Origin of the sequence: Micromonospora violae (assembly GCF_004217135.1) — a bacterium.
In the GTDB taxonomy this organism is placed as follows: domain Bacteria; phylum Actinomycetota; class Actinomycetes; order Mycobacteriales; family Micromonosporaceae; genus Micromonospora; species Micromonospora violae.
The window spans coordinates 1,264,124-1,379,466 of the sequence record NZ_SHKK01000001.1 but is presented as its reverse complement, the minus strand read 5'-3'; the positions used below and the strand labels follow the sequence as shown (position 1 = coordinate 1,379,466).

Here is a 115,343-nt window from a genome sequence, read left to right as displayed (position 1 = left end):
TCCAGTCGGCGACCGGCAGCCGGCCGGTGCTGTTCCGGCCACCGTACGGCGAGACCAACTCCACCCTGCAGTCCGTCGCCTCGTCGCTGGGCATGCGCCAGGTGCTCTGGGACGTGGACTCGCAGGACTGGAACGGCGCCAGCGTCAGCCAGATCGTGGCCAACGCGAGCCGACTCCAGGCCGGCCAGGTCATCCTGATGCACGACGGGATCCAGAACACCCGCGACGCGATCCCGCAGATCATGGCCAACCTGACCAGCCGCAACCTGTGCCCCGGCATGATCTCACCGTCCACCGGCCGTGCGGTCGCACCGGACGGCGGCACCTCGCCGCCGACCACCCCGCCGACGACCACCCCGCCGCCCGCCGGCGGCAGCTGCACCGCGACCGCCACCACCACCAACGTCTGGGGCGACCGGTACAACACCTCGGTGACGGTCAGCGGCGCCAACACGTGGACGGTGGTCGTGGCCATCACCCCACCGCAGCGGATCTCCACGATCTGGAACGGCACCGCCACCTGGGACAGCAGCGGCAATGTCATGACCATGCGGTCCAACGGCAGCGGCAACACCTTCGGCTTCACCACGATGACCAACGGCAACAGCGGCGCCCGCCCCCAGATCCGCTCCTGCACCTCGGGTTGACATCGCCCGACTGAGACGTGCGCGGTGGGTGCGCCCGGCACCCACCGCGCACCTGGGCGACCCGCTGTGCCGGCCAGTCGCCACTAGCCTGCACTGATGCGACACACCCTCACCCCGGGCGAGGACAGCCTGCACGGCCACTTCTCCCCCGATTTCCCGCCGGTGCTCACCATCGAACCCGGCGACACCGTCACCTATCGCACCCTGGACTGCTGGTGGTCCGCCGGCCCGTACCAGGGCGGGCCGAACCGGGACCGGCCCCGGGTCGCGCAGCACCGACCCGACCACGGACACGCGTTGACCGGCCCGGTCGCGGTCCGCGGTGCGCGGGCGGGACAGACCCTCGCGGTACGCATCGACGCGGTCGTCCCGGCCCGCTGGGGAACCACGGTGGCCGGCGGCTGGCCGAGCGGGTTCAACCAGCGCTACGGCGTGCAGGATGAGCCGGTGGTGCACGCCTGGACGTTGGACCCGGTGACGATGACCGGCCACAACCAGCATGGCCACACGGTCGCGCTGCGACCCTTCATGGGGGTGCTCGGCATGCCACCCGCGGAGCCCGGCCGGCACTCAACCATCCCACCGCGCCCCTGGGGCGGCAATCTGGACTGCCGCGACCTCACCGCCGGCAGCACCCTCCTGCTGCCGATCCCGGTGGACGAGGCGCTGTTCTCCGTCGGGGACGGGCACGCCGCACAGGGCGACGGCGAGGTCGGCGGCACCGCGATCGAGTGTCCGATGGACGAGGTGACGTTGACCTTCGACGTACGCGACGACTTTCCGCTCACCGGCCCGGTGGCCCGTACCCCGGACGCCTGGCTGACGCTGGGCGTCGGGCCCTCCCTCGACGACGCCACGTTCGCCGCACTGGACTCGATGCTGACGCTGATGCAGCGGCTGCACGGCCTCAGCCGCGCGGACGCGGTGGCGCTGGCCAGCATCGCGGTCGACGTACGGGTGACGCAGATCGTCAACCAGAGCGTCGGCGCGCACGCGGTGCTCCGCGACGACGCGCTGCGCTGGCCGAACGCCGGTTCTGTCGGGGGGCGTCGATAACGTGTGGTCACTGTCGCCGCGCCGGCCACGTCGCGCCGCTCGCTGACCCTCGGAGGCCCCCCATGTCCCAGGAGACGACCTACCTCGAACTGTCCGAAGTGGACGGTGCGCACAAGTTCTACGAGGTCATCGTCGACGACGCCACGCTGACGGTGCGCTACGGCCGGATCGGCGACCAGGGGCAGGTCAAGGCGAGCGCCTATCCGGACAACGCCCGGGCCCGGGCCGCCGCCGCGAAGAAGATCGGCGAGAAGGTTCGCAAGGGCTACGCGCCGGCGGTCCGCGGCGTCCGTCAGAAGCGCACCGTGTCCCGGCGGCAGATCGTGAGCACCCGCTCCACCGCCCACACCGCCCCGGTGCTCTGGCGCTACGACTCCGGCGCCCCCGCCTTCGGCATCTTCGTCGATGGGCAGCACTGCATGGTCGGCAACGAGCACGGCGTGATCACGACACTCGACCACGACGCCCAGGTGCGCAGCCAGGTCCGCCTCCCCGACGGCGTGAAGTGCATCGTCGCCGACGACGCCTGGATCTACGCCGGCTGCGACGACGGCAACGTCTACGACCTGTCCGGCAAGGTGCCGAGGGTGGCGTACGCGATCGCCCCGGAGATCGACATCTACTGGTTGGACATCCACGACGGCGTCCTCGGCGTCTCCGACGCCGACGGCGGGATCACCGCCGTCGACCACGAGGACGAGTTCCTGTGGCGTCGCCCCGGGCGGGGGCGTTCGGCCTGGATGGTGCGGTGCGACAACGACGCCATCTACCACGGCCACTCGCAGGGCGTGACCGGCTACCAGTGGCGTACCGGCGAGGAGCTGTGGCACACCCGGACCGGTTCGGTGCTCTTCGGCTGGCAGGAGCACGACAGTGTGTTCGCCGGGACGGGCACCCGCGAGGTGGTGCGGCTGTCCAAGACTGGTCGACACGAACGCACCTACCACTGCGACGCCCCGGTCTTCTCCTGCGCCACCGCCGAGGGCGGCCGGTACGTCTTCGCCGGTGACAGTCATCCTCGATCTACTGCTTCGACGCGGCGGGCACCCGACTGTGGAAGCTCGGCACCGGCTGCGGCTCGGCGTACTCCATGCAATACCACGACGACCGGCTCTACGTCGTCACCACCGCCGGCCACCTGGCCTGCATCGACGCGAGCGAGCCGGCGATCCGCGCGGCGCAGGCCGGGGAGGTGCCCCAGGTGCGCGACATCAAGGCCCCCCGTCAGGCGCCCCAGCCGGTGCAACCGACGATCGTCGAGGTGACCAGCGACGCGGGGGCCGGCGTGGTCGTGCAGTGCCGCGACGATCGCGGCCGGTTGCGGGTCCAGGTGCTCTCCGACGGCTACCGACGCGACTGGTCCGTGCAGTTCCCCAAGGGGATTCGCGAGCCGGGCGCCCGCTACCTGGTGACCGAGGTGCGCGAGTCCAGCCGCGGTGGCTACTACCGCGCGTACGGCGACATCCGCCGGCTGCGCTGAACGCGGAGCACACCGGTAGTGCCCGGTCGCGCCCGCACCTGTCGTAGGGTGCCGACATGGCGCACCCCGTCCGGGCCAACGGCGACGCCAACGGGGCCTGGTGGGCCGGCCCGCCGACGCGGCGGGTGAGTCACCTGCCGGGCGTCGACCCGGAGCTGCTGCGGGTGGCGCTCGACCCGTTGCCACCGGCAGCGCCCGCGACCGTGCACTACCGGCCCACCGCGGTGGGCCCTCTCGGTGATCTCGTGGACGCCCTGCTCGACCAACTGGACAGCGCCGCCCTCGCGATGTTCCCCCGCTGGCTGAGCGGGGCCGACCGTTTCGACAGCGCGGGCCCGCTCGGCGTGGCGGCGGTGCGCGCCCTCGCGGCCCGCGCCGCCGCCCGATCCCGGCACTTCGGCCCGTTCCTGGCCGACCTCGCCGAGCGTGGGCTGCGCAATCCGCGCCACCCCGGCGACCGGTCCCGCTTCGCCCCAGGGGTACGCGCCGCAGGGCTCGCCCGGGTGATCGCCGAGGCGTACGACCGGGAGAGCTGCGTACTCGTGGTGGCCCTGCCCCACCTGGAGGCGGACGCCGAGCGGACGCTGGTGGCCGCCGCCGAATGGCTCGTGCGACACGGCGGCTTCACGGTGTGGTTGGCCGGCAGGCCGCTGCGCCACGCCGACCGGGTGCGCTCGGTACCGGTGCTGCTGCCCAACCGATTCGCCGGGCTGGCCAGCACGACCGAACAGATTCCGGCCGTCGGCGCCGAGGCGGGCTCGACGGTGTTGGCCTGGCCGCCGATCGCGGGAGTGCCGCGCGGCGACAGCACCGCCGAGCAGGCGTTGGAACGCGCGCTCGCGCCGCACGACTGGGCGCGCGGCCGGCGGTGGAACCAGACCTACGAGTGGCACGTCCTGGGTGCGGCGTACCGACTGGATCTGTTTTGGCCCACGGAGGGTCTTGCGGTCGAGGTGGACGGCCCGGAGCATCGTGGGCGAATCGCTTTCGCCAACGATCGGCGGAGAGACGTTCAGCTGCAACTCCTCGGGTTGGACGTGCTCCGCTTCACCAACGAACAGGTGCTGACCGACACGCCGGCGGTGGTCGACGGGATCCGTCGGCTGCTGGCCCGGCGACGCTTGGACGGCACGCACCCCCACGGAGATGAGACATCATGACGAGCCCGGCGGATGTCCCGCACCTGACGCCGAACCAGATCAACGCCCTCGTGGTGCTGATGGTCGAGGCGCGCCGACTCACCAACGTCGAGCTGAAGGAGCTGGCCGGCTTCACCCTGACCGGCAAGGACAACAAGAAGCTCGTCGACCTGGGACTGGTGGACACCGATCGCACGCACCGGCCGTTCGCCCACGAACTGACCGACGAAGGCTGGCGGGTGGCACGTCAGCTGCACACCTCCGCGCCGCCGAAGCAGGGTGGCTCGACGACCCGGTCGCTGTTCGTCGTCCTGACCAACCTGCACCGTTCGCTGGACCGGCTGCGGGTCAGCCACGCCGACTTCTTCAAGCAGACCGGGGCAACGGCGCCGGCGCCCAGCGAACCGCGAAACGACGCACCGGCGCCCACGGCGTCAGCGACGGCGGCGGCACCGACGGCGGCACCGGTGTGCGCGGCGGAGGTGGAGGCGCTGGTGCGTTCGGCGTACCGGGAGCTGGCCGCCGCACCGGGAGCGTGGGTCGGGCTCGCCGACGTCCGGGAGCGGCTCGGCGACACCGACCGGGCCGCCCTGGACGCGGCGTTGCGGGCGATGGTCGGCCGGGAGGACGTGCGCATCATCCCGGTGGCGAACACCAAGTCCCTGACCGCGCGGGACCGGGCCGCGGCCGTCCGGATCGGGAACGAGGACAACCACGCCCTGGCGATCGGCCCGGCGTGATCTCCGACGACCAGCGGGCCGCGCTGGAAGCGGTCAGTCTCAACCCGGCGGTCACCCCGGACGACGTGTGGCGACCGAGCCCGCACAACGTGCCGGAGCTGCACGAGAAGGTGGCCGCGGAGATCCTGCGCGGGGTGGCGCGGGCCCGCACCGACGACACCAGCATGCCGCTGGGCGTGGCCATGCAGGGCCGCGCGGGCGCCGGCAAGACGCACCTGCTCGGGGCGGTCCGCGAACGGATCCAGCGCGACGGCGGCTACTTCTTCCTGGTCGACATGGTCAGTGGCAAGACGTTCTGGGAGAGCGTGGCCCTGGCCCTGGTGGAGGGGATGGGCCGCGCCCACGTCGGCTGGGGCACCCAGTTGAAGACCTTTCTGCGTCGGCTCACCCCCCAGCTCGGCCTGCCGGTGGAGGTCCGCGACGCGATCGCCGGCACCCGACCGGTGACCCGTGCACAGCTCGACACCTTCATCTGGGCGCTGCGCGAGCGCGACCGGGAGGTCGGGCGGGACACCCAGGACACCGCCCGGGCGCTCGTCCTGCACGGCGCCATCGACTTCGAGGCACAGGACGTCGGTTACGCCCACCTGATCTCCGAACCCGGTGACCCGGCCGCGCGGGCGGCGTGGGGGTTGAGCACCGCGATCCGCACCCCGCAGCAGGTCGTGCAGGACATCTCCCGACTGATGGCCCTGACGCTCGACCCCACGGTCATCGCCGTGGACCAGCTCGACACGCTGTTCGCCCAGACCAGCACCTCGCTGCTCAACCACCATCAGGGGCTGGAGGACGCCCAGGCCATGGTGCTCGGCCCGATCGCCGACGGCCTGCTCAAGCTCCGTGACATCACCCGCCGCACCCTGGTCGTCGTCTCGTGCCTCCCGGACACCTGGGTGCTGATGACCCGCGCAGCGCCCACCCCGGTCGCCGACCGCTTCCGTACGTCGACCCTGCCGGACCGGATCCCCACCCCGGAGATCGGGCAGGCGATCGTGGCGAAGCGCCTCGCCGCCGCCTACGCGGGTATGTACTTCGGGCCACCGCACCCCACCTGGCCGATCACCCCCGCCGCCTTCGCCGACGCGCCCACCCTCACACCCCGCGCCCTGCTCCGCCGGGTGGACCGCCACATCGCCTGGTGCCGGGACCGCGACGAGGTGGTCGAGTTGGACCGGCTCATCGACGGCACCGAATCGATGCCGACGGTGAGCACCGTCCGCAACGCCCCCGGCGACCCGACGACGGACGAGCGCCGCCTGCACGAGTTGGACGCCCGGTTCGCCGAGCTGGTCGAGGCCGCGGACGTGTCGGCCGCGCTCGACCCGACCCGCGAGGACGAGCACATGCCACCGCTGCTCGCCGCCGGCCTGGCCGCCTGGATCGCCGAGCAGGCACCGACCGGCGCCACCTACAAGTACGATCCGCCGCCCGGGCGCAAACCCGCGCTGCACGGACGGCTGATCGAGGTGCTCGACGAGGCCACCGAGAACGAGGCGCACTGGTGCTTCCGGGCCATCGCGCACCCCAACGCCATCGCCGTCACCGCCCGGGTCAAGGCCGCGTGCACCCTCGCGGGATTGGATCGGGACCTGCCACAGCGGCGGCTGATCCTGCTGCGCAACGGCCCGTGGCCGACCGGGAAGCGTACGACCGAGGTGTTGACCGGTTTCGACGCGGCCGGCGGCCTGCGGTGCGCCGTGTCGGAGGCGGACCTGCGGGTCTTCGCGGCGCTGCGGGCGATGGCGACCGAACCGTCCACGGCCTTGCAGGAGTGGCTGGTGGCCCGTCGTCCGGCCAGCGGCACCGAGTTGTTCCGCGCGGTCCTGCCCGGGCCCGACGGGACGCGCGGCGGCACCGCGCCCCGGTCACCCGACGACGGCGAGCCACCGTCGGGCGGCCCCGAATCCGACCCGACGAACGAACCGGTCGCCGCCGTGGCCGCCGATCCGTCGACCGGTTCGGTGGCCGTGCCCGCGCCCGCTGACGTTGGCGACGTCGTGGTCGGCACCGGCGGTCCGGTTGTCGGGCTGGGGCGGACCGTCGACGGCGGTCATCCGTTCACGGTGCCCCTGGAGTCGCTGCGCCGCCACGCCGTGGTGTTCGCCGGGTCCGGCTCGGGCAAGACCGTGCTGATCCGACGGCTGGTCGAGGAGTGCGCCCGCGAGGGGGTCTCCGCGATCGTGCTCGACCCCAACAACGACCTCGCCCGGCTCGGTGACGCGTGGCCCGACCCGCCGGACGGCTGGGGCCCCGGCGACGCCGAACGCGCCGCCGACTACCTCGCGCACACCGAGGTGGTGGTGTGGACACCCCGGGTCACCGCCGGCCGGCCGCTGAGCTTCCAGCCACTGCCCGACTTCACCTCGCTGCGGGACTGGCCCGACGAGTTCGACCAGGCCGTCCGTTCCGCCGTGGAGGCGCTCGCGCCGCGGGCCGGCGTCGACCGCTCGGGCCGGCTCGCGCAGCAGGGCAAGGCCGTCCTCACCGAGGCCCTCCAGGCGTACGCGCGCAGCGGGATGGTGGGCCTGCCCGGCTTCACCGAGTTCCTCACCGACCTGCCCGAGGGGGTCAGTCGGCTGGCCCGGGCGGGGAAGCTCGCCGAGGAGTTGGCCGAGGCGCTCAAGGCGGCCATGGTCACCGATCCCCTCTTCGGTGGGGTCGGCGCGCCGGCCGACCCGGGGCTGCTGCTGACGCCGTCGCCGGGGCGGCGGGCCCGGGTGTCGGTGATCAGCTTCGTCGGTCTCACCTCTGACCAGGAGCGGCAGAGCTTCGTCAACCAGTTGCAGATGGCGCTCTTCGCGTGGATCAAGCGGCACCCCGCCGGTGACCGACCGCTGGGTGGGCTGTTCGTGATGGACGAGGCGCAGACGCTCGCGCCCGCGACCGGCACCACGGCCTGCACCGCCAGTTCGATCGCGCTGGCCTCGCAGGCCCGCAAGTACGGCCTCGGGCTGGTCTTCGCCACCCAGGCGCCCAAGGGCCTGCACAACCAGATCTCCGGCAACGCGACCACGCAGTTCTTCGGGCTGCTCAACGCGCCGGCGCAGATCGACGCGGCCCGGCAACTGGCCGAGGCCAAGGGCGGGCGGCTGCCGGACATCGGCCTGCTCAACAGCGGTGAGTTCTACGCCGCCGGGGAGGGGTTCTCGTTCGTCAAGGTCCGCACCCCGCTGTGCCTGACGCACCACCCGAAGACGCCGCTGACCCCCGAGGAGGTCGTCACCCGCGCCCGCCCGGCTGGGTAGCCTGGGGCCATGATCTTCATTACCGCCAAGTTCCGGATCCTGGCCGAGCACGCCGACCAGTGGCCGCAGATCGCCGCCGAGTTCACCGAGGCGACCCGGGCGGAGCCCGGCTGCCTGTGGTTCGAGTGGTCCCGCAGCGTGACCGATCCGACCGAGTACGTGCTGGTCGAGGCGTTCCGCGACGACCAGGCCGGTGCGGCCCACGTCCAGTCCGCCCACTTCCGCGCGGCCCAGGAGACCCTGCCGCCGCACCTGGCCGAGACGCCGCGCATCGTGAACGTCACCGTGCCGCAGGACGACTGGTCCCTGCTCGGCGAGATGGCCGTCCCCGAGGGCCGCTGACCGCCGCCTGGTCCGCGGTCCCGCCGCCCGCCGTCAGCGCAGTCGACGGGCGGCGAAACGGGCCGACGGGTCGGCGATCACGTCCTGTGCCGCGATCAGCTGGATCTCCCGGGTGCCCGCCGCGAGAGTCGCCTCGAGCACGCCGTAGACGGAGGCGATGGTGCGTTCCAGCGCGGCCTCGGGTGACCCGGTCGTGCACAGGTGCGCGAGGTACAGCGCCGCGGTGACGTCACCCCCACCGTTCGGGGTGATCGGCAGCAGCGGCGTGGTCACCGCCCAGGCACCCTCGTCGGAGACCGCCACCACCTCCAGCGAGTCCGGTGGCAGGTCGCCGTGGAGCACGCTGGTCACCAGGACGTGCCGCGGCCCGGTCGCCCGCACCACGTCGACCGCGTCGAGGACCTCGGCCAGCGAATTCGTCGTACGGCCGGCGAGGAAGTCCAACTCGAAGTGGTTCGGGGTGATGATGTCCGCACGTGGCACGACGGTGTCGCGCAGGTACTCCGGGATTCCCGGCCGGACGAACATGCCCCGACCGACGTCGCCCATCACCGGGTCGCAGCAGTACACCGCGGCCGGATTGGCCGCCTTCACCGTCGCCACCGCGTCCAGGATCACCGCGCCCATGGCCGGGTCGCCCTGGTAGCCGGAGAGCACCGCGTCGGCGTCGCCGAGGACCCCACGGTCCCCGATGCCCGCGATCACCTCGGCCACGTCCGCCGCCGGGAGCATCGGGCCCCGCCACGCGCCGTACCCGGTGTGGTTGGAGAAGTGCACCGTCAGGACCGGCCAGACCTCGTGCCCGAGCCGTTGCAGCGGAAAAGTCGCCGCCGAATTGCCGGCGTGGCCGTAGGCGACCGACGACTGGATGGAGAGGATCTTCACCGGCCCATCATCGCCGCTGCGACCGGCACCGCAGGGACGGGCCGCCGAATCTGTCGGGTGGCCCACTCACCGCCCGCCGGCCGGGACGGCAGGAGCGGGCGGCCCGGACCGTGCCGTCCGGGCCGCCCGCGGTCCTGCGCTCAGCCGCCGAGGCTCGCCGCGGCCGAGGCGATCGACGAGGCGAAGTAGCTCACCTGGGTGTAGACACCCGGGTAGTTGGGCCGGGCGCAGCCGTAGCCCCAGCTGACGATGCCCACCTGGATCCAGGCGTTGCTGGCGTCGCGGCGGAACATCGGGCCACCGGAGTCGCCCTGGCAGGTGTCCGTGCCGCCGCTGGCGTAGCCGGCGCAGATCTCCTGGGCGGGGATGAGGTCCCCGCCGTAGTTGGCGTTGCAGGTGGAGTCGCTGACGAACGGAACGGTCGCCTTGAGCAGGTACCGCTGCTGGCCGCCGCCCTCGCGGGCGGCCCCCCAGCCGGCGACGGTGAAGGTGCCGCTGTCGTACGCGGTCGTGGTGGTGATCGGCAGCGTGCTCAGCCCGGTGACCGGGCTGGCCAACCGGATGAGCGCCCAGTCGCGGCCGGCACCGTTGTAGCCGGGGGCCCGGTAGACGTAGTTGGACCGGACGGTGATCCGGCTGGACGACTGGAGGTCGACCGTTCCGAGGGTGGCGGTGATGCTGGTGTTGGTGCCGGTCGAGCCCACGCAGTGCGCCGCCGTGAGCACCAGCCGGGGGCTGTACAGCGCCCCGCCGCAGCCCATCGAGAGGCGCACCATGAACGGGAACTCGCCCTGCGCGGCGCGGGTGCCGCCGACGACGTTCGGCGTCATGGGGTTGTCGGCCGCGGCGGCCGGCGCGGTGAGGGTGAGGCTGGCCGCGGTCACCGCGGTCAACGCGGTGGCCAGCAGGCCAGTGAGGGTACGCCAGCGAACCATGCATTCCTCCGCATCAGGGTGGCACGCCTCGTGAGCGCGCCGCAGTCGAGATAGCGGTCATCATATTGAGATCCATATATCCGATGGGTCATCCTCTCTGGGTCGTACCACCGGCACTATGGATCTCGGAGACGCCATGACACCTCACGTCCCCATCCGCCCCGCCCTGCCGCTGCTGCTCGTCATCGCCCTGGTGGCCGGCGTGCTCACCGCGCCGTCCTCGTCGGCGTACGCCGCGCCGGCCAAGACACCGCCGCTGACCACCCCCTGGACCAGCCAGGCCCTGGCCGGCACACCACTGCCCGAGTACCCGCGACCCCAGATGACGCGGCCGGACTGGCTCAACCTCAACGGCGAGTGGCAGCTACGCCAGTCGACGACCGACGACGCCCCGCAGTTCGGCACCACCCTGCCCGAGCGGGTCAACGTCCCGTTCCCGGTGGAGAGCGCCCTGTCCGGCATCCAACGGGCCGCCAACGACAACCGCAACTACCTGTTCTACCGACGCACCGTCACCATCCCGGCCACCTGGTCGGGGCGGCGGACCCTGCTGCACTTCGGCGCCGTCGACTGGCAGAGCACCGTCTGGGTGAACGGTGTCCGGGTCGGTGCGCACACCGGCGGCTACGACGCCTTCACCTTCGACGTGACCCCCCAGCTGCGCGCCGGAGCGAACGAGATCATCGTCAAGGTCTGGGACCCCACCGACACCCGGCAGAACGGCAGCCTGCCCGCCATCGGCAAGCAGACCAAGACACCCGGCGGAATCTTCTACACCCCCAGCTCCGGCATCTGGCAGACGGTGTGGCTGGAGCCGGTACCCGCCACCTCGATCAGCAGCGTGGACGTCTACCCGAACCTGAGCACCAACACCCTGCGGGTCCGGGTCTTCACCCGGGGCGCGGCGAGCGGCCACAGTGTGCTCGCCGAAGCGCTGAACGGCGCCACCGTGGTCGGCTCGGCCACCGGCGGCTTCACCGACTTCAGCGTGCCGGTGCCCAACGCCCGCCGCTGGTCACCCGACGACCCGTTCCTCTACAACCTGCGGGTGACCCTGCGCAACGCCGCAGGCGCCACCGTTGACCGGACCACGCACTACTTCGGCATGCGGGAGATCACCACCGGCCTGGTCAACGGTGTGCTGCGGCCCAAGCTCAACGGTCAGTTCGTGTTTCAGGTCGGCACCCTCGACCAGGGGTTCTGGCCAGACGGGCTCTACACCGCGCCGACCGACGCCGCCCTCGCCTTCGACCTGCAGAAGCACAAGGACCTGGGCTTCAACATGGTGCGCAAGCACATCAAGGTCGAACCGCAGCGCTGGTTCTACCACGCCGACCGGCTCGGCCTGCTGGTCTGGCAGGACATCCCGTCGCTGACCGCGCAGGACGTCGACCCCACCGACGCCCAGCAGGCGCAGTTCGAGGCCGAGGCGCGCGAGATCGTCGACGAGCACCGCAGCTCACCCGCCGTGATCGCGTACACGCCCTACAACGAGGGCTGGGGTGAGCGGTCCCTCGCCGACACCCGGCGGGTCGCGCAGAACATCAAGAACCAGGACCCGACCCGCCTGGTCAACCCGCACAGCGGCCACAACTGCTGCCAGTCCCTCGGCAACCCCGGCAACGGCGACATCGACGACTGGCACGTCTACCTCGGGCCGGACTCCCCCGTACCGTCGAGCAGCCGGATCGCGGTGCTCGGCGAGTTCGGCGGCCTGGGCCTGCACACGCCGGGCCACGAGTACAGCCCCAACGGTCAATTCTTCGCCTACGAGTGGCAGGCCACCTCGACCGCCCTCACCGACCGGTACGTGGGGCTCGTGCAGGGCAGCCAGAACCTGATGCTCGGCAAGGGGCTCAGCGCCTCGATCTACACCGAGATCACCGACCTGGAGGGTGAGCTGAACGGTTTCCTCACCTACGACCGGCAGGTGATCAAGATGGACCAGGCGCGGGTGCGTGCCGCCAACACCGCCCTGATCAACGCCTCGAAGACCATCGGCAGCTCGGCGCCCGTCGCCCTGCCGGTCAACACCCGCCGCTCGTTGCAGGTGACCACGCCCGGCTTCACCAACCGGTACCTGCGCCACCAGGACAGCCTGGCCTACACCGAGGTGGTCGACGCCGCGAGCCCCAGCCTGCTCAAGGCAGACGCCACGTACGCCATCCGACCCGGTCTGGCCGGCACCGGTTGCTACTCGTTCGAGTCGGTCAACTTTCCCGGGCAGTACCTGCGCCACCAGAACTCCCGGGTCCGCAACTCGCCGGACGACGGCTCCGCACTGCTGCGTGCCGACGCCACCTGGTGCGCCCGCACCGGGCTGACCGGCACCGGCGTGTCGCTGGAGTCGTACAACTTCCGGGGTAGGTACCTGCGGCACTACAACGCGGAGGTCTGGCTCAGCAACGGCGCTGGCGGCGACGCCTACAACACACCGACGATGTGGACCGCCGACAGCACCTGGGGCATCGCCGCCCCGTGGACGCCCTGACCCAGTGGCGCTGACCGGGCGGCGCTGACCCGGGCGGCACTGACCCGGGCGACGTCGACCCGGGCGACGTCGACCCGGGCGACGTCGACCCGGGCGACGTCGACCCGGGCGACGTCGACCCGGGCGACGTCGACCCGGGCGGCACTGACCCGGGCGGCACTGACCCGGGCGGCACGGCGCGACGCGCGGGGGCCTGGCCTGACCGGGTCCCCGCGCCGTTGTCACCCGGCCTGGGTGCTCCCGTCAGCGGCGACTCGGGTGATCGACTCGGCTTCCTGAAAGTCGCGGCTTCTGGTGACGGGAGACACCGCGACTTCATGAAAGCCGAGTGGATCATGCTGATCCGCGTCGTTCGCGCGGCCCGACCGGGTCAACTCGGGAGCAGGGCGTCGTGCGGACCCGCCCGGCCCGCGCGCTGACCCTGGCGGCGGCCCGGCTGCGCGACGCCGGCTGGGAGACAGCGCCGGGAGACAGCGCCGGACGACCGGGCGGCGTCACCCGTCGTCCCGGAGGTCGTTGCCCCAGTCATGAGGGAAATCGGCGAGTCGATTGCACCGTACGGCAGGGGCGGCCTTTCAGGGCAAGGACCGTGCCGCAACTTGCATCCGGCCAGATTCGCCCGGCCGTTGCAACTCGCAATTATGCTGATACACAAATAGACGAAGACCAATCTTGACTTGCACGGCTGGCCAGCGCACCGTAAAGAGCCAGAGGCAGCTGCGCGCCATTATCGGCTCGGCTGAAGTGGATCGCCAAATGGAGGCGCTGCCGGTTTCACGCCGCGTGCATCAGGAGGCTTTCCATGCGGTTGAATCCTTTCACCGGGGTTTATCTCACCGATCCGGCGAGCAGGTGGCGGAGCATTCTCGACGATCCCGACGGGGTGCACTTCGCCGAGGATCTGGGCCTGTGGTTGATCAGCAGGCACGCACACGTCCGGCAGGCCCTCGCCGATGCCGCGACATTCGCCAACGCCCTCACCCTCGCTCCGGTCTACGAGGTCTGCCCAGCGGCGCTGAACGTCATCATGCAGATCGACGCGCCCCCCACGACGGCCGCCGCTGACCCTCCGACACACCCGCGCACCCGCCGGGCCCTGCGGGCGACCTTCGCGAACACCGCCGAACGGGTCGAGGCCGAGTACGGGGCGATCGTCCGACGCCGGGTCGACCAACTGGTGTCCCGTCTCGCCGCCCGCCAGGGTGACCAGGTCGACCTGATCCCGGAGTTCGCGACCGAACTTCCGCTGCTGGTGGTCCTGGACATCCTCGGGGTGCCCGACGCCGACACCGGGCGGATCCGGAGGTGGGCGGACGGCCAGATCGCCCTCATCTGGGGCCAGCCGGACCCGGCCGAGCAGGTACGTCTGGCGCAGGGACTGCTGGAGTTCTGGCACTACTGCGAAGATCTGGTCCGCCAGCGGATGGACAACGCTGACCAGGGGGACGACTTCATCAGCCGCGCCCTGACCTACCGGGACGACGACGACACCGTGCTGACGGTGCCCGAGGTGGCCAGCCTCGCCTTCAACCTCCTGGTCGCCGGCCACGAGACCACCGCCGGACTGCTCGCGCACGCGCTCGACCAGGCGCTGTCCGCTCCTGGGCGCTGGTCGGCGATCGCCGCCGACCCTGGGCTCGTCCCCGCCTTCGTGGGCGAGACGCTCCGCTTCGCGCCGGCCATCGACGGGTGGCTCCGAGTCACCACCCGAGTTGTCACAGTGGGCGAGGTGACGATCCCCGCCGGGGCACGGTGCCTGCTGTTGATCGGAGCGGCGAACCGGGACCCGGCGGCGTTCCACGACCCGGACCGGTTCGACCCCCAACGCACCGATGTGGGCAATCATCTGTCGTTCGGCCAGGGGCCGCATTTCTGCATCGGTGCGGGATTGGCAAGACTGGAGGCCGGCATCGCCCTCAGTCGCCTCGCCGAAGCCATTCCCGGCCTCCGACTGTCACCCGAGCACCGTCGCTCGTACAAACCCAATGTCGCGTTTCGCGCGCACCGCGCACTGCTCGCGACAATCGACAAGACGGCGTCCACGGACGTACCGGCGGCCCGAGGTGGGGCGACGGCCGAAGTGCGGGCCGCCTGAGTGCGTGAGCATCGACGGTGCAGACCTGCGGACGGGTCGCGCGCGCGGTGGGGCGTCACCGCCCGCTCCACCCGGCGCACGACGGCGGCGGCAACGGGCCCGGCGCGCGCCTTTCGCGCTTTGCCCGGCGATCCATGTCGGTGAACGTCTTCACACCCATCGCATCCTCGGTTAAGAATTGCTCTCTGTGAATGTTCAGCTCATCGGCCAATCTCGATCTGGCGTCCGCCGCTGAATGTCCGTTCCACGAAGGTGAGCGCATGGAGCACACGTCCCCGTCGAGCGCGGCTCACTCTGCGGCCAGTCAGCGGTTCCGATGGGAGTTGCGCAACTGTCGCGTCCAACGGGGCCTGACCCAGCGCGCCCTGGCGGATCTGGTGCGGTTCAGTCGGGAGACGGTCGCGGCGGTCGAGTCGGGTCGCCGGTTCGGCAGTCACGAGTTCGCGCTGCGCTGCGACGAGGTGCTCGGCACCGGCGGCCGGCTGGCCGCACTGTGGCCCCAGGTCGCGGCCGAGCAGCTGGCCGCCGACGGTCGCCGTGGCCCCCGCGCCACGGAACCGGACCGACAGGATCGACCGGTGCCGAGACAGCGCAGCCGGCGTGACGCGCGCGACCCGGGCGCCGTGGTGGACGCGATCGACGAACTGCGTGAACTGATCGGGCAGGTGCTCAACGGCCAACCCGAACCGGGCGACCCGCAGCGACGGCAGCTGCCGGCCGGGCCGATCGACGACCAGCACTGACCCGTCGGGCCTGGCACGACCTCACGGCGTCACCGCTCGCTGACGTTGGGTACAGATGCTGGTACGGGCAGTTTGTACCACGGCCAGGTCTGGTCTACGAGCGCGGCTTCCGGCCGAATGGGACTTGCATTCGGCAACGTGCGGATAGACCGTCATCGACGAGTCGTGGGAGTCAATCTTGGCGTCGAGCAACCGGTCCCACGCGGCCAGACCCTACCCGACCCGCCGACGCGGCTGGAAGATAGCCGGTCGGATGCGCCTCATCGTCGCGGCACCGCTGGTCGCCGTGATCGGCTTCGCCGGTCTCGCGCTGACCGAGAGCGCACGCCAGACGGCCCGCGCCGGCGACCTGCAGATCCTGGCCCAGCTCGGGGCCGAGGCCGGCGACCTGGCCTACCGCCTGCAACGCGAACGCATCGCCGCCGCCGACCTGCTCACCTACGCCCGGCCCGAGCAGCAGGACGCCTTCGGCGCGGAGCTGGCCGCCACCGATGACGCCGTCGCGCGCTACCGCCGGCAGCGGGACCGACTGACCGCCGACAACGACGGCGACAAGGCGCTCCTGAAGCGCATCGACGCGGCCCTGGACGGCCTCGCTCCGTTGCGCACCCAGGTCCGTACGGCCACGCACGCGTCGGTGTCGGCGATGACCTTCAGCTACCGCATCGCGATCGCCGACCTCATCAACTTCCGGGAGAACGTCTCACACGGCGTGGTGGACGCCCAACTCGCGGACGGGATCCGGGCCTCGGCGGCGCTGTCGAAGACGGCCGAGGCCATCGGTCAGCAGCAGGTGGCCGTGCTGCGCGCCGTCGCCGGCGGCGAGCTGACCCCGGCCATGCAGCAGGACATCACCGCGGCCCGCACCAGCTACACCGAGTCGAGCCTGTCGTTCCTGTCCCTGGCCCCCACCGAGTGGGGCGTCTGGTGGGAGCAGGCCGGCACCGGCAAGGAGGCGCTCGCCCTGCAACGGATGCAGGACGAGGTGTCCCGGGCCCAGCCGGGCACCCAGCTGCAACTGGAGACCGCCGCCTGGGTGTCCACCACGCAGACCCGCGCCGCCCGCCTGGCCGAACTCCGCGCCCGGGTCGACGACGCGGTCCGCGACGACGTTCGGGCCGCGCACGCCGACCAGCGCCGCCGGGCCGTGGCCGAGGCGGCCGGTGTCCTCCTGGCCCTGATCCTGACCGCGTTGGTGACCTGGGCCGTCGCGCGGCAGATCACCCGGCGGCTGCGCCGCCTCCGGGACGCGGCCAACGCCGTGGCGTTCGAGCAGCTCCCCGCCGTGGTGGCCCAACTCCAGCAGCCCGGCAGCGCCACCGTCGACCCCCAGCGGCTGGCCCACCAACAGTCCAACGCCGCCCTCGAACCCTCCAGCGACGACGAGATCGGCGAACTGGGTCAGGCGTTCAGCGCCGTGCACCAGGCTGCCGTGCGAACCGCCGCCGAACAGGCCGTCATGCGCGCCAACACGGCCGACATCTTCATCCACCTGAGCCGCCGCGAACAGCGGCTCGTCGACGCCGTCCTGGCCCAGGTCGACCTGGTCGAGCGGGACGAGACCGACCCCGACCGGCTCGAGCAGCTGTACACACTGGACAACCTGGCCACCCGGATGGGTCGGATCAACGCCAGCCTGCTGGTGCTCGGCGGCGTCGGTGTGGGTCGCGTACGCCAGCGTGACGTCCCGCTGCAACAGGTGCTCCAGGCGGCGCTGTCCCAGATCGAGCACTACGCGCGGGTCCGGCTCGGCATGATCGACGGGGACGTCGCCGTGGCCGCCAAGACCGTCGACGAGGTCGTGCACCTGCTCGCCGAACTCATGGACAACGCCACCACGTACTCGCCGCCGGGCAGTGAGACCTGGGTGAGCGGCCGGAGCCTGGGTGACCGCGTCATCGTGCAGATCAGCGACGAGGGGGTGGGGCTGTCCCCGCAGCGGATGCAGCAGCTCAACGACCTGCTGGCCCGCCCACCGGCCATCGACGTGGCGGCCGTACGGGCGATGGGGTTGGTCGTCGTGGGCCAGCTCGCCGCCCGGCTGGGTGTCACCGTCCAACTGCGCCGCGGCCCCCGACGCGGCATCCTCGCCGAGGCGACCCTTCCCGCGGCGATCATCCGGTCGCTGCCGCCGGAGGAGTACCTGCTCGCACCCGGCCGGCTGTCGCGACGGGCGGCCCGCACGACCAACCCGCCGCCGCCGTACCAGCCGCGCCCCGAACCCACCGCCGGACGCCCCCCGGCCGAACGGACCCTGCCGGCGGCGCCGGTCTTCCGACCGGCTCCCGCGCCCCCGGACCGGGGTGACGCGCCCACCGAGGAGCTCCTCATCTTCGAACAGGTCAACCACTGGTTCCAGAACGATGTCGCCGACGGTCAGGCCGGCCAGCGGTGGTCCAGCCCCGCCGACGACGCCTGGCGAACGGCCGCCCAGGCGCACACCCCCGAGGTCGCCACGACCACCAACTCCGGCCTGCCCAAACGGCAGCCGCAACGACACCTCGTGCCCGGCGGCGTGACCGTCCCGCAGCAACAGCAACGCTCCGAGTACCGCGACCCGACGCAGGTGGCGACGGCGATGGCCGCGTACGCGCGGGGTGTGGCGAACCGACGGCGCACCCCGATCAACCTCGGCAACAAATGACGCGACAGGAGAGCACGTGACCGATCAACAGGATCTCGGCTGGCTGCTGGACAACTTCGCCGCGCGCGCGACCGAGGTCAGCCACGCGATCGCCATCTCCAGCGACGGCCTGATGGTGGCCGCCACCCGCGACCTGCCACCGGACCGGGCCGACCAGTTGGCCGCCACCGGTAGCGGTCTCGTCAGCCTGCTGCGGGGCGCCGCCGCCTTCTTCGACGCCGGCGCGGTGATCTCCAACGTCACGCAGCTCGAGGGCGGGTTCATGTTCTCGATGGCCTTCAACGACGGCGCCTCGCTGCTGGTGCTCGCCGCCCCCGAGTGCGACGTGGGCAAGGTCTCCTACGAAATGACCGAGCTGGCCAACCGCATCGGGGACGCGCTGACCCCCGCTGCCCGAGCGGCCCTCGCCCGCAGCCGCTGACCACCCCGGCGCCCCCACGCCGGTGCCCCCTTCCCCTTCCACTGGAGTCAGACATGCCTCTCACCAAGCCTTGGCGCAGCCGTGCCCTCACCGCCGCGCTGCTCGCCGCCGTGCTGACCACCGGCACGGCCTGCGGTGACGACGCTGCGGGCCCGAGCGCCGGCGGCTCGATAAAGATCGGCCTGCTCGCGTCGCTGTCCGGCACGTACCAGGCGGTCGGCACGGAGATCCGTGACGGCTTCCAGCTCTACCTGGACACCCACGACGGCAAGCTCGGCGGTCGGCAGGTCGACCTCGTCGTCGCCGACGAGGGCAACGGCGCCCAGACCGCGGTCCCGGCGGCGACCAAGCTGCTCAAGCAGGACCGCGTGTCCGCGCTCACCGGCATCGTCGGCGGTGGCTCGGTCGCCGGAGTCACCCCGCTGCTCAACGAGACCAAGGTGCCACTGGTCGGCTCCAACGGCCGGCCGGAGCTCAAGGACGTCTCCCGGGTCTGGCACACCTCGTACCTCTCCGACGAGCCCGGGGCGGCGATCGCCCAGCACGTCCGCGACAACGTGAAGGGTTCCGTGTACGCGATCGGCCCGGACTACCAGGGCGGTTGGGACGAGCTGCGCGGTTTCACCGACGCGTTCGCAAAGATCGGCGGGAAGCTCGCGAACCCCGACGGCAAGACCACCTTCACGCCGTTCCCGGCCACCACCAACTTCCTCCCGTACTTCGCCCGGATCAAGGCCTCCGGCGCGGCGGCCGTCTACACCTTCTACGCCGGCAGCGCCGCCGTCGACTTCGTCAAGCAGTACGCCCAGTCCGAGATCAAGGACGTCCCGCTGTACGCGGCCGGGTTCCTCACCGAGGGCGGTGTGCTCAACGCGCAGGGCGAGGCGGCCCGGGACATCTACTCGGTGCTCAACTACTCGCCCGACCTCGACAACGCGGAGAATCGCGCCTTCGTGGCCGCGTGGAAGGCGAAGCACGACGGTTCCCCGACGACCTACGCCCTCGCCTCGTATGACGCGGCGGCGGTGCTGGACCGCGCCATCGGCGCCGCCGGAAGCGACCCGACCCCCGAGGCCATCAACACGGCCATCGGCCAACTCGGCCAGATCGCCAGCCCGCGCGGCACCTGGCAGTTCTCCACCACCACGCACTCCCCGGTGCAGAAGTGGTACCTGCGGCAGGTCCGTCAGGATGGCCGGGCGCTGTCCAACACCGTCGTGGGCGACCTCGCGACCGTCGGCCGGTGATAGCGGTGGCGGCCGGCACGAACCGGATCGACCCGTACCTGATCCCGGCGTTGGACGGAGTCGCCTACGGGCTGCTCGTCTTCGTCGCCGCATCGGGCCTGGTCTTCTGTTTCGGTGTCGCCAACATCCTCAACCTGGCGCACGGCCTGCTCTACGCTATCGGCGGGTACACGGCGGCGGCGCTGCTCGACGGTGGCTGGGTGAGCCTGGCGTTGGCGTTGGGGGTCGGTGTGCTGGCCGCCGCCGCGGCGGGGGTGCTCCTGGCTGGCCTGCTCACACCGATCGCCACCGGCAATCACCTGAGTCAGGCGTTGCTGACCTTCGGGGTGGCGTTGGCCGGCGGCAGCCTGCTCGTCGCCGGCTTCGGGCCCGACGACCCGCAGGTCCAGGTGCCCGCCGCCCTGGAGGGGTCGGTGGTCGTCGCCGGCCACCGCTACGCCGCGTACCGGTTGGTGTTCATCGTCGTCGCCGCGGTGCTCGCCGCCGCGCTCTACCTGGTGGTGCGACGCACCAGGGCCGGAATGCTGGTCCGGGCGGCCGTCGACGACCCGGAGATGGTCGCCTGCCTGGGGGTGAGCCCGGCGTGGATCCGCGCCGGTGTGCTCGCCGCCGCCGGCGCGCTGGCCGGCGCGGCCGGGGTCCTCGGCGCGCCCATCATCGGCCCGGGCACGGACACCGCCGACACCGTGCTGCTGCTCTCCCTGGTGGTCGTCGTCCTCGGCGGTCTCGGTTCCATGGCGGGCACGCTGCTGGCCGCGCTCGCGATCGGCGAGATCCAGACGCTGGGGGTGGCGCTGATGCCGTCCGCCGCGCCGTTCCTGCTGTTCGCCGCCATGGCGGCGGTGTTGGCCGTACGGGCGCGCGGCCTGGCCGGCAGGTGGAGCGCGGCATGAGGAGCGGGGTGATCCGTCGAGCGCGGGCCGGCATCGCGGCGCTCGTCCTGGCCGGCCTGGTCGTCGCGCCCTGGGTGGTCGACGACTACACCACGGCGATCCTCGCCCGGACGCTGGCGCTGGCCCTGGTCGGGGTGAGCGTGGCCCTGCTCACCGGCGTCGCCGGCATGCCCACCCTCGGTCAGACCGCACCGTACGCGGCCGGCGCCTACGCCTGTGCCGTGGTCGGCAGCCGAATCTCCGACGTCGGTGTCGTGCAGCTCGTCGTCGCGGCGGGCGCCGGGGCGCTGCTGGCCGCGATCACCGTGCCGCTCGTCGTGCACGCCCGAGGGGTGATCGTCCTGATGATCACCCTGGCCATCGGCGAACTCGTCGTCATCGTCCTCGGGCGGTGGCGATCGGTGACCGGCGGCACGGACGGGTTGGCCGGCATCCCCGCGGTCCGCCCGTTCTGGGGGCTCCCGGCCCTGGCCAACGATCAGGCCCGGTACCTGTACGCCCTGGTCGTGGTGGCCACGCTGATCGGCGCGGTGCTGCTGCTGTTGCGCACCCGGGCCGGGCTGGTGCTGCGTGCCGGCCGCGACGACGAGACGCGGCTGCGCGCCAGCGGCCACCGGGTGCCGCTGCACCTGTCCGGCGCGCACATCGCGGCCGGGGCGATAGCCGGTGCGGCAGGGTCGCTGCTGGTCGTCGCCCAGCAGTACATCTCCCCCGCCGATTTCGGCTTCGACACCTCCGCCCTGTTGCTGCTCGGTGTCGTCATCGGTGGCACCGCCTCGGTGGGCGGCGCGCTGGTGGGCGCGGCGCTGGTCATCGCCGCCCGGGACTGGCTGTTCGGGGTGCTGCCGGGGCACGCGCCGCTGGTGCTGGGCGCACTGTTCGTGGCGACGGTCTACCTGCTGCCCACCGGCGTCAACCAGGCTCGGGGCCGGCTGCGCCCGGCGCAGGCCCCGGCGCCCCAACCCGCCGCCGCCGAGCAGGCCACCGTCGCGGAGGTACGCCGATGACCTACCTGCTCACCGCCCACGAGGTCAGCGTGCGGTACGGCTCGCTCGCCGCGCTCGACGGTGTCGACCTGTGCATCCACGACGGCCAACGGCACGCGCTGATCGGCCCGAACGGGGCCGGCAAGACGACCCTGCTCAACGTCATCGGCGGGTCCACGCGGCCGCAGCGCGGCACGGTGCGGTTCAACGGACGCGACGTCGGTCGGCTCGGGCCGGCGGCCCGGGCCCGACGGGGCATCAACCGCATCCACCAACGACCCGCGGTCTTCCCGACGCTCACCGCGACGGAGAACGTCCTGGTGGCCGCGCTGCCCCGGGTCGTCCCGCGCCGCCGGTGGTGGCCGGGCGGACGCCGACGCGCCGCGCAGCAGAAGGCGGGCCCGCTACTGGATCAGATGGGTCTCGCCGACGTCGCGCAGATGCCCGCCGGGCACCTTTCGCACGGCCAACGACGCCAGCTGGAGATCGCGATGGCCCTGGCCGGCCGCCCCCGTCTGCTGCTCCTCGACGAACCGGCGGCCGGGTTGTCCGCCATCGAGGTCGGCCGGCTCGTCGAGGTGCTCCACGCGCTGCCCCGGGCGGTCGCCGTGCTGCTGGTCGAACACCGACTCGACCTGGTGTACGCCCTCTCCGACACGGTCACGGTGCTGCGCGACGGTCAGACGTTGGCCGCCGGCACGCCGGACGAGATTCGTACCTCGCCGCTGGTGCGGCAGGCCTACGCCGACGGGGTGGCCTGATGCTCACTGTGGATCGTCTCTGCGCCGGCTACGCCGGGGGAACCGTCCTGCACGAGGTCAGCCTGCGGGTACGCCCGGGCAGCATCCAGGCCGTGGTGGGCCGCAACGGGGCGGGCAAGAGCACGCTCGTGCACACCATCGCCGGGCTGGTACGCGCGTCCAGTGGTCGCATCGAAATCGGCGGCGTGCACCTCGCCGGCCGACAACCGCACCGCATCGCCCAGTCCGGCGTCGGCCTCGTACCGCAGGGCCGACGGGTCTTCTCCCGGTTGACAGTGGCCGAGCACCTGCACCTGGCGGCCGCGCCGTGGCGGGCCCCCACCTCGGGCGGCGAGGGCTGGACGGTCGCCCGGACCCTCGAACTGCTGCCGAGGCTGGCGGTGCGGCTGCGGCACCGCGGTTGCGAACTCTCCGGCGGCGAACAGCAGATGCTGGCGATAGCCCGGGCGCTGCTCGGCCAACCCCGGGTGCTGCTGCTCGACGAACCGTGCGAGGGCCTCTCGCCCGACCTGGCGGCGCGGGTCCGCGAACTCGTCAACGGTCTCGCCGCCGACGGCCTGACCGTGCTGCTCGTGGAGCAGCAACTCCAGCACGCGATCGAGGTCGCGGACCGGGTGGCGGTGCTGGAGTACGGCCGGGTGGTCTACGACCGGCCGACCGCGGAGGCCCGCCGCGACCCGGCCCCACTGGCGGCGATGGTGAGCGTCGCCGCCGTACCGCCGCCTCCGGCCAACCGACCGGCTCCCCGGCTCTGGGCCGACACCCCGTAGTCACCCGACCCTTCTCGGAGAGGTAGACACCGATGGCAACCGCTACCAGCGACGACACGTACACGTTCGACAACGGCGCACCGGACGCCGTCCCCCAGATGCACGCGCTGGAGTCCTTCCTGGACCCGATCACGACCCGCCGCCTGGCCCGCCCGGTGCTGCGATCGGGCGCGACCTGCTGGGAGGTCGGGGCGGGAGGCGGCTCGATGGCCCGGCGGATCGCCCGCGCGGTCGGCGACGACGGTCATGTGCTGGCCACCGACATCGACCCCACCCACCTCGTGGCCGAGGGCAACGTGCAGGTACGCCGACACGACGTCCGCAGCGAACCGCCACCCGGGGACGCGTTCGACCTGATCCACGCCCGGCTGGTGCTGCTGCACCTGCCCGATCGACGGCGGGTCCTGCGTACGCTCACCGGCGCGCTGGCGCCCGGCGGGTGGCTGGTGGTCGAGGAGTTCGACTGCACCACGCCGCCCCGGGTGCTGACCGCGCCGAGCGACGACGCCGCGAAGCTCTTCGGGCAGGTCATGGACGCCATGATGGGTGTCCTGGAGGACCACGGCGCCGACCTGGGGTGGGCGCAGGACGTGCACACCGAGATGGCCCTCGCCGGTCTGACCGACCTGGACACCATCACCCACTCGCAGAGCTGGGCCGGTGGGTCGACCGGGGCCTCGCTCTACGAGACCAACTCACGTCAGTTGGAACCGGACCTACTGGCGGCCGGTCTGTCGCCCCACCAACTGAACGCGTTCCGGCGGCTGGTCCGTGACCCCGGGTTCGCCGTCATGTCGTACCACTTCGTCTCCACGCGGGGCCGCCTACCGAGCTGAGCAGGTGGACGACCGCGAGGGAGCCCGGCCGGTCTGCGCCGGACTCGTCGAGGGCGCGGGCCGACCGACGCCCGGTGGTCACCTCGGGACGTGGAAGCGCAGGTGCGTGACGTGGGGTGATTCGATCACCGCGACGCGTTCGAGTTCGATGTGGCCCGTGTCGAGGTCGCCGGTGCCGAGATTGTCGAAGAGGCGGGTGCCCGCGCCAAGGAGCACCGGTACGAGTTGGAGGTGGATCTCGTCGACCAGGCCGGCCTTGACGAACTGTCGAGCGGTGGTGGGCCCGCCCATGATGAGGACATCGCGGTCGCCCGCCGCCTGTCGCGCCTGGCGCAGGGCGCTGCCCAGCCCGTCGTTGACGAACGTGAAGACGCCGCTCTTCATCGGCATCGGGTCACGCCGCTCGTGGGTGACCACGAAGCACGGCACCGGGAACGGCGTGTCCTGCCACAGGTCCACACCGACGTCGAACGTCCGTTTGCCGATCACCACGGCGCCGGTCGTCGCCTGACGCTCCCGTACCTGGGCGGCGTCGACGCCAACCGGGGTCACCCCGTCGGCGGCCACCGCACGATCCCCGTCGGTGCGGAACAGCCACTCGTGCAGCCGCTCGCCGCCCCTGCCCATCGGTTGGTCGGCGGTGACGTCCGGGCCGGCGGCGAAACCGTCCACCGACACGCTCATGCTCACCACTGTGCGGCCCATCGGTCCTCCTCGTCGTACATCCGGGTCGTGCCGCGCGGGCGGCAGCGCCGCGAGTGCGGCGTGCGGGCAGCGCCGCCGCACGCGTCGTGCGGGAACAGTAAGTCCCTGCCGGTCCGGCGGTAAGGTCCAGTTTCGTGCTCATTCGCTGGACCGATTGAGCTGCCTCCGCCGAGGCAGCGCCCGTGTCAGCCGGTGTCGGTGGCGTGTCAGGGCGGTGTCAACGAGCTCACGCAGACTCGCCGCATGACAGCTGACCTGGTGATCGAGGCCGAGGGCCTCGTGAAGACGTTCGGGAAGACGAGGGCGCTTCAGGGCGTGGACCTCGCCGTCCCCCGTGGGACGGTGCTCGGGGTGCTCGGCCCCAACGGCGCCGGCAAGACCACCGCCGTACGCATCCTCTCCACCCTGCTCACCCCGGACGGCGGAACCGCCCGAATCGGCGGTTTCGACGTGGTACGCGACGCCGAGCGGGTTCGGCAGAGCATCGGGCTCACCGGCCAGTACGCCTCGGTGGACGAGGACCTGACCGGGCGGCAGAACCTGGAGCTGTTCGGCACGCTGCTGGAGCTGGGGCGCATCGGCGCCCGGCGACGGGCGGTCGAGCTGCTCGACTGGTTCGACCTGACCGACGCCGCGAACCGACCGGCCAAGACCTACTCCGGCGGCATGCGGCGAAGGCTGGACCTGGCCGCCAGCCTGGTCGGCTCCCCCGACGTGATCTTCCTGGACGAGCCGACGACCGGGCTCGACCCGGCCAAGCGCGAAGACATGTGGGACGTGGTCCGCTCGTTGGTCAACAACGGCTCGACGGTGCTGCTCACCACGCAGTACCTGGAGGAGGCCGACGCGCTCGCCGACGCGATCACGGTGATCGACCACGGTCGGGTGATCGCGCACGACACTCCGGACGGGCTCAAGCGGGTGGTCGGCGGGCAGACCCTGGAGGTCCGGCCGTCCGACCCGGCGCAGTTGCCCCGCACCGCGGAGATCCTGACCCAGGTCGGCTCCGGCGCGCAGGCCGACGAGATCCGCAAGGGTGTGCTCGCGGTGCCGGTCGTCGACGACGCGGCCCTGACCGAGAGCGTCGCCCGGTTCGCCACGGCCGGCATCGCGGTCACCGAACTCTCCCTGCACCTGCCGAGCCTCGACGAGGTGTTCTTCACCCTCACCGGGCGTACGGCATCCGACGACGACACCACCCGCCCCACGGAGGTCGCGGCATGAGCACCCTGATCGACACAGCGCCCACGAAAGGCCGTACGCTCGCGGGCTCCGTGCCGAATCCGCGGCCGTTGCGGCTGGTCCGGCACTCGTTGGCGCTCGCCAAGCGCAGCCTCATCAAGACGTGGCGTACGCCGGAGGCGCTGATCGACGTCACCCTGCAACCGGTGCTGTTCCTGATCATCTTCGTGTACATCTTCGGCGGCGCGGTGGCCGGATCGACCCACGACTACCTGCAGTTCCTGCTGCCCGGCATCCTGGCGCAGACCATCGCGACCGGCTGCATCGCGATCGGCATCAACCTCAACACCGACATCGCCAAGGGCATCTTCGACCGGTTCCGGTCGTTGCCGATCCCCCGGTCCGCACCACTGGTCGGTGCGGTCCTGGGCGACGTCGTCCGGTACGTCATCGTCACGGTGTCGACCCTCGCGATCGGCTACGTGATGGGTTTCCGGATCGACACCGACCCGTTCCGGGCGGTCGCCGGGTGTCTGCTCGCGGTGCTGTTCGCGCTCTGCCTGAGTTGGCTGCCGGTGCTCGTGGCGATGAAGGTGCGGACCCCGGGTGCCGTGCAGGGCCTGATGTTCGCGCTGATCATGCCGCTGAGCTTCGCGTCCAACGTGTTCGTCGACGCCGACACCCTGCCGGGCTGGATGCAGGCGTTCGTGGACGTCAACCCGATGACGCACCTGGTGGCGTCGGTCCGTGGCCTGTTCCTCGGCACGCCGCTCGGCAACCACGTGTGGTGGACCCTCGCCTGGTGCGCCGGCTTCGTGGCGGTGTTCATGCCGCTGGCGCTGCGGATGTACCGCAAGAAGATCTAACTCACGCGAGCAGATCGTCCATCAGCTCGCGGATCCGGCTGACGGCCGCGGCGACCGGCCGCTCACGCCAGGCGGCCAGCAACGGCTCACGCTGCTCCTCGTCCCCGAGGGCGGCGTTGAGCCGTTCGCCCTTTCCGGCGGGGAAGAACATCTCGATGTGGGTGCCGATGCGTGTCGCGAGTGCGGACAGTTGGCGGGCGGTGCCGACGTCCTCGCGGCACGCGGCGAGTTCCGCGCCGCCCGAGGCCCACGCGCCGATCACCGGAAGGTCCTTCGAGGCCAGCGCCTCGTCGCGGGCGAGCGACAGCAACGCGGCGGCCTGGCCGGCGGCCTCGGTGCCCGGCACCCGCCGCGCCTCGGCCACCCGCAGGTGGAGGACCGCCACCGCGACCCGGAGTACGACGCGCGGCTGGGGCGGTGGCCCGGTCCAGCCGGCGAGGGTGTGGGTCACCTCGTCGGCGTGGGCGAGTGCGTCGTCGTAGCGTCCACGCTGCCACGCCAGCTGGGCCAGGCCGAGGCGCGCCTGCGCGACGTCCGTCAGCTCGCCGTGGCCCGGTGTGGCGGCCTCATCCAGGCGCCGCTCGGCCTCCGGGTCACCGGCGAGGGCGAGCTGCACGTCCAGCATCACCCGGATCGACCGGGCGTCCTGCGTCGCACCGAGGAGATCCATGTGGCGGACGCTGCGCGTCAACCAGTCGGTCGAGCGGGCGTCACCGCGTGGGGCGAAGAAGTGCCCGGCGGCCTGTGCCGCCACCGCCATGCCCCAGTGGTCACCGACGGCCTCGAAGCGGTGGTACGCCTGCTCGGCGTCGACTATCGAATCCTCCGACATGCCGCTGTTCTCCCGTACCGCCGCGCGTGCGAACAGGCCGAGCCCCTGCACGTACGGGTCCGGATGCGCGATCATCTCGTCGGCGCTCTTCAGGCTGCGCTCCAGATCGGACGTGTCGAAGCCGGGCAACGCCGACGCGAGCGCGGTCAGCCGGGGCGACACCTCGGCGGGTCGCTCGGCCAGGAGCGTCCGCAGTGCCCGTCGAGCGAGCGCGGCGAGCCGCAACTCGCCACTGATGCCGGAGTTCACGCTGATCACCACGCACGTCCAGGCGAGTCGGTCGGCGTCGGGCAATGGCCGACCGCTGGCCCGGCCGAGCCTGATCGCCGACCGTTGTCGCCGCTGCGGGTGCTCGACGTTCAGCAGCCCTCGCGCCCACGCGAGGACCTCGAGATGAAGGCCCCGCACGGTCCAGAGGTGGAACAACGCGGTGGCGACGTCGACGGCGGCGGGCTCGTCGTCCTGCCCCAGTGCCCACCGCAGGGCCGCCAGCAGGTTGTCCTGCTCGGCGGCGCAGCGCTCGAGCGCCTCGACCTGGCCGGGGCCGACGAAACGGCCGGCGAGCGCGGCGGCCGCACTCCGAGCCCAACCGACGAGGCCCGCCATCGCCGTAGCCCGCTCCCCGACGGCGTCCAGGCGAGCTTCGCCGTACTCGCGGACGGTTTCGAGCATCCGGTAGCGGGGTGGCCCGTCGCCCTCGACCAGGGTCAACAGGGACTGTTCGACGAGCGTCGCAAGCCCCCGCCGTACGTCCGTCCGCTGCGCGACGGCGGCGGCGAGGTCCGCGGTGAACGGCGCGGGAATGACCGCGACCCGCTGGAGCAGGTCGCGGTCGTCCTCGGCAAGCAGTTCCCGGCTCCAGTCGACAAGCGCCCACAGGCTCGCGTGCCGCTCGGGCAGGCCGCGCAGGGCGTCATCGAGCAGCGCGAACCGGTCGGTCAGCCCGGCGAGGACGTCGTCGATCGGCATGTGCCGCAGTCGGGCGGCGGCCAGTTCGAGGGCCAGCGGCAGGTTGTCGAGGCGGTGGCACAACGCGAGCACCCGGGCGGCGTCCCAGGTCGGCACGGCGCCGCCGGCCCGTGCCCGGGACTCGACCAGCGCGAGCGCGTCGGCGTCCGGCAACGCAGTCAGCCGGTGCACCAGTTCGCCGACCAGGCCCAGTGGGGCGCGGCTCGTCGCGAGCACCGCGACCTCCGGCGAGGCCGCCGCGACCAGGTCGGCGACGACGACGGCCACCGCGTCGAGCACGTGCTCGCAGTTGTCCAGCACGATAAGCCCGTCGAGGTCCGGCGCGACCGCGCGCAGCCGCTCCTCCGGGCTGAGGACCCGTCGTTCCAGACCCAGGTTGGCGCCGGTCGCCGTGCTGTCCGCCCCACCGAGCGCGGCGAGCACCGTGGGCAGCACCTCGTCGGGCGAGCGCAGGCCAGCGAGTTCGATCACGCGTACCGCCTGACCGGCCGCCGCCGTACGCCGCGTCACCTCGGCGGCGAGCCGGGTCTTGCCCGCGCCACCGGTCGCCACGATCGTTACGACAGGTGTCTCGGCGAGGGCGTCGGTGACGGCCTCGATGTCCCGTTCCCGCCCGACGAGGGTGGCCAGCGGACGGCGCCACGCGGCCGGCAACGTGATCCGCGCCGGTGGCCGGGGCTGCGCCGCGACGGGCGGGGCGGTGAGTTCACCGCGCAGCAGCGCCAGGTGAACCTCGGTGATCACGGGTGACGGGTCGGTGCCGTACCGGTCGGCCAGATCGGCGCGCAGCCGTTCGACCACCTCGAGCGCCTCGGCTTCCCGCCCCTGGGCAGCCAGCACCCGGACGAGCAGGGCGGCGGACGGCTCGTCCGGCGGCGTACGCGCGACGAGTCGGCGCAGGTCGGCCTCGTCGAACGGGCCCACGCCGGCGAGTGCCGTCTGCGCGCGCAAAGCGGCGAGTGCCGCGAACAGGCGGGTTTCCTCGGCGTCGACCAGCTCCGGCACCTCGGGGAACAGGGCCCGCGCCTCATCGGCCAGGCTCCGGGCGGAACGGATGTCACCGCACCGGACCACGGTGCCCGCCTGGTCGACGAGCGCGCGCGCCTCGACCGCGTCGACGGTGATCTCCTCGGTGGGCAGCCGGTATCCGCCCGGCACCGCGACCACGGGTAGCCCGAGACGGCGCACTCTGGACACCAGCGCCTGGACGGCGCCGGTCGCGTCGTCCGGTGGCGCGCCGTTCCAGACGGCGTCCACGAGCAGGCTCACGGAGACCACCCGTCCCCGCGCGTCGACGAGCGCGCGGAGCACTGCCGCGAGCCGTTCACCCCGGACGGGCTGGCCGTCGACGGCGAGTGGGCCGAGGGTCGCGATGTGCACGGACCCAGCATCCCCCACGCGCGCACGGACCCGACGGCCGCCGGTCCACCAGGCTGATCACGGTCGCTTGACCGGCTTGACAGGCCATCAATTGGTTAGGTTAGCCTAACCTCATGCAGAGCGAGTTGGCGTCGGCCAACGGGGAGTGCAGCCTTTCCGGCGTCGACCTCCACTTGGGCTATCACGGCGTGCCGGTGGTGCACGCCGCCGTCATCAACCTCCGTCCAGGTGCGGTGACCGCCCTCGTGGGGCCCAACGGCAGCGGCAAGTCCACGCTGCTGCGGGCCCTGGCCCGGCTGCACCCGATCGAGGCCGGAGCGGTGCACCTCACCGACGGGGTCACGGCCACCAGCCTGGCGGCCCGGGAGTTCGCCCGTCGGGTCACCCTGCTCGCGCAGAGCCGGCCGGTCCCCAGCGGGGTCACCGTCCGCGACGTCGTCGGCTACGGCCGGCACCCCTACCGGGGGCGCTGGCGCACCGAGGATCCGGACGGTCCCGCCGCCATCGCCCGCGCCATGGACGTCACCGGCGTCGCCGCGATGGCCGAGCGTCCGGTCGACGAACTCTCCGGCGGCGAGTTGCAGCGGGTGTGGTTGGCCACCTGCCTGGCCCAGGACACCCCGGTGCTGCTCCTCGACGAACCCACCACCTTCCTCGATCTGCGCTACCAGGTGGAGATCCTCGACCTGGTCCGTGACCTCGCCGACGACCACGGCGTCGCCGTCGGTGTCGTCCTGCACGACCTCAACCAGGCTGCCGCCGTGGCGGACGAGGTGGTCCTGCTGCACCAGGGCAGGGTCCGCGCCACCGGCACCCCGGCCACGGTGTTCACCGAGGAAGCCCTCACCGAGACCTACGGAATCCGCATCGAGGTGACCACCGATCCGATCAGCGGACTGGTCACCACCCGCCCCGTCGGGCGGCATGCGGTCCGCGCCCTGGTCTGAAACACCCCTCATCCCCAGCAAAGAAAGATCGTCATGACCCGTACCCGTTTCACCGCCCTCATCGCCGTCGTGGCCGCCCTGACACTCGGCGCCTGCGGCACCACCGAGAAGGCCGCCGCTCCCGAGACCTCCGCCTCGGCTGCCGGCGGGCCGGTCACCGTCACCGACAGCCGCGGCAAGGAGATCATCCTCAAGGCCCCGGCGACCAAGGTCGTCGGGCTCGAGTGGGGCGAGGTCGAGATGCTGGTCAGCCTGGGCGTCATGCCCGTCGGTGTGGCCGACCCGAAGGGCTACGCCACCTGGGTCACCTCCGCGAAGCTCGACCCGAGCGTCAAGGACGTCGGCGCTCGCGGCGAGCCCAGCATCGACTCGATCGTCGCCCTCCAGCCCGACCTCGTCGTGATGGAGGACGACCGGGGCGGCACCATCGTCAGTCAGCTGGAGAAGTTCGTTCCCGTCGTGGTCGCCAAGGCCAGTGACGCCACCGACAACCTCGGCCGGATGCGCGCTGACCTCAACATGATCGCGAAGGCCGTCGGCAAGACCGCGCAGGCGGAGAAGCTGCTTGCCGACTTCGACACGGCCATCGCCGACGGCAGGAAGAAGATCGCCGACGCGGGCGCCGCCGGCCAGCCGTTCGCCATCGCCGACGGCTGGAAGGAAGGCAGCACCGTCAGCATCCGGATGTTCGGCGAGGGCGCGCTCGTCTCCCAGATCGGCATCCAACTCGGCCTCACCAACGCCTGGACCGGCAAGACCGATGAGGTGTGGGGCCTCGGCCAGACCGACGTCGAGGGCATGACCGTGCTCAAGGACCCGAACATGCGTCTCTTCTACAACGCCTCCGACGGCGACGACGTGTTCGCTGACGGGCTCGCCAGCAACGCCATCTGGAAGTCGCTGCCCTTCGTGCAGAAGGGCAACCTGCACAAGATGCCCAACGGCATCTGGACCTTCGGTGGGCCGCTCTCCGGCAAGCAGTACATCGACGAACTCGTCAAGACGTACGCGGTGTGAGCGTGCTGAACGCACCCCCACGTCCGGAGCCGGCCACCCGGCCGGCTCCGGACGGGCGCCTGGCCGCACCCCGCGTCGCCGGGGTCTTCGTCGCGGCGCTCCTGCTGCTGCTCCTGGTCGGCGCGGTGCACCTCACCCAAGGCACCTCGAACGTCGGGGCCCTCGACCTGCTCCGGCTCGCGACTGGCGGCGACGACGAGACGGCCCGCGTCCTGATCGCCTCCCGGCTGCCCCGGCTGCTCGCCGGGCTGGCCATCGGCGTGGCGCTCGGGTTCGCCGGCGCGGCGTTGCAATCGATCGCCCGCAACCCGCTCGCCTCCCCCGACACCCTTGCGGTCAATGCCGGCGCCCACCTGGCGATCGCCGCCGTCGCCGCGTTCGGCGTCTCGTTGCCGGCGCTGCCCTCCGGTGGCCTCGCCTTCTGCGGCGGGCTGGCCGCCGCCGGCCTGGTGATGGCGATGTCCTCCGGTGGGCAGGCCGGCACCACCCGGCTGATCCTCGCCGGCTCGGCGACCGCGCTGGCGCTCGGGTCGGTGACCACCCTGCTGCTGCTCCTGTTCGAGCAGGCCACCATCGGGCTGTTCGCCTGGGGGAACGGCTCGCTGGTGCAGAGCGACCTGACCGCGCTGACCCAACTCGCTCCGGTGATCGTCGGTGCCGCCCTCGTGCTCGTGCTGCTCGGGCATCGCCTCGACATCCTCGCCCTCGGCGACGACACCGCCACCGTGCTCGGTCTCGACGTGCGGCGTACCCGGCTCACCGTCATGGTGCTGGCCGTGCTGCTCTCCGCCGCGGCGGTCACCCTCACCGGCCCGGTCGGCTTCGTCGGCCTTTGCGCCCCGGTGATCGTCCGGCTGCTCGCCCCCGTGGTGCCGGGGGTGCACCGGCACCGCGTCCTGCTGCCGTTGTCCGGCATCGCCGGGGTCATCATCGTGCTCGGCTCCGACGTGCTGCTGCGGGCCGTGCTCGGCGGGCAGGCCGGGGTCGACATTCCCACCGGTGTGGTCACCACCCTGTTCGGCGCGGCGATCCTCATCTGGCTGGCCCGCCGGCACCGCGACGCGGGCCCCACCCGCCGCCCGCCCGGCGGGCACGCGGCCGTCCGCTCCGCCGCCTTCCACCGCGGCGTCGTCGCCGTCACCGCCGTCGTGACCATCTCCGCCGTGACGGTCGGCATGCTCGTCGGCGACACGTGGGTGCTGCTCGGGGATGTCGTCAACTGGATCAACGGCAGCACCGGGCCCGCGTACACCTTCGTGCTGGACCAGCGGTGGCCGCGGGTCGCCGCGGCGGTCCTGGCCGGCGCGGCGCTCGCGGTCGCCGGGACCACCGTGCAGGCGGTCTGCCGCAACCCGCTGGCCGAACCCGGCATCCTCGGCATCACCGCCGGTGCCGGACTCGGCGCGGTCTCGCTGCTCACGTTCGTGCCACTGGCCGGAGTGTGGGCCGTCTCCGGCGTCGCCGGGCTCGGCGCGATGCTGGCGTTCGCGCTTGTCTACGGCCTGGCCTGGCGCGGCGGGCTGAGCTCCGACCGGCTGGTGCTGATCGGCTTCGGCGCCTGGCAGGGCGGCATGGCAGTGATCACCTTCCTGGTCGTCGCCTTCGACCCGTGGAACACCGGGAAGGCGTTGACCTGGCTCTCAGGCTCCACCTACGGCCGGATGCCCACCCAGGTGCTGCCGGTGCTGATCGCCCTGCTGGTGCTCACCCCGGCCGTGGTCGCCGCCCGCCGGGAGCTCGACCTGATGGCGCTGGACGACGACACCCCCCGGGTGCTGGGCGTCCGGTTGGAACGCACCCGGCTGATCGCGCTCGGCGCGGCGGCGCTGCTCACCTCCACCGCCGTCTCGGCCGTCGGGGTCATCGGTTTCGTCGGCCTGGTCGCTCCGCACGCCGCGCGGGCACTCGTCGGCGGGCGGCACTCCCGGGTGCTCCCGGTGGCCGCCCTGCTCGGCGCGGCGCTGGTCAGCATCGCCGACACTCTCGGCCGGACGGTCATCGCTCCGGCCCAGATCCCCGCCGGCCTGGTCACCGCCATGATCGGCACCCCGTACTTCGTCTGGTTGCTGTGGCGCTCCCGCGCCGTGGCGAGCACCACCCGGTAGACGCCGCCCGAATCGAGAGAGGCACCATGACCGAGACCCTGCCCATCGCGCCGTGGCGCGTGTTCACCGTCACCGTGCGCGCGGTACGCCGACTGAGCCCGTCCTTCACCCGGGTGACCTTCACCGGGGCGGATCTGGACCGCTTCGCCGACAACGGTTACGACCAGCGGATCAAGCTGGCGCTACCGCTGCCCGGCCAGCGCGGGGTGAACCTGCCGAACGGGGCGGACTGGTACGCGACCTGGCGGGCCCTGCCGGCGCACCTGCGCAACCCGATCCGGACGTACACGGTGCGGGCGGTCCGTCCCCACCTGGCCGAGGTCGACGTCGACCTGGTGCTGCACGGCGACAGTGGCCCGGCGACGCGCTGGGCTCGGCGGGCCAGCGCGGGCGACGAACTCGCCATCGTCGGGCCGGACGCCGGCTACCCCGGCGAGCACGGCGGGGTCGAGTTTCGACCGTCGGCCGGCGGCACCCTGCTGCTGGCGGGGGACGAGACCGCCGTGCCGGCGATCAGCAGCATCTGCGAGCGACTTCCGCTCGACGCCCGGGGCACTGTCGTGCTGGAGGTGCCCGACGCCGCCGACGTGCTGCCGCTGGCCGCGCCGTCCGGTGTCGAGGTCCGCTGGCTGTCCCGAGGGGCCGACAGGTACGGCAGCCGGCTGGTGCCCGCCGTCGTCGCCGCGGCCGGGGAACTGCTGACCCCCGGCGCGGCGAAGGCCGCTGCGCCCATGCCGGACGTGGACGTGGACACCGAGATCCTCTGGGAGGTGCCCGAGGAGGTGGCCCCGGCGCCGCTGTACGCGTGGCTGGCCGGGGAGGCCGGCGTCATCCGCACCCTGCGCCGGCACCTGGTCGCCGAGCGGGGTCTGGACCGGCGGGCGGTGGCCTTCATGGGCTACTGGCGGCTCGGCCACGCCGACGCCGACTGACCGTGTCGCGCGACGCGCCTGCCGGACCGCCCGCGACGTGCGTCGCAGGCCGGGGGGCGCGTACCGTTTCGGGTCGGACTTTGGGGGCTGGCTGGAGCCGGCACGGGATACGGGACGAGACAACGACGCATGACGGTGGACAGCATTACCGAAAACGGTCAAGAGGGTATTGACCGAAGCCGGCTGGAGGCCTGCCTCAGCGTCTTCGAGGAGTTGGAGGCGCTGCCCTCCGACCACCCCGACGTGGTGCGGGTGCAGCGGGCCACCGCCCGGCTCTACAAGGTGATCAAGCAGCGGCGACGGGAGGAGCGGCGAGACGCCATCCTCGCCGCCGACCGGGCGGTGACCGAGGCCACCGCCACCGGCGCTCCCGGTCGCATCGACGACGAGACGCAGGGCATTCCGCTCGCGTCCTCCGTCGCGGGCGAGACGGCGGGCTTCCTGCACAATCCGCGCGGCTGCTACGTCTGCAAGCAGCGCTACCGCCAGGTGGACGCGTTCTACCACCAGCTCTGCCCGTCCTGCGCCGCGCTCAACCGGGAGCGCCGCGACGCGCGTACCGACCTGACCGGCCGGCGGGCGCTGCTCACCGGCGGCCGGGCCAAGATCGGCATGTACATCGCGCTGCGCCTGCTGCGCGACGGCGCGCACACCACGATCACGACGCGGTTCCCGCACGACGCGGTCCGCCGGTTCGCCGCGATGCCCGACAGCGGGGACTGGCTGCACCGGCTGCGCGTCGTCGGGATCGACCTGCGCGACCCCGCCCAGGTGATCGCTCTCGCCGACTCGGTGAGCAGCCAGGGCCCCCTCGACATTCTGATCAACAATGCGGCGCAGACCGTCCGCCGGTCCCCCGGGGCGTACGCGCAGCTCATCGCCGCGGAGGCCGCCGCCCTGCCGGACGGCCCACTACCGGAGCTGATCACGTTCGCCAAGCCGGACGGGCAGGGCGGCCCGGTGGGCACCCTCACCGGTGGGCCACAGTCGACGGCGCTCACCCCGCACGCGCTCACCGCGCTGGCACTGACCAGCCGCTCAGCCTCACCGGACCGGATCGCGGCGTCCACGGCCATCGACGCCGGCGGGCTCGTGCCCGACCTCGACTCGGTCAACAGCTGGGTCCAGCGGGTGCAGGAGGTGGACCCGGTCGAGCTGCTGGAAGTGCAGCTGTGCAACGTCACCGCACCGTTCGTGCTGGTCAGCCGGCTGCGCCCGGCGATGGCCGCCGCGCCGGCCCGCCGCAAGTACGTGGTGAACGTGTCGGCGATGGAGGGCCAGTTCGGTCGCGGTTACAAGGGGCCGGGGCACCCGCACACCAACATGGCCAAGGCGGCGCTGAACATGCTGACCCGCACCAGCGCCGAGGAGATGCTGACCGACGGGATCCTGATGACCAGCGTCGACACCGGCTGGATCACCGACGAGCGTCCGCACCCGACGAAGATGCGGTTGGCCGACGAGGGCTTCCACGCCCCCCTGGACCTGGTCGACGGCGCGGCCCGGGTGTACGACCCGATCGTCCGCGGCGAGCAGGGCGAGGACCTGTACGGCTGTTTCCTGAAGGACTACGCGCCCTGCGCCTGGTGATCGACCGCAACGACGAGGAGAAGAACATGTCAGACGCACGTGACGCGTGGCCGACGCTGGACGAGTTGCTGCGCGAGGAGAGCGAGCTGGAGCTCGCGGGCCTGTCCGAGACCGACGCGTACGAGCTGGGGATGCTCGCCGTCGCCGCCGCGAGTGAGCAGCGGCTGCCGGTGTCGATCGGGGTGTGGCGGGCGGGGCGCCAGCTGTTCCACTGTGGCCTGCCGGGCTCGACGGCCGACAACGACGCGTGGCTGCGCCGCAAGGGGCGGGTGGTGATGCGCTTCGAGCACTCGTCGCTGTACATGGCCCGGTTGTGCCAGGACAAGCAGGTGACGCTGGCCGAACGGTACGGTCTGCCGGCCGAGCGGTACGCGGCGGCCGGGGGCGCGGTGCCGCTGCGGGTGCGCGGCACCGGCGTGGTGGGCTGGGTCGGTGTCTCGGGGTTGCCGCAGCTGGACGACCACCGTTTCGTGGTCGACATCCTCCGCAAGCTTCCCCGGTAAGGGCTTCCCCGGCGGCCTCGGGACGAGGCCGCCGGGTCGCCCGTTCAGTGGGCGCGCCGGTTGGCGCGCAGGGCGCCCAGGAGCACGCCGGGCCGGGCCAGTGTGCGCGGGTGCTCGCGCATGGAGACGACGTCGTTGAACCGCCGGGCGGTCGTCACGTCCGTGACGGTCGCGGTGATGATCTGCCGGCTGGCCCAGCTGGAGAGCCGGTAGCCGCGCGGGTAGGGCCCGTCGACGTGCGGCAGCGCCAGGTCCGCCGAGGTCGAGATCGACCAGGCGGCGTCGACCACGACCTTCTGGAGCGCGAGGTAGTGACGCGCGGGCGCCCGTAGGTCGGGGCCGGAGCGGAGGTACGTGGAGAGGCAGGCCGCGTGCAGGGCCGCCGCCGTCATGCCCTGCCCGTAGACCGGGTTGAACGACGCGACGGCATCACCGACGCTGATCAGGCCGGCGGGGAACCGCTTGAGCGCGTGGAAGTCGCGTCGCCGGCTGTCGGCATGGTGGTAGGTCTGGACGTCGCCAATCATCTCCTGGTCGGCGACCTCGCCGAACTCCGGTGGGAACTGCTCCCGCAGGCGGCGGACGAAGTCCGGCGCGGTGCGCCCCGGACGGTCGTTGCCGTAACCGGCCATCATGGCCATCCACTGGCCGTCCTCGATGGCGAAGAACGCGGCCCCGGCCACGTCCACCGCCATCCTCGGGGTGTGCAGCGCCAGCACGACCGTCGCGTCCGGGGTGGACTCCGGGCGGCGGAACAGGGCGGTCGCGTAGTTGAGATGCACGGTCATCCGCCGGGTGACCGGCCGGTCCCAGTCAGCCTGCGCCAGCCAGTCCGACAGTTTGCTGGACCGCCCCATGGCGTCCACCACGAGGTCCGCGCGCTCCACACCGGGCACTCCGCCGACGTCACAGCGGACGCCGGTGACCGCGGTGCCGTCGAACACGAGGCCGGTGGCGCGGGCGGTGATCGTCTTGACGTTGGGCAGTCGAAGCACCTGCTGGCGGATCAGGCCCTCCAGGAGGGGTCGACTGCCGGCCAGACTGTCGGCGTCGTCGGGGACGACGACCTTCAGACGCCCGTCGAGGTAGTTGCGCCGGGCCGCGGGCGGTGCCTCGACCGCTCCGCGCGCCACTGCCTCGTCACGGAATCCGGGAAACAACCGCTCCAGCTGGAAGAGGCCGCCGGGCAGCAGGGCGTGCAACTGTGTCCCCTGGGGTACGCCGGGCCGCGCGCCGGTCACCTGCGGGTCGTCCCGGTCGATGATGACGACGGTGTCGGCGTGGTCGGAGAGGACCCGGGCGGCCAGCAGACCGGCGACACTGCCGCCGACCACGACGGCCGTTCCCATCGTCGGGGACGGCCGGTCAGGGGGTCGAGCCGCGTTCAGCTCTGCGAAGACCCGGGACGGGGAGAGGGACATCGTGCTCTCCAAGGGGGTAACGAGGTGTGTGCCCTCCCCGGTGACTGTTCGCGGCCGTGCGCGGACAGTCACCGGTGGACGGTCGTTCGACGTGATGCCCGCCGATCGTCGCACAACCGCTCGAATGTCTACCGACAGTGTCCGCCAGATGACTGTCCGTGGTCCGAGGGTCGGACAGGAGGTTGGACGGGATCACCGTTCGGCCGGCTCGGGTGGCGTCTCCGCAGGCCGGACTGCCACGATCTCCGGCATGCCCGTTGCGCGTCGTACTCTACTCGGGGCCGGCCTGGCCGCCGCGACCTCCACTCTCGTCGGTTGTGGTGACACCGGCGGGTCGAGCCCCGGTGCGGCCGGTGCCGGAGACGCGGTGACCGGGACGGACGCCGCCGGGAACCGGGTCGGGTTCGGTACGGCGGGAAACCTCAGGTCCCCGTCGGCTGCCCCGGGCACGCCGGTCCCCCCGAGCGGCGCGCAACCGGCCGGCCAGGCCCGCTACGCGGCGGACGTGACCGCCCTGCTGCGGCGTCACCTCCCCGCCACACCGCAGACCATCCAGCACAAGGGCTTCCCCGGTGCGGTCGCCCTGGTGCTGGTGGACGGGAAGATGACGGTCCACACCGCTGTCGGGGAGGCGCTGCGGTACGGGGCGGGCCCGAAGCTGCTCGCGGCGAACCAGCGCGTCCCGATGCGCCCCGACTCCATCTTCGACCTCGCCTCGGTCACCAAGGTGTACACGGCCATCCTGCTGTTGCAGCAGGCCGACAAGGGGCGGGTCGACCTCGGCGCCCCGGTGCGCGACTACCTGCCGGCCTTCACCGGCACGGGCAAGCAGCAGGTCACCGTCGAGATGCTGCTCACCCACACCAGCGGCCTCCCGGTCGGCGCCAAGGTCACCGGATTGCCCGACAACGCGGCCCGGTGGAACGCCGTGCTCACCACGCCGCTGGTCTCCGGCGCCGTGCCCGGGGCCACGTTCCGCTACTCCAGCGTCGGGCTCATGGTCGCCGGGAAGATCGTCGAGAAGGTCACCGGCCAGCGGCTCGACCAGGCCCTGCGGACCAACCTCACCAACCCGCTCGGCCTGCGCGACACCGGCTTCAACCCCACCAGCTGGATGTCCACCACCGCCAAGACCGGCCGCCTGGTCGCCACCGACGCCCGCTCGTCGCGAGGGCTGCTGCGGGGCACCGTCCACGACGACGTCGCCAACCACCTCGGGGGCATCGCTGGTCACGCCGGCATCTTCGCCTCCGCGACGGATCTCGCGGCCATCGGTCAACTGCTCCTCAACGAGGGCGCCCACCAGGGTAAGCAGCTCCTCGCCGCGGCGACGGTGCGCCGGATGCTCCGCAACCACAACGCCGGCAAACCCGCCATCGACCCCGAGCGACCCAACCGGACCTCGGCGCACGGCCTCGGGGTGGTCCTCAACCAGAGCTGGTTCATGGGCAAGCTCGCCTCGGCCCGGACCTTCGGCCACACCGGGTTCGCCGGACCCTCACTCCTGGTCGCGCCCGACCGCAAACTCGTCCTGGCGCTGCTCACCAACCGAGCGCACCCCAACTGGAGTTGGTCGAACCCGGACCCGGTCCGCGCCGCCGTCGGGGACCTCCTGGCCGCGAAGATGGCTACGAGGTGATCAATGTGCCCAACTGGCGGTCGAGCACCGACCGGGTGACGGTCAGCGTGAACGACTTCTGACCGCGTCCCGCGGGCGGGTCCCCGCCACCTCGGGTCGGCCGGGCCCGTCCGCGCGCTCGTCAGACGGTGGCCGGGACCCGCTCGCGCACCCGTCGCCCGGCGGCGAAGCTGACCAGTCCCAGGATCAACCCGACGACCGCCAGCACCACGCCCACCCGGGCCGGCGCGAGGTAGCCGAGTCCGGCGGCGATGGCGACACTGCCCAGGGCCGCGCCCAGGCTGTTCGCGATGTTCATGGCCGACTGGTTGAGCGCCGCGCCCATCAGTTGCGCTCCCGGCGCGACGGTGATGAGGCGCGCCTGCAGGACCGGGCCGAGGTAGAGGCTGGTCGCACCGACCAGGAAAGCGCCCACGAAGAGGCCGACGCGGGTCGACGCCACGAGGCTGAACACGGCGATGCTGACGATCATCGCGACGAAGCCGATGACCGTGCTCCGCTGGAGGTCACGGTCCGCCAGCCAGCCGCCCAGGGCGTTGCCGACGGTCATGCCGAGGCCCACCGCGACCAGCGCCCACGGCACGGTGGCGGCGGAGAGGCCGGCGACGTCGGTGGTGACCGGCGCGATGTAGGTGTTGACCGCGAAGAACCCGGCGAAGCCGATCGCGCCGGTCGCGGCGACCAGCCAGACCTGCGAGGTCCGCAGCGCGCGCAACTCGGCGGCCGGCGAGCCGTCGACCGCCGCGGCGACCTCCGGGACGACCGCCAGCACCGCCAGCAGGGTGAGCAGGAAGAAGCCGGCGATGACCAGGTACGCGGCCCGCCAGCCGGCCGCCTGCCCGAGCCGCGTGATCAGGGGTACGCCGACCAGGTTGCTCACGGTCAGGCCGCCGAGCACGGTGGCGAACCCACGGGCCTCGTTACCGGGGCCCATCAGGGTCGCCGCGAGCAGACCGGCCGCGCCGAAGTACGCGCCGTGCGGCAGCGCCGCCGCGAACCGGGCCACCAGCACCAGGTCGAAGGTGGGGGCGATCGCGGACGCCACCGTGCCGACGGCGAACAGCACGAGCAGCCCGAGGACGAGCTTCTTGCGGGGCAGGCGCGCGCTCAACGCGGCGATCAGCGGCGCGCCGACGACCACGCCGAGCGCGTACGCGGTGATCATCCAACCCGCGCGGGCGACCGCGCCCGACGGCGACTGCGCGTACTCGTTCGGGAGTAGACCGCGCGCGATGTCGGGCAGCAGCCCCATCGCCACGAACTCGGTCAGGCCGACCGCGACGCCGCCCAGTGCCAGCGCGGCCAGGGCCGCCAACCGTCGACCCGTTCTCAACTCGATCACCGAAAAAATTTAGCAACAGCGTTGCGTAATAGGGTGGTGAGATGACTCGCGTCACTGCCGACGTCACCTTCCTCCGCGACTACAACCAGGCACTGGTCATGGCCGTGGGGCGTACCGCTCGCACCTTCGAGCGCGCGACAGTGGTCAGGGCCACCGGCCTGACGCCACAGGCGGTCTCCAAGGTCATCGCCCGGCTGACCGCCGACGGCCTGATCCGCCCGGCCGGCGTGCGGCGTCCGGGCATCGGCAAGCCGGCGGTCGTCTACGAACTCGTCCCGGACAGCCGATACGCCATCGGCGCCCACGTGGCGCGGCGCACGCTGCGGCTGGTCCTGGTCGACCTGGCCGGCACCGTGCACCACTCGGCGGTCAGCCCGCTGCCCCACGACTTCACCCCGGCGCAACTCCTCGACGCCCTCAGCGTCGGCATCGACACGATGGCCGGCGTCGGCGACCTGCGCAGCCGCCTCACCGGGCTGGGCATCGGCATGATCGGCCCGCTCGACCACGCCAACGGCCTGGTCCGGGACGCCCACGGCCTGCGGCACTGGCACGACGTACCGCTGCGCGAGATCGCCGAGAAGCACCTGGGCCTGCCCGTCCACCTGGACAAGGACGTCACCGCGGGGATCACGGCGGAGGCCTGGCGGCACGGCGCGACGTTCGGCGACGCGGCCCTCATCATGGTCGAGTCCGGCGTCGGCGCGGGCTTCTGGCTGGGCGGGGCGGCCCACCGTGGGGCGCACACCAACGCCGGCGAATTCGGCCACACCGTCGTCGACCTGACCGGGCCGCGCTGCGTCTGCGGCCGGCACGGGTGCCTGGAGGTCGTGCACCACCACGCCGCCGAGGCCGGGGACGTCGCACACGCCGCCCGGGTGCTGGCCGTGGGCGTCGTCAACCTGCTCCAGACCCTCGACCTCGCCCACGTGGTGCTGGCCGGCGCGGACCTCCTCGGGCACCCGCAGACCTACCTCGCGGCGGTCACCGAGGCCGTGCAGGCCGACGCGCGGCGCGCGGACTGGCTCCGCACGAGGGTGACCCTGTCCAGCCTCGGCGCGGACGTGATCGCCGCGGGCGCCGCCATGCAGGTCCTCGACCAGCACTACGGCATTCCGGAGCTGGCCCATCCCTTGATCGTTGGCAGCTGAGCAGCTCGACACGCCGAGCGACGCCCTGCTGAGCTGCCACCGATCGACGCGAGGTCAGAGGATGGCGGGTGGCGACAACGCCATCTTCTGCCAGTTGCGGAACACGAAGCGGTGCACCGACTTCAGCCCGACCCAGAGCGCCGGTTCGAGCGCGACGCGACCGTACCCCCGGACCGTCACCGTCGTGGTCCGGGTAACCCGGGTCCCGCCGTTGACCGGGACCAACTCGAACAGGTCCCCGAGATAGTCGACGAAACGATGAAAATGCAGGTCCGTCGACTCCATGTGGAACGCCAACCGGCTCGGCGGCTCCCACACCGTGATCCGCTGGCGCACCACGCCCTGTTCCGAGACACACTGCCGGGAGGCGCCGACCTCGCCCGGGCCGTCCGGCAGCCGGCACGAGGTGGGTCGGGGCGTGCCCAGGTAGAACACCGGGCAGCGTGGCTGAAGCTCAAGACGCGAGTCGCAGAGAGCCGGCCACAGAACCTCGGCCGGGTGGGGCATGGTCCATCCGGTTCGCACGCGCATGCCTCGAACCTAGACCGGGCCGCGACCGCCCAGCCACCGGGACAGGGCCCGACTCGCCGCGCCGCCACGCCACCTGCGCGTGGGTGTCGGTCTGGACACAACCGCTGGCCGGGCTCTCGCTGAGCGTGCTGGCTCCTATGCCGCGACGGCGCGGTGAACTCACTGGCAGACCCGCCACTCGTCGTCCTCCTTGACCAGCGCCACCGCCTGACTGGCCCGCGCGCCGGTGGCCTCCTGGACCACCACGACGGTGGCGGTCGCGGTGAGCCGCCCGTTGAAGTTGTTGACGTTCACGTTGGTGATCTCGTAACTGCTGATCTTCAACTGGGCGGCCTGGACCCGGGCGAACTCCTCCTGAGTCATGCCGTCGCGCACCCGTTCGCACAGCCGCCCGTACGCGCCCGGGTAGTTGCCGGCCTGCACGTCGTCGACGAACGCCGTCGTGGCCGCCCGGGCCGGTTCGACCGAGTCCTTGAGCGAGCGGTAGAACCAGAGGCCGACGCAGGTGCCCACCACGCAGCACAGCGCCAGTAGGGCACCGAGGACGATCAGGACCGTACGAACAGTCCGGTTCGGCCTCCGGTCGGGAACCATTATCGGCTCGTACGTCATGGCCCGGAGGGTAGGGCGGCCCGGCAAGCGGCGAGAGCCTGCCCGGTGCCCGGCGGGTCAGCCGCTGGAGGCGGACGGGTCCGGCGTCGGCGTGCCAGCGGCGACCGCGGGCGGCGGCGACGCCGATGCCCGAGCCGGTCGAAGATCCGCAGGTACGGGCAGCGCGCTGCCCTTGACGAACTGACCCCAACTGGCGTTCCAGGGCGTCCAGCCGTTGCCCGACTCGAGCCGGACCTCGGTGCCGGTGACGGTGACCAGGTCACCGATCTGGGTGACTGTCATCAACCAGTCGGCGTTGGCGGGCGAGATGTTCGTGCAGCCATGCGAGACGTTGCGGTGGCCCTGATCCGACACCGACCAGGGTGCCCCGTGGATGAACTCGCCGCCCCAGGTGAGCCGTTGGGCGTCCTTGACGTGCACCACGTAGCCGCCGTTCGGCTCGCCACGCGTGTCGAACGTGGTGTTCTGGTGCTTCTCCATGATCACCATCTTGCCGCTGGACGTGGGTGTGCTGCGCTTGCCGAGGCTCACCGGGATCGTGCGGATCAGCTTGCCATCACGCCGCACGCGCATCTGTTTGGTGGCGTTGTCGACCTCGAGCGCCACCTGCCGTCCGATCCTGGAGGTCGCGGTGCGGTCGACGTCACCGATGTGGTTCCGGCCGATCGGCAGGCCCTCGAGGCCGGCCCGGACACTGATCGTCGTGCCCGGCCGCCAGAAGTCGGGAGCCCGGTAGTAGACCTGGCTGCCGTCGTCCACCCAGGACCACACGCCCGGCTGGGGTGGGTTCGTGGTGACGAACAACCGCCGCTGTACGTCGGCGCGCGCCGCCCGGTCGATGGGCGGATCGAAGCCGATGGTCACCGGCATCGCCGTGCCGTACGTCCGCTTGTCGGCGAAGTACAGCGTGCTGGTGACCTGCGGCTTGTTCGATGTCGCCATGGTGGTGAAGGTGGTGGTACGGGTGGTGGTCCCGCCGGCGTCGCCGGTGGCGGTCACCTCGACGGTGTAGGTGCGTTGCGGCCGCAACGGCGTCGTGGGCACCCAGGCCGACCCGTCCTCGCGCGGCTCCACCCGGACCGGCGCGCCCTGGTCGTCGACGAGGCGCACGGCGCTGATCGTCCCGCCCCTGACGCGCGGCACGACCTCGGCGCTCAGGGGCACGTCGCGGGACAGGTCGGCGGGCATGAGGGTCAGTTCGGGCGACGGCGCCACCGGCTCGACGACGGGACGCGGGGCGGGCCTCCGCTCGGTGGTACACCCGGCGAGGACCAGGGGCGTCGCCGCGACGATCACCGCCATGAGCGTCATTCGCCTACGTAACCCCATCGACCGTCCCCCGGCTTCCGTTTTCTCCGTGGCGGCAATTCTCGCCGCGTCGGCGGCACCCCGCGCTGTTTCTCGGCAATCACGCCGCGAAGGGGGGAACGGGCAGCCGGGCACGCATCGGTGTCACCTCTCTTCCGTGATCCTCGGGGCATCGAAGCGTGCTGGCGACGTGCCATGCTGCCGACATGCGCAGAAGACGACACCCATGGATTCTGTTAGCACTCCCCCTGCTCCTGACCGCCTGCACCCCGCCGGACGAGCCGCTGGTCGCTCTCGCCGTCCAGGACGGCCAACCGGTCGGCGTTCTGGTGACCTGCGACGACGATGTCGCGCGGCTCGGCGTGTACGAGAACGACCAGCAGGATGAACCGGGCAACCGCCCCCTGATCAGGTGGAGCGTCGACGGCCCACCCGCGACGGAGGTCGTGGAGGTCCCCCTGCTGGGTCAGCCGCCGGCCGGCTGGGAGGTCAACGAGCCGGTCGACTTCCCCGGCCCGGAGCCAGGTGTGATGGTGGACGTCCAGATGCTCACCGAACTCCGCGCCGGGGTCACCTACAGCCTTGAGGGGTCGAGTCGCCGGGACGCCATCGGGGTGGACTTCACCCTCGCGGACCTGTCCCGGATCGGCGCGGACCAGGTGTTGGCGCCGCACGGACGGGACTCGACGAAGGTCATGTCGCGGGAGACCTTCCTGCGCACCGCACGCGACAAGTGCTGAGCGGGAAAGCAGAGTGCCACCGCGGTCGCCGATTACAGTTTTTTGCGAGCCACCAAAGAATTGAGATTCAAATGTCACCGCGCCGGCTCCGCAAAGCTGACCAGGCAATCGCTGAGCGCAATTTAAGGCAGAATTAATCGTCTCAGCGAGAAAGGATCAGGGAGTCAACTCGTACTCTTCCTTCTCGGAAGGAAGGTGCGCCCCCGTTGATAGATCTCCGATCCACCCCTCGACGCCGTCGTTCCGTCACGGCCCTGTTGCTGGTGAGCATGGCGCTCGCCGGCGGATGCAAGGAAACGCCGGCCACTCCCGGCGCGTCCGGCCCGTCCAGCGACACCGGCATCGGCTCGTCCGCCCCGGACGCGCCGACCGCCACCACCCCGGCCGACCCGTCGGCCACGCCGAGCGCCCCGGGCACGTCGGCCTCCCCGTCCGCGCCGGGCAAGCCGGCGAAGCCGCCGACCAGCGCCGCTCCGCCCACCGCATCCGGTGGCTGGATCACCATCGACGCCGCCGCGCAGGCCGCCGCGACGAAGGCGTTCTTCGCCCGCAAGCCCAAGCCGGTGACCGGCAACCCGGTCAAGGTGCCCGAATTCAACGTCGGCTGCAAGACCAGCCACCACAACAGCGACGACCCGATCGTGCTGCCCAAGCTGATCGGTGGCTCGCACAACCACACGTTCTGGGGTAACAGGTCGACCAACGCCAACTCGACCGCCGAATCGCTGCGGGCGGCGAAGGCGACCACCTGCAACTCACCGGACGACCAGTCCGCCTACTGGGTGCCGACGATGTACCAGAACGGCAAGGTCGTGGACCCGAAGGAGGTGACCGTCTACTACGGTTCCCGCCTGAAGGATCCGAGCAAGACCCAGCCCTTCCCGTTCGGCCTGCGAATGATCACCGGTAACGCCAAGAATCAGGTCGACACCCCGGACAAGCAGGGCAACCACTTCTGGTGTGCCGGCATCGGCGGGGAGATCGGCCGCAGCGCCGACAAGACGTTCCCGGTCTGCGCCAAGACCGCGAACATCGTCCGGCAGATCACCTTCCCGGACTGCTGGGACGGCAAGCACCTGGACAGCCCGGACCACAAGGCGCACATGGCCAACGGTGACCACACCGGGGCGTGCCCGAAGAGCCACCCGGTGCCCGTCCCGTCGGTCTCCTTCGTGATCTCGTACCCGTTGAGCGCGAACACCGACGGCATCACCCTCGCGTCCGGCACGTCGTTCTCCATGCACGCGGACTTCTTCAACGCGTGGAAGGACGAGGCGCTCGCCGCACGGGTGCGCAACTGCCTCGACCAGGGCGTGAAGTGCAACTCGGCCGGCAACTTCTGAGCTGACCCGCGAATCGTCGCCGGCTGGCGATCGAGAGTAGCGAGGTCTCCGGTGGACGGTTCGGCGACCAGGCCGAAACGCAAGCCGGAGACCTCGCGTCGCCGGGTCAGAAGGTGGCGATCGGGTTGACCGGGCTGCCGGACGTACCGGCGAGGCGGACCGGCGCGACCGCCAGGTGGAAGTCCCACTGGTCGAGCTCAACGGCCGTCGACGCGCACGCCTCCAGGTCGCAGTTGTCGAGCAGCCACAGACCCATCGCCACGAGACTCACGGCGTGGACCGGCATCAACACATCGTCGTACCCCGACGGCTGAACATCCTGCGGCGTGTCCGCACCGATCAGCGCGACTCCCCGCTCATGCAGCCACGGCAGGCAGGACGCGTGCCACCCGGCCTGCGCGAAACCGCTCGTCGCACCGTTCTCGTGTCGGAAGCGGCCGTAGCCGGTACGCAGGAGGATCGCGTCGCCCGGTCGAACCCGTACGCCCTGACGGCGCTCGGCCTCTTCGAGGTCGTCGGGGAACACCCCCTGCCCCGGTTCCCACCACGGCACGTCCCGGGCCCGCGCGACGTCCAACAGGACACCACGCGTGACGATCCCGTTCGCCGCCGCCGTCACGGCCCCCCACGCCGAACCCGTCGCGGCGTCGACCAACGAGTGCGACCGGCCGTTGTACATCATGCCGTCCCAGAAGATGTGGCACGGCGAGTCGAGGTGAGTGAGGGTGTTGCCGTGAAACGAGATGCCGAGCCGCTCGGACGAGAAACCCCACCGCCGGTCGGCGTGGAAGTGCGCGGGCATGTGCTCGGCACCCGGCATCTCGGCGGCGCACGGGCACGTCGTCGTCGACCGCTCCATGTCCTGCGGTGCGGCAACCTCCCACGCGCACGACACGCTCCGGCCGTGGCGTACGGCCCGCGCCGCCGCCAGCCGGACGTCGTCGGTGATGTGGTTCAGCGTTCCGCGCTCGTCGTCGTCACCCCAGCGCCCCCAGTTCGACAGCGTGTCGAAGTACCCGAGCACGTCGTCCTGCGTCGGCATCGGTCGCCCACCTGTCATCCCAACACCGGCTCCTCCGGTCCCGCGGTTCGAGACACCACAGGCAGGCTATCCCGCTGCTGGAGCACGGCAGCCTCAACGACTACTTGCGCAGCAGTTTGACGAAGTCGGCGGCCGCCGGGAACGGCCGGTCCTGGGCGAACTCGCCGATGTAGACGACGGCCTCCTCGTCCTGGCCGTAGGAGTAGCTGTCCAGGGCCGGGCCGACCACGAGAATGGTGCCGCCGCGTCGCCAGGCGGCGTACCGCCAGGAGTAGCTACCGATGGCGAGGTACCTGCCCTCGGTCCGGACGTCACACTCCGGTGGACCGAGCCGTTGCGCGAACCGGTCGATGGCCGCGTCGATGGACGCCTCGAACTCCGGACGGCCGGCGCCCCGATGGCTCGACCAGCCCGGCTGCGAGCCCCAGAAGTCGTCCGGCCACAACTCCCCGCCCACCAGGTAGTAGTGGACGAAGGGCAGGTAGAGACCGTAGTCGGTGTAGACGGCGTGACCGGCCCCGGTGACGAAGCGCGCCTCGTCGGTCGGCACCCCGTCGGTGAACCAACCGAGGTCCCGCATCGCCCGGCTGGTGACACCCGGGTCGTGCCACGGCAGGTCGGCCAGCCCGATGAGCTGACCGGCCAACTCCGCGTCGATGGCGCACTCGACGACGTAGCTCTCGATTTCGTCCTCGCCGGACTCCGGCTGGTGATCTTCCGACATGACCGGGGATTCTTCCGACGCCGGCACCGCCACACAAGCGCGGACCGGGCGGCGGCGACACTGGCCGGGCCAGGGCGTTGGTCGACTAGGGCTCGGCTCGGACGGACTGACACTGTTGCGGTACTGCTGGATTCGGCAGCTCGGCATCCCTGGTCCAGCCGAGGAACCGGCGGTGCAGCACACCGGCCGGTGTCCACGGCATGTCCTCGGTCGCCTGCACGAGGTAGGACCCGAGGTAAAGGGCCAGCGACACCGGCGCATCCGCATACTCCGCGCGCAACTCGCGCTTGCGGGTCCGGCAGGGCCAGGGCAGGCCGCAGCCCCCGCAGCTCCACATCGGCATGACCGGGCCGTGCACGGTCACCGCGCACCCGCCAGAAGGCCGGAGCTACACCTGCCGGCGAACCATCGGACGCCAACCTCGATGATCGCCTCCCACTGCCGGTTACTCACTGCTCGCCTTCCTGCGGCCAATGGCCACGACTGATCGGAATCCTGTGCCGGGCACGGCATGGAAGGTCTGCTCCGCAGCGGCAAACATGTCGCCAGAGCCGCCACGACCACACCGGCCGATGCCTGCGGGCAAGAGTCAGCGCGGTGGCCGAGAGGTATTCGTCATACGAGACGCGCCGCACGGACTCTCCCTCGTTTGAGCACGAGGACGACTTCCCGCCCTCGACGCTGAGGGGACGCGGCGACCAGGCGATATCCGCACCGCCCGCCGCATCCCGTGAGCATGAAGCTACGGTGAGTCGCGGGGCGGAATGGGTACGGTTTCTACCCCTGAGTCACGAGAGCAGCCCGACCTTGACCGCGAGGTCACGGGCGTCGTCACGAGTGGAACGCGGGCCGTCGAGCAGGTCCAGGGTAATCTGGCGGGCGTACCCGTTGAAGCGAATCGTCTCCGGGGCCGACTCGTACGCCTGCCGGAGGGTTGCCACGGCCGTTTCCTTGTCGTCCTTGCCGTAGTGCGCCCGCGCAACCTCGATGAGATGGCGTGCCCGGCGGGGCCTCGACGGGATCGCCGCCGAATCGTGGCGGCGCGCCTGTCGCACCGCCTCACCGGACTTCTGCAACTCCACCGCCACGGTCACCGCATGGGCGCCCATGATGACCTGCGAGAACGACGTCTGCGGCTGATAGAAACCCGTTGGCAGGCGCTGCGCCACCCGATCCGCGCGATCCCAGTACCGCCAAGCCCTACCTTCCTCACCAGCACGGGCGGCGGTGTACGCGGCCTCGAAGTTCAATGCGCCCCAGAGCGCCAACAGGTTCGTGTTCCCGTCGGCCGCACGCGACGCCAGCGCCGACAGAAGGTCCCCTGTCACCCCCATCGCGGTGTCCCAGTCACCGGCGTCCCGATGCACCTGGCACAGGAACCACCCCGCGCACGCCACCGCCTCCGGGTCACCGGACTCCTGCGCCGCCACCATCGCCCGGTCCGCGACCCGCCACAACAACTCCGCAGCGGGCTGATAGGCGAGGAACATCTGCGTCAACCCGAACGTCTCCGCCAACAGGGCCTGCGCCTGCCGACGCTCATCACTCTCGTACGCCAACGCGGCGCGCTGCACGTCGCGCAACAGCCCCGGCAACAACCCGCCCAGCACCGTCCGGTGATCCGACGCCTGATGACGCGCCCGCCAAGCCATCGCAAGCCGCTTTCTCAGGCTCGTCAACGACTCCGGAGAAGCCTCATCGGATATTGCGAAGCGGTTCACGGCGTCCCGGACCGACGCCAGCGCCGGATGCTCCGGCCCGTTGACCACAGCAGACCGGGCGCCCAACTCACCGGCCAGGGCAGACACCTCGACCTTGAGTGCACGCGCGATGCGATCCAACATGTGAATACGCGGCGGCAGGATGCGATCGGTCTCCACCGCCTTGACCCACTCGGCGCTGCGCCCCACCAATCCGCCGAGCACCGCACGGGTCTTCCCCGACCGCTCCCGGTAGACCTTCAACCGCTGCCCGAAAGTCAACTCCGGCAAGGAATCCATCCCGGACCTCCTCGTAGCGCAGGACAGGCCATCGGCGCCCAGGCCGCCGCCACCCAACACTAGCGGCCTATCCGCCGCCTCATAGCCCAATACGACGGCGGTGGCCGGTCACCCCTGCAACCGGGGTGACCGACCACCGTCGCGTTGTTCAGTCAGAGCCGGGCGGCACCCGCCTCGGTGGCCTCCTGCACCGCCGAGGTACGACGGGTCTCGGCCCGCTGGTCGCCGGCCTCCTCCCGGTCCGGGGCGGCCACCCGCGCCGCCCGGTTGGCGGTGGCCGCGGCCTGGTCACCGGTCACGCCGCCACGGATCCGGTTGTTCGCGGCCACCTGGGCGGCCGGGTCGTTGGACGTCACCGTCAACTGGCCGTTGATGATGTTGTCGTCGACCGTGACGCCGCCGGTGGTGCTGGTGATGCTCACGTCTCCACCCCAGTAACCGCCGGAGGCGCAGCTGTCGAGCCCACCGTTCGGGCCGAGTTGCACACCACCGAGGTTGCCGGCGAAGGTGGCGCGGCCCTGCACCGCACTGCCACACACCACGCTGCCGGTGGCGCTGTTGAGCACCGACAGCGTGCCGTCGACGAACGAGTCGTGCAGGTCCGTGTAGTAGGTGCCGGTGCTGCTGAGGTTGCGCCGCACCTGGGTGCCCCCGTCGAGCCGGACCTCACCGGCGCTGACGGTGACGTTCCCGGTGACCGTGGACGCCTCGGCGAAGAGGAAGCTGTCGATGGTCGTGGAGCCCTTCGGGCGCACCGTGACGTTGCCGGTCTGCGCATCCTTCAGGAAGATGCCGTACCCGCCGGCGGCGAGCACCACCGGGCCGTCGATGGTCGTCTCGGTCGCGTCGAGGTAGCCGTTTCCGGCGACGCGTACCTCACCGCTGACCCGGCCACCGGTCACCACCAGGTTGGCGCCGGCCGCGACGGTGACGTTGCCGGTGATCGTGGTGCCGGTCAGCGAGCAGGACTCGCCGGCGGGCACGAGCAGGTCGTTGGGCACGGTCACCGCGCCGCCGGTGCCGATGCAGTGGGTGACCAGGTCGGCGTGTGCGGTGGGCGCCACGGCCAGCACCGAGGCCGCGATGACGGCGCTCACGGTGGCCAGCTTGACGACGGTACGTCCGGGCATCGTGGTACTCCCTGTCGGTGAGGTTCGGGGGTTCATGCGCCGACGTCCGATCGGGCCGCGGCCCGGACGATGGCGCCCTGTTGCCGCCGGTCGAGCGTGCCGCCGGTGACGAGCGCGGCGGTGACCGCCTCGACGTGCCGGACGAATTCGGCGTGGCCGGGGTAGGTGGCGTGTTCGTCGATCAGATCGTTGATGGTGCAGCCGTCGCCGGTGTCCACGTTGCGCACACCGGTGTCGTCGCCGCCGATGATCACGGTGGCCCGGGTGTCGGAGTCGGGGCAGCGGTCGGTGCCGTCGGCCACCACGGTGAACGTGGTCGACTGCTCGGTGGCGGAGTTCCCCGCGGTGTCGGTCGCCCGGTACCGCACCGTGTGCGCGCCGGGCGCGCGGACGACGACCGGGGCGGCGTACGTCGTCCAGCCGCCGGTGTCGAGCGCGTACTCGATCGTCGCCACACCCGACTCGTCGTCGGTGGCCGTGACGGTCACGGTCGCGCCGCCCACGTACGCGCCATCGTCGTCGCGGTCACCGGCCACGGTGGCGGCGACAGTGGGTGGGGTGGTGTCAGCGGCCTGCGGCTCGACGACGGTGAAGTGTTCCATCTGCTCGGCCGACGTGTTGCCGGCGACGTCGGTGGCCCGGTAGTGCAGCATGTGCATCCCGACCGTGTTCACCACGATCGGGTTCGCGTACGCGGTGAAGGCGGCGCCGTCCAACGCGTACTCGATGGTGGCCACACCGGAACCGGCGTCGGTGGCCGTCAACGTGGCGGTGGCCGTACCGATGAAGTTGCCGTCACCGTCGCGGTCGCCGGTCAGCGCGGCCGTGACCACCGGCGCGGTGGTGTCCTCCTCCCCCGGCTCGACGATCCGGAACGACACCGAGCCGACGGCGCTGGTGTTGCCGGCCTGGTCGGTGGCGCGGAACTGCACCGCGTGGTCGCCGATCGCGGTCACCCGCACCGGCTCGGTGTACGGGTGGAAGCTGGTGTCGTCGACCTGGTACTCGACGGTCTGGACCCCCGAGTCGGCGTCGGTGGCCGTCACGGTCACCGTCGCCGCGCCGAGGTAGTTGCCGTCCTGGTCCTGGTCGCCGGAGACCGTGGCGGTCACCGTCGGCGCGGTGGTGTCGCCGCCGCCACCGCCCTCGGTGACCACCAGCTCACCGACCATCGAGCTGTGGCCGGGGATGGAGCAGAAGTACCGGTAGCGGCCGGGGGTCAGCGTGACGGTCGCCTGGTGGCGGCCGTCGTTGGCGTCGAACGGGCTGGCCAGGATGTTGAGGGTGACGTCGTGGTTGTAACCCTCGGTGCTGGTGTCGAAGGTCAGGGTGTGCGGCATCCCGGTGGTGTTGCCGGTGGCCGCGCTGTTCTCCCAGATGATCGTGGTGGCCCCGGCCACTGCCGTGGTGGGCGCGGACTTGTAGCGGGTGATGCTGTCGTCGGCGGTCCAGGTCAGCACCTGGTCGGCGGCGACGCGCGGGGCGGCGGAGGCGGGCACCGCTGCCAACGGGATCACCGTGAGCAGGAGCGCCGCCAGCGCTGCTTTCAGTCGTCGGGTCATCGTCACTCCTAGAGTTCCCGCACGCGGATGTGGCGGAACTCGGTCAGGTCGTTGTCACCGTGGTTCTGCAGGCCGATGAAGCCGCGCAGGAACTGCCGCAGGTCGGTCGGCGGGTCGCCGGCGCGCGACGACTGCTTGCCGGGCGTGTTGTCGAACTCGTTGATCACCACGCCGTTGCGGATCATCGTGTAGTGCTGCCCGACCACGCGGATCTCGTAGTCGTTCCACTCGTTCTTCGGCGTCACCCCGGCCTGGCCCAGCGGCACCGGGTCGAAGTTGTAGACCGATCCGGTCTTCTGCGGCTCACCGGTGTCACCGTCGTAGATCTGGATCTCGTGTCCGCAGTAGATGGCCATCCAGGCCTGCGAGGTCCGCGCCGACCCGACCGTGCCGCAGCTGTCCGGTGGGCGCTGGTCGAGCGGCGTTCGCAGGTCCGGGAACCGGATGAAGACGCCGGTGTTGGCCCGGCCGGTGCCCGGCGCGATGTCCCGGAACTGCAACCTCAGCGAGAAGTCGCCCAGTTCCTTGGTGTGCCAGAGCATGCCCAGGCCGCCGCTGGAGCGCAGTGACCCGTCCGGTTGGATGCCGAACTCCCCCGCCGGCGCCTGCTGCCAACCACGCAGCGACTCGGCGGTGCCGTCGAAGAGCGCCTCGTACCCGGTGTGGCCGTCCCGGCCGATCTCCGACGCGGCGGCCAGCCGGGTGAGGGTGCCCGACTCGCGGCTGCTGAGCAGGCCGTCGTCCTGCAACGTGCGGGCCACCGCGGTCACGTGCCGGACGAAACCGTTGTGGTCGGCCCAGGTGCTCTCGTCGTCGATCAGGTCGTTGGCCGTGCAGCCCTGCCCGACCGTGCGACTGGGCACCCCGGTGTCGGTGTCGCCGAGCCAGACGTTCTGCCGGTCGTCAGGCACCGCGCAGCCCACCGTCACCGTGCTCTGCACCGTCGTCTTCTGACCGTCGGCGTACGTGACGGTGAGCTTCGCGGTGTAGGTGCCGACCGTGGCGTACGTGTGTCGGGGGTCCGCCTCGGTCGACGTGGCGCCGTCGCCGAACTCCCACCGGTGGCTGACGCCGCCGGAGCGGGAGCCGGTGAAGGCGATGGTCAACGGCTTGTTCTGCACGGCGGTCGAGGTGGCCGCCGGTGCCGGGGTGGGTGCGCCGCCGGTGTAGGTGATCCGGATCAGCTTCTGGTTCGGGTGCAGGCTGAAGAACCCGCCGCCGTAGTCGAGCAGGTAGAGCGCGCCGTCCGGGCCGAACTTCGCGTCCATCCAGCTCTGCAACCTGGTGTCGCCGTTGCCACCGGGGATGATGGCCCGCAGCGACTCGGCGTACACCGGTGGGGCGGCCTGCGGCACGCCGGCCGGGTCGACGGTGACCGCGACGCGGTTGTTGGAGTTCGACTGGTCGCCGATGAACCACTTGCCGTCCCAGTGCTCCGGCCACGCCACGCCACTGGTGGTGTCGACGAGGCTGCGGTGATACGTCGGGCCGGACATGATGGCCTGCCCGCCGCCGCGCAGGTAGGGCTGCGTGTAGGTGGCGTCGGCGGCCACGTAGGTCGGCAGGCCGCTGCCGTCAGTCCGCTCCGGGAACACCGGGCCGCCGCCGTCGGGCGAGTACCAGATCATGTTGTCCCGGGCCGCCGGGATGTCCACCAGTCCGGTGTTGCGCGGCGAGGTGTTCTTGAGGTTGTCGCAGTCGTACCAGCCGGTCAGCTCGGTCGCGTCGGTGTTGCTGCGGTCTCGGTACGGCTGCCGGTTGCCCATACAGTACGGCCAGCCCTGGTTGCCGGCGGAGGTGATGATGGTGGCCGTCTCGTACTTCGCCGGGCCGAGGGTGGGGCTGGGCGACGAGGCGTCCGGGCCGACCCAGCCGGCGGTCAGCCACTGGTGCACCGGGTCGATCTGGAGGCGGGCGATGTTGCGCACGCCCATCACGTAGATCTCCGGCCGGGTCTTCTCGGTGCCGGGCGGGAACAGGTTGCCGTCCGGGATGGTGTACGTGCCGTCCGGCTCCGGGTGAATCCGGATGATCTTGCCGGCGAGGTCGTTGGTGTTACCCGAGGTGCGCCGGGCGTCCTGGAACGAGATGCCCTGGTACTCCTGGGTCCAGTTGTTGCCGGCGTAGCCCTGCGACCCCTCCGACGAGTTGTTGTCACCGGAGCCGACGTAGAGGTTGCCCTTGGCGTCGAACGCCATGCCACCGCCGGCGTGGCAGCAGCTGTGGATCTGCACGGGGAACTGCAACAGGTCCTTGCGGGTCGCCTGGTCGATGGTCTGCGCCTGATGGTCGTAGGTGAACCGCGAGACGGTCCGCTGACCGACCCGCTTCACCCGGTCGACCGAGTCGTGCGGCATCCAGTAGACGTAGAGCCAGCCGTTCTCGGCGAACCTGGGGTCGGGCACGATGCCGAGCAGACCCTCCTCGTTCTTGACCAGCTCGGAGCCGCTGCCCCGGTTGCCCATCACCTCCAGGGTGGTGAGCAGCTTGACCTGCTTGGTCCGTGGGTCCCAGGAGTGGATGGTGCCGCAGCCCAGGCCGACCTTCGGGTCGTTCCAGTCCGCGATCGGGCCGCTCGGGCAGGCCGCCTTGCCGACGTAGAAGACCGTGCCGTCCGGGGCGATGGTCAGCCCGTGCGGCTCGCCCATCTGGTCCAGCTGCCCGGTCTGGTTCGCGGCGGTGAGTCGCTCCACCTTGTAGTTCGCGGCGATGGTGGCCTGGCAGTCACCGCGGATGCGACCGGTGGTCCAGTTGAGGGCCCCGGCGAGGTGCGCGCGGAACGCCTCCTCCCCGTAGCTGCCCTCGGTGTGGCCCATGCCGGTGTAGAAGGACCGGCCGCCGTCGTAGTCCCGGCACCAGGACACCGGGTGGAACGCGCCGTTGGCGGCCACGCCCGCGTCGTAGTGCCGCTCCTCCACCTGGGCCAGGGTGTGCACGCTGCCGATCGGGTTCGGGTCCCAGTTCTCCCAGCGGTCAGAGCGGGTGAGGGTCAGCGGCAGCGACGCCGTGGCCGGGTGCTTGCGGTCCAGGATGTTCACCACCGCGCGGTTCACCGCGGGCGGCTCCGGGGCGGTGGTGCTGCCGGTGAACAGCCGCAGGTCGGCGAGCTGGGTCAGCGGCTCACCGCTGTTCGCGGTGATGTTCAACCGGTAGCGCGAGAACTCCTGCGGGGTGGCGATGTCGAACCGGCGGGTCTGGAACCGGTCCGGGAAGATCTGCCCGGTGCGGCGGTCCAGATCGGTCCAGCTCTGCCCGTCCGTGGAGCCTTGCAGGGTCCAGTCCTTCGGGTCGCGGCCGGCCGAGTCGTTGGCCGACGTGAGGGCGTACCCGGTGACCCGCTTCGGTGCGGCCAACTCGTAGGCCACCCACCCGGTCGGGGTGCGGACGAGCCACTTCGTGTTGGCGTCGCCGTCGGTCAGCTTCTCCTTGGTCTCGTTGGGCGGGTTCTCGCCATTGGCGGTCACCCGGGCCACCGGCTCGGCCACCGGGATGGCGCCGGCCGGGCGGGTGCCGATCAGGCCGGTGAACCAGGTGGAGTCGACCTGGGCGCGGGCGGCGTCGGCGATGCCGACGAAACCGCCGCCGGCCTTGACGTAGCTCTGCAGCGCCGACTCCTGGTCGCGGTTCAGCGCCGCGCCCGTCGCGGAGAGAAAGACCACGCTGCGGTACGCGGACAGCCCGGCCGCGGTGAAGGAACCCGGGTCCGTGGTGGCCGTGACATCGATGTCATGACCGGCGCCAAGCTGTTTGATGGTGTCCACCGCGCGAGCGACCGGGTCCTGCTGTTCGGCCACCGGACCGTGGAACACCAGGACCGCTGTCCTCTGTGGCTGTGCCGCCGGTGCAGCGGCCGCCGTTCGTGGTGCGGCCGCAGCCGCCGTCGTCGTCGCCGGGATCAGTGTCGCTAAGGCCGCTACCGCGGCGAGGGTTCGTCGTAGTTTTCTGGTCATGCCCGTCCCCACTTTCGGTTCGGTCAGCTTCCGTGCGTGTGGGTGTGGCCCTGGAACCGGTGGATCGCCTCCTCGGCGCCCGGCGGCATGCTGCCGTCGGCGTTGCGCACCAGGAAGATCCCGGCCATGCCTCCGTCGGAGTGCGTCTGCACGTGGCAGTGGTACATCCACGCGCCGGGGCCGACGCCCTCCCCCGCCAGCACCTGGAAACCGAACGAGCTGCCGGGGTTGAGGTCCTTGTTGTCGATCACCAGGCTCGGGTCGCTCGGTCCCTCCAGCATCCCGGTGCGGTTGTCCGCCCAGCGGTGCGCGTGCAGGTGGAAGGTGTGGAACAGGTTGCCGTGGCCGATGGCGATCCACTCGACGCGCTCGCCCAGGTTCGCCTCGAACATCGGGGTCGCCGGTGCCATCTTGTTGTTGATCATCATGTCGTGGAACACGGCGGTGAACTGCTTCGACGGCAGGATGTCGCCACGCCGCCGGACGATCAGCGCCCCGTACAGCCCCTTCGCGACACCGCCGGTGCCGTGGTCGGTGCCCATCGCGTGATCGTGGTAGTGCCAGTAGCCGGCGCTGCCCGGCATGTACCGCCGACCCGCCGCCGCCACCATCTCGTGGGAGCGCCAGACGTACGTGCGCGTCTCACCGGGATTGTTGAACGAGGCGTTGAACGGGCTGCCGTCGGATTCGGTGCTGTAGTCCACCCCGTGCGGATGGATGGACAGCCGCTGGCTGGTGGTGTTGACCAGGGTGATCTCCAGGGTGTCACCCTCGTACATCTCCAGGATCGGTCCCGGAACGGTGGCCTGACCGGGTGCCAGGCCGTATCCGTACAGGTTGCCGGGCAACTGCTCGGCGTAGATGGTGATCTTCTTCGTGACACCGGTGGCGGCCCGGGCGGGGCTGCCTCCGAACGCGGTGCCGATCGTTGGGGCGGACGCGCCCAGCGCCCCGGCGGCGAGCGCACCGGTGGCGATCAGCGATCGACGGGACAGGTGGCGGTGAGGGCCACCAGCGTTTTCGTCCATGGGTCTCCGTTCCCGACCGGGCGAAGACGCGACGAGGGCAGGGTGCATCGACCGCCGAGCACGGGGGCGGTGGCACGACTGAGGGTGAGGCTCGTCGCGAACTTTGCTCGGAAGACTCAGAACTTTCGATGGATGAGAGAAACTTATTTAATCCATCGACGAAAGTACAGATCTGATTGCAAAAAGATTACCTTGACATCACGACGTCCGTCGATTGACATGAAGCTGACACACGCCGTCGACGCACGGGAGCACACAGCACGACGCCGGGCTGCCTTCGATGAGGCAACCCGGCGGGCGGACGTACGGAAGCTGTGATCAGAGGTGGTCGCGGTCGCCCGCCGGCAGGCTGGGCGCGGGCGGCTGGTCGGGCTGACCGAGCTGCGCGACGTGGGTCGGGTCGAGGACCCGGGAGAGGAACGCGCGGGTCCGTTCGTGCTTCGGCGCGCCGAGCACCTCCTGCGGCGGCCCCTGCTCGACCACCACCCCACCGTCCATGAACACGACCCGGTCGGCGACGTCACGGGCGAACGCCATCTCGTGGGTGACCACCATCATCGTCATGCCGTCCTCGGCCAGCTTGCGCATGACGGTGAGCACGTCGCCGACGAGTTCCGGGTCGAGCGCGGAGGTCGGCTCGTCGAAGAGCATCAGCTTCGGTTCCATCGACAGCGACCGGGCGATCGCCGCCCGCTGCTGCTGCCCACCGGAGAGCTGCGCCGGGAAGGCGTCGGCCTTGTCGGTCAGCCCGACGCGCTCCAGGTTGGCCCGCGCGATCCGCTCGGCCTCGGCCCGACTCCGCCGGAGCACCCGGCGCTGGGCGACGGTGAGGTTCTTCAGCACGGTCAGGTGCGGAAACAGGTTGAACGACTGGAAGACCATGCCGATGCCGCGGCGAACCGCGTCGATCTCGACGTCCGGGTCGGTCATCTCGACCCCGTTCACCCAGATCCTGCCGGCCGTCGGCTCCTCCAGCAGGTCCACGCAGCGCAGCAGGGTCGACTTACCGGAGCCGGACGGCCCGATCACACAGACCACCTCGCCCTGGGCGACCTCGAAGTCGATGCCCTTGAGCACCTCGAGCGGCCCGAAGGACTTGTGCAGGTCGCGGATCTCCACGGCGGGGCGGGATGGGGTGGTCGTCATGGGGGTCACCGAGCCTTGGCGTAGCGGAGTTCGAGGCGTCGTACCACCTGCGACAGCGGCAGGGTGATCACCAGGTACGCGAGGCCGGCCACCAGCAACGGGGTCGCGTTCACCCGGTCGTTGAGCATGTCCCGACCGAACTTGGTGATCTCGATGGTCTGCGCCGTCACACCCAGCACGTAGGCCAACGACGAGTCCTTGGTGAGCAGGATGAGCTCGTTCGTCAACGGTGGGATCACGATCCGGAACGCCTGCGGGACGACGATCGTGCGCATGGCGGTGAAGTGCGACATGCCGAGCGTTCGCGCCGCCTCCATCTGCCCCTTCGGCACGGCCTGGATGCCGGCCCGGATCGTCTCCGCCATGTACGCCGCGGCGGTCAAGCCGAGGCCGATCGCGATGGAGCCGAACACCCCGCCCGGAATCTCGCGCTCCGGGAAGGCGATCGGGATGCCGTACCCGACCAGGAAGAGCACCAGCAGCGCCGGCAGACCCCGGAACAGCTCGATGTACGCCGTCGCCACCCAGCGGTACGGCGCCACCCGGGACAGCCGCATCAGCGCCAGGATGGTGCCGAACACGAGGCCGAAGGCGAACGCCCCCAACGTGTAGAGAATGGTGTTCCGCAGCGCGACGGTGATGATCGTCGGGAACATCGACTTGATGATGTCGACGCGGAAGAACGCGTCGGCCAGTCTGTCCCAGTCCGCGGCGATGAGCACCGCGGCGATGATGGCGATGAAGACCAGGTACTGGAGCCCGAGGGACAGCCGCTCCCGCTGGCGGCGTCGCAGCTTCACGTTCGCTCGTTGCCTTCCCGGAGATTACCGACACGGAGGGCGCGCGGGACGCACGCCCTCCGGTACTACGCGGTGCTCAGGCGCTCGGCCGCTCTGCGGCTCAGGCGCTCGGCCGCTTGCCGATCCACTTCTCGTAGATCGTGTCGTACGTGCCGTCCTGCTTGGCCTTGGCCAGCACCTCGTTGATCTTCTTGAGCAGCTCCGGGTTGGCGTCCTTCTTCACCGGGAAGCCGTACTGCTCGCCGGTGTCGAACTCGGCGGCCACCTCGAACCCGCCCGGGTTCTTCTTGAGGTACTCGGTCCAGACCGGCAGGTCGTTGATGGCGGCCTCGACCTGGCCGTTGGCGACGGCCTGCTGCAGGGCGGCGAGGTCCTCGAACTCGACGAGCTTCAGGCCCTTCTCGGCCTCGTACTTCTTGGCGTAGTCACGACCGGTGGTGGCCGCCTGGACGCCGAGCTTCTTGCCCTTGAGGTCGTCGAGCGACTTGTACGTCTTGCCGGTCTTCACCAGCATCGCCTGGGTGGCGTCGAAGTAGGGATCGGAGAAGTCGATCACCTTCCGCCGCTCTTCGGTGATCGTCATACCGGCGGCAGCCGCGTCGCACTTGCCGGTGTTGAGGTCCTGGCCGGACTTGATCCCCTCGAACGGGGTGTCGATGATCGTCTGCTCGACGCCCAGCTCCTTGGCGACCAGATCCATGATCTCGACGTCGAAGCCGGTCACCTTGCCGCTGGCGTCCTTGGACTGGAACGGCGGGTACGGCAGGTGCGTGCAGACGGTCAGCTTGCCCGCCGAGACCAGCTTGACACCGCTCGCCTGGACCTCACTGTCGTCCTTCTTGGCGCACCCCGCGGTCAGCGCGAGGGCGGTGACGGCCACGACGAGACCGGCCTGACGGACGACGCTGGGAAACCTCACGCTGTGTCCCTCCGATTCGGCTTCCCATTGCGGAGAAAGCCAATCTGGTTCATAGACTTTGCGATTAGCGACCGTACCCGATCTCGCGCGTCGCCCCTAGATCACGCTGCGGCCGACCAGCCGATACCGCACGTTCACCCCCGCCGGTAAACCCGACACTTGGGCAGGAAAGCGCCTCAGCCGCCGGTTCCCTCGGCCGCCCCGTCCGGGGTCAGCGCCCCACCGTCGGGGTCTGTGTCCAAGAACACGTGCTGGTGGCCCTGGCCCGCGTCGACGCTGACCTGGTCGAGCTGGGTCGCCGCGACCGACCAGATCGTCGCGGCCTCGGCCGCCTGCCGCGCGGTGACGTCCAGCAGGGCCGCGCGCTGCGCGGCCGGAACGCCAGCGGTCAGGGCGTAGGCGTCGACGGCCAGCGACGCCTGCTGGACCGCCGCGCGTAAGCCCCCACGCGCCACGTTGGTGGCGGTGGTCCCCGACGGCGGCTCGGCGAACGGCGCGGCCGCCTGGCGCATGACCTCCTGCCACTGGCGCGCCTGTGCCGGGTCCGGGGCACGTCCGGCGGTCGTCTCCGTCTTGATGGCGGCCAGCACCGGGGCGATCTGGTCGCGGACACGTCGGGCCGTCTCAGTCAATTCCGCGATCTGCTGAGCGTCCCGCTTCGCCTCGGCCTGCTTGAGGCTCGCGATGGTCGCCTCGGTGGCGTCCGGGCGGCCCAGCTGATAGCCGACCAACCCGCCCAGCAACGCGGTGACCAGTGCGATCGCGCCCGCGACCGACACGGAGCGCACGGTGCGGCGACGACGGCCATCGGCCTTGTCCAACAGGTAGGAGGGTCGGCCGGTACGGCGCGCCATCGCATCTCCTCGCATCGATGATGTGGGGCCAAAGATTAGCCTCCCGCATGATGCCCGTCGATAGCGTCGCCGCACCCGCGCGACGGCGCCGCCGCCGCGACCGAAGCGTCTAGACCGGGTAACCCCACTCGGCCAGCGGCTTCTCCAACGACCGTTCCACCGCGGCGAGCTGCGCCGGGCTGAGTTCGTCCCGGTACGCCGCCGCCCGGCCCGCCGGGAAGTCGTACCGGGAGAAGCCCTTCTCGAAGGCGGTCGACCAGCTCAGGCCGAGAAAGTCGAGCATCCGGCCGACCTGCTCGCGCGGCTGCTCGACCAGGTCCTCGTAGCGCACGTCCAGCCACTGGTCGTCCGGGTGCCGCAGCCGCGCCTGCGCGAAGGCCTCCATCAGCATCTTCCAGCCCAACGCGGCGAGCACCGGGAAGGATCGGCCGGACTCGACCCACTCCTCGCGCAGGTCCGACGGGAGCGGGCCGTAGATCCAGTTGTCCGGCCCGCGCCAGCCGTCCCACCAGCCCATCTGGAGCCACGAGTTGGCCACTGCCCGACCGTCGCGCACCACGTTGATCACCCGCAGATCCGGGTACGCGGCGTACAGCAGGCCGGTCCGCGGCCACCCGGTGATGTGCTGCACCAACTGCTGACAGCCCTGCCGGGCGATCCGCTCGTCGAAGAAGGTCCGCAGCCGCCGGGCCACGTACGGCGTCAGGTCCTCGGCCACCAGGTCCCGGCACGGTCGGGAGAAGCCGGCCAGCACCTGCCGGTCGAGCAGGCGGTACGCCTCCGACGGCGCCACCCGGAACCGACCCCGCTCCAGCAGCCGTCGACTGTGTCGCAGCGACGTCATTCCCGGCGGGCGCGGCGCCGAGCGCCGGTAGAGCGCGCCGTTGAACCTGCCCTTGGGGTTGAGCCGGGCGAGTTTGTCGTCCAGGCCGGAGACGAAGCCGACCGCGGGATGCCGGGAGAGCAGCTCCTGGACCAGGGTCGAACCGCAGCGACCGGTGCCCACCACCAGTGAGAGCATCCTTCAGCCTTCCTGCCGGGTGGCGGGTGACGGGGAGACGACCGGGTCCGCGCCGAAGCGGGCGGCGGGAGAGGTGGCCGGCGGGCGGCGCAGCGGGTAGCCGAATCGGCTCAGGGCGACGGCGGTCAGCCCGGTCACCACGGCGTACGCGCGGGTGGGCAGGCCGGTCAGCCACTCGGTGTCGGCGACCACGTCGACCAGCCCGGTGCGGTGCCGCGACGGATTGCCGGCCACCGAGTGGGTGGGGGTGAGCCGCACCGTGTTCGGTGTCGGGAACGGCAGCTCGGCGGGGCTCGCGCCCACGAAGCCGGCGATCCGGGCGGTGGCGCCGGCCGGGTCGGCCACGAAGTCCTCGTAGCGCACCCGCAGGTAGCGGCCCGGCGCGCGGCGGCCGCCCCACAGTCGTACGGTCGCGGTGTTCCAGACCAGCCAGAGCAGCGCGGCCTTGCCGACCGGCGGACGGCTCATCAGCTGGTCGTCGGGGCGCCCGTCGAGGGGGCGTCGGCGACGCCAGGAGTACGCGGTCGCGCGCGGGTCGCGCACCACGTGCAGGACGTACAGGTCGATGCCGGGCAGGCCGCCGAGCAGGGCCCCGTACGGCGGCAGCTTGGAGGAGTCGACGATGACACCGTCCGACCGGCCGCCCAGGGCGTGTTCGGCGATCGCGGCGTAGAGCCGGGCCAGGTGGGTGTCGTCGGGGTGCCCGGCGACCGGCGGCAGCCCTCGACGGTGGCGGCGCAGCAGTGCGGGCAGCCGACGCAGCCGCAGCCGCTCGGCCAGGCGGGCGGCGATCCCGGCCGGGTCGGCGTCGGTCAGGTCGGCGCGCACACGGGCCCAGAGCGGGCAGTCGGCCACCGGGGACCCGCAGCCGCAGGGTCGGTTTTCCAGGATGCCGCGCCGCCACAGGTACCGCAGCTCGCCCGCCGCGAAGAAGCCCGGCAACTGCCCCAGAACCGTGGTCACCAGCGTGCTGCCACTGCGACCACTGCCGGCGAGGTAGAGCACCCGCACCTGGCTCACCGGGCCGCTCCCCCACCGGCCGCGGCACGACCGGCCCGCCGCCGCGACGGCAGCGCCTCGGCGGCCTCCGCGTACAGCCCACGGATCTGGTCCAGGTGCCGCTGCGGAGCGAACCGGGCGGCGATCTTCGCCCGGCCGGCCCGGCCCATCCGGTACGCCCGCTCGGGGTCGGCCAGGATGCCGCGCAGCGCGTCGGCGAGGGCGGTGGGCGACTCGGCGGCGACGATACGGCCATCCACCTCGGACTCGACCAGCTCGGGGAGCCCACCCAGGTCGGTGGTGACCACCGGGACGCCGCAGGCGAACGCCTCCAGCACCGCCATCGGTTGGTTCTCGTGCCACCGGGACGGGACGGCGACCACCGCCGCGGACCGGATCAGCTCGTGCAGGCGCGGCTTGTCGAGACGGCCGTGGAACCGGACCCGGCCGGGCGCCCGGCGAGCGGCCAGCGCCTCCAGATCCGGGCGGGCCGGGCCGTCTCCGGCGACGTCCACACCGACCCCCTCCGGCAGCGCGGTGGCCGCCCCGATCAACACGTCGACACCCTTCTCCGGCGCCAGCCGGCCGGCGAAGACGACACCGCCGCCGGGCGTCTGCTTGGCCTCGACGCCGGTCAGGTCGACGAAGTGGTTGACCACCCGCAACCGGTCCGGGTAGACGCCCGCGCGGCGCATCACGTCGGCCAGGAACCCGCTCGGGCTGACGAAGAGCTGCACCGGGTCGTACGCGTTGAGCTGCCGGTGCAGCCAGGACTCGACCGCGAGCAGCCCACTGCGCGACAAAGATCCATCTTTGCAGCGGCGACGGGCCGCCTGCAACGGGCCACCGGTGACGCACGCCTGGCAGGGGCGGCCCCGGTCCAGCAGCTGGTAGCTCGGGCAGGCGAGCTTGTAGTCGTGCATGGTCAGCACGCACGGCACACCGGCCGCGCGGGCCGCGGCGAGCACCGACGGCGACAGCTGGTGGTAGATGTTGTGCAGGTGCAGCACGTCCGGCCGGAAGTCGTCGATCACTCCGGCCAGCCCGCGGCGGCTCGTCGGCGACCACAGCATCCGGCCGACGGCCACCGCGCGGGCGCGCACCCCGCTCGGCGCCGGCTCCAGCTCCACTTCGGACGGGAACCGCGCGGCGTACGGCAGCGGCGACTCGTTCTCCGGGTGGCTCATGCCGAAGTAGCCGACCGTGTCACCGGCAGCCCGTTGCAGGTCGGCGAGATCGAGCAGATACCCCTCGGCACCCCCACGGCGGTAGAGGAACTTGTTCACATGCAGCACGCGCATCGACTCGGCCTGCTCACGTCGATCGGGCGAACCAGGCCCGGAGGTGATGACCGTGGTCTGCCCGCCCCGGCCAGGGCCCACGGTATGCAGGGCGGGTCGGCGAGTCCAGTTCGTGTTTGGCATGTGGCTGAACGGTTGATCTTCGTCTGCCCGTGCGGTCCGCAGCCTGGCCTCCCACCATGATCTCCCGATAGCCTGGCTGCCGCCGGTCGCATCCGCTCGCCGTTGGGCCGGACCGGTGCCCGACGAGGAGGACCCGTGGCAGCCGACGACGAGGCCTCCGCGCTCGCGTACACCGCCCGCCGGATCGGGCGGCACCTGCGCTGGGCGCGTACCGAGGGGATCGGACGGCTCATCGAGGAGGACCGCCTCAACCCGGTCGACCGGGTCCGCACGGCACTGGCGAAGCGACGCTGGCGGCAGCGGGCCGGCCGGTCGCCCGGCTCGGCGGTGCCGGTCTACCTGGTCGGTCTGCAACGCTCCGGCACGAACATGCTGGTCCGCGGCTTGGACGCCGCCCCCGAGGTCGAGGTCCGCAACGAGAACGACAGCACCCTCTTCCACCGCTTCCAACTCCGCCCGGACCCGGTGCTGACCGCCGTCATCCAGCGCAGCCGCCACGCGTACGTCCTGGTCAAGCCGCTCTGCGAGAGTCACCGCGTGGACGAGTTGCTGGCCCTGCCAGGGCTGACACCCGGGCGCGCGCTCTGGGTCTGGCGCGACGTCGACGACCGGGCCCGCTCCGAGGTCGCCAAGTTCGGTGACGCCAACCTGCGGGCCCTGCGGGCGATCGCCGACGGCAGCATCGGCCGACGGTGGCAGGGGCAGCGGCTCGACGCCGACACCGTCGAGCTGATCCGGGCCCACGACCCGCAGCGGTTGGATCCCCACAGCGGCGCGGCGCTGTTCTGGTACGTCCGCAACTCGCTCGTCTTCCGCCTCGGCCTGGACCAGCGCGGCGACGTGCTGCTCTGCCGCTACGACAGCCTGGTCGCCGACCCTGCCGCGCAGCTGCGGCGGCTCTGCGCCTTCCTCGACTTCCCCTACCATGCCCGGCTGCACGCGCACATCGCCCCACGCGAGTCGCACGGCGCGACAGCCCACCGCCAGCTCCCGATCGACAGGCGCGTGCGGGACCGCTGCGACGAGCTGACCGACCGGCTCGACCGCGCCGCGGCCGACGCCCGACCCGAGACGACGAAGGCGGTCGACCGTGGCTGAGACCGGAACCCGGACCGCGCCGATCTTCCTGGTCGGCTGCCAACGGTCGGGCACCACGATGGTGCGTCTCGTCCTGGACTCGCACTCGCGCATCAGCTGCGGGCCGGAGACCCGGTTCCTGCCGGACCTGCGCCGCATCGTCGGCCGGGACTGGGAACGGCTGGCCCGCTTCGGCTTCCCGCGCGAGGACTGGTTGCGCCGGATCCGGGACTTCTTCGGCGGCGTGCACGCCGACTACGCCGCCGCGCGGGGCAAGACCCGGTGGGCCGACAAGACCCCGCTGTACGCGATGTCGCTCGACTTCGTCACCGAGGTCTTCCCGGACGCCCAGATCGTGCACCTCATCCGGGACGGCCGCGATGTGGTGGTCTCGCACCGCAAACGGTTCGGCTACTGGTCCGCGGTGAAGTGCGTGGTGAAGTGGCCGCGCTACATCCGCGCCGCGCGGGCGGTCGGCGCCACCCTGCCGGCGGACCGCTACTACGAGCTGCGGTACGAGCAGGCGGTCAGCGAGCCGGAGAAGGCGATGCGGGCCCTCTTCGAGTTCCTCGACGAACCGTGGGAGGACGGCATCCTCGACTACGACAGCAAGCAGCACGACGTCGCCCAGAAATACACCACCGAGGCGGAGCGACGTCGGGCGGCCGCCAGCGTCACCGCGCCGATCTACGGCTCCCGGGTGGGCACCTACCGCCGTGAGCTCGACCCGTTCCTCCGCCTGCTGGTCTGGGTCTTCTCCGGCCCGACCCTGCGCGAGCTGGGCTACCGGTGACCCGCCCGGGCCGGCTGCGCGCGGTCGCCGCCGCCATGGCCGCCACGGTCCTGCTCACCGCCGGCTGCACCGCCGGTGGCGACGATCCGCCGCCGGTGCCCGCTCCCTCCGCGACGACGACACCCGGACCCGGCACGCCGGAGCGCACCGTCAAGCAGGTCAGCAACCCGTTCGGCGCGCACTGGGACTGGTCGCGCTACCAGCAGTTCGGGCCGTACCTGCGCCGGCTCGCCGGTTCGGCGACGTACGAGGAGATCTCCTGGTGCGAGATCGAACGGACCGCGGGCCGGCCGGACTGGACCGGATTGGACCAGATCGCCGCGCGCACCCGGGACCTGGGCATCACCCTGCACCTGAAGATCCGCACCGGCGTGTGCTGGGCGACCGGCGGCACCGCCCGCCACACCCGGGGCGCGGCCAACAAGACCGAGTCGGCGATGCCCACCGACCTCGCCGCGTACCAGCGGTTCGTCCGCTCGGTGGTGCAGCGCTACGGCCCGTCCGGGGTGCGGGAGTACGCCATCGAGAACGAGGTCAACGCGCCGAGCTACTGGGCCGGCAGCCCCGAGGAGTACGCGCGGTTGGTCCGGGCCGCCGCCGAGACGATCCGCGCGACCGACCCGAAGGCGCTGGTGGTCGACTCCGGCATCAGCAGCGTCGCGTACGGCATGGGCGTCGCCGACCGGCTGGTGCGCGCCGGTCAGGTGCCCGAGGCCATCGCCGCCTACCAGGCGTACTTCCAGCGCCGGGTCGGCACGCGGGGGCAGCAGATCCCGGCGGTGACCGGGGAGGCGCAGCTGCGCAGGGCGCTCGGCACCGAGACGAACAGCCGCAGCCTGCGGTTCCTGGCGGTGACCGAGTCGCTGTTGGCCGACCGCACCGTCGACGTCCGGCAGGTGCACTTCTACGAGCACTTCTCCGGGGTGGCGCCGCTGCTGGACTACCTACAAGCGACCACACCGCCGGGTACGCCGATCCAGGCGTGGGAGGTCGGGCAGTTCTGGCGCGACGGCGACGGTGAGCCGGCCAGCCGGGCGGTGGAGATGGTCAAGACGGTCAGCCTGCTGGCCGCCGGCGGGATCAGCGAGATCAGTTGGTTGCCGTTGGCGTACAACCCGAACAACGCGGCCGGCAGTGAGGTCCGCTACGGCCTGCTCGACCCGGACGGCACCGAACGCGAGGCCGGCCGGATGCTGGCGGGCCTCGCCGACGCGGCCCGGGACGCCACCGTCACCCCGTTGCCGGCCTCGGTGGCCGGCCGGCTGAACGGGGTCGCGTTCGTCCGGGGCGGGTCGAGCACGCTGGTGCTCTGGTCGGCGTCGAACACGCCGGTGACGGTGCCGCCGGGGCCGGGCGCGCGGGCCGGGGCGGTGGGTTCCCCGCTGGGCGCGGCCGGCGCCGGCACCACCGTGACCGACGTGCCCGTGCTGCTGCGCGCCGACCAGCCGGTGGACCGGATCCTCGCCGCCGTCCGCTAACCGGGCCAGCGCCTAACCGGGCCAGGGGTCGGGCCAGTCGAGCAGGGCGGCCAGGCGGGCGTTGTGCGGCGCGAAGTGCTCCCCCAGCCGGTCCCGCAGGGCCGGGGTCAGCTCGGAGACACCCGGGTCGACGCGACGGGTGTGCCGGGTGAACGCCTCGGGGGTGAAGGCCGGCAGGTCGAGGAAGCGCAGGATGTCGGCGTACGTGCCGGCCGGGTCGGCCTGGAGGTCCTCGGTGCGGGCCACGTGGATCCGCTCGCGGGGCACGTGGGCGAACCACAGTCGCAGCTGCTCGGCGTAGCGGCCCCGCGCCGCGTACGAGTAGTGACGCAACGCCCGGTGCGCGGCGGGCCCGTCCGGGCCGCCCCGCGTCGCCCGCGCCAACCGCTCCTGCTCCGCGTCGAGGGCGTCGGCGAAGCTGAGCGGCTCGACGCCGTACGAGCGGGTGTGCAGGTAGTGCGAGTACGCCCGCTGCACCGGGTCCCGCAGCAGCGCGACGAAGCGGGCCTGCGGCAGGGTCGCCGCGACGCGGGTCGGCACGCTCGGGTGGAACAGGTAGTAGGGGCTCGCCTCGAACGTCCGCTCGCCGGGGGCGAGGTGCGGGAAGTGCCCCCGGTACCACCGCACCCCCCGACCGTGGTGGACGCTGAAGAACTGCAACTCCTTGCCGCTCGCCGCCCGTACCCGGGGGTGCGCGGCGAGGTGGTGGTACAGCGAGGTGGTGCCGCAGCGCTGCCCACCGATCACCAGGAAGTCGGGCAACGGTCCGGGGTCGCCCGGCCGCGCGGCGCGCCCCCAGGCCCGCGCCGCGCGTACCCCCCGACGCAGCCGGTCGGTGACCTGACGCCTCGCGACGCCGGTCACGAACCGACTCCGGTGTGGGCGGTACCGACCGGTTCCGTGGGATCAGCGGCACGTCGACCGCCTCGGCGGGTCACCGAGCGCAGCACCATCACGTCCTCCCGACTGAGCCCGAGGGCGAGCACCCCGGCGAGGTACGCCGCCACGATCGCGGCCAGACCGACCGCGAGTTGGGCGGTCCCGCCGTCGACCAGCGCGCGCACACCGAACCCGACGCCCATCGCGACCAGCGCGGCGAGCAGGCCCTTGATCATGCCCGCCGTCACCGGCACGGTGTGCACCTGGGCGCGTACCTGCCAGACCCGGGCGATGTTCACCGCCGCCAGCGAGACCGCCCAGGCCACCGCCGCGCCGAGAATGCCGTACGCCGGGATGAGCCAGAGGTTGAGCAGGACGTTGAGCAGCAGAGCGGCGAGGTTGTCCAGCATGTTGACCGAGACCCGGCCGGACATGTTCAGCAGCGTCCCGCAGGGCCCGGTCGCGGCGTTGACGAGCTGACCGAGCGCCAGCACCACCGTGACGGCCGCGCCGCCGGCCAGACCCGGCCCGCCGACCAGGCGCAGCAACTGCTCCGGGAAGACCAGCAACGCCACGAAGGCCGGCAGCGACAGCCGGAGCACCCAACCGGTTGCCACCCGGTAGATCCGGCGTACCTCGTCCAGTCGGCCCTGGTGGTAGAGGTGCGCCAGGTGCGGACCGAACGAGGCGTTGACCGGCGCGAGCACGAACACCGCGATGGTGACCAGCCGGGTCGCCACGTGGTAGACGCCGATCGCGTCGGGACCGTAGTCGAAGAAACCGAGCAGCAGCGCGTCCACCCAGATCAGCCCGGTGGACGACAGGGAGGAGACCCAGCTGACGGTGGAGAACCGGAACAGCTCGCCCGGCCGGTACGCGGGTTGGGCGGCGGGCACCCGGCGCACCATCCGGGCGAGCGCCACGAGGGCGAACCCGGCCGCGCTCCAACTCGCCACCACCAGCGCCCAGAAGGCGCCGGTCAGGCCCGCCCCGAGGGCGAGCGCCAGCGCGGTGAGCACCAGCCGGGCGGCCGGCTCGTAGCCCTGACCGATGAGCGCGTAGGCCCGCTGGGTGCGCCAACCCCGGGTGGCCGCGAGCGCGGCCTCGCAGACGGTCGAGGCGGGCAGGCACAGCGCCACCAGCCGTAGCCCGGTGGTGAGCTGCGGGTCGTGCAGGGCGTCGGCGAGCCACGGCGCGCCGACCGCCAGACCGAGGGCGATCACCGACGACGCCACGGCCGAGATGCCGACTCCGAGCCGGATCGCGCCCCGCAGGGCGCCCGAATCGTCGTCGGCGAGATGCACCGCCACGAACCGGGTCAGCCCGGCCCGGAACCCGGAGAGCGAGAGCAGCCCCAGCAGCGACAGCACGGCGTAGACCTGGGCGTACCGGCCGAGCTCCGGTACCCCCAGGGCCCGGGCCAGCAGCAGCATGACCAGGAAGAGCGCCACCTGGCTGAACACGGCGCTGGCGAGGTTCAGCACACCGCCGCGGGCCATGCCGCGTACCTGCTGGTCGCCGGCCTCCGGTGCGGTCGGCGACCGGTCGGTCACCGCGCGCACCCGGTGGCCCGTTCCCCGACGGTCACGGCCGTGCCGCGGTCACGGCCTGCGCCGGCACAGAGGGGGCCAGGGTGGTCGCCGCCGGGCGGGCGGCGGCGCGACCACGGGAGAGCAGTTCGAGTACGCCCACCAGCAGCACACCGAGCAGCAGACCCGCACCGCCCACCGGCAGGGCGGTACGCACCAGCTCCGCCATCCGGCTCACCTCGTGCACCTCGCCGATGCTGGTCACCTGCTTCGGGTCGGCGGCCTGGGCCTGGGCCCGCGCCGCCTGCAACCCCTCCCGCGCCTGGGACAGGGCGTTGGTCGCCGCGTCCCGCTGGGCGAGCAGGGCCTGGTAGTCGGGGAGCTTCGGTCCCAGCTCGTCGAGCTTCTTCTGGGCGGCGGTGATCGCGGTGGCCGCCGCGTCCACGCCGCGGCCGTTGCCGACCGCCTGCATGGAGAGCTGCTGCTGGCGCAGGCTGGTCAGCTCGCTGAGCGTCGCCTGGTAGATCCGGTCCGGCTGGGAGACCTTGTTCGTCTTCTCCCACTCGCCGATCGCCCTGGTCGCCGCGGTGACGTCGGCGCTGGCCGCATCGACCTCGCCGGTGGCGATGCCGACCTGGGAGGAGAAGAGGAAGGCCAACGCCCGGGTGGTGGTCGCGGTCAGCACCGGGGCGACCTTTCCCCGGTCACCGGCGGTGTACGTCACCTCCAACTGGCTGCTCGCGCCGACCTGGGTGATGGCCAGCCCGTCCCGCAGCCGCTCCGGTGCCACCCCGGTGTCACCGGCCACGTCGGCGAGGACCCGGGGTGAGGTGACCGCCGCGCCGAACGCCGCGACGAACTGGTTCGCCGCCTGCGTACCGGTGTACTGCGTTCCGGCCGCGCCGCCCACCAGCGCCGGCGCCGCCACGTACGCGGTCCCGCTGAACTGCTGTGGCGCGAACAGGACGATGGCGGCTGCGGCGCCGGTGGCGAGCACCGGCACTCCCACGAGTACCCAGAGGCGCCGCCGGGCGACCCGCAGGTAGTCGACGATCTCCACTTTTTCCCCAATGCTGTCGTTCAGTCAAACCGGGACGGACGTGCGTCGTGTCTGCTCGCCGGTCAGGTTCGGAGCCGGTTGGCGGGCGATCACGCTGGCCGCCGCCGCGAACGCGACGAAGTACCAGAGGGTGACCACGTTGGAAATGACGTTGGAGGCGGCGCTGATCGCCACGAAGGCGGCGGCGCAGCCGGCGAACCCGACGGCGACGCCACGCTCGAAGCTGCCGGGAGGCGCCCGCCGTAGCGCCCTCCGCGCGGTGTGCAGAAAGGCGACCAGCATCAGCAGGTACGCCCCGAGACCGAGCAACCCGGTCTCCACGTACGCCCGCAGGAAGTCGTTGTGCGGTTTCTTCGCCTCGTCGGTTTCCCGCTGGGTCATGTTCGGCCCGATGCCGGTCACCGGGTTGCGGTCGGCGAGCGTGACGATCTCGGTCCAGTAGTCGATCCGCCACGCCAGGGTGTTCCCGGTCGGGTCTCCGCCGACGGCGCGCGACGTACCGAGTTGGGCGAACCGCTCGCCGACGGCGGGCACCAACGCCACCCCGGCGACCGCCACCACGCAGAGGGTGACCAGCATCCGCTTGCTGCGATGCAGCGCCGCGACCACCACCAGGCCGATCGCCGCGCCGAGCAGGGCGCTGCGGGTATTGGTGAGCAGCAGGAACAGCAGCGAGAGCGCGAGCAGCACCCCGAGGGTCACCCGCAGTCGACGACCCAGGAAGCGGTACACCGCGAACCCGAAGATCACCATGAACATCAGGTAGCGGCCGAACGTGGTCGACTGGCTGAACGTGCCGCTGATCCGGGTGAAGTCGCCCTTCACCTCGGCCGGCGGGTTGCCGAGCAGCGACAGGACGACGGTGTAGCCCAGCGCCAGCACCAGCGAGGCGTAGCAGGCGAGCAGAACCCGCCGGATCGTCGCGGTGTCCGGCATGAGTTGCTCCAGCACCACGAACATCACCACCACGGTGAGGATCCGCAACGCCTCCAGCAGGCTGTTCGCCGGCCGACTGGCGCCGAGGGCGCTGACCACGCTGCTGGCGCCGACGAGCAGCATGGCCCAGCTGAGCGGCGAGCCGCGCAGCCGCCCGTGCCGGCTCAGCTGTGCGGCCAGCCAGAGCCCGGCGGCGAGGAGGAACAGCACCGCGAGCAGGGTGGAGGGGTCCATCGCCCGGGCCGCTCCGGCCGAGTCGGCCCGGCCGGCGCTCGGCCCGGTCAGCTTGAATAGGTCGACGCAGGAGCGCACCGCGAGCATCAGCAGCACGTACCCGGCGAACCGGGTCAGCGCGAGGACGGCCACCGCGATCCCCGCGACCACCGCGAGCGGCAGCACCATGCCTTTACGGTCACCGGCCGCCATCGAGACACCCGCGACCACGGCCACGACGGCGGCGGCCAGCGCCGCGCCGCCGGTGAGGAGGCGGGTCGGGTCGAGCCGCCTGGTCAGGAGCGGAGTGACCTGCTGCGTGTGTTGTTCCACTGATCCCACTGAACTGAATCGGCTCTGCCCGGCCGCTGCCGGGCGCGGCCAACCGATGTCCTCCCGGCACAAGATCGGTTCAATCTAGCCCTGTCGCCTCGACGGCAGAAGGGGCCGTTGCACCGACTGCCGCGTCGTCCGGGAAGCTGATCCGACGCTCCCTGCGTGAAAACGCCGCACGATCAGCCGGCGGACCCCGCGAGCCGTGCCCTGGCCCGCCGGCCCGGCTCCGGGGCCAACCGGAGATAGAGTCGCTCCAACTCGCGGGCAGCGGTGTCCCAGCTGTACCTCGCGGTGACCCGCTCCCCCAGCGCCACGGCACCGGCCCGTTCACCCGGCAGGTCGGCGAGCAGCGACGTCAACGCCCGGACCAGGTCGTCCTCGTCGCCGTCGCGGAACAACCGCCCGCCGGCGGCGTCGGACGTCAGCACCTCGACGTGCGGCGCGATGTCGCTGGCGACCACGGGCAGCCCGTACGCGGCCGCCTCCAGCAGCGTCAACGGCAGTCCCTCCAGCCGGGACGGTTGAACGAAACCGGCGGCGCCGGCGTACAGCTCGGCGAGCAGGTCGCCGTAGGCGAACCCGGTGAAGACGATCCGGTCGTCCGTCCCGGCCTCACGGCGCAGCCGGTCCACGAAGTCGTCGGTGAACGACGACCCGCCGACGATCGCCAGGCGCATCGTGGTCTCGGTACGGCGGAAGGCCCGGATCAGCAGGTCGGCCGCCTTCTCCGGCACCAGCCGACCGACCAGCAGCAGGTAGCCGCCGGGGGTCAGCCCGAACCGGTCCTGGATCTGACGGCTCCGCACCGGTCGGGCCGGATTCACGCCGTTCGGGATGTAGGTCGTCGGCCGGCCGAACCGGGTGCCGTAGTGGGCGGCGAGCCCCTGGGAGACCGCCACCCGCTGGTGCGGGACGTACCCGCTGAACCAGTGGGCGCTGCCCAGCACCGCCCGCGCGGCGAACCCCCACTTGCCCCGCTGGTTGTCCAGCCCGTGCACGGTCAGCACGACGCGCGCCCGGGACAGGGCACGCGGGAGCGGGGCGACCAGAGCCGGCCCGAGCCCGTGGTAGTGCACGATGTCGGGCCGTGCGGTCATCGCCGCCACGGTCGAGGTCGCCGCGTGCACGATGGCGTCGAGGTGCTTGCTCGCGATGGTGTGGGTCTCGCGCAGCCGTACGCCCCGGTAGCCGTCGGCGGGTGTCTCGCCGTAGCTGCGGCGGCAGTAGACGGTGACCTCGTGCCCGTAGCTGGCGAGCCGACTGGCCATCTCCTCCACGTGCCGTTCGATGCCGCCGTAGGTGGCCGGCATCCCCTTCTGGCCGATCATCGCGATCCGCAGCGGACGCCAGCTCGCACCCGCTGCGGCGCTGTCCCGTCCGGCGGCCCACGCGTCGAGCGCCTGCCGTGCCGCGACACCCTCGCCCCGCTGCCGGGGAATCGCAGGATGTCCGGTTCCCTGGTCCACATTGCCGGTCTGCAGGTCGGGGTAGGCCACGATGACTCCCTGCGTGACTAGGTGCGCGCCCGCGCCCGGGCAGATCAACACCTTGCCATGAACGGACCCGTCCGCCAGCCGATCATCCAGACAAAAAAATCATCGGTGGGATTCGTGACTCGTGACATGCCATCCGGATGACATCTACGTGGACGGCTGTGGAACCAGGTCGACCAGCGGATGAACAGCCCGCGCAGCCGCAACGGCTGGAGTCCCACCGTGCCTCCAGGCCGGCCGGGTGTCAGGGGAGGGACGACGGTCCGGTCGGCTCGGACGCTCTCCTGGTGTGCAGGACCGTCAGCGTCACGGTGATCGCGGCGACGACGCCGACGCCGGCCCAGAGCAGCGGCCGGGTCCGCAGGTCGTCGGGCAGTTGCTGACCGAGGACGAAGACGCCCATCACCACCACGAACCAGCCGAACGCCTTGCGCAGGATATCCGCCGGGATCCGCTCGGTGAGTCGTCCACCGACCAGGCTGCCCGCGACGGCAGCGACGCTGACCGTTGCCGCGAGGCCCCAGTTGATGTCCACACTGGACAGATAGCCGGCCAGGCCGGCGAACGACTTCATGGCGATGACCACCAGCGAGGTGCCGACCGCTATCGGCATCGGCAGGCCACCGAGCAACGCCAGGGCGGGCACCACCAGGAAGCCGCCGCCCGCGCCGACCAGGCCGGTCACCAGGCCGACCACCACACCGTCGAGGATCACCCGTGGTACCGGCAGCTCGTGCGGCGACACAACGCCGACGGCCTCGCGTCGGCCACGGATCATCGCTACCGCAGTGGCCAGCATCATCACCGCGAACCCGGTGAGCAGGATTCCGCCGGGGATGAGCCCGGCCAGGCGACCACCGGCGTAGGCGCCGGTCATGCCGGCGAGACCGAAGATCAGGCCGGTGCGCCAGCGCACCCGGTGGGCGCGGGCGTGCGGGATGACGCCCACCAGGCTGGTGGCCCCGACGACGAGCAACGACGTCGCGATGGCCTCCTTCGCGGGCAGGTCGGCGACGTAGACCAGCAGCGGCACGGCGAGGATCGAGCCGCCCCCGCCCAACAGCCCGAGGCTGACCCCGATCAGCACGGCCAGCCCGACGGTCAGCGCCACTGTGGCGGTCATGCCCGCTCCACGGCGCTCCCGCGCAGCTGGCCCATGACGGTGTCGAGGTCGCGGCTGGCACCCCGGTTGTAGGGCAGCTTGCCGAGCAACATCCCCATGGCGCAGGTGTTGGTGACGGCGGCGACGGTCAAGCCGGCGCCGATGGCCCCGGCCACCCACTTGAGCTGCGGCACGAACACCGAGGCGAGAATGCTGACCAGCACGATCGAGCCGGCCACCAGGCGGACCTGACGTTCGAGGTCCCACCGGGGCACGCCCCGCGTGATCGGCGCGTTGGCCGCCTGCCAGGCCATGATGCCGCCGTCCAGCACCGTCAGGTTGGGCAGGCCGACCCCCGCCAGGGCCTGCTGGGCCTGGCTGGCGCGGGCACCGGAGCGGCAGACCAGAACGACGTCCTCGTCCACCTGGTCGCGCAACTCCTGGCGGTGCTCCTTGAGCAGGTCGAGCGGCACGTTGTAGGAGCCGGGGATGTGCGACGTCTCGAACTCCGCCGGGGTACGCACATCCAGCACGCGGGGCGCACGACCGGATTCGATCAGTTCGCGAAGGCCGGTGGCGTCGAGCGTGGCAGGGCGCGTGGTATCGGGAGTGCTCATTTCTCTTCTTTCTTGGATGAGGTGTCAGCTGTCACGGCAGGGGAAGCCGGCCGGCGGCGGTGGCGTCGGCCGGTGGTGCGTACTGTTCCGGTCAGGCGACGGTGACCAGGTCCAGGCCGACGGCCTCGGCGTGCCCGAACGCGTCGTCGACCACGACCACCTCGCGGCCGGCGTTCGCCAGGAGAGAGGCGGCGACGGTGGCCCGGTAGCCCGAGCCGCAGTGCACCCAGACGGTGCCCGCCGGTACGTCGGCCAGCCGCCGGGGCAGGTCGGGCAGCGGGATGTGCACGGCGCCGTCGATGTGGCCGGCCCGCCACTCGTTGGTCATCCGCACGTCGAGGATCACGTCCGCGCCGGGCAGACCGGCCGGGACGTGGCCCTTCCGCGCCGCCGCGAGGGCCCCGAAGTCCGCCATCCGCAGCCCGCGCAGCTGACCGGGGTCGATCGCCCACCGCGTGGCGTCGCCGGTGGCCTGCGCAGCGGGGCGGTCGATACCGATGCGGACCAGTTCACGTTGGGCGTCGGCGACCTGCTGCGGTGTCTCGGCGAGCAGGGTGATCGGCACCCCCCACTCGATCAGCCAACCGAGCCAGGTGGCCATCGGACCGTCCAGACCGAGACTGACAGTGCCGGCCAGGTGCGAGGCGGCGTACGCCTTGCGGTGGCGCAGGTCCACCACCCACTCCCCTGCGGTCATCCGCTCGCGTAGTTCGGCGGCGTCGGCGCGGGTCACCGGCGTGAGGTCGACCGGGGCCGGGCCGGCGGCGTTGGCCACCCCCATGTGGGCGTAGTACGCCGGGTAGGCGTCGAGGCCGGCGAGGGTCTCGGTGACGAAGTCGTCAGCGGCCAGTCGCAGGACGGGGTTCTTCTCCTTCTCCCGGCCGATGGTCGACTCCGGGGCGTCGGCCTGAGTGGCCGAGCAGAAGCTGCCGAACCCGTGCGTGGGCCACACCTGCGCACCGTCGGGCAGCAGATCCACCAGCCGTTTCGCCGAGGCGTGCTGCTGTTGGGCCAACTGGTGGGCGTGCTGCTGGCCCAACAGGTCGGTACGGCCCGTCGTGCCGAACAGCAGCGACCCGCCGGTGAAGACGCCGGTTGCCTCCCAGCCACCGTCGGTGGTCACGTCCAGGACCTACGACAGGTGGTGGAAGGTGTGACCTGGCGTGCCGATCACCCGCAGGCGCAGGGAGTCGGAGACGGTCACCTGGTCGCCGTCGGCGACCGACGTCCGCGCGAAGCCGACCTCGTCGGCCGCTGCCACCAGGTAGTGCGCGCCGGTGATCCGCGCGAGTTCCAGCCCGCCGGAAACGTAGTCGTTGTGCAGGTGCGTCTCCAGGACGTGGGTGATCCGCACGCCCTTCTCCCCGCCAGGTACATGATCCGGTCGATGTCGCGCTGGGGGTCGACCACGATCGCTACCTGCCCGTCCGAGGCGAGGTAGCTGCGATCGCCGAGGGCGGATGTGGCGACGACGGAAACCTCAACTGACATGTCCTGCGCTCCTTCCAAATACCCCGGGGGGTATGTAGACGACACACTGCTGCCCGGTTCTTCACCCACGCTGTTACCCGCTCACACCATTGCCAGTGGGCGCGGCGGCCCTCGGGCACGACGAGCCCGCCCCGCCGCGCCGCACCTCGACGAGACAGTCCGGACCCGCCCCCGGGAGGGCGGACCCGGGGACGCCTCAGGCGAGAGCCAGGAAGAGCTTCTCGAGCTCCTCCTCGGTCATCTCCGGCTCCTCGCCACGGTCACGCGCGGCCCCACAATGCCGCATCCCCGACGCAATGATCTTGTAACCCGCGCGGTCGATCGCCTTCGACACCGCCGCCAACTGGGTCAGCGCCTCGCGGCAATCCTGACCGTTTTCCATCATCTCGATGACCGCGTTGAGCTGCCCACGCGCCCGCTTGAGCCGGGTCAGCGCATCCGAGGTCATCTCCGGTCGAAGCTTCATCGGCACCTCCTGGAGCAACCATACCCCCGGGGGTACCCATCTTGCCAATGACAGCCGAGAAATCGGCCATATCGGGCCGTCTGGTACCGAAAAAGCCCCGGTCGATCACAGCGGATCGACCGGGGCTGTCGGTGCGACCTGTCAGGCGAGATCGAACCGGTCGAGCTCCATGACCTTGGCCCAGGCGGCCACGAAGTCGGCCACGAACTTGTCACGGGCGTCCTGGCTGGCGTAGACCTCCGCGAGGGCGCGCAGCTGGGAGTTGGACCCGAAGATGAGGTCGACCGCGGTGGCGGTCCACTTCACCTCGTCGGTGGCCAGGTCGCGGATCTCGTACACGTGCTCGTCGGACTTCGACGCGCTCCACCGCGTGCCCGGGGAGAGCAGGTTGGCGAAGAAGTCGTTGGTGAGCACGCCCGGCCGGTCGGTGAGGACACCGTGCTGGCTGCCGCCGACGTTGGCGCCGAGAGAGCGCAGGCCGCCGATGAGGACGGTCATCTCCGGCGCGCTCAGGTTGAGCATGTAGGCGCGGTCGATGAGCAGCACCTCCGGCTGGGTCTTCTCGCCAGCCCGCAGGTAGTTGCGGAAACCGTCGGCGCGCGGCTCCAGGACCCGGAACGACTCGACGTCGGTCTGCTCCTGGCTCGCGTCGGTGCGGCCCGGCCGGAACGGCACGGTCACCTCGACGCCAGCGTCCCGGGCCGCCTTTTCGACGGCTGCCGAACCGGCCAGCACGATCAGGTCGGCCAGCGAGATCCTCGCCCCGCCAGCGGAGTTGAACTCCTGCTGGATGCCCTCAAGGGCGGTCAGGACGGTCGCCAGCTGCTCGGGCTGGTTGACCTCCCAGCTGCGCTGCGGCTCGAGGCGAATGCGCGCCCCGTTGGCACCGCCGCGCTTGTCGGTGTGCCGGAAGCTCGCGGCGGAGGCCCAGGCGGTGGAGACCAGCTGGTCGACAGTGAGACCGGACTCCAGGACCTTCGCCTTGAGGGCGGCGATGTCGGCCGCACCCACCAGCTCGTGGTCGACGGCCGGCACCGGGTCCTGCCACAGCTGCGGCTCGGCCACCCACGGCCCGAGGAAGCGCTCGATCGGGCCCATGTCGCGGTGCAGCAGCTTGTACCACGCCTTGGCGAAGGCCAGCGCGAACTCGTCCGGGTTCTCCAGGAAGCGGCGCGAGATCTTCTCGTACGCCGGGTCGACGCGCAGCGACAGGTCGGTCGTGAGCATCGTCGGCTTGTACTTCTTCGCCGGGTCGAACGGGTCCGGGATGATCGCCTCGGCGTCCTTGGCGACCCACTGCTTCGCGCCGCCGGGGCTGGTGGTGAGCTCCCACTCGTAGCCGAAGAGGATCTCGAAGAAGCGGTTGCTCCACTGCGTCGGCACGTCGGTCCACGTCACTTCGAGCCCACTGGTGATCGTGTCGCTGCCCTTGCCGCTGCCGTGGGTGCTCAGCCAACCCAGACCCTGCGCCTCCAGCGGGGCGCCCTCGGGCTCCGGGCCCACGTGGGTGTCGGCGACGGCCGCACCATGGGTCTTACCGAAGGTGTGACCACCGGCGATGAGGGCGACGGTCTCCTCGTCGTTCATCGCCATCCGGCCAAAGGTCTCGCGGATGAAGTGCGCCGCCGCGGCCGGGTCCGCGTTACCGCGCGGGCCCTCCGGGTTGACGTAGATGAGGCCCATCTCGGTCGAGCCGACGCCGGCCGTCATCTCCTTCTCGGAGGCGTAGCGCTCGTCGCCCAGCCAGGTGTCCTCTGGACCCCAGAAGATCTCCTCGGGCTCCCAGACGTCCTCTCGGCCGAAGCCGAAGCCGAAGGTCTTGAAGCCCATCGACTCCAGGGCGACGTTGCCGGCCAGCACGAGCAGGTCGGCCCAGGAGATCTTCTGGCCGTACTTCTGCTTGACCGGCCAGAGCAGCCGGCGGGCCTTGTCCAGGTTGGCGTTGTCCGGCCAGCTGTTGAGTGGCGCGAACCGCTGACCACCGTCGCCAGCCCCACCCCGGCCGTCCTCGATGCGGTACGTGCCGGCGGCGTGCCAGCTCATCCGGATCATCAGGCCGCCGTAGTGGCCGAAGTCGGCCGGCCACCAGTCCTGCGAGGTGGTGAGCACCTCGACGATGTCGCGCTTGAGGGCCTCGACGTCGAGCTTCGCGAACTCCTTGGCGTAGCTGAAGTCCGCGCCCAGCGGGTTGCCCTTGGGCGAGTGGGCGTGCAGCACCGAGAGGTCGAGCTGGTTGGGCCACCAGTCCCGGTTGGTGCGCGGACGACCGCCGGTCTTCGGGGTCGGCGAGTCGATCGCCGGGTTCTCGCTCTCGCTGCCGTGCGCCGTCACCGAGTCGTGCGCGACCGGGCAGCCGGCAGCTGCCTTCTGGTCCACGCCCTGCGCACTGGTGGGGCCGTTGTCCTGGGTGTCGCTCATGTGCTTCCTTCCGAGCTTGCGGATCTTCCGGGCGTGCGTTCGGTCGCGCAGTCGGGGCAGGTGCCCCAGTAGACGACCTCCGCTTCGTCGACCGCGAAACCGTGGTCGTCCGAGGCGGTGAGACAGGGGGCGTGGCCGACGGCGCAGTCGACGTCGGCGATGGCGCCGCAGGAGCGGCACACGACATGGTGGTGATTGTCCGCGACCCGGGACTCGTAGCGGGCGGTCGCCCCGGTCGGCTGGATGCGCCGCACCAGGCCGGCCTCGGTGAGCACGCGCAACACGTCGTACACCGCCTGGTGGGAGACCGTCGGATGCTCCGCGCGGACCAGCGCGATCACCGCGTCGGTGCCGACGTGCGGGTGGTCGCGCAGCGCCGCGAGCACCGCCAGTCGGGGCCGGGTCACGCGCAACGAGACAGCCCGCAGCTGCGCCTCGAAGTCGGACATCACGGGTACGAACATTAGCTCACTATTTTGGAACGAATCAAGTTTTGCGCCCGCTGAGGTGCCCCAACCATGGACGATTCACCCGAGGCTAACCTGCGGGACGAAAACCAGACAGCCATGTCGAGAAGTGCTGATCAGCTTCGTCCCCACGGTGGACACGACCACGACGGGTCGCAGCCAGCACCGATGACCACGGCCGATGCGGGGTGGTCCGGAAAGTTCCCGGAAGTTTCGGCGTCCCCACTCGGACCGCGATCGGCCATCGAGATCCTGTGGCGATCGTCCGGAACCCCTGATCGACTACTGACCTGGCGGGATGCCGATCGTGGATGTCGGCAGCATGGCCAGCTTGTTTCCGAAAATTGTTGACAAGTAGACGACTTGGTTAATACGGTCGCCATCGACGGCACTCGATAGTCGTCAGCGCCAACCACCACGACCCACTTCTCCGGTCGTCGTGCAGGACGACCGGCCCCACCACCACCGAGCGGTACGACGCCGTGGCTGTTACCTGACCACCGGCAGCCTGCCGAGGCGTACCGCGCCGCTGGCCCCCGCCAGCCGTCACGAGGAGGCACCAGTTTCATGACCGACACCAGCCACACCACGCCGAGAGGGCGCGGCCGCCTGCGGTTGCTCCTCGGCGCCGCGTGCGCCGCCGTCCTGGCCGTCACCGGCACGATCACGGCGACCAACGCGTACGCCGAGGCCGACCGGACGGTCAGCTCGAACCAGACCGGCACGCACAACGGTTACTACTTCTCGTTCTGGAAGGACAGCGGCAACGCCAGCATGACGTTGCGCGAGAACGGCCGCTACTCCAGCAGTTGGGACCGGAGCACCAACAACTGGGTTGGCGGCAAGGGTTGGGCCACCGGTAACCGCCGGACGGTCAGCTACTCGGGCAACTACAACCCGGGCAACAACAACACCTACCTCGCCCTGTACGGATGGACGCGCAACCCGCTCATCGAGTACTACGTGGTGGAGAACTTCGGCAGCTACAACCCGAGCAGCGGCGCCCAGCGGATGGGCACGGTCACCACCGACGGCGGCACCTACGACATCCTGCGCAGCCAGCGGGTCAACGCCCCGTCGATCGACGGCACCCAGACGTTCTACCAGTTCTGGAGCGTCCGCCAGCAGAAGCGTTCGAGTGGCACCATCACCACCGCCAACCACTTCGACGCCTGGGCGCGCGCCGGCTTGAACCTCGGCAGCAACCACAGCTACCAGATCATGGCCACCGAGGGGTACCAGAGCCAGGGCAGCTCCGACATCAACGTCTGGGAGGGCGGCGGCGGCGGCAACCCGACCACCCCGCCCACCACCGGCAACCCGGGGAACCCGGGGACCGGCAACTGCAACGCGACGATCTCCGCCGGCCAGCAGTGGGGCGACCGGTTCAACCTGAACATCGCGGTCAGCGGCACCAACAACTGGATCGTCAGCCTCAACCTTGGCGGCAACCAGTACATCCAGAACAGCTGGAACGCCTCGGTCAGCGGCAGCAGTGGCACCGTCACCGCGAGACCAAATGGCAACGGCAACAACTTCGGCGTGACGATCATGGCCAATGGCAACTGGACCTGGCCAACGATCAGCTGCCGTACCAGTTGACGCTGATCAGTTCCTGACACCACACCTCTGGCGTGGCGGCCTCGGCCGCCACGCCAGACTGGTTTCGCCTTAGACCTGCGGCGCCACGGTCTCGTCCACTGCCGGACCCCCCTCGGACGGCTCCTTCGTCGGGGCCGCCGCCGGCTCCTCCCCGGGCTCGTCCTCGGGCTCCTCCGAGGCTGTTCCGGTCGGCGCCGCCGACGTCGGGGCCTCCGTCGGGCCCCCTGACGGGCTCTCGGACGAGGCGGGCTCGGACGCGTCCTGGGTGGCGTCCGGCGGCGTCGACTGGTCGACCGACCCCGGACCCGTCGAACCGCTGGCCGTCGGGGTCGGGGAGCCTGGCCCACGGACCGGCAGGCCCGCAGAGCCACGGGTGGTCGACTCGCCGCCACCGACGCCCGGGCCAGGCGCGGGCTGCGACGGGCCCGTTGACGACACCGCGGGTGCCCTCGACGGTCGCCCGGTCGGGCCCGGCATCATCCCGGTGGGATCGGCGAACACCAGGACGGCCGCCGCGGCGGCCATCGACCCGAGAACCACCGCGAGCGCCTTCGGCCCGGGACCTCCCGACCGCTTCGCCGCGCCGACCATCGACCGCCGGACCTCGGTACGCTCGACCGTCGCTCCGACCGCCGTCCGCACCAACCCGTCGGTCGGGTCCGCGAGCAGTTGGGCCGCGGCGGCCATGGCTGCCGCCGTCGGAAAGCGACCGGTGGGCTCCTTGGCCATCGCCGTGGCGACCAGCCGCCGGACCGCCTCCGGAACGTCCTCGGGCAGTGGCGGGGGCTCCTCTTCGAGATGCCGCAGCGCCACCGCGACCGCGTTCTCGCCCTGGTGCGGGGGCCTACCGGCAAGGCAGTGGTAGGCGACCGCCCCCAGCGCGTAGATGTCGATCGCCGACGTGGTCTCGCTCCTGGTGACCTGCTCGGGCGCCATGTAGAGGGCGGTGCCCACGACCTGGTTCGTACCGGTCAGGCTCGCCGCCTCCTGCGTCACCGCGACGCCGAAGTCGACGAGAACGACGTGCCCGTCCGGCTCGATGATCAGGTTGCTGGGCTTGACGTCCCGGTGCACGACGCCGGCGTCGTGTGCGGCCTGAAGCGCGCGGGCGGTCTGCGCGGCGATCGACATCGTCTCGGCCACACCCAGCCGGCCCACCTCGGCGATCCGCTCCGACAGCGGCTGCCCCTGGACACACTCCATCACGATGTACGCGAGAACCGACGCGCCGGAGCGGGACACCTCACCGTAGTCGTAGACCTGTGCGATACCCGGGTGACGCAGGGCCGCCATCGCCCGGGCCTCGCGACGGAACCGTTCGCCGAAGCCGGGATCAGTGACCAGCCGAGGTCGCAGCATCTTGATCGCGACGCAGCGGTCCAGGGTTTCGTCGACAGCTCGCCAGACGTCACCCATCCCACCGCTGGCGATGCTGTCGACCAGACGGTATCGGTCTCCGACGACTTCCCCCACACTCGGCATGACACCGTCGGTACCCCGGACCGGCCGATCCGATGCACCGCGCCGCCGTTTCGGGTGGCGGGCGTGCGTCGGGACGACCGTTCGCGCCGACGGTGGGGCCGGTGAGCTGGCCCCGCCGCGTCCGGCGGGGCCAGCTCACCCGAGGGCGGGCCTGATCAGCTGTTCAGCCTGGCCAGCAGGGCGGTGGCCATGCCCTGCTCACCTCGGGCGTTGGGGTGGAAGGGAGCGGCCGAGTTCTGCGGCACCAGGCCCTCGACCCACCGGGTGCCGCTGCTCTTGCACGCGTCACGGCCGATCGACGGGGTGTAGACATCGGCGTAGCTGGCGCCGTTGGCGCTCGCGACGCTGGCCAGCATCGCGTTGAGCGACTTCTCGATGCCGCGCAGGTACGGCACGTCCTGGTAGGCGATCGGAACGACCGGCCAGCAGCCGTAGCCGGTGTCGGGCAGGATCGCCGGGTATCCGAGCACGACCACCCGGGCGCCCGGCGCGGCCTGCCGGACCCCCTGCAACACCGCGGTGACCTTGGGCGTGGCGGCGACGATCCGCGCCTGCAACTGGTCGACACCGCCGGCGGTGTACCGGTTCTTGCACGGGGATCCCAGCGGGCTGCTGACGCTCGCCTCCGCACAGGCACTGATGATGCCGGAGAAGCCGATGTCGTTGCCGCCGATCTGCACCGTCACCAGGGCCGTGTTCGACGTGACTGCGCTCAGCTGCGGTGGCAGCGTGATGCCCAGTTGGCCGCTGCCGCCGTAGAGGATGTCGTCCGTGGTGGCGCCGGAGCAGCTCACGTCGGCGAACGACGACGAGCCGGCCGACGCCGCCACCAGTGACGGGTAGTTGCGGTTGGACCGCAGACAGTTGAGGTCGACCTGGCTGGGGATCAGCGGCCCCGCGGTGTACGAGTCGCCCAGCGCGACGTAGCGGCCGGTGGGCACGGCGGCGCTGGCGGGTGTGGCGACGGTGAGCAGCACGCCGGCGGTGGCGAGGGCGAGTGCGGCCGACCGGGTGGCTGCCCGGAGCAGGGGCAGGAGGGGACGGGTCATGGCGCCTCCCAGGAGGGATCACGGTGGTGGTGGTGCCCGAGATCCTGTCGCCGCCGACGTCACCAGTCAATATCGATGAGCCTCACTAAATGCCTGCCCGAAGTGTGGGATGAATCGGTGGTGGTCAATCAACTGACGCATACCACTGGGCGCCGGTGACCCGGATCCGCCGGGACTGCTTGCGGTTCCACTCCACTCGCATGCCGTGCTTGCGCAGCACCGGAAACGCGATCTCGTCCAGCAGCCGCTCCACGTCGGCCTGGTAGCTGGCCTGCTGCTCGGCCTCCGACAGAGCCGCGTAGGCGACCTCGTCGAAGTCGGGCGGAGGATAGGCGCCGTAGCCGAGATAGACCTCGCCGTCGGCGCTCGCGAGCAGCGACTCGGTGTCCTGCTGGTGGTACCAGAGAAACCCGTGCCAGTGCCGGGAGTCGTCCCGCTCGTCATGGATCTCGGCGCTCGCACAGGTGCCACAGCAGCTGAAGTTTTCCCGGGCCACCACCCCCAGATCGTTGAGCTCAGCGAACGCACGGGTGAGGTTGCTACGCACCGCACCCCACTCGCGCTGCTGCTCCCGCCGAACCGCTAACGCCGTCTCGTACGCCGCCCTGAGCTCATCGTCCGTGGCCCCGCACCGCTCCTCGTCGTCGTCGTCGTCGAAGAAGTCGACGAACTCGTCCGCGTCGCTCTCACCACGCACTATCCAGGCCCAGAGCTCGTCGTCGATGGCGGTGCGGCCCGGCTCCGGGATCCGATCGGTGAGGAACCTCGCGCCCTCAGGGCGATCGTTGTACGTCCATTCAGTCACGACGAGATCGTCACACGGGCGTACGACGGCTCCGAGAACGCGCTCCTAGTTTCCGGCTGGCACCTGGTCCTTGACCTCGTCGTAGCCGACCGGCGTCGGTGCCGTGCCGGGCGCGTAGATCACGCGAAGGACGCCCGTCGGGAACGCCTCCGACGCCACCAGCCGCAGGTGGTACGCCGCATCGCCCTCGTCGAACAGCTTGCGACCCTTCCGTGCGGCCACCGGATGCACCAGCAGGCGCAGCTCGTCGACCAGGCCCGCCGCGAGCAACTGCTGCACCACGGAGATCGACCCGGGGATGAGGACTCCCCGGACGCCAGCATCGGCCTTGAGCGCGGCGACGGCGTCGAGAAGGCCCCCGTTGATCAGCTCCGAGTTGCGCCAGGAGAACTCCAGCGGCTGGCGCGAGACGACGATCTTGCGCATGTCCCCGAGTTGCTTGGCGAACGGTGCGTCCTCGCCACCGGCGGCCTCCCGGTCGGGCCAGGCGCCGGCGAAGCTGTCGTACGTCTCGCGGCCGATGAGCAGCACGTCGCCGGCGTCGTAGTCCTCGGTGACGGCGCGGCCCATGTTCTCGTCGAAGTACGGAAAGTGCCAGGCCGGGTCGATCTCGGCCACACCGTCAGCCGAGACGAACAGTGTGGAGATCACCTTTGCCATCGCGAAGGTCCCTTCGAGTCGGGTCGTGTCGGTAGTCGACCGACGCATCGTCCCAAACTCGTCCGCCACCGGCGGCCCCGATGACGCGTGTCGTATCTGGTCTTTGTCAGCCCGACGTACCGGGAGCGATCCGGTGCCACGTTTCGAGCAGCTTCGGCTGCCCCAGCCCATTCGTCCTCTCGACGACCTCATCGTCGCTTCGGACGTATCCGGCGGACTCGGCGACCCGCTGCGAGGGCAGATTGCCCTGCACGATGCTCAGCCGCAGTCGGGTGAGGCCGAGTTCTTCATGGCAGAAGCTCGTCATCAACCGGAGTGCACGCGATGCCATACCTCGGCCGCGGTGCGCCGGGCCGATGGCGTATCCCAGCACGCCGATCGCGACGTGCAGAGCGACGAGGCCAAGCGGCTCCCCGCCGTCACGGGTCACGGCCAGGTCGACAATGCCCTGGGCACGGCGCCGCCGGATTCTGACCAGAAAGGCGTCCGCGTCGAAGGGAGAAGGAATATCGGTGTTGGCGGCGATGTCTGGCGCGTCGAAGAGGCCCGGCAGGTGCGGCAGATCGGCGTCGAGCCAGTCGCGCAGCACAATCCCCTCCCCGGTCAGGACGAGAGGAGGGGTGGTGGGATCGGCTGCCGCCGACATTGTTGACTCACAGCTCACACGCCATTTTTACACGTATGTCGCGTCCGGCCGGAGCGCGGTGGGCGGGCTCGGCGTGCTGCCGAGCCCGCCCGTTTCCGCTGGTGGGCGGTGTCAGCGCTGCAGTGTCAGCAGACCCGGCCGGTACGGCAGCAGACCGTAGTCGACACCGTTGGAGCTGGGGGAACGGCCCTGGTAGAGCAGTTGCAGGTTGCAGGCGTTGACCGTCATCGTCTGGTCCGCGCTGGTCCGCAGCAACTCACCGTGGCTGATGTCGTTGGTCCAGGTCGCACCACTGTTCGCCTTACCCGCGAACGGGTTGCTCTCACTGGTGGCCTGCGGCGTCCACGACCCACCCAAGCTGGTCGCCGTGAACGACCGGAAGTACCGACCCTGCGACCCGATCGCCTCCACGATCATCAGGTACTTGTTCAGACCCTGCAGCTTGTAGACCTGCACCGCCTCGAACAGGTTGTTCGTCGTGTCACTCATGATCGTCGTGTAGTTCGACCCGAAGCTGCCCGGGAAGTTCCCGATCGGCATGCTCGCCCGGTAAATCTTGCCGTTGTCACCGGCGAAGAACAGATACATGTTCTGACTGTCACCGATGACCGCCTGATCGATCGGACCCGTACCCGACCCGGTGATGCTCCCACTGAACAACGTCTGCGGCGACGACCACCCGTTCGGGTTCGTCGGATCGCTGGAGGTCCGGTACGAGAACGCCGGCCCACCCCACTGATACGCCAACACCCAGATGTTGCGCGGCGCGAAGTAGAACAACGACGGCGCCACCGTCCCCGAGTTCATCGCGTTCTGACTCGCCGAACCCATCTGCGAATAATTCGAGAACAACCCAAAATTCATCGAACCCCACCTGGTCCCGAAGTCGTGGGTGGTGGCGTAGACGAGCTGCTGACCGTTGTACGGAGCAACCGTGAAGTCCTTCAACGACACCCAACCCGACCGCGGCTGCGCCAACGCACCCGTCGACGACCACCGGTACGTCGACGGGAGGTCGCACGTCTGGGTCGGTGGCGGAGTCGTCGGCGGCGGGTCGGTCGGCGGGGTCGTGGGGGGCGGAGTCGTCGGCGTCGTGCCGCCGGTGCAGGTGACGCCGTTCAGGGCGAAGCTCGTCGGTGCGGGATTGCTGCCCGTCCAGGACCCGTTGAACCCGAACGACACCGTGCCGTTGGTCGGAACCGACCCGTTGTAACTCACGTTCCTCGCCGTCACCGCCGACCCGCTCTGCGTCAGCGACGTGTTCCAGGCCTGCGTCACCGTCTGACCGGCACCGTACGACCAGGTCAACGTCCAACTGCTCAACGGATCGCCCAGGTTCGTGATCGCCACGTTGGCGCTGAAGCCGCCCTGCCACTGCGACGGTACGGCGTAGTCCACCGAACAACCCTCGGCCGCGGCGCCCGCCGGCAGGGCTGCGACGATTGTCGACGACACCAGTAACCCAACGCCGGCCACAACCAGACCGAAATTGGTGGCTCTGGATCTGGTCATAGAGCACCCTCCTCGCGGGATGGCGGCCCATACAGTGGTGGTGGTCGCTGCTCGGCGACGAATGTGAGCGTTAACAGGCCGCGACAGGCATGTTACGGGAGCGCTCCCATACCATCAACCCACATCTATCCCTTGGTTCGCTGTGCTGGTCACCTCTCCCGGCACGCCCGGGAGCGGCGCTCCTCACGCGACGGTGACGGTGAGCACCCCGAACTGGTTGCTCCGCTGCACGTAGTGCGGCAGATAGAGCTTCCACGTCACCGTCAGCTCGCGCCCGGCCCGCATCGAGGCCGGCACCTCCGCGACCATCTCGAACACGGCCCTGCCGTCGGCTGGGATCTGCGTGAGCGCGCGGCAGTTCAACCGGTACAGCTGGGCCGAATTCACCGCGTCGTTGGTCGCGTCGCCGAGCGAGAACCGTTCCATCAGATAGCCCGGACAGGGATCCAGCGCGAGGGGGCGGTCGGTGGGGTTGCCGAGCGTCACCCGGAAGGTGAGCCGCGACCCGGCGACGGCGGTCGCCGGCCCCTGCACAGCGACGGTCAGCTGGTCGAGCGGCGAGGACGGGGGCACCGACACCACAGGCGGTTCGGTGAAGCCGCTCGCCGACAGCGACGCCCGCGCGCGCGGGTTGACCCCCTCCCCCCGAGGGCAGACCGGCAGGTCATCGGCGGTGACCGGTGCGCGTAACGTGCCACCGCCGTGCGGTATCTCGATCGCCAGCTCCAACGGCGGAATGACGGGCTGGCAGAACGGCCCGGACCAGTCCAGGCGCAGGCTGGCGTGGCCACCGGCCGGCACGGCGACCACCCGGGCGCGGCCCTCCTCGTTGATGCCGTGGGTGTAGAGCATCGGAATCTCGCGTCCGCCCGCGAGCATGGTCGTGGGCACCTCGCCCTGCAGGGTGCACTCCACCGTTGACGAGTTCCGCACGTCCACCTCGCCGATGAGCTTGCCGAGGGCGGCGTCCCAGCCGCGCGGCTTCTCCCCGGCAGTGCCCGGCCGCGTCCAGCTGGTGAGCTGCCCGGACAGCTGCTCGGCCCGGCACGGCTTGCTGCCGACCGCCGGCCGCCTCGGCTCGGCGGGGCGGCCGTTGAGGTCCTCGCCGGTGATCGTGAGGTCGGCCCAGGGGACGCTGCCGTCGGCGAGCAGTTCGGTGGGCACCGGTGCCGCGACCGTCGCGTCCGGGTGACCCGGCTGGGCGTTCGGTTCGGCGCACGCTGCCGTCACGGCGAGGACGATCAGCAGCGGCACCAGTAGTCGACGCATGCCGTCACCCTCGCACGAACGGGCGCACGGGAGGTGAGTAGCGGTGCTCAGTGGCGATCAGTCGCCGGTGGGCCGGGCCGCCTCGACGATCGACACGGGAGTGCCGAGCTCGACGGTGCGGGAGACGGTGCACAACCGATCGTGCGACTGCTGCAACGACCGGGGCAGCGCCGCACGAGCCTGGTCACCGTCCGCGCCCTCGGGGAACGTCACGGTGAACTCCACCCGCAGGTTCTGCATCCGGTTCCCGCCGGCCTCGTCCCGGATCTTGTCACCGGTGACGGCGACGGCGAACCCGGTCGGCTCGGCGCGCCGACTGGTGATGTGATCCACGTCCACCGCGGTGCAGCCGCCGATGGCTGCCAGCAGCAGCTCCACCGGGGTGAAGCTGCCGTCGTCGCCCGTGCCCAGCGACACCGACCCGCCCCGGACATTCCGCACGACGTAGTTACCCAGGCTGGTGCGCTCGATCTCCACCGAACGGAAGGTGTCCTCAGTCATGCCAGAAAACTACCGGTATCCGTGATCAGGAGTACATGAGATGCAGCGTCATCCCGGCATCCGCGTGCGCCAGGTTGTGACAGTGGTTGGCCCACATCCCCGGGTTGTCGGCGCGGAACGCCACCTTCCACACCTCGCCCGGACGGACGTCGAACGAGTCCAGCCACAGCGGGCTTCCGGTCGCCGGCTCACCATCGCGGGCCAGCACCAGCACGTGGTGGCCGTGCAGGTGCCACGGATGCACGACCTGCGACCGGTTGACGATCGTGAACCGCACGACGTCACCCCGGCGGACGACCTGCGGTGGGATGTCCGGGTCGGCCGCGCCGTTGACGGTGTGGGCGTACCGCGGAAGCAACCTGCGCAGGTCCAGGCCCCGATCGAGGACGAGGGTGAACGTCGTGTCGAACCGGGACCACGGCACCGGGGCGGTCGCGCCGTAACCGAGTGGGTCCAGCACCGGCCAGCCGCCGGTCGCCGTCGACACCGGGCCCGTCGAGTAGACCGACCGTCCATCGACGAACAGCGCGACCGGGGTCGCCGGCGCCTCGAAGACCAGGTCGTAGCGGCCCCCGGCCGGGATGAGCACGGCGGTGTCCACCAGCGGCGTCGGACCCCGCAGGTCGACGCCGTCGATCGCGGCCACCCGGAACGCGGTCCCGGCCAGGGCGTACCGGTGTGTCGTGCTGTCGGTGTTGATCAGCCGCAACCGCACCGGCGTGCCGGCCTCGATCTGCTCCACCCTCGGCGCGGGCAACGGACGGCCGGCCAGGGTGTGCACCGGCACGGTGACGTCGACGCCGCTCACCGGCCCCGGCCGCACCACCAGCACACCGTAGAGGCCCATCCGCACGCCGACGTCGGAGGCCGAGTGCGTGTGGTACCAGTACGTCCCGGCCTGATCGGCGCGGAACCGGTAGACGAACTCCTGCCCGGGCCGCACCGCCGCCTGCGTCACCCCGGGCACTCCGTCCTGATCGTTGGGCACGTCGTACCCGTGCCAGTGCAGGGTGACCCCGCGCCCGATGTCCCGGTTGCGCAGCGTCACCTCCAGGATGTCGCCGACAGTGGCGGTCAACTCCGGTCCGGGCACCTGGGCGTTGAACGCCCACGCCGCGACGTTCCGGCCGTCGGCGTTCACCGTGGCGGTCCCGGCGGTGAGGGTGTACCGCCGATCGGGCTCGTCGGCGATCCCCACTGCCGGATAACCATGATCATGCGGTACGGCGGGCGCGGCGCCCGGGCCGACGGTCAGCCCGGTTCCGGTCACCAGCGCCGCGACCGTCACCACGACGGCCCCCCGGGACACCAGCCGCGACGGGTGCGCGCCGAGAGCCCGCCCCGAGACCACCGTCGCCGCAACGACCCCGGAGATCGCGAGCAGCCCCGCCCCCGCCGACGCCGGATAGCCGTGCAGAACCGTCACGAGCAGGGCGCTGCTCGTGGCGTACCCGGCGAACAGCAGCGCGACCGCGGCGGCCCGGATGTCCCCCCGGGCCCGCAGCAACTGCGGACCGGCGACACCCACCGCCGCGAGCGACAGGGGGGCGGCGATGAGGACCTTCTCGGCGGCGAACCACCAGCCGGCGCGGGCGAGGGCGGTGATCGTGACCGCTCGGGCCAGCGTGGCGAGCAGAGCGACCGCCGCCAGGCCCAACGCGAGCGGGCGGCGTCGGGCCGCCGACGCGGCGCCGCCGCCCAGCCAGGCGGCGGCCGCGAGGACCGCGATCACGAGGTCGGCCGCGAGCAGCGAACCGGTGGTCATGCCGGCTCTCGTTCCTGGGGAACCAGCTGGGCTTCTCCGGCCGGTACCGCGAGGCTCAGCTGTCGCGCTGCCCGGTGCACACCGACCACGACGTGCACCGCGATGATTCCGTTGAGCGCGTGCAGACCACCGATGATCAGGCCGAGCGGGGTGCTGACACCCGACGCGTCCGTGAGCGCCTCGGCGAGCATGGCGATGAGCGGCTGGAGAACGACCAGGCCGATCGGCAGGACCGCCAGCCCGATGACCCGGCCAGGTGCCTTCGCCAGCGCGGCGAGCAGGGCGGTGAGCACTGTGAGCACCGGGATGACCGCCATGCCGTTGATGCTGTGCAGGGCGTACGCGTCGTCGCCGATAGGTCTCGTGAACCCGCCCACGGCGGCGAAGATGAACTGCACGGCGAACGCGACGAGCAACACCAGGGTGCTGACGAAGAATGCCTTACGCACGGGATTACCTCCTAGAGGTGCGCCGAGGCGAGGGCCCGGGCGACGTGATCGGTGGCCGTGACCGCCCCGTACGCGACCAACCGCACGAGGTCGGCGTCGGCCGGGTGGGAGAGCCGCCAGAGGGCCACGTCACCGGGGCTGATCGCGCTGGGCGCGAACGCCGCCAGCAACGCGATCCGGGTGCCGATGCGGTCCGTACCCGGGACGTCCCGCACCAGGTCGATGGCCCAGTCCGCGGGCCGGACCGGGAAGCGGCCGTCCTCCCAGCGCACGGTGGCCGTGACGGTCTGGCGGGCCACGTCGCCCAGCAGTTCCCCGCCCCGGGCGGCGGCGTTGCGTAACGACGCGTAGGCGACGCCCACCGGGCTGTCCCCCGCCCACGCCGGTGCCACGGTGGCGTCGGCATCGGTGTCGAGGAGCGGGAGGCTTCGGCCGGGCTCCTTCGGCTCCCGGGCCGCCTTGGCGTAGAGCCGACCCCCGACCGAGCGGACCACTGCGGAGCGTTGCAGGCCGCCAGGGAGCAGATCGGGGTGGAGCAACGCCGACACGACGCGGTTGATGAAGTGGAAGGCGAGCAGGGTGCCGGTGATCTCCGCGCCGTACGGGCTGGTCCAGTCGGCGGCTCGGGGGTTGCGGCTCGCCTGCGCCCAGCGGACCAGCTCGGCGTGCCTCGGCTCGGACGGCGTGTCGCCCCGGGCGACGGCCTCGGCCAACCCCGGTTCGCCCAGCGCGTGCAGCAGCAGCACGTGGGCGTCGATACAGAACTGACAACGGTTGGCCTGGGACACCGCCGCCGCGACGAGTTCGCGGTCGACCCGGGGCGCGTCGCCGGCCAGCAACGCCTCCCGCATCAGCGCCCAGGTCGCGGCCAGCACCTCCGGCACGGCCGAGAGCGCCTGGAAGGTCGGCAACGGCCCGAGAAAGTCCTCGCGCAACTGTTGGTAGACCGCCGCGGTGGGGCCGGTGGCCGCCCGCGTCGGCGTGGGGTTGAAAAAGCGGTATGTCATGGGATCGATGCTCGCGGCGGCGGCCCGGGATAGCGTCGTTCCGTCGCAGACACTTGCCCCGCCGCGCCTACCGCGTCCGTGGTACGCCCCGACTACCACGTGCGCGGGATGCTCCACCGCCGACGGCCGTTCTACAGTGCGACCATGCGCCGTGACCTCCCGTACGCCCTCGGCGGTCTCGCCCTCGGCGTCCTCCTGCTCGGCAACGCAGTGCTCACCCCGGACGCCGCCACGGTCGAGGTGCTCGACGTCGCCCTGGTGCTGGCCATGGTGGTCGCCCTGGCGGCGTGCCAGCGCTACCCGGTGGTGGCGCTGGGCGTGGTCACCGTCGCCATGCTGGCCGTGCACCTGCGGGTGCACCCCGGGGCGTCCGCCGCGTTCCCCGTGCTCGGCGCGGTCTACCTCGCCGCCTGGCGGGGGCACCGGTCGGCCGCCGCGGTGGCCAGCCTCGCCTTCCTCGGTGGCTTCCTGGCCCACGACATCTCCATCGCGCCGGCCGGCCGACCAGGCCAGGTGGTGGCCGAGCGGACGGCCCTGCTGCTCGGCTGGTTCGTGGCGGCGAACGTCGCCGGGCTCGTCGCCCGACAGCGCCGGGCTTACCTGGAACAGGTCGAGCAGCGGGCGATCGAGGCCGAACGCACCCGCGAGGAGATGGCGTTGCGGCGCGCCGGCGAGGAGCGCCTGCGCATCGCCCGGGACCTGCACGACTCCCTGACCCACAGCATCTCGGTGATCAAGGTGCAGGCCGGCATCGCCGTGCACCTGGCCCGCAAACACGGTGAGGAACCGTCGGCCACGCTGCTGGCGATCCAGGAGGCCAGCGGCGCCGCGATGCGGGAGCTCCGCACGACCCTCGACGTCCTGCGCGCACCCACCGACGGCGACCGGGTCGGGCTGGCCCGGGTGGACGAACTGGTGCAGCGGACCCGGGCGGTCGGCGTACCGGTGCAGGTGACCGTCACCGGTCAACGCGGGGACCTGCCCGAGGAGGTCGACCAGGCCGGGTACCGGGTCATCCAGGAGGCGCTCACCAACGTCGCCCGCCACGCCGGCCCCGCCACCGCGCACGTCCAGGTGGCGTACGCGCCGACGGAGCTGACCGTCGCGGTCACCGACGACGGTCAGGCGTCACCGACTGAGCCCCTGACCCCGGGCGTGGGCCTACGCGGCATGCGGGAGCGGGTCAGCGCACTGGGCGGCACGCTGCGGACCGCCGCGCAGGACGACCACGGGTTCACGGTACGGGCCACCTTCCCGCTACGGCCCGCGCTGACCGCCCGCAGCGCGGAGGAGCCGGGATGATCCGGGTGCTGATCGCCGACGACCAGGCACTGATGCGGGTCGGCTTCCGGGCACTGCTCGACGCCGAGGACGACCTGGAGGTCGTCGGTGAGGCGACCGACGGCCGCTCTGCCGTCCACCTGTCGCGGTGTCTGCGCCCCGACGTCGTCCTGATGGATGTGCAGATGCCGGGGCTCGACGGCATCGAGGCCACCCGACGCATCGCCGCGGACCCCGACCTTGCCGCGATCCGCGTGCTCATCCTCACCAACTACGGGCACGACTCCTACGTCTTCGCCGCCCTCCGCGCGGGTGCCAGTGGCTTCCTCCTCAAGGACGCCGACCCGGCCGACCTGCTGCACGCCGTCACCGTCGTGGCGCGCGGTGACGCGCTGCTCGCGCCGACCGTCACCCGCACGCTGATCAGTGAGTTCGTGGCCGGCCCACCGCCGGCGGCGCCGACGGCCGGACGCGACGTGCTGACCGCCCGGGAGCAGGAGATCGTCGAGCTGGTCGCCCGAGGGCTGACCAACGACGAGATCGCCGCGCGGATGGTGATCAGTCCGCTGACCGCCAAGACACACGTCAACCGGGCGATGACGAAGCTGCACTGCCGCGACCGGGCCCAGCTGGTCGTGTGGGCGTACGAGTCGGGGCTGATCACGCCGCGCCGTCGGTGACCGTCGACGCCGACCGCGAAGTCGATCAACCCCCTTGAGAACACAAGGGAGGGCGACGCACTAGCATTGCCGCCGTCCGCGACGGCTCTGCTGAATCGAGGCGACATGCGTTGGCTCCGTCGGTTGCTGGGCGGTAAGCGGGTCCAGCTCGACCCGGGACGCCAGCAGGCGCTGCTGCACGACGTCCAGTCGCGGTACGGCGCCCACGCGCGGATCCGGTTCACCGAACAGGTCGAAGCGCTCGCCGGATCGCTCGACAGCGACGACGGCCTGGTGGTGGCGACCCGAATCGTGAGTCAGGTCGCCGACGAGGCCCACGTGGACCTTCAGGCCCAGGCCCAGGAAATCCACCGCCGAACCGGCCGACGACTGCTGGTGCACCGCCGCAACTACCGGCCGCTGTGGAAGGAGGCCGGCCAGTTCCTCCGCTGGCCGCTCTTCGCGCTGCCGTGCGGCTTCCACCCGTACGCGCAGGTGGCCGCCGCCGTCACAGTGGTCGGCAGCCGGGCACCCCGGCTCGACCGGGTGACCGACCCGAACCCGCTGGTGACCCGCGTGTTCGAGGTGCTCGACCTCACCACCGCCGGCTGGGAGTACGGCCGGGTGCGGGTGGACACCGACGCCGCCACGCTGGCCGATCGACTGATCGTCAGTGCGGGGCAGGTCCTCGCAGCGATGGACGACCCGCCACGCCTGCCGCCCGCGATGCGGGAGCTGATGCGGCGCAACAACACCGTCACCGTGCACGACCCGGCCGGCCCACGGGCGGTCGGTGGGATCAACCTGGGCGCGCGGATGCGGGAGGAGTTCCTGGTCTGAGCGCCCCTCGGGCGCTACTGATCGGGGCGCCGACGGGCGAGGTGCACGACGATGTCGGCGCAGAGCTCGACCGTCTCGGGCAGGATCTGCTCGATCTGGCGGAAGAGCTGCTCCTGCGCCGGGGTCGGCAGTTCGAGGTACGCCAAGACCGTCGACAGGTACCCGACGTAGTCGCGCGCACTCATCGTCAGCCGACGCTCGATGACGGTCTGCTGCACATGGGTGAACGATTCGGACCGTTGGAGTTCCGTGCCGGGCCACTGCATGGCCTGCCCCGGAGGCGTGCCGTCGGGAGAGGGAATCTCGTCGCTCTCCAGGAAGGGTGCCCGGGCGGCGCGGACAGCGTCCGCCACCGCCAGGTCGGCCAGCTGGGGAGGTCCGCCGAACGAGGCGAACACACCGCCTGGTTCCAGCAGCCCGGCCACCCGTGACCACCGACCCTCCGGTGCGGTCCAATGCAGGGCCGCCGCCGCGTAAACCAGGTGGTACCTCGCGCCCGGCCGCAGGTCCTCGAACGCGGCCCGCACGGTCTCGACGCCTGCTGGCACGTGCTTGCGCAGCTCGGCGAGCATGGCCGCGTCCGGCTCCGTCGCCGTGACCGCGACACCCGCTCCGGCGAACAGCCGGGTCGCCTTGCCGGTTCCGGCGCCGATCTCCAGGGCCGTTCGAATGGGCCGACCCGCGTAGGTCAGCACCAGGTCGACAAGCTCGGCGGGATACCCCGGTTGGTCGTCGACGGCGGTCACCTGCGGGCCGGCACCGATCGCGAAGAGCATCTCGGTGGCGGAGGGCGACAGATAACGTACACCGGGTGGCGGCTCGGGACGCAGATCGTCGCGGGTTTGGATGGCCTGAGTCAGCCAGGAAGGCGATGGGCAAGAAAACGAACCTTGACTGTTCCGCGGCTTGCCTCTCGCCAGTTCCTCGTTATCCCACTCAGACACGGGCTTGTAGCCGATCTCTTCAAGCATCGCTAGGTCCCGTTCAGGGTTAGTTCCATGCCGTAGCCGGTCCCTGATCCGCCGAGGCTTCCGGGACAGTTCCCGATTCGCCACACCACACCTCCCATCCCGCGTGATCTGCGAGGGAGGGCCGGGCGAGTGGCCCGACCCTTCCCGATCTTTGGTCAGTTCTTCGGCTCCCGCACCTGGCTGAGGTAGTCGCCCAGCGTGCGGCCGGAGTTCGGCATGGCAGCGAACCGCCCTCTCAGGTTCGCTGCTGCCTCGACCTGAACTCGTCCAGCGGCATGGCGAAGAGGTCGGCCAGGCGGTCGCCGTCCTCGGTCAGTGACCGGTGCAAGTCGGACAGACGTCCGTGCTCCGCGACGAAGTCCCGCATCTTGCCCTCGGCTTCCTGGGGCGTGAGGCGTCCCTCCTCCAAGTCCGCCTTGAGCTGCAGAAGCTCCCTCAGCCCTGCCTTCTTCGCCCGGTCGACGAGCTCGTCGTGCGACTCGTCCCGTGCCTTAATCCCGGCCCGGTACTTCTTCTTCCGATGGACCCGCCACTCCTTCCGCGCAGCGGCATAGGCCCGTTCCAAGTCCTCCCGGTCAACGGCCTTGAGTTCCGCCTGGTCAATCTCCGCCCGCATGTCAGCGAGCCGCGTGACGTAGAGGTTCATCAGTAGCTCCCGTGTGGTGAAGGCGCCTGCTGGTCGGTGTCGACCTGCGCCAGGTGGTCGGTGGTGTCGGTCTGGTACAGCGCCCGGAGGGACTCCGAGGCGGTCGGCTCGTGGGGGTACGGCTGCGTCAGTCCGGCCACACCGCCGAACTCGCTTTCGCCCGTGCGATCGACGAGGGAGTTCAGGTGGTCGCTCACCGACCGGTAGGGGTTCAAGGCTTCACCTTGCTGCCCACTGCGGGCCAGCGGTTGAGGTCGGCGGCCGAATCTCCCGCCGTCCGGTATGCCTGCCACGCCTTCGCCTGCAAGATGGCATCCTCCACTTCGCTGATCGTGCGATGGAACAGTCCCAAGGCGCTCACGCGGCCCTCTCCGTCAGCCCTTTCGTGCGGCATTCGTCATCCCATCGCTAGTCGTAGGCATTTCCCATTCCTTGTCCACCAGCAAGCGAACGGTCCCCGCCAAGGAATCGTCACGCTTCGCGGCAAGGCTTTTCAGTCGGAACCGCTGAGCATCGGACATAGAGACATCCAGCGACACCGGGAACTCCGGCAGTTTTCCCCGAGCTCCCATAGCGCTCCCTCCGGTCCGCAAAAACGTTCCGGGGAACATTTTCCGGCGGAACCCGGAGTTTGTCAGGTTGGGTTCCGACGATTTCTAGTAGCGCTCTGAAGAATCGGGCTATACAGTGCTTAATTGTGACGGCGAGCAATGAAGACCAGGAACTAATCAACAAGCTCATGGAGTTGTTGAAGCGGACCGACGAGTGGATGGAGCAGGAAGCCCCGGCGGTACAGCCCGGCAGCGCCCTAGCCAGGGACAACGCCCTGACGCACCCCCATCAGGTAAGCCATGCAGCAATCCAGTCGATCGGCAACGCCGTCGATCACCTGCACTCGATGAGGTCGGCGCTCTGGGATCACGAGAACAACCAACTGACTCTCCACACCTACTCACCGTTCACGCTGACGCGCGGCGCACTTGAGAACGCCTCTGCCGCGATCTGGATGCTCCTGCCTAGCAACCGGAAGGAGCGCGTCCGGCGTCGACTGTGGTACGAGCTCGCCAACACTAAAAACGCCGAATCGCTGCGTACGGAGACCCACCTACCGGACGACGGGGGCCTCCAGCGCAGAAAGGACCGCGTGCTTGGCCTGGCCGATGCGGCAGGGATCGACCGGGCGACGTTGCGAGGCAAGCCCAGCTACAAGGACTTTTTGGAAGAGTCGGGGCACTTCGTGGACTTAATCGACGGCGAGAGCAACCCTGTCTACATCATGTGGAAAATGTGCAGCGCCGTCGCTCACGGCGACACTTGGATCATTCCCTTATTCGACTTGCAGATGATCCGACCGCTTGAGCCCGGCGTCAGCACATACCGGGTGACCGCGCCCACACCGCTGCTCTACTCGGGCGTTCAAGCCGCGATGGTGCTCGTCATCAAGGCCCGAGAACTGTTCTCGCAACGAGCGGCGTCACATCTTTGACAGCAGGCGGCTGTTTTATGTAGAAGGCGTCAGTAACGGGTTGCCGCACCATGTCCAGCATGGACATACTGCCCGAGTGACTGGAGAGAAGCGCATACCTATGGTCAGCGTCGGGTTCGCCACGGACGATGCCCGGAAGGCCGCCATCGACAAGTACTACTTGGAGGAGTTGGACCGGCAAGCCGAGTTGGCAACCAGCAGCATCTACTTCGCAGTCATGCGAGGGCGCGAGACGAAGCACCCTCAAGATCCCAAGGTGTGGGGTGCGCTTCAGAACACTCTCTTCGCCGCCATCTGCATCGCTCGACTCTTGAAGCCGGGTCCGGTCAGGGAGTATCCGGGCATGACCAAACAGCAGAGCCAACAGTTCGCCGACGAGCGCGGCGAGAGACTACGGAACCTGCTGGAGATAGAGGACGACTCAGCCATCCTCGACGTCAAGCTGGTGCGTGACGCCTACGAGCATTACGACGAGTACTTCGATAGGCATCTCGCCAGCGGAGCGGAGTGTTTCTCCGACTGGTACATCACGGACCGCTACATCTTCAAGACGCCGGCCACACAGAACCCGCAATCGAAAGCTGTAGGTATCCGCGTCTTCTACCCGGCGGGCGGCCTCTTGTTCTTCGAAGACAAGAAGTTGCACCTATTCGAGCTTGATGTAGAACTGATCGAACTTCGTCAGAAAATCGCCGAGAAGGGGGAAGAGCTGGACGAGCGAATCAAGGGCAGAGCACTTGGCGGGGGACATGAAGTGGAAGAGGTGCTGAACGACTTCATGCGAGATCAGCGGTTCATGGACTGGAAGCACCACCGAACGGAAGCCCTGGAAGCCCTCGCCAAGCGGCAAAAGTAGGTCTCCCGCTACACCCGATGCACGTTGGCTGCACAAGCCAGAGGTCACGGACAGTGACATCCCGCGATTCCTACAGGCCAGGCTGCGGCTCGACCGCCTCAACGGAAGACCTCGGTGATCGCAGGCAGTTCGGGTCATCATCACGGTGCGCGCCCGACTGCGGAAGAGCCCGGGACGCGAGGATTATTCGCGCCCCGGGCTTCTCGTCACGCGAAGCCTGAAGCCCTGCCGCGACGGCAGTCAGGGTTGGTGCAGGCGTCGTTCGGTAGGTAGAAGGCGCCCACCATCCGACTGTCGACGGACCAACTCCGTGTCTCCTCCTGCTCGCCGCACTCGGGGCATTCCCGGGGTCGGTGATACGGCTTCTCGTCTGCTCGGTACATCCTCGGCTGACTCATGGTTTCATCGTGCCGTGGCGCAGCCTGGTGCGTTACACGCGACCACACCGAGGGCGTCAGCACGCCGCCAGCTGTGCGTCGCGCCTCCAATGCCCCGGGCATCCGGCACCCGCAGTCCGCTCGCACGACGCTGCAACGCCGATTCGCCATGCCAGCCACAGTAAGGTCGCCCGTGATACCCCGACGGAAACCGGTCCGCGTCTCTACGGCGACCTCAGGTGCCTCTATGCGCGGTCGTCGCGCCCATGGCGGGGGTCGAGTACGATAAGTGGCGGTGCCGCCGTGGCGCCTCGCAAAGCTCTCCGGGCTGCTCTTTCAGGACGGAGACACCGGCGACAAACCGAAACTTAGCCACCAAGCTGAAGGTAAGGCCGGAACTGCTCCGTTAAGGGACCGTTCCGAGGATGAGATCCCGCTTCGCCGGTAGCGCGGACTCAGCGAACACCAGTCACGTCGATTGCGACTGGTCGAGCTGAGCCGTGCCCTGCACCGACCTCACTCGACCGGAGTGAGGAGATATGGGGTCGTGGGGCTCGCAAATCTTGAGCCGTTCGTCGGCGCTGGCCCGTGGGTCATAGCTGCCGCCATCGCTGTGCCGGTTACGGGGAAGATCATCATCACCGCCTTGGCCCTGCGGGGAACCGACCCGAAGGACCGACCGAGCATCATCAAGGCTGTAGCCGAGCTGTTCCGGTGGCGTCGGTAACCTGCACCGTCTTTATGCCAGTGCCCACCACGAATCGAACGGGTCCGGTCGGGGCGGTACGTGGTCGTACTCGGTCAGGTACTCGGGCTGATAGCCGTCCTTGGTCCACCTGCCACGCTGCGGCCTGCCTTCACTGCAACGACGACGCGCATCGGGTGTGGCCGAGTGTCCGCAGCCGGAGTGGTCCATTACGCCCGCTGCGTGATGTGCAGGCCGGCGGCGAGCAACCGCAGCTCAAGGAGTGCTTCCTGCTCTGCCGCGATGCGCCGGACTTTGTTGCGTACCTCGGGATCGCTAAGGTCTTCGAGCAAAACCGGGCCATCTTCAGACCACACCGCCTCGTCACGAGTCGGACGGGTCGCATCAGGCTTCCCCGTTTCCTTCCAATGGCGAAGTTCTTCCCTCAACGTCGGAAGGTCAGCCGGGGCGAATCGGTGGCAATTTCCCGACCCGACCGCGCGGAAGGTGTTACGCAGGAACATCCGAAGCTCGCGGGGACTGACACCCAGGGTCTCAGCGGCTTCGTTCGTGTTCATCGACCGTGCCCCTGGGGCGAGGTCCACGATCCCCTCCACCGCCCAACTTCCGGCACGCTTCACCGGTTGCCTAGCCGGGTCGTCGCAGTTTGAGTGGCTGACCCTCTGCATGGCTATCCATGCGGCCTGATGGCGTCGAGCAGGTCAGCCAGTTGCTGAACCTCGTGCGCCCGCTCCTCGGCAGGAGTGGCCGGGCGGATGGGGTAGACCTTCGGCTCAGTTGGCTCGGGGAGGGATACCAGCACGCCGACCAAGACGACTGCCACCGCGAGGCAGACCGCGATGTGCTGGATGATCGCGTAGTAGTACCAGGGCTGCTTGCGTTTCGCCGACAACGGAGGGCTCCTTGCCGATGCCCGTTGTCGTGCCATGCGCGACGACAACTGCGCGCAACCGCTTGCCGGCCCGCGCAGCGCCGCTCGACCATGTGCGGATGGGGCCGGAGCGTCGAGTGATCGTCGGAGTCGACGTGGGCATCACTGCCGCGCGGGCGGTCGCGTTCGCCTTGGACGGCACCGCACGACACGTCGCTACCCGGGAGTATCCGTTGGTGGAACCAACGCCCGGCTGGCAGGTACAGGAGCCGGACGTGCTCGTGGCGGCCACCCTGGCGGCGATGTCGGCGTGTGTGGCCGGCACCGCCGGGGCGGAGGTGGTCGCCGTCGCGCTGAGTTCCGCCAGGTACGGCCTGATCGGGCTGGACGCGGCGATGACGCCGGTGACGCCGCTGCTGACCCGGCGTGACACGCGGTCGTCGGAGGCGGCCCGTGCACTGCGGTTGTCCGGCCAGAGCCGGGAGCTGCACCGGTTGACGGGCACGCCCGTGCATCCGAAGAACCCGCTCTGCAAGCTCCTGTGGTTCGCCCGCCACGAGCCGTACCTCTGCACGGCGACCCGGTGGTGGGTCGGCCTCAAGGACTACCTGCTCCATCGGCTCACCGGGATGTTGGTGACCGAGTTGTCGTCGGCCTGCGGCACCGGGATGTTCGACGTGCACCGTCGGGCGTGGAGTTCAGCGGTGCTCGATCTGGCCGGGGTGTCCGAGAGTCAACTGCCTCCGGTCCTGCCCACGACTGCGGTGCTGCGGCTGTCGCCGACGGTCGGGCGCGCGGTCGGCCTGCCGTCGGGCACCCCGGTCGTGGTCGGTGCCGGTGACGGTCCGTTGCGGAGTCTGGGGGCGGCGGCGATCGGCCACACGGTCGGTGGCCTGACGCTCGGCGCCACCGGGGCCCTGCGGACGGTCGTCGGGGCACCCCGCACCGACCCAACCGAAACCTTCTCCTGCGGCGCGCTGACCGAGGACGCGTGGGTTGTCCGCGGGGCGGTCGGCAACGGCGGCAACGTCGTGCGGTGGGCGGGACGGGTCCTCGCTGACGACGACGCCACCCCCGCGCTACTGGATCTCGCCGCCCGGATCGCGCCCGGCAGCGACGGCCTGGTGATGCTGCCCTACCTGCGGGCCGACGAGGCGTCACCGGAGGGCTACGCCCCGCCCGGCGCGTTCCTGGGGTTGCGCAGCGGGCACTCGCGCGGGCACCTGGTCCGGGCCGCCGTGGAGGGCGTCTGCCTGCAACTCGGCGGCCTCCGGGACCGGCTGGCCGACCTGACGCCGATCGGCAGCGTACGCCTCACCGGCGGGGCCTTCCGGTCTCCGCTGTGGCGCGAGGTGATGGCGGCGGTGCTGGACTGCCCGGTGCACGTGGCAGGTCCGGCCGACCATGTCACCCTCGGCGCGGCGGCGCTCGGGCTCTTCGCGATCGGCCACACCGCTGATCTCCCGGCGGCGGTCACCCAACTCGATCCGGGGGTCGCCGGCGGCGAGCCGGTGGCGGTCGACCCGGCTCTCACCGCCGCCTATCGCGGTCTGCGGACCAGGCTGCCCGCGCTCATCACGGTCGCGAACCGCCTGGGCGAGATCCTCGACGAGGTGGGCGGCGTCGGCCTCAGTGCTCCGGCTCGTCCTTGACCTGGGCCACCAGTTGGGTCGGGTTGACGTAGCGCAGCGCGACGACGAGCAGCACCAGCATCATCGAGGTGTAGATGACGGCCATGGCGTCGACCGACTGCTGGGCCCTGATGCCGGACGCGGACATCGAGTAGTAGAGCGCCACCACCAGGGTCTGCGAGTCGGGCCCCGCGGTCAGGAAGGTGAGTTCGAACATGCCCACCGTCCGGACGAGCACGAGGATCGCGGAGGCGAGGATGCCCGGCACGAGCAGCGGCGTGAGAACCCGCAGGAACACCGTGCGCAGCCCCGCGCCGCACATGCGCGCGGCACTCTCGATCCGAGGGTCGATCTGCTCGATGAACGGGGTCATGGTCAGGATGACGAAAGGCACCGACGGTACGAGGTTGGCGAGCACCACCCCGGACATGTGCCCGGCAAGGCCGAACTTGTAGAGGACCGTCGCCAGCGGGATGCCGTACGTGATCGGGGGCATGAGGATGGGCAGCAGGAACACGAGGAAGATCAGCCGTTTGCCCGGGAATGAGCGCCGCGCGAGGGCGTAGGCGGCCGGCACGCCGATCACCAGCGACAGGCCCACGACGAGTACGGAGACCTCCAGCGTCACGATGATGACCTGTAGGAGCGCGAACTCGTCCCAGGCTCGGGCGTACCAACTGGTGGTGTAGCCGTCCGGAAGCCAGGTATCGAACCACCGCTGACCGAACGAGCTGACCAGGACGGACGCCACGACGCCCAGCAGGTTGAGGAAGAAGAAGACGACGACGCCCCACACGACCCAGGCGGCCGGTCGCGCGGCGATGCGCCGCCGCCGGTCGGGGCTGGTGGCGGGGGGTCGTGCTGGTGGCGCCTGGGTGGTCGTTGCCATCAGCCCTTGCCTCCGGTGGAGCCGGTGTAGAGACGACTGCGAGCGGCCAGCACCACCGCGATGATGACCAGCTCGACGAAGCCCATGATCATGGCGATCGCCGACGCGTACGGGTAGTCGTACTGCTCGTACGCCGCCTGGTAGGCGGCGAGGGAGATGACGCGGGTCTCACCGGCCGGGTTGCCGACCAGGACCGCCGACGGGAACACACTGAACGCCAGGACGAACGTCAGGCAGAACGTCGTGGCGAGGCCGGGCATCAGCAACGGCAGGGTGATCCGGGTGAACCGGCGTCGCCAGTCCGCGCCCAGCGTCGCGGCCGCCCGTTCCAGGGTCGGATCGATGCCGGACAGGTACGAGAGCACCAGCAGGAACGCGAACGGGAAGCCGGTGATCACCAGCGAGAAGAAAACGCCCCAGTAGTTGTGGGTCAGCCGCACCGGCTCATCGACGAGGCTGGTGGCCAGCAGGATCCGGTTGAACCAGCCGGTCGGACCCAGGAAGTTCAACAACCCCTGTGCGGTGAGGACGGTGCCGAGCGTGATCGGCACGACCAGCAGCGTGGTGACCAGCCGTTTGCCCCGGAACCGGCCGCGCATCCGGTAGGCGATCGGCACCGCGGCGAGGACGTTGAGCAGCGCGGCGGGTAGCGCGAGCCGCAACGTGATCCAGATCGTGCCGCGTTCGTAGGAGTCGGAGAAGAACCGGGCGTAGTCGCTCAACGGCCCGCCCTTGGTGGGCTGGAACGAGAGCGTCAGCCCGTAGAAGAACGGGTAGAGGAACAGGGCGATGACGAAGACCAGGGCCGGGACCAGCAACCAGAGCTGACGGTCGACGCCCCGCTCGGCGAGGCGGTGCTGCCAGTGCGCCAGCGGCCGGTCGGGCCCGGCGCCGCTCACCGCGTCGCCCCCGAGGCGTGCGGGAGGCGGTCGGTCTCGGCCGACGCGTCGGCGGGATAGACGAGCAGCCGCTGCGGGTCGACGGCCAGCTTGACCTGGTCGCCCGGTGCGATCCGCTGCTCGGTTCGCAGGTGCAGCAGCAGCCCGGTGTCGGTGCGGGCCTCGGCCGCCAACTCGCGGCCCTGGTACTCCACCACCTCGACGGTCGCCGACATGGCGTTGCGGGTCTCGCCGGGCCCGTCGACGCGGATGTCCTCGGGGCGTACGGCGACCACGGCGTCCGCCCCGGCGTGCAGGCCCCCCACCACCTCGCCGAGCAGGCGGTGGCCGGACGACTCGACGGTGGCGCGGGCGCCGTCGGACTGCGCCACCCGTCCCCGCCACAGGTTGCGGTAGCCCATGAAGTCGGCGACGTGCCAGTTCGCCGGCCGGGTGTGCAGCTCACGCGGCGAGCCGATCTGCTGCACCCGCCCCTCCCGCAGCACCACCAACCGGTCGGCCAGGGACAGCGCCTCCTCCTGGTCGTGGGTCACGTAGACGGTGGTGAGCCCCAGCGACTGGTGCAGCCGGCGGATCTCGGTACGCATCTCCAGGCGCAGCTTGGCGTCGAGGTTGCTCAACGGCTCGTCCATGAGGACCAGGGACGGCTCGAACACGACGGCGCGGGCGATGGCGACGCGTTGCTGCTGTCCACCCGAGAGCTGACCGGGCAGCTTGTCGACGTGGTCCTCCAGTCGCACCAGCCGCACCGCCTCCTCGGTACGCCGACGGGTCTCCTCCTTGGGCAGCCGCCGCATGCGCAGCCCGAAGGCGATGTTCGCCCGGACCGTCAGGTGCGGAAAGAGGGCGTAGCTCTGGAACACCATGCCGAAGCCGCGCCGCTCCGGTGGCAGCGTGTCGATGCGGCGCTCGTCCTGCCAGATGCTCCCCGCCGTCAACGGCAGGAGCCCGGCCAGGCAGTTCAACGCCGTCGACTTGCCGCAGCCGGACGGGCCGAGCAGGGCGATGAACTCCCCCGCCTCGATGGTCAGGTCCAGCTCGGTGAGCGCGGCCTGGCCGCCGAACCGGCGGGACACCCCGTCCAGCCGCAGCTGGGAGAAGGCGCTCATCCCTGCTTGACCTTCCCGCCACCGATTTCGCGATCCCAGCGGCTGAACGCCGCCACGAGGCTCTTCGCGTCGAGCGGGACCTCGGTCGGGTTCCCGGCGATCAGCGCGTCGTACTCGGGGCGACCGAACTCCCGGATCGCGTCCTGGCTCTTCTGCGGCGCGGACGAGAGTTGGACCTCCTTGATCGCCGGACCCGGGTAGAAGTAGCCCTCGTCGTACGCCTTCGCCTGCTGTTCCGGGGTGAGCATGAACGCCAGCAGGGCCAGCACCGCGGCCTGGGTGTCGGTCGACACGCCCTTGGGCATGACGGCGTAGTGCGCGTCGGTGACCCAGTGGAAGCCGTCGATCGGGGTGATCCTGGCCTCCTTGGGCACCGTGCCGAGCACCCGCGGGTTGATGTCCCAGCCGGTGGTGCTGACGATCAGGTGTGCGGTGCCGTTGGCGAGGTTCTTCATCGTCTCGGTGGTGCCGGACGGGTAGTAGTCGACGTACTGGCCCAGTTCCTTGAGGAAGGCCCACGTCTTGTCCCACCCCGCGGTGGGGTCCTTGGGGTTCGAGTCGCCCAGGATGTAGGGCAGGCCCATCAGGAAGGTCCGGCCGGGGCCGGAGTTGGCCGGGCGGGCGTACTGGAATTTCCTGGGGTTGGCCTTGGCCCAGGCGAGCAGCGCGTCCGCGCTGGTCGGTGGTGTCGCGAGGCGGGACGGCAGGTATTCGAGCAGCGGGCCGGACGGGTAGTAGGTGACGGTGACGCCGGCGTTGCCGGCGAGCTGCTGCATCGCGGCGGCCGGTGCCAGGTAGTCGCGCATGCCGCCGAGGCGGTCCTGGAAGGTGGGCAGCACGTCGATCCAGAGCCCCTGCTCGATCCCGGCGGCCAGGCCGTCGACGCCGGTCAGCACGAGACCGATGTCCACCCGGTCGGCCCCCTGCTGGGCCTTGATCTTCCCGGCCAGCTCGGGCGCCGGCGCCTTCGAGTAGGTCACCCGGGAGATCACCTCGGGGTTCTTCGAGACGAACTCGTCGATCATCGCCTGGGTCAGCTGGAGGTTGCCCGCCACGTCGAGGACGTTGAGGGTGACCGCCTTGCCGGGCCGCTGTGGCACCTCGCCGGTGGTGTCGCCCGTGGTGTCGCCAGGGGCTTCGGGTGCCCCGCACCCGACCGCGCCCACCAGGAGCGAGGATGCCGTGACCAGGAGAGCGCCGCGCCGTGTCATACCCATGAGCCGTTCCCTCCGCCAGGTGTCATCCCTGGTGATTGAGACAGCCGGCGCGCCGTGGCGGCAACGGGTTGCCATGTATTGCCTCGCGTGGACGCGGTCGGGCGGAGCGGGATTGTTGCGGGGGCATTGCCGACTATTCACGGCCGCCATAGCATGATCACTGCGCGTAGCTGGGAGGAGCATGACAATGCCCGACCACACCAGGCCGCCCGAGAAGAGGGTCACGATCTACGACGTCGCTGTCGAGGCCGACGTCTCACCGTCCACGGTGTCCCGTGCCTTCTCCCGGCCGAGTCGCGTCAATTCTGAGACCGCCGAACGGATCCGGCAGGTCGCCGAGCGGCTGGGCTACCGGACCAACCCGCTTCCCCGCGCCCTCACCACGTCCCGCACGCGCATGATCGCGCTCGTCATCGCCGACATCACCAACCCGGTCTACGCCGGGATCGTGCGCGGGGCGCAGGAGACGGCGATGCACGACGAGTACACCATTGTGCTCATCGACGCCCAGGAGTCCGACCGGGTGGAGCGGGCCGCGATCGAACGCACGATGTCGACCGTCGACGGCATCGTGCTCGCCAGCAGCCGGATGTCGGACTCGGCGATTCGGATGTTCGCCAAGCAGCGGCCGGTGGTGGTCCTCAACCGCGCCGTCGCCGACGTGCCCTGCGTCGTGACGGACAACCCCCGTGGGGTCCGGCGGGCCGCTGAGCACCTCGGGGAGTTGGGGCACGACCACATCACCTACGTCGCGGGGCCGCAGGCGTCCTGGCCGAACGGCATCCGCTGGCGGTCGCTGCTCGAAGCCGGCATGGAACTCGAGATCAGAGTGCGCCAGATCGGCCCGTTCAGCCCGACCATTGAGGGCGGCGAACGGGCCGCCGAGGAGCTGCGCGCCCGTCCTGCGACGGCCGTCCTCGCCTTCAACGACCAGATGGCGATCGGGCTCATCCGCGGCCTCACCCGGATGGGCATCGATGTTCCGGGCGACGTCAGCGTGGTGGGTTTCGACAACACCCTCGCCGCCGACATCGTCACACCCGGGCTCACCACGGTCGCCGCACCGTTCTACGCGGAGGGTTCGGCGGCGACCCGGCACCTGCTCACGATGATCGAGGGCGCCCCCGGGCACACTGGCCGGCCGATGGTCCTGCCGGTACGCCTCGTGGTCCGCCACTCGACGGCCGCCCGCGACCGGAACGGGGGTCGCCCCCGCCCGTGGGTACGCCAGCGGCCGGCGCTCGCCGCAGGCCTGCCACCTCCCTCGGAGCAGTGAACACCGCCCCTGGGTCAGCTCGGCATATTACGGTTACCGTGCGTTACGATCGTCGGGGAATACTTGCTTGCACAAGCAAGTTATGTGGTCCAGGCGGACGGCTCCAGCCGTCCACCGTCCGACATACCCGTTACCACCGGAGGAACCGACATGAATCGCCTAGAGGGGCACGCCGCACTCGTTACCGGATCGACGAGCGGAATTGGGCGCGGTGTGGCGGAGGCGATGGCCCGCGAGGGCGCCATCGTCATCGTGACCGGGCTTGGCCCGGAAAGCGGTGCTCGGATCGTCGACGGAATCGTCGCGGAGGGCGGCGTAGCCCACTTCGTCGAGGCAGACCTCTCCGCAGGCGGCTCCGAGATCCGCCGCCTGGCACAGGAGGCGACGGCCCTGGCGGGTCGGCCGATCGACATCCTCGTCAACAACGCGGCCTTTCTCGTGCCGCCGCACCCCATGACAGAGTCGACCGAGGAGCAGATCGACAAGGTGCTGGAGGTCAACGTCAAGGCCCCGTACCTTCTGACGGCGGCCCTGGTCCCCGCCATGGTGGAGCACGGCGGCGGCTCAGTGATCAACATGGGGTCGATCGGCGGCGTGGACGGAATCAAGTTCACCTCGCTCTACGGGGCCAGCAAGGCAGGGCTGCACTCGCTGACGCGGTCGTGGGCCGCGGAGTTGGCCGCCGACGGTGTACGGGTGAACACGGTCGCCCCCGGACCCACCCTCACGGAAGGCAACGAAGACCTCCGCCCCCTGCTGGAGAAGCTCGCCGAGGGCAACCCGGACAGGCGGACGGGCACCGTGCAGGACACCGCCGCGGCCGTGATCTTCCTGGCCAGTGACGAGGCGTCACACATCCACGGCGTACTGCTCCCCGTCGACGGCGGGGCCCTCGCGACCTGAGCGGGCGGTCACGTTCGGAGCGACCCGGTCGAGGGGGGGGAGGCTATCGAGGGCCGAGCCCTGTCTTTCCGTCAATCAGCTCGCGCACGACGTCGAGGTGACCCGCATGGCGTGCGGTCTCCTCGATCATGTGAAGAACGATGCGCCGCAGGTCGGTGACCTCGTCTCCGAGCCACCCTGGATGGCGCACGCGCACCGGCGCGGACAGTGGCGTGGAGGCGAGGACCGCGTTGGATCGCTCGCACTGCGCGCGGTAGAACGCGAAGACCACGGATGGTGGTCGCGGGGTGGTCAGGGGCGCGTGGTCGTCGTCCGGCCAGGCAAGTGGCGAAGTGGAGCCGGTGGCGATCTCCTGAAACCAGTGCCGCTCGGCGTAGCCGAGGTGTTCCACGAGACCCAACGGCGTCCACCCCGAGGGCAGGACGGCGGTGGTCAGGGCTTCGAGGTCAAGGCCGTCAACAATCGCGAGCACGCTGGCACGTTGCGCCTCCAGGAACATCAACAGTGCCTTCTTCTCAGCGTCTTCCACCCGTCCCACGCCCCTTCCTGGTCGAAATTGATGATTTCTGTCGGGACACCTCGCCCGGCGCCCCGGTGGGCTGAGCCGCCACTCAGTCGAGCCAGCAGATCACCGCGGCGCCATCCCTGGCCGCCGCGCCGAAGAAGCGTTGGACGTCGGGCAGGTAGTGGGCCACCCACGCGAGCTGGCTGGGCCGGTCCCAGGTTCCCGGGTAGATGTCGGCCCGAACCAACTCCTGCGGGTCGACGCCGCGGATGAGGTCGTCCTGAGTGAGCTCGGCCAGTCGCACGGCAGCCGTCGCGACCTGGGCCGGTGTCAGATAAGAGGGCGGCCCGTACCCCCAGTCGTCTTCGATGTTGTCCAGGAAGTCGAGCATCTCGTCGCTGTCGGGCTCGACGTCGGGCAGCTCCACGAACCGCTCCGCGCCCGAGACCAGCGGAATCTCGAAGCCCAGCCGATCGAGGAGGAACTCGAGCCCGTCCCATGCCTTGTCGGTGCCCTCCCAGCGTTCGGAGTTGTCGTTCCGTTGCGTCATGGCCAGCTCGTAGGCCCAGCCGAGGTCTGCCCTCGCCCGCTCCAGCTCGTCGGGCGAAACGCGCAGCCAGTTGCCGTTCATACTCACCGCGGCAGCCTACGTAGCGGCTACGACAATTCCCCGACAGCATTCGCGGTGATGTCCGGGCTGGCGTTGATGCCGGCGGTGATCTGGGCCGGCAGCGGGTAGCCACGTTCGACAGGCAGGTGAGCCGCCGCAGCAGTTTGGTCGCCGGCGCGCAGAAGGTCCCGCACTCGGCGCACGGTGGGCGTGATGTCCGTGATGGCCACCAGCCAGTCGTCGACGTAACGGTCGACCGCCTCGCCGGACAACCCAACCTGCAGCGAACGGTACGGCAGCGCCCGCAGCCCCAGTGACCGTTCCGGATCCCACTGCACGCGTACGGGGCTGGCTCTCAGTTGCCGCGACCAGCTCGGCCGGTCGCTGTGCAGGTCCCGGTCGTAGTGGCTCAGGCAAGCTCGCGCCAGCGCCCACTCAAATCCCTCCCGGGTGATGTCGATCGAGAGCACGTGCTCCTGCCCTGGCTTGGTGGCCCAACCGCAGCGGTACATCATCCACAGAAAAGACGGCTTGATCCACGTCATCCGGTCCCGCTTGAAGGGGGCCACGAAACGGCCAGCGGCCAGCGCCGGCACCGCGATCTGCGGGGAGTACGCCTGGTACACGGTGATGGTGTCGGCCGAGTAGTGGGCCCGGATCTGCCGGACGGGAACGGACATCTACCGATCCTCCCGGAACCACCTCGCCTGTTCCACCGAGATTTCCGCAGCCATGTTCCACTCCGCCGAGGGGGAAATAGGGCCGCGCGGGCCGCGACAAGAAACGACAACTCGTTGCCCGGGCACGGTGGCACCGAGCAGCATCGACACGCACCGATCTGTCGACGTCGTCGTGCTCGCGCGCCGGGCCGCACGACACCGAGTGGACGAACGAGGAGATCGCGATGATCCGAGGCTCGACGCCCAGGTTACGACGGACCCTCATCGTGGTGGGCACGGTGCTCGCCACGGTCGCGGCCACCCTCACGGTCGCCACCACCACGCCGGCCGCCGCGGCCCCGTCGGCGGACGACTACAACGGCTCCGACCTGTGGCTGCGGTACGTGCCGGTCGACGACGCGAAGCTGCTGCGCGACTACCGTCGCTCGGCCACGGCGATCGTGGTCGAGAACGCCGACGCCACGACTGTGCACCGGCACACGACGGACCTCGCCATGGCACCCGGTTCCCGCGAGAAGCTGGCCGAGAGCACACTGGGCGCCGCCCGGGACGAACTGGTACGCGGCCTGGGTGGGCTGCTCGGTCAGCCGATTCCCGTGGCGACCGGCGACGGCGGCACGGTCCCGGACGGCACGGTTCTCGACGGTGCGGTCGTGGTGGGCACACCGACGAGCTCGCCCCTGGTGGGTCGCACTGTCGCGGCCCGCGACCTGGCCGCTGTGGGCGACGAGGGCTACCTTGTCCGCTCGGTGTCCAAGGGCAGGGAACGCTTCACCGTCATCGCCGGCAACACCGACCTCGGCGCGTTGTACGGCACCTTCGCCTTCCTCCGGCTCCTACAGACCCAGAAGCCCATCGACCACCTCCGCGTGGCGGAGTCACCGAAGATCAAGCATCGGTTGCTGAACAACTGGGAGACCGAGCGCCTCTACGCGGGCAACAACCCCTCCGGATTGGGTGGGCTGAACGGGGAGAGCGGGGCGATCTTCAACTTCGCCGCGACCGGTGCCAGCGCCGGCCGGAACCTGCCCGTCATCCTCGACCGGTACCTCGTCATGGCCCGCGCGTTGGCGTCCCTGGGCATCAACGGCATCACCATCAACAACGTCAACGCCGACAACGCGTACCTGACGAGCGCCCGCATCGCACAGGAGGCTGCCCTCGCCGACGCGCTGCGTCCGTACGGCATCCGGCTCGGCCTGTCGATCCGCTACACCGCGCCCACCGACAGCCGGTTCGCGCCGGACACCCTGACCAACAGCCAACTCGACCCGTACGGCGCGGATTTCCGGGGCTGGTGGCACCGCCGGGCCCAGCAGATCCAGAGCGCGATCCCGGACTTCATGGGGCTCACCGTGAAAGCCAACTCCGAGGGTCAGCCGGGGCCGCAGGACTTCGGGTACGACCACGGTGACGGTGCCAACGCCATCGCCGCCGCCGTGGCGCCGCTCGGGATGACCGTGCACTGGCGCACGTTCGTCTACAACGCCGAGGTCGACAACGACCGGCTCAAGCGGGCCTACCTGGAGTTCGGGCCAATCGACGACGAGGTCCAGCCGGACGGCAGCCGGGGACGCTTCGCCGACAACGTGTTCCTCCAGACCAAGAACGGGCCACTGGACTTCCAGGCCCGGGAGCCCATCCACCCGATGTTCGGCCGGATGGAGAACACCAACCAGGCGTTGGAACTTCAGATCACGCAGGAGTACACCGGCCAGAACTGGATGCTGGCCTACCTCGGCCCGATGTACGAGGAGAT

Annotated in this window: 101 protein-coding genes and 2 pseudogenes (2 of these 103 running past the window's edge); 44 read left to right on the top strand and 59 right to left on the bottom strand. The window is 70.8% G+C overall.

What is annotated here, in order from left to right; all coding sequences use genetic code 11:
- The 8 genes from EV382_RS06035 to EV382_RS06010 all read left to right on the top strand — a co-directional run.
- On the top strand, positions 1 to 647 hold the 3' portion of the coding sequence (locus tag EV382_RS06035) for a polysaccharide deacetylase family protein (RefSeq protein WP_130400616.1). The gene continues 388 nt to the left of window position 1, outside the view; 647 of the gene's 1,035 nt are visible here — the last part of the coding sequence; its start codon lies beyond the left edge, outside the window; the stop codon is at positions 645 to 647.
- 96 nt (positions 648 to 743) lie between these two features.
- Entirely contained in the window at positions 744 to 1,703 is a 960-nt protein-coding gene (locus EV382_RS06030) for an acetamidase/formamidase family protein (protein WP_130400615.1), read from the top strand.
- Between the two features lie 62 nt (positions 1,704 to 1,765).
- The gene (locus EV382_RS34070) at positions 1,766 to 2,968 is read left to right on the top strand and encodes a WGR domain-containing protein (RefSeq protein ID WP_341870144.1); all 1,203 of its coding nucleotides are present in this window, start codon (positions 1,766 to 1,768) and stop codon (positions 2,966 to 2,968) included.
- Positions 2,965 to 3,183, top strand: a complete 219-nt coding sequence (locus tag EV382_RS33270) for an NUDIX hydrolase (protein ID WP_244237022.1) — start codon at positions 2,965 to 2,967, stop codon at positions 3,181 to 3,183. The genes EV382_RS34070 and EV382_RS33270 overlap by 4 nt, the downstream gene beginning before the upstream one ends.
- Positions 3,184 to 3,239: 56 nt before the next feature.
- Complete coding sequence (locus tag EV382_RS06020) at positions 3,240 to 4,343, top strand: endonuclease domain-containing protein (RefSeq protein ID WP_130400614.1); 1,104 nt, start codon at positions 3,240 to 3,242, stop codon at positions 4,341 to 4,343.
- On the top strand, positions 4,340 to 5,062 hold the full coding sequence (locus tag EV382_RS33265; protein WP_165435728.1) for a hypothetical protein: 723 nt from the start codon (positions 4,340 to 4,342) through the stop codon (positions 5,060 to 5,062). Before EV382_RS06020 ends, EV382_RS33265 begins: the two co-directional genes overlap by 4 nt.
- Positions 5,059 to 8,307: an ATP-binding protein gene (locus EV382_RS06015; RefSeq protein ID WP_244236557.1), complete on the top strand. Its 3,249-nt coding sequence runs from the start codon at positions 5,059 to 5,061 to the stop codon at positions 8,305 to 8,307. Before EV382_RS33265 ends, EV382_RS06015 begins: the two co-directional genes overlap by 4 nt.
- Before the next feature lie 9 nt (positions 8,308 to 8,316).
- Positions 8,317 to 8,649 carry a putative quinol monooxygenase gene (locus tag EV382_RS06010; protein ID WP_130400612.1) on the top strand — a complete coding sequence of 111 codons (333 nt, stop codon included), beginning with the start codon at positions 8,317 to 8,319 and terminating at the stop codon, positions 8,647 to 8,649.
- Between the two features lie 33 nt (positions 8,650 to 8,682).
- Here the strand turns inward: EV382_RS06010 and pdxY are convergent, their stop codons facing one another.
- Both pdxY and EV382_RS06000 read right to left on the bottom strand, forming a co-directional pair.
- Positions 8,683 to 9,534, bottom strand: coding sequence for a pyridoxal kinase PdxY (pdxY, locus tag EV382_RS06005; protein ID WP_130400611.1), 852 nt, complete (start codon positions 9,532 to 9,534; stop codon positions 8,683 to 8,685).
- Between the two features lie 140 nt (positions 9,535 to 9,674).
- Positions 9,675 to 10,469, bottom strand: a complete 795-nt coding sequence (locus EV382_RS06000) for a S1 family peptidase (RefSeq protein WP_130400610.1) — start codon at positions 10,467 to 10,469, stop codon at positions 9,675 to 9,677.
- A gap of 136 nt (positions 10,470 to 10,605) precedes the next feature.
- Between EV382_RS06000 and EV382_RS05995 the strand changes: the two genes are divergently transcribed.
- The 11 genes from EV382_RS05995 (at position 10,606) to EV382_RS05940 (ending at position 24,356) form a co-directional block, all read left to right on the top strand.
- Positions 10,606 to 12,960, top strand: a complete 2,355-nt coding sequence (locus EV382_RS05995; RefSeq protein WP_130400609.1) for an AbfB domain-containing protein — start codon at positions 10,606 to 10,608, stop codon at positions 12,958 to 12,960.
- An 802-nt stretch (positions 12,961 to 13,762) separates the two neighbouring features.
- The gene (locus EV382_RS05985) at positions 13,763 to 15,055 is read left to right on the top strand and encodes a cytochrome P450 (RefSeq protein ID WP_130400607.1); all 1,293 of its coding nucleotides are present in this window, start codon (positions 13,763 to 13,765) and stop codon (positions 15,053 to 15,055) included.
- Positions 15,056 to 15,315: 260 nt separating this feature from the next.
- On the top strand, positions 15,316 to 15,798 hold the full coding sequence (locus tag EV382_RS05980; protein ID WP_165435727.1) for a helix-turn-helix transcriptional regulator: 483 nt from the start codon (positions 15,316 to 15,318) through the stop codon (positions 15,796 to 15,798).
- Positions 15,799 to 16,051: 253 nt separating this feature from the next.
- Positions 16,052 to 18,442, top strand: coding sequence for a sensor histidine kinase (locus tag EV382_RS05975; RefSeq protein WP_130400605.1), 2,391 nt, complete (start codon positions 16,052 to 16,054; stop codon positions 18,440 to 18,442).
- Positions 18,443 to 18,458: 16 nt separating this feature from the next.
- A complete protein-coding gene (locus EV382_RS05970) occupies positions 18,459 to 18,863 on the top strand; it encodes a roadblock/LC7 domain-containing protein (RefSeq protein WP_030490280.1) in 405 nt (134 codons plus the stop codon).
- A 53-nt stretch (positions 18,864 to 18,916) separates the two neighbouring features.
- Positions 18,917 to 20,110, top strand: coding sequence for an ABC transporter substrate-binding protein (locus EV382_RS05965; protein WP_130400604.1), 1,194 nt, complete (start codon positions 18,917 to 18,919; stop codon positions 20,108 to 20,110).
- On the top strand, positions 20,107 to 21,003 hold the full coding sequence (locus EV382_RS05960) for a branched-chain amino acid ABC transporter permease (RefSeq protein WP_130400603.1): 897 nt from the start codon (positions 20,107 to 20,109) through the stop codon (positions 21,001 to 21,003). Before EV382_RS05965 ends, EV382_RS05960 begins: the two co-directional genes overlap by 4 nt.
- A complete protein-coding gene (locus tag EV382_RS05955; protein ID WP_130400602.1) occupies positions 21,000 to 22,010 on the top strand; it encodes a branched-chain amino acid ABC transporter permease in 1,011 nt (336 codons plus the stop codon). The genes EV382_RS05960 and EV382_RS05955 overlap by 4 nt, the downstream gene beginning before the upstream one ends.
- The gene (locus EV382_RS05950) at positions 22,007 to 22,750 is read left to right on the top strand and encodes an ABC transporter ATP-binding protein (protein ID WP_130400601.1); all 744 of its coding nucleotides are present in this window, start codon (positions 22,007 to 22,009) and stop codon (positions 22,748 to 22,750) included. Before EV382_RS05955 ends, EV382_RS05950 begins: the two co-directional genes overlap by 4 nt.
- Positions 22,750 to 23,520, top strand: coding sequence for an ABC transporter ATP-binding protein (locus tag EV382_RS05945; protein WP_130400600.1), 771 nt, complete (start codon positions 22,750 to 22,752; stop codon positions 23,518 to 23,520). Before EV382_RS05950 ends, EV382_RS05945 begins: the two co-directional genes overlap by 1 nt.
- Positions 23,521 to 23,552: 32 nt before the next feature.
- Positions 23,553 to 24,356 carry a class I SAM-dependent methyltransferase gene (locus EV382_RS05940; RefSeq protein ID WP_130400599.1) on the top strand — a complete coding sequence of 268 codons (804 nt, stop codon included), beginning with the start codon at positions 23,553 to 23,555 and terminating at the stop codon, positions 24,354 to 24,356.
- Between the two features lie 78 nt (positions 24,357 to 24,434).
- Here the strand turns inward: EV382_RS05940 and EV382_RS05935 are convergent, their stop codons facing one another.
- Positions 24,435 to 25,061 (bottom strand): dihydrofolate reductase family protein, encoded by a 627-nt coding sequence (locus tag EV382_RS05935; RefSeq protein ID WP_130400598.1) that lies wholly within the window; start codon positions 25,059 to 25,061, stop codon positions 24,435 to 24,437.
- 342 nt (positions 25,062 to 25,403) lie between these two features.
- On the opposite strand from EV382_RS05935, the pseudogene EV382_RS05930 reads away from it, so the two are divergent.
- Together EV382_RS05930 and EV382_RS05925 are read left to right on the top strand one after the other, a co-directional pair.
- Positions 25,404 to 26,285, top strand: a pseudogene (locus EV382_RS05930) (ATP-binding cassette domain-containing protein); the annotation flags it as partial.
- A complete protein-coding gene (locus EV382_RS05925; protein ID WP_130400596.1) occupies positions 26,282 to 27,109 on the top strand; it encodes an ABC transporter permease in 828 nt (275 codons plus the stop codon). The pseudogene EV382_RS05930 and the gene EV382_RS05925, both read left to right, overlap by 4 nt.
- Position 27,110: 1 nt before the next feature.
- Here EV382_RS05925 and EV382_RS05920 read toward each other — a convergent pair whose 3' ends face one another.
- Positions 27,111 to 30,290 (bottom strand): ATP-binding protein, encoded by a 3,180-nt coding sequence (locus EV382_RS05920; protein ID WP_130400595.1) that lies wholly within the window; start codon positions 30,288 to 30,290, stop codon positions 27,111 to 27,113.
- A 113-nt stretch (positions 30,291 to 30,403) separates the two neighbouring features.
- On the opposite strand from EV382_RS05920, the gene EV382_RS05915 reads away from it, so the two are divergent.
- From EV382_RS05915 to EV382_RS05890, 6 genes are all read left to right on the top strand, one after another.
- Positions 30,404 to 31,237 (top strand): ABC transporter ATP-binding protein, encoded by an 834-nt coding sequence (locus EV382_RS05915; RefSeq protein WP_130400594.1) that lies wholly within the window; start codon positions 30,404 to 30,406, stop codon positions 31,235 to 31,237.
- 33 nt (positions 31,238 to 31,270) lie between these two features.
- A complete protein-coding gene (locus EV382_RS05910) occupies positions 31,271 to 32,254 on the top strand; it encodes an ABC transporter substrate-binding protein (RefSeq protein ID WP_130400593.1) in 984 nt (327 codons plus the stop codon).
- A 5-nt stretch (positions 32,255 to 32,259) separates the two neighbouring features.
- Entirely contained in the window at positions 32,260 to 34,359 is a 2,100-nt protein-coding gene (locus EV382_RS05905; protein WP_130408494.1) for a Fe(3+)-hydroxamate ABC transporter permease FhuB, read from the top strand.
- Positions 34,360 to 34,385: 26 nt separating this feature from the next.
- Positions 34,386 to 35,291: a siderophore-interacting protein gene (locus EV382_RS05900; RefSeq protein ID WP_130400592.1), complete on the top strand. Its 906-nt coding sequence runs from the start codon at positions 34,386 to 34,388 to the stop codon at positions 35,289 to 35,291.
- Positions 35,292 to 35,420: 129 nt separating this feature from the next.
- Positions 35,421 to 36,881: an SDR family NAD(P)-dependent oxidoreductase gene (locus EV382_RS05895; protein ID WP_130400591.1), complete on the top strand. Its 1,461-nt coding sequence runs from the start codon at positions 35,421 to 35,423 to the stop codon at positions 36,879 to 36,881.
- Positions 36,882 to 36,907: 26 nt separating this feature from the next.
- Complete coding sequence (locus EV382_RS05890) at positions 36,908 to 37,384, top strand: heme-degrading domain-containing protein (protein ID WP_130400590.1); 477 nt, start codon at positions 36,908 to 36,910, stop codon at positions 37,382 to 37,384.
- 44 nt (positions 37,385 to 37,428) lie between these two features.
- Here the strand turns inward: EV382_RS05890 and EV382_RS05885 are convergent, their stop codons facing one another.
- Complete coding sequence (locus EV382_RS05885; RefSeq protein ID WP_130400589.1) at positions 37,429 to 38,805, bottom strand: FAD-dependent oxidoreductase; 1,377 nt, start codon at positions 38,803 to 38,805, stop codon at positions 37,429 to 37,431.
- 250 nt (positions 38,806 to 39,055) lie between these two features.
- Here EV382_RS05885 and EV382_RS05880 point away from each other — a divergent pair, with 250 nt between their 5' ends.
- Positions 39,056 to 40,444, top strand: a complete 1,389-nt coding sequence (locus EV382_RS05880) for a serine hydrolase domain-containing protein (protein WP_130400588.1) — start codon at positions 39,056 to 39,058, stop codon at positions 40,442 to 40,444.
- A 121-nt stretch (positions 40,445 to 40,565) separates the two neighbouring features.
- Here EV382_RS05880 and EV382_RS05875 read toward each other — a convergent pair whose 3' ends face one another.
- Positions 40,566 to 41,786 carry an MFS transporter gene (locus EV382_RS05875; RefSeq protein ID WP_341870143.1) on the bottom strand — a complete coding sequence of 407 codons (1,221 nt, stop codon included), beginning with the start codon at positions 41,784 to 41,786 and terminating at the stop codon, positions 40,566 to 40,568.
- Between the two features lie 41 nt (positions 41,787 to 41,827).
- On the opposite strand from EV382_RS05875, the gene EV382_RS05870 reads away from it, so the two are divergent.
- The gene (locus EV382_RS05870; protein WP_130400587.1) at positions 41,828 to 42,937 is read left to right on the top strand and encodes an ROK family protein; all 1,110 of its coding nucleotides are present in this window, start codon (positions 41,828 to 41,830) and stop codon (positions 42,935 to 42,937) included.
- A 54-nt stretch (positions 42,938 to 42,991) separates the two neighbouring features.
- On the opposite strand, the gene EV382_RS05865 is transcribed toward EV382_RS05870, so the two are convergent.
- From EV382_RS05865 to EV382_RS05855, 3 genes are all read right to left on the bottom strand, one after another.
- Positions 42,992 to 43,468: an SRPBCC family protein gene (locus tag EV382_RS05865; RefSeq protein WP_130400586.1), complete on the bottom strand. Its 477-nt coding sequence runs from the start codon at positions 43,466 to 43,468 to the stop codon at positions 42,992 to 42,994.
- Between the two features lie 159 nt (positions 43,469 to 43,627).
- Positions 43,628 to 44,080, bottom strand: a complete 453-nt coding sequence (locus EV382_RS05860) for an Rv0361 family membrane protein (protein WP_130400585.1) — start codon at positions 44,078 to 44,080, stop codon at positions 43,628 to 43,630.
- A gap of 57 nt (positions 44,081 to 44,137) precedes the next feature.
- Positions 44,138 to 45,391, bottom strand: a complete 1,254-nt coding sequence (locus EV382_RS05855; protein ID WP_208758322.1) for a L,D-transpeptidase — start codon at positions 45,389 to 45,391, stop codon at positions 44,138 to 44,140.
- 203 nt (positions 45,392 to 45,594) lie between these two features.
- Between EV382_RS05855 and EV382_RS05850 the strand changes: the two genes are divergently transcribed.
- Both EV382_RS05850 and EV382_RS05845 read left to right on the top strand, forming a co-directional pair.
- Positions 45,595 to 46,128, top strand: a complete 534-nt coding sequence (locus EV382_RS05850; protein ID WP_130400583.1) for a hypothetical protein — start codon at positions 45,595 to 45,597, stop codon at positions 46,126 to 46,128.
- A gap of 206 nt (positions 46,129 to 46,334) precedes the next feature.
- Positions 46,335 to 47,471: a DUF1996 domain-containing protein gene (locus EV382_RS05845; RefSeq protein WP_130400582.1), complete on the top strand. Its 1,137-nt coding sequence runs from the start codon at positions 46,335 to 46,337 to the stop codon at positions 47,469 to 47,471.
- Positions 47,472 to 47,577: 106 nt separating this feature from the next.
- Here the strand turns inward: EV382_RS05845 and EV382_RS05840 are convergent, their stop codons facing one another.
- The 15 genes from EV382_RS05840 to EV382_RS32615 all read right to left on the bottom strand — a co-directional run bounded on the left by EV382_RS05840 (position 47,578) and on the right by EV382_RS32615 (position 65,947).
- Positions 47,578 to 48,513 (bottom strand): cyclase family protein, encoded by a 936-nt coding sequence (locus EV382_RS05840; protein ID WP_130400581.1) that lies wholly within the window; start codon positions 48,511 to 48,513, stop codon positions 47,578 to 47,580.
- A gap of 100 nt (positions 48,514 to 48,613) precedes the next feature.
- Positions 48,614 to 49,237 carry a hypothetical protein gene (locus EV382_RS05835; protein ID WP_130400580.1) on the bottom strand — a complete coding sequence of 208 codons (624 nt, stop codon included), beginning with the start codon at positions 49,235 to 49,237 and terminating at the stop codon, positions 48,614 to 48,616.
- 85 nt (positions 49,238 to 49,322) lie between these two features.
- Positions 49,323 to 49,601 carry a hypothetical protein gene (locus tag EV382_RS05830; protein WP_130400579.1) on the bottom strand — a complete coding sequence of 93 codons (279 nt, stop codon included), beginning with the start codon at positions 49,599 to 49,601 and terminating at the stop codon, positions 49,323 to 49,325.
- A gap of 424 nt (positions 49,602 to 50,025) precedes the next feature.
- Positions 50,026 to 51,237: a helix-turn-helix domain-containing protein gene (locus EV382_RS05820; RefSeq protein WP_130400577.1), complete on the bottom strand. Its 1,212-nt coding sequence runs from the start codon at positions 51,235 to 51,237 to the stop codon at positions 50,026 to 50,028.
- A gap of 152 nt (positions 51,238 to 51,389) precedes the next feature.
- Positions 51,390 to 52,367 (bottom strand): hypothetical protein, encoded by a 978-nt coding sequence (locus tag EV382_RS05815; protein ID WP_130400576.1) that lies wholly within the window; start codon positions 52,365 to 52,367, stop codon positions 51,390 to 51,392.
- Positions 52,368 to 52,399: 32 nt separating this feature from the next.
- Positions 52,400 to 53,929 carry an OmpL47-type beta-barrel domain-containing protein gene (locus EV382_RS05810; protein WP_130400575.1) on the bottom strand — a complete coding sequence of 510 codons (1,530 nt, stop codon included), beginning with the start codon at positions 53,927 to 53,929 and terminating at the stop codon, positions 52,400 to 52,402.
- A gap of 8 nt (positions 53,930 to 53,937) precedes the next feature.
- On the bottom strand, positions 53,938 to 57,738 hold the full coding sequence (locus EV382_RS05805) for a ThuA domain-containing protein (protein WP_244236555.1): 3,801 nt from the start codon (positions 57,736 to 57,738) through the stop codon (positions 53,938 to 53,940).
- Between the two features lie 164 nt (positions 57,739 to 57,902).
- A complete protein-coding gene (locus tag EV382_RS05800; protein ID WP_130400573.1) occupies positions 57,903 to 58,907 on the bottom strand; it encodes a multicopper oxidase domain-containing protein in 1,005 nt (334 codons plus the stop codon).
- A gap of 318 nt (positions 58,908 to 59,225) precedes the next feature.
- The gene (locus EV382_RS05795; protein ID WP_130400572.1) at positions 59,226 to 60,053 is read right to left on the bottom strand and encodes an amino acid ABC transporter ATP-binding protein; all 828 of its coding nucleotides are present in this window, start codon (positions 60,051 to 60,053) and stop codon (positions 59,226 to 59,228) included.
- 5 nt (positions 60,054 to 60,058) lie between these two features.
- Positions 60,059 to 60,853, bottom strand: coding sequence for an amino acid ABC transporter permease (locus tag EV382_RS05790; protein WP_130400571.1), 795 nt, complete (start codon positions 60,851 to 60,853; stop codon positions 60,059 to 60,061).
- A gap of 100 nt (positions 60,854 to 60,953) precedes the next feature.
- Complete coding sequence (locus EV382_RS05785; protein WP_130400570.1) at positions 60,954 to 61,772, bottom strand: basic amino acid ABC transporter substrate-binding protein; 819 nt, start codon at positions 61,770 to 61,772, stop codon at positions 60,954 to 60,956.
- A gap of 176 nt (positions 61,773 to 61,948) precedes the next feature.
- Positions 61,949 to 62,626, bottom strand: coding sequence for a hypothetical protein (locus EV382_RS05780; RefSeq protein WP_130400569.1), 678 nt, complete (start codon positions 62,624 to 62,626; stop codon positions 61,949 to 61,951).
- Between the two features lie 109 nt (positions 62,627 to 62,735).
- Complete coding sequence (locus EV382_RS05775) at positions 62,736 to 63,647, bottom strand: sulfotransferase family protein (protein WP_130400568.1); 912 nt, start codon at positions 63,645 to 63,647, stop codon at positions 62,736 to 62,738.
- Positions 63,648 to 63,650: 3 nt separating this feature from the next.
- Complete coding sequence (locus EV382_RS05770) at positions 63,651 to 64,667, bottom strand: sulfotransferase (RefSeq protein WP_130400567.1); 1,017 nt, start codon at positions 64,665 to 64,667, stop codon at positions 63,651 to 63,653.
- Positions 64,664 to 65,947, bottom strand: a complete 1,284-nt coding sequence (locus EV382_RS32615; protein WP_165435726.1) for a glycosyltransferase family 4 protein — start codon at positions 65,945 to 65,947, stop codon at positions 64,664 to 64,666. Before EV382_RS32615 ends, EV382_RS05770 begins: the two co-directional genes overlap by 4 nt.
- Before the next feature lie 258 nt (positions 65,948 to 66,205).
- Between EV382_RS32615 and EV382_RS32610 the strand changes: the two genes are divergently transcribed.
- From EV382_RS32610 to EV382_RS05755, 3 genes are read left to right on the top strand one after another with little or no spacing between them, the layout of a single operon-like run.
- A complete protein-coding gene (locus EV382_RS32610) occupies positions 66,206 to 67,168 on the top strand; it encodes a sulfotransferase (RefSeq protein WP_165435725.1) in 963 nt (320 codons plus the stop codon).
- Entirely contained in the window at positions 67,161 to 67,940 is a 780-nt protein-coding gene (locus EV382_RS05760; RefSeq protein ID WP_165435724.1) for a sulfotransferase family protein, read from the top strand. The genes EV382_RS32610 and EV382_RS05760 overlap by 8 nt, the downstream gene beginning before the upstream one ends.
- Positions 67,937 to 69,418 (top strand): hypothetical protein, encoded by a 1,482-nt coding sequence (locus EV382_RS05755; protein ID WP_130400564.1) that lies wholly within the window; start codon positions 67,937 to 67,939, stop codon positions 69,416 to 69,418. Before EV382_RS05760 ends, EV382_RS05755 begins: the two co-directional genes overlap by 4 nt.
- Positions 69,419 to 69,430: 12 nt before the next feature.
- On the opposite strand, the gene EV382_RS05750 is transcribed toward EV382_RS05755, so the two are convergent.
- From EV382_RS05750 to EV382_RS05700, 11 genes and pseudogenes are all read right to left on the bottom strand, one after another.
- On the bottom strand, positions 69,431 to 70,282 hold the full coding sequence (locus EV382_RS05750; protein ID WP_130400563.1) for a sulfotransferase family protein: 852 nt from the start codon (positions 70,280 to 70,282) through the stop codon (positions 69,431 to 69,433).
- Positions 70,279 to 71,850, bottom strand: a complete 1,572-nt coding sequence (locus tag EV382_RS05745) for an oligosaccharide flippase family protein (protein WP_130400562.1) — start codon at positions 71,848 to 71,850, stop codon at positions 70,279 to 70,281. The genes EV382_RS05750 and EV382_RS05745 overlap by 4 nt, the downstream gene beginning before the upstream one ends.
- A 31-nt stretch (positions 71,851 to 71,881) precedes the next feature.
- Positions 71,882 to 72,886 (bottom strand): Wzz/FepE/Etk N-terminal domain-containing protein, encoded by a 1,005-nt coding sequence (locus EV382_RS05740; protein ID WP_165435723.1) that lies wholly within the window; start codon positions 72,884 to 72,886, stop codon positions 71,882 to 71,884.
- A gap of 24 nt (positions 72,887 to 72,910) precedes the next feature.
- Entirely contained in the window at positions 72,911 to 74,368 is a 1,458-nt protein-coding gene (locus EV382_RS05735; RefSeq protein WP_130400560.1) for an O-antigen ligase family protein, read from the bottom strand.
- A gap of 182 nt (positions 74,369 to 74,550) precedes the next feature.
- Entirely contained in the window at positions 74,551 to 75,867 is a 1,317-nt protein-coding gene (locus tag EV382_RS05730; protein ID WP_130400559.1) for a glycosyltransferase family 4 protein, read from the bottom strand.
- 241 nt (positions 75,868 to 76,108) lie between these two features.
- Entirely contained in the window at positions 76,109 to 76,987 is an 879-nt protein-coding gene (locus tag EV382_RS05725; protein ID WP_130400558.1) for a sulfite exporter TauE/SafE family protein, read from the bottom strand.
- Entirely contained in the window at positions 76,984 to 77,583 is a 600-nt protein-coding gene (locus tag EV382_RS05720) for a rhodanese-like domain-containing protein (protein ID WP_130400557.1), read from the bottom strand. Before EV382_RS05720 ends, EV382_RS05725 begins: the two co-directional genes overlap by 4 nt.
- A gap of 91 nt (positions 77,584 to 77,674) precedes the next feature.
- Positions 77,675 to 79,074 (bottom strand): annotated as a pseudogene (locus EV382_RS05715) (rhodanese-like domain-containing protein).
- A gap of 196 nt (positions 79,075 to 79,270) precedes the next feature.
- Complete coding sequence (locus tag EV382_RS05710) at positions 79,271 to 79,540, bottom strand: metal-sensitive transcriptional regulator (RefSeq protein ID WP_130400556.1); 270 nt, start codon at positions 79,538 to 79,540, stop codon at positions 79,271 to 79,273.
- 141 nt (positions 79,541 to 79,681) lie between these two features.
- Entirely contained in the window at positions 79,682 to 81,958 is a 2,277-nt protein-coding gene (gene katG / locus EV382_RS05705; RefSeq protein WP_130400555.1) for a catalase/peroxidase HPI, read from the bottom strand.
- Complete coding sequence (locus EV382_RS05700; RefSeq protein ID WP_279636531.1) at positions 81,955 to 82,410, bottom strand: Fur family transcriptional regulator; 456 nt, start codon at positions 82,408 to 82,410, stop codon at positions 81,955 to 81,957. The genes katG and EV382_RS05700 overlap by 4 nt, the downstream gene beginning before the upstream one ends.
- Before the next feature lie 582 nt (positions 82,411 to 82,992).
- On the opposite strand from EV382_RS05700, the gene EV382_RS05695 reads away from it, so the two are divergent.
- Positions 82,993 to 84,027 (top strand): glycoside hydrolase family 11 protein, encoded by a 1,035-nt coding sequence (locus EV382_RS05695; RefSeq protein ID WP_130400554.1) that lies wholly within the window; start codon positions 82,993 to 82,995, stop codon positions 84,025 to 84,027.
- Between the two features lie 69 nt (positions 84,028 to 84,096).
- Here EV382_RS05695 and EV382_RS05690 read toward each other — a convergent pair whose 3' ends face one another.
- The 11 genes from EV382_RS05690 to EV382_RS05640 all read right to left on the bottom strand — a co-directional run bounded on the left by EV382_RS05690 (position 84,097) and on the right by EV382_RS05640 (position 95,172).
- Positions 84,097 to 85,509: a serine/threonine-protein kinase gene (locus EV382_RS05690; protein ID WP_130400553.1), complete on the bottom strand. Its 1,413-nt coding sequence runs from the start codon at positions 85,507 to 85,509 to the stop codon at positions 84,097 to 84,099.
- A 155-nt stretch (positions 85,510 to 85,664) separates the two neighbouring features.
- Positions 85,665 to 86,558, bottom strand: a complete 894-nt coding sequence (locus EV382_RS05685) for an SGNH/GDSL hydrolase family protein (protein ID WP_130400552.1) — start codon at positions 86,556 to 86,558, stop codon at positions 85,665 to 85,667.
- 124 nt (positions 86,559 to 86,682) lie between these two features.
- Positions 86,683 to 87,363 carry a DUF6891 domain-containing protein gene (locus tag EV382_RS05680; RefSeq protein WP_130400551.1) on the bottom strand — a complete coding sequence of 227 codons (681 nt, stop codon included), beginning with the start codon at positions 87,361 to 87,363 and terminating at the stop codon, positions 86,683 to 86,685.
- Positions 87,364 to 87,408: 45 nt separating this feature from the next.
- Positions 87,409 to 88,023, bottom strand: a complete 615-nt coding sequence (locus EV382_RS05675; RefSeq protein ID WP_130400550.1) for a dihydrofolate reductase family protein — start codon at positions 88,021 to 88,023, stop codon at positions 87,409 to 87,411.
- 106 nt (positions 88,024 to 88,129) lie between these two features.
- On the bottom strand, positions 88,130 to 88,612 hold the full coding sequence (locus EV382_RS05670) for a GNAT family N-acetyltransferase (RefSeq protein WP_165435722.1): 483 nt from the start codon (positions 88,610 to 88,612) through the stop codon (positions 88,130 to 88,132).
- Between the two features lie 168 nt (positions 88,613 to 88,780).
- The gene (locus tag EV382_RS05665) at positions 88,781 to 90,181 is read right to left on the bottom strand and encodes a glycoside hydrolase family 62 protein (RefSeq protein ID WP_130400548.1); all 1,401 of its coding nucleotides are present in this window, start codon (positions 90,179 to 90,181) and stop codon (positions 88,781 to 88,783) included.
- 183 nt (positions 90,182 to 90,364) lie between these two features.
- Complete coding sequence (locus EV382_RS05660) at positions 90,365 to 91,450, bottom strand: hypothetical protein (RefSeq protein ID WP_130400547.1); 1,086 nt, start codon at positions 91,448 to 91,450, stop codon at positions 90,365 to 90,367.
- 57 nt (positions 91,451 to 91,507) lie between these two features.
- Positions 91,508 to 91,951 (bottom strand): OsmC family protein, encoded by a 444-nt coding sequence (locus EV382_RS05655; protein ID WP_130400546.1) that lies wholly within the window; start codon positions 91,949 to 91,951, stop codon positions 91,508 to 91,510.
- A gap of 25 nt (positions 91,952 to 91,976) precedes the next feature.
- Entirely contained in the window at positions 91,977 to 93,716 is a 1,740-nt protein-coding gene (locus EV382_RS05650) for a multicopper oxidase family protein (RefSeq protein WP_130400545.1), read from the bottom strand.
- Positions 93,713 to 94,165 carry a DUF6220 domain-containing protein gene (locus EV382_RS05645; RefSeq protein WP_130400544.1) on the bottom strand — a complete coding sequence of 151 codons (453 nt, stop codon included), beginning with the start codon at positions 94,163 to 94,165 and terminating at the stop codon, positions 93,713 to 93,715. Before EV382_RS05645 ends, EV382_RS05650 begins: the two co-directional genes overlap by 4 nt.
- 11 nt (positions 94,166 to 94,176) lie before the next feature.
- Positions 94,177 to 95,172 carry a carboxymuconolactone decarboxylase family protein gene (locus EV382_RS05640; RefSeq protein WP_130400543.1) on the bottom strand — a complete coding sequence of 332 codons (996 nt, stop codon included), beginning with the start codon at positions 95,170 to 95,172 and terminating at the stop codon, positions 94,177 to 94,179.
- 144 nt (positions 95,173 to 95,316) lie between these two features.
- On the opposite strand from EV382_RS05640, the gene EV382_RS05635 reads away from it, so the two are divergent.
- From EV382_RS05635 to EV382_RS05625, 3 genes are all read left to right on the top strand, one after another.
- The gene (locus EV382_RS05635; RefSeq protein WP_244236554.1) at positions 95,317 to 96,474 is read left to right on the top strand and encodes a sensor histidine kinase; all 1,158 of its coding nucleotides are present in this window, start codon (positions 95,317 to 95,319) and stop codon (positions 96,472 to 96,474) included.
- Positions 96,471 to 97,133 carry a response regulator gene (locus EV382_RS05630; protein WP_130400541.1) on the top strand — a complete coding sequence of 221 codons (663 nt, stop codon included), beginning with the start codon at positions 96,471 to 96,473 and terminating at the stop codon, positions 97,131 to 97,133. The genes EV382_RS05635 and EV382_RS05630 overlap by 4 nt, the downstream gene beginning before the upstream one ends.
- Positions 97,134 to 97,238: 105 nt before the next feature.
- Positions 97,239 to 97,952 carry a hypothetical protein gene (locus EV382_RS05625; RefSeq protein WP_130400540.1) on the top strand — a complete coding sequence of 238 codons (714 nt, stop codon included), beginning with the start codon at positions 97,239 to 97,241 and terminating at the stop codon, positions 97,950 to 97,952.
- A gap of 14 nt (positions 97,953 to 97,966) precedes the next feature.
- Here EV382_RS05625 and EV382_RS05620 read toward each other — a convergent pair whose 3' ends face one another.
- The 4 genes from EV382_RS05620 to EV382_RS32605 form a co-directional block, all read right to left on the bottom strand.
- Positions 97,967 to 98,728, bottom strand: coding sequence for a class I SAM-dependent methyltransferase (locus EV382_RS05620; RefSeq protein WP_130400539.1), 762 nt, complete (start codon positions 98,726 to 98,728; stop codon positions 97,967 to 97,969).
- 430 nt (positions 98,729 to 99,158) lie between these two features.
- Entirely contained in the window at positions 99,159 to 99,569 is a 411-nt protein-coding gene (locus tag EV382_RS05615) for a hypothetical protein (protein WP_130400538.1), read from the bottom strand.
- Entirely contained in the window at positions 99,569 to 99,784 is a 216-nt protein-coding gene (locus tag EV382_RS05610) for a hypothetical protein (protein ID WP_130400537.1), read from the bottom strand. Before EV382_RS05610 ends, EV382_RS05615 begins: the two co-directional genes overlap by 1 nt.
- The gene (locus EV382_RS32605; protein WP_165435721.1) at positions 99,781 to 99,930 is read right to left on the bottom strand and encodes a hypothetical protein; all 150 of its coding nucleotides are present in this window, start codon (positions 99,928 to 99,930) and stop codon (positions 99,781 to 99,783) included. Before EV382_RS32605 ends, EV382_RS05610 begins: the two co-directional genes overlap by 4 nt.
- Positions 99,931 to 100,266: 336 nt before the next feature.
- Between EV382_RS32605 and EV382_RS05605 the strand changes: the two genes are divergently transcribed.
- Together EV382_RS05605 and EV382_RS05600 are read left to right on the top strand one after the other, a co-directional pair.
- Positions 100,267 to 101,055, top strand: a complete 789-nt coding sequence (locus EV382_RS05605; RefSeq protein WP_130400536.1) for a hypothetical protein — start codon at positions 100,267 to 100,269, stop codon at positions 101,053 to 101,055.
- 76 nt (positions 101,056 to 101,131) lie between these two features.
- Complete coding sequence (locus tag EV382_RS05600) at positions 101,132 to 101,911, top strand: hypothetical protein (RefSeq protein WP_130400535.1); 780 nt, start codon at positions 101,132 to 101,134, stop codon at positions 101,909 to 101,911.
- 1,292 nt (positions 101,912 to 103,203) lie between these two features.
- On the opposite strand, the gene EV382_RS05595 is transcribed toward EV382_RS05600, so the two are convergent.
- Positions 103,204 to 103,551 (bottom strand): MerR family transcriptional regulator, encoded by a 348-nt coding sequence (locus tag EV382_RS05595; protein WP_130400534.1) that lies wholly within the window; start codon positions 103,549 to 103,551, stop codon positions 103,204 to 103,206.
- Between the two features lie 113 nt (positions 103,552 to 103,664).
- Positions 103,665 to 103,886, bottom strand: a complete 222-nt coding sequence (locus EV382_RS05590) for a hypothetical protein (RefSeq protein WP_130400533.1) — start codon at positions 103,884 to 103,886, stop codon at positions 103,665 to 103,667.
- Between the two features lie 98 nt (positions 103,887 to 103,984).
- Here EV382_RS05590 and EV382_RS05585 point away from each other — a divergent pair, with 98 nt between their 5' ends.
- Positions 103,985 to 105,517 carry a gluconokinase gene (locus EV382_RS05585; protein WP_130400532.1) on the top strand — a complete coding sequence of 511 codons (1,533 nt, stop codon included), beginning with the start codon at positions 103,985 to 103,987 and terminating at the stop codon, positions 105,515 to 105,517.
- Here EV382_RS05585 and EV382_RS05580 read toward each other — a convergent pair.
- From EV382_RS05580 to EV382_RS05565, 4 genes are read right to left on the bottom strand one after another with little or no spacing between them, the layout of a single operon-like run.
- Positions 105,495 to 106,385, bottom strand: coding sequence for an ABC transporter permease (locus tag EV382_RS05580; RefSeq protein ID WP_130400531.1), 891 nt, complete (start codon positions 106,383 to 106,385; stop codon positions 105,495 to 105,497). The genes EV382_RS05585 and EV382_RS05580 overlap by 23 nt on opposite strands.
- Positions 106,385 to 107,284: an ABC transporter permease gene (locus tag EV382_RS05575; protein ID WP_130400530.1), complete on the bottom strand. Its 900-nt coding sequence runs from the start codon at positions 107,282 to 107,284 to the stop codon at positions 106,385 to 106,387. The genes EV382_RS05580 and EV382_RS05575 overlap by 1 nt, the downstream gene beginning before the upstream one ends.
- On the bottom strand, positions 107,281 to 108,393 hold the full coding sequence (locus EV382_RS05570; RefSeq protein WP_130400529.1) for an ABC transporter ATP-binding protein: 1,113 nt from the start codon (positions 108,391 to 108,393) through the stop codon (positions 107,281 to 107,283). The genes EV382_RS05575 and EV382_RS05570 overlap by 4 nt, the downstream gene beginning before the upstream one ends.
- On the bottom strand, positions 108,390 to 109,610 hold the full coding sequence (locus EV382_RS05565; protein WP_130400528.1) for an ABC transporter substrate-binding protein: 1,221 nt from the start codon (positions 109,608 to 109,610) through the stop codon (positions 108,390 to 108,392). The genes EV382_RS05570 and EV382_RS05565 overlap by 4 nt, the downstream gene beginning before the upstream one ends.
- A 187-nt stretch (positions 109,611 to 109,797) precedes the next feature.
- Between EV382_RS05565 and EV382_RS05560 the strand changes: the two genes are divergently transcribed.
- Both EV382_RS05560 and EV382_RS05555 read left to right on the top strand, forming a co-directional pair.
- Positions 109,798 to 110,886 (top strand): LacI family DNA-binding transcriptional regulator, encoded by a 1,089-nt coding sequence (locus tag EV382_RS05560; RefSeq protein ID WP_130400527.1) that lies wholly within the window; start codon positions 109,798 to 109,800, stop codon positions 110,884 to 110,886.
- An 84-nt stretch (positions 110,887 to 110,970) separates the two neighbouring features.
- On the top strand, positions 110,971 to 111,789 hold the full coding sequence (locus EV382_RS05555; RefSeq protein WP_208758320.1) for an SDR family NAD(P)-dependent oxidoreductase: 819 nt from the start codon (positions 110,971 to 110,973) through the stop codon (positions 111,787 to 111,789).
- A 43-nt stretch (positions 111,790 to 111,832) separates the two neighbouring features.
- Here the strand turns inward: EV382_RS05555 and EV382_RS05550 are convergent, their stop codons facing one another.
- From EV382_RS05550 to EV382_RS05540, 3 genes are all read right to left on the bottom strand, one after another.
- Complete coding sequence (locus EV382_RS05550) at positions 111,833 to 112,327, bottom strand: DinB family protein (protein ID WP_208758319.1); 495 nt, start codon at positions 112,325 to 112,327, stop codon at positions 111,833 to 111,835.
- A gap of 73 nt (positions 112,328 to 112,400) precedes the next feature.
- Positions 112,401 to 112,925, bottom strand: coding sequence for a YfbM family protein (locus EV382_RS05545; RefSeq protein WP_130408484.1), 525 nt, complete (start codon positions 112,923 to 112,925; stop codon positions 112,401 to 112,403).
- 26 nt (positions 112,926 to 112,951) lie between these two features.
- Positions 112,952 to 113,584, bottom strand: a complete 633-nt coding sequence (locus EV382_RS05540; RefSeq protein ID WP_130400526.1) for a DUF4291 domain-containing protein — start codon at positions 113,582 to 113,584, stop codon at positions 112,952 to 112,954.
- Positions 113,585 to 113,808: 224 nt separating this feature from the next.
- Here EV382_RS05540 and EV382_RS05535 point away from each other — a divergent pair, with 224 nt between their 5' ends.
- Positions 113,809 to 115,343 carry the 5' end (the start) of an alpha-glucuronidase family glycosyl hydrolase gene (locus EV382_RS05535; protein WP_130400525.1) on the top strand. 1,942 nt of this gene lie beyond the right edge of the window, so the window shows 1,535 of its 3,477 coding nt (coding positions 1-1,535); its start codon is at positions 113,809 to 113,811; its stop codon lies off the right edge, out of view.

What these genes read in the sequence shown, in the direction of transcription:
- EV382_RS06030 (WP_130400615.1), top strand. Translation starts at nt 744, where the DNA reads ATGCGACACACCCTCACCCCGGGCGAGGACAGCCTGCACGGCCACTTC.
- EV382_RS34070 (WP_341870144.1), top strand. Translation starts at nt 1,766, where the DNA reads ATGTCCCAGGAGACGACCTACCTCGAACTGTCCGAAGTGGACGGTGCG.
- EV382_RS06020 (WP_130400614.1), top strand. Translation starts at nt 3,240, where the DNA reads ATGGCGCACCCCGTCCGGGCCAACGGCGACGCCAACGGGGCCTGGTGG.
- EV382_RS33265 (WP_165435728.1), top strand. Translation starts at nt 4,340, where the DNA reads ATGACGAGCCCGGCGGATGTCCCGCACCTGACGCCGAACCAGATCAAC.
- EV382_RS06010 (WP_130400612.1), top strand. Translation starts at nt 8,317, where the DNA reads ATGATCTTCATTACCGCCAAGTTCCGGATCCTGGCCGAGCACGCCGAC.
- EV382_RS06000 (WP_130400610.1), bottom strand. Translation starts at nt 10,469, where the DNA reads ATGGTTCGCTGGCGTACCCTCACTGGCCTGCTGGCCACCGCGTTGACC.
- EV382_RS05995 (WP_130400609.1), top strand. Translation starts at nt 10,606, where the DNA reads ATGACACCTCACGTCCCCATCCGCCCCGCCCTGCCGCTGCTGCTCGTC.
- EV382_RS05985 (WP_130400607.1), top strand. Translation starts at nt 13,763, where the DNA reads ATGCGGTTGAATCCTTTCACCGGGGTTTATCTCACCGATCCGGCGAGC.
- EV382_RS05980 (WP_165435727.1), top strand. Translation starts at nt 15,316, where the DNA reads ATGGAGCACACGTCCCCGTCGAGCGCGGCTCACTCTGCGGCCAGTCAG.
- EV382_RS05975 (WP_130400605.1), top strand. Translation starts at nt 16,052, where the DNA reads ATGCGCCTCATCGTCGCGGCACCGCTGGTCGCCGTGATCGGCTTCGCC.
- EV382_RS05965 (WP_130400604.1), top strand. Translation starts at nt 18,917, where the DNA reads ATGCCTCTCACCAAGCCTTGGCGCAGCCGTGCCCTCACCGCCGCGCTG.
- EV382_RS05955 (WP_130400602.1), top strand. Translation starts at nt 21,000, where the DNA reads ATGAGGAGCGGGGTGATCCGTCGAGCGCGGGCCGGCATCGCGGCGCTC.
- EV382_RS05950 (WP_130400601.1), top strand. Translation starts at nt 22,007, where the DNA reads ATGACCTACCTGCTCACCGCCCACGAGGTCAGCGTGCGGTACGGCTCG.
- EV382_RS05945 (WP_130400600.1), top strand. Translation starts at nt 22,750, where the DNA reads ATGCTCACTGTGGATCGTCTCTGCGCCGGCTACGCCGGGGGAACCGTC.
- EV382_RS05940 (WP_130400599.1), top strand. Translation starts at nt 23,553, where the DNA reads ATGGCAACCGCTACCAGCGACGACACGTACACGTTCGACAACGGCGCA.
- EV382_RS05935 (WP_130400598.1), bottom strand. Translation starts at nt 25,061, where the DNA reads ATGGGCCGCACAGTGGTGAGCATGAGCGTGTCGGTGGACGGTTTCGCC.
- EV382_RS05925 (WP_130400596.1), top strand. Translation starts at nt 26,282, where the DNA reads ATGAGCACCCTGATCGACACAGCGCCCACGAAAGGCCGTACGCTCGCG.
- EV382_RS05915 (WP_130400594.1), top strand. Translation starts at nt 30,404, where the DNA reads ATGCAGAGCGAGTTGGCGTCGGCCAACGGGGAGTGCAGCCTTTCCGGC.
- EV382_RS05910 (WP_130400593.1), top strand. Translation starts at nt 31,271, where the DNA reads ATGACCCGTACCCGTTTCACCGCCCTCATCGCCGTCGTGGCCGCCCTG.
- EV382_RS05900 (WP_130400592.1), top strand. Translation starts at nt 34,386, where the DNA reads ATGACCGAGACCCTGCCCATCGCGCCGTGGCGCGTGTTCACCGTCACC.
- EV382_RS05895 (WP_130400591.1), top strand. Translation starts at nt 35,421, where the DNA reads ATGACGGTGGACAGCATTACCGAAAACGGTCAAGAGGGTATTGACCGA.
- EV382_RS05890 (WP_130400590.1), top strand. Translation starts at nt 36,908, where the DNA reads ATGTCAGACGCACGTGACGCGTGGCCGACGCTGGACGAGTTGCTGCGC.
- EV382_RS05885 (WP_130400589.1), bottom strand. Translation starts at nt 38,805, where the DNA reads ATGTCCCTCTCCCCGTCCCGGGTCTTCGCAGAGCTGAACGCGGCTCGA.
- EV382_RS05880 (WP_130400588.1), top strand. Translation starts at nt 39,056, where the DNA reads ATGCCCGTTGCGCGTCGTACTCTACTCGGGGCCGGCCTGGCCGCCGCG.
- EV382_RS05870 (WP_130400587.1), top strand. Translation starts at nt 41,828, where the DNA reads ATGACTCGCGTCACTGCCGACGTCACCTTCCTCCGCGACTACAACCAG.
- EV382_RS05865 (WP_130400586.1), bottom strand. Translation starts at nt 43,468, where the DNA reads ATGCGCGTGCGAACCGGATGGACCATGCCCCACCCGGCCGAGGTTCTG.
- EV382_RS05860 (WP_130400585.1), bottom strand. Translation starts at nt 44,080, where the DNA reads ATGACGTACGAGCCGATAATGGTTCCCGACCGGAGGCCGAACCGGACT.
- EV382_RS05855 (WP_208758322.1), bottom strand. Translation starts at nt 45,391, where the DNA reads ATGACGCTCATGGCGGTGATCGTCGCGGCGACGCCCCTGGTCCTCGCC.
- EV382_RS05850 (WP_130400583.1), top strand. Translation starts at nt 45,595, where the DNA reads ATGCGCAGAAGACGACACCCATGGATTCTGTTAGCACTCCCCCTGCTC.
- EV382_RS05840 (WP_130400581.1), bottom strand. Translation starts at nt 48,513, where the DNA reads ATGCCGACGCAGGACGACGTGCTCGGGTACTTCGACACGCTGTCGAAC.
- EV382_RS05835 (WP_130400580.1), bottom strand. Translation starts at nt 49,237, where the DNA reads ATGTCGGAAGATCACCAGCCGGAGTCCGGCGAGGACGAAATCGAGAGC.
- EV382_RS05820 (WP_130400577.1), bottom strand. Translation starts at nt 51,237, where the DNA reads ATGGATTCCTTGCCGGAGTTGACTTTCGGGCAGCGGTTGAAGGTCTAC.
- EV382_RS05815 (WP_130400576.1), bottom strand. Translation starts at nt 52,367, where the DNA reads ATGCCCGGACGTACCGTCGTCAAGCTGGCCACCGTGAGCGCCGTCATC.
- EV382_RS05810 (WP_130400575.1), bottom strand. Translation starts at nt 53,929, where the DNA reads ATGACCCGACGACTGAAAGCAGCGCTGGCGGCGCTCCTGCTCACGGTG.
- EV382_RS05800 (WP_130400573.1), bottom strand. Translation starts at nt 58,907, where the DNA reads ATGGACGAAAACGCTGGTGGCCCTCACCGCCACCTGTCCCGTCGATCG.
- EV382_RS05795 (WP_130400572.1), bottom strand. Translation starts at nt 60,053, where the DNA reads ATGACGACCACCCCATCCCGCCCCGCCGTGGAGATCCGCGACCTGCAC.
- EV382_RS05780 (WP_130400569.1), bottom strand. Translation starts at nt 62,626, where the DNA reads ATGGCGCGCCGTACCGGCCGACCCTCCTACCTGTTGGACAAGGCCGAT.
- EV382_RS05775 (WP_130400568.1), bottom strand. Translation starts at nt 63,647, where the DNA reads ATGCTCTCACTGGTGGTGGGCACCGGTCGCTGCGGTTCGACCCTGGTC.
- EV382_RS32615 (WP_165435726.1), bottom strand. Translation starts at nt 65,947, where the DNA reads ATGCGCGTGCTGCATGTGAACAAGTTCCTCTACCGCCGTGGGGGTGCC.
- EV382_RS05725 (WP_130400558.1), bottom strand. Translation starts at nt 76,987, where the DNA reads ATGACCGCCACAGTGGCGCTGACCGTCGGGCTGGCCGTGCTGATCGGG.
- EV382_RS05720 (WP_130400557.1), bottom strand. Translation starts at nt 77,583, where the DNA reads ATGAGCACTCCCGATACCACGCGCCCTGCCACGCTCGACGCCACCGGC.
- EV382_RS05710 (WP_130400556.1), bottom strand. Translation starts at nt 79,540, where the DNA reads ATGAAGCTTCGACCGGAGATGACCTCGGATGCGCTGACCCGGCTCAAG.
- katG (WP_130400555.1), bottom strand. Translation starts at nt 81,958, where the DNA reads ATGAGCGACACCCAGGACAACGGCCCCACCAGTGCGCAGGGCGTGGAC.
- EV382_RS05695 (WP_130400554.1), top strand. Translation starts at nt 82,993, where the DNA reads ATGACCGACACCAGCCACACCACGCCGAGAGGGCGCGGCCGCCTGCGG.
- EV382_RS05690 (WP_130400553.1), bottom strand. Translation starts at nt 85,509, where the DNA reads ATGCCGAGTGTGGGGGAAGTCGTCGGAGACCGATACCGTCTGGTCGAC.
- EV382_RS05685 (WP_130400552.1), bottom strand. Translation starts at nt 86,558, where the DNA reads ATGACCCGTCCCCTCCTGCCCCTGCTCCGGGCAGCCACCCGGTCGGCC.
- EV382_RS05675 (WP_130400550.1), bottom strand. Translation starts at nt 88,023, where the DNA reads ATGGCAAAGGTGATCTCCACACTGTTCGTCTCGGCTGACGGTGTGGCC.
- EV382_RS05665 (WP_130400548.1), bottom strand. Translation starts at nt 90,181, where the DNA reads ATGACCAGATCCAGAGCCACCAATTTCGGTCTGGTTGTGGCCGGCGTT.
- EV382_RS05660 (WP_130400547.1), bottom strand. Translation starts at nt 91,450, where the DNA reads ATGCGTCGACTACTGGTGCCGCTGCTGATCGTCCTCGCCGTGACGGCA.
- EV382_RS05655 (WP_130400546.1), bottom strand. Translation starts at nt 91,951, where the DNA reads ATGACTGAGGACACCTTCCGTTCGGTGGAGATCGAGCGCACCAGCCTG.
- EV382_RS05650 (WP_130400545.1), bottom strand. Translation starts at nt 93,716, where the DNA reads ATGACCACCGGTTCGCTGCTCGCGGCCGACCTCGTGATCGCGGTCCTC.
- EV382_RS05640 (WP_130400543.1), bottom strand. Translation starts at nt 95,172, where the DNA reads ATGACATACCGCTTTTTCAACCCCACGCCGACGCGGGCGGCCACCGGC.
- EV382_RS05635 (WP_244236554.1), top strand. Translation starts at nt 95,317, where the DNA reads ATGCGCCGTGACCTCCCGTACGCCCTCGGCGGTCTCGCCCTCGGCGTC.
- EV382_RS05630 (WP_130400541.1), top strand. Translation starts at nt 96,471, where the DNA reads ATGATCCGGGTGCTGATCGCCGACGACCAGGCACTGATGCGGGTCGGC.
- EV382_RS05625 (WP_130400540.1), top strand. Translation starts at nt 97,239, where the DNA reads ATGCGTTGGCTCCGTCGGTTGCTGGGCGGTAAGCGGGTCCAGCTCGAC.
- EV382_RS05620 (WP_130400539.1), bottom strand. Translation starts at nt 98,728, where the DNA reads ATGCTCTTCGCGATCGGTGCCGGCCCGCAGGTGACCGCCGTCGACGAC.
- EV382_RS05615 (WP_130400538.1), bottom strand. Translation starts at nt 99,569, where the DNA reads ATGAACCTCTACGTCACGCGGCTCGCTGACATGCGGGCGGAGATTGAC.
- EV382_RS05595 (WP_130400534.1), bottom strand. Translation starts at nt 103,551, where the DNA reads ATGAACACGAACGAAGCCGCTGAGACCCTGGGTGTCAGTCCCCGCGAG.
- EV382_RS05585 (WP_130400532.1), top strand. Translation starts at nt 103,985, where the DNA reads ATGGGGCCGGAGCGTCGAGTGATCGTCGGAGTCGACGTGGGCATCACT.
- EV382_RS05580 (WP_130400531.1), bottom strand. Translation starts at nt 106,385, where the DNA reads ATGGCAACGACCACCCAGGCGCCACCAGCACGACCCCCCGCCACCAGC.
- EV382_RS05570 (WP_130400529.1), bottom strand. Translation starts at nt 108,393, where the DNA reads ATGAGCGCCTTCTCCCAGCTGCGGCTGGACGGGGTGTCCCGCCGGTTC.
- EV382_RS05565 (WP_130400528.1), bottom strand. Translation starts at nt 109,610, where the DNA reads ATGGGTATGACACGGCGCGGCGCTCTCCTGGTCACGGCATCCTCGCTC.
- EV382_RS05560 (WP_130400527.1), top strand. Translation starts at nt 109,798, where the DNA reads ATGCCCGACCACACCAGGCCGCCCGAGAAGAGGGTCACGATCTACGAC.
- EV382_RS05545 (WP_130408484.1), bottom strand. Translation starts at nt 112,925, where the DNA reads ATGAACGGCAACTGGCTGCGCGTTTCGCCCGACGAGCTGGAGCGGGCG.
- EV382_RS05540 (WP_130400526.1), bottom strand. Translation starts at nt 113,584, where the DNA reads ATGTCCGTTCCCGTCCGGCAGATCCGGGCCCACTACTCGGCCGACACC.